This is a genomic window from Pseudomonas sp. ATCC PTA-122608 (genome assembly GCF_001952855.1).
In the GTDB taxonomy this organism is placed as follows: Bacteria; Pseudomonadota; Gammaproteobacteria; order Pseudomonadales; family Pseudomonadaceae; genus Aquipseudomonas.
Map to the genome: position 1 here is coordinate 1 of NZ_LPNO01000003.1, position 115,343 is coordinate 115,343.

The window sequence follows — 115,343 nt, forward strand, 5'->3', positions numbered from 1 at the left end:
AACTCTTCAGTTCAAACATCTTTGGGTTTTTAAGAAACCCTAAACTTGGCTCAGCAATCGTTGGTTACATCTTTGATTTCTCGCGGAGTAACTTGTGATGCTGATAATCTTGTTGACTATCAGTCTGACTCCACAAGCACCCACACGAATTGCTTGATTCAGTTGTTAAAGAGCGGTTGGTTAAGATCTTTCGTCTCAACCGAGGCGCGCATTCTACAGCAGCCTCTGTTGCTGTCAAGCGGTTTTTTTTAAGAAGYTTTCAAAGTTTCCTTTGTAACTTCAACCACTTGCGCTTCCGATCTCTCGTTAGCGGGAGGCGAATTCTACAGCGTTACACGCTGCTGTCAACACCTCTTTTTCTCCGCTTTCGACCGAGAAGATCGAACCGTTAATAGGGCTAAACAACACTGCCTTATTAACTCCTTCTGGGCTTCGATGATCTGAAGCAGCCCGCTGTCGAAACCAACATAACTCTTTGTTTACCAAGGAGTTTTCCGTTTCGACTGCGCCGGAAGTGGGGCGAATTATAGACTTCCAGAATCTGCCGTCAAGGGTTAATTACGCTTTTGTTGCAGAAGATGGTTTTTTAGCAATAAGACGGGGAATCCTGCGCATTACAGGTGGTACACGCAGGACTAGAAGCAGCGCTCCAATAGATGCATAGATAGCCCACTCCTTCAGATCTGCCCGTACGATCCACAACATGTGCAGCAGTCCAAGCCCGAGAATCACGTAAACCAAGCGATGCAGCTTCTTCCAGCGCGTACCAAGCCGCCGCTGGCTGTAGCGGTTGGACGTGACTGCGAGCACTAATAAAGAAAGGAACCCCAAGGCACCGACGATAATGTAAGGCCGCTTCTGCAGCTCGACGCCCAACTGCGACCAATCAAGGCCCAGGATGAAGATGCAGTAAGCCGCAAGATGCAAAACCACATACGCAAAGCACCACAGCCCCAGCTGCCGCCGCACAGCAATCCACCCCGCCCAACCACTGAGCTTCTGCAGGGGCGTCATGCCCAGAGTGACCAGCAGCAAAATTAAGGTCCCAAGCCCGAGCCGATCCATCAGCACCTTCCCCGGGTCAGGCCCCAGAGCAAAACTCCAGGCCTCGTACAACCAGAACAGCGGCCACACCGCCGCTGCTATAAAGACGCTGATGCGCCAAACCGGGTAGCGCATCAATAGCTCTTCCGCAGATCAAGGCCCGTATATAGAGAGGCGACTTCATCGGCGTAGCCGTTGAACATTTGCGTCTCACGCACATTGGGACTGAACAGCCCACTGGGCAAACGCCGCTCCCGCGCCTGAGTCCAGCGAGGGTGGTCGACGGTAGGATTCACGTTCGCATAAAACCCATACTCACTCGCCGCAATGCTTTGCCAGGTGGTTTTCGGCTGTTCGCTGACGAGACTGATGCGCACGATCGACTTCACGCTCTTGAATCCATACTTCCATGGCACCACCAACCGCAACGGGGCACCATTCTGATTTGGCAACTCCCGCCCATACATACCTACCGCCAGGATCGCCAGGGGATTCATCGCCTCATCCAGTCGTAACCCTTCTACATAAGGCCAGTCGATCAAAGCGAAGTTAGACCGCTGCCCCGGCATGCTCTTGGGATCCTGCAGGGTTTCAAAGCGGATGTATTTGGCCTTGGACGTCGGCTCGACGTGCTTGAGCAATTCCGAAATAGGGAAACCTATCCACGGAATGACCATCGACCACGCCTCTACGCAGCGCAGTCGATAGATTCGCTCTTCCAACTGATACGGCTTCATGAAGTCTTCAAGCGCGTAACGCCCGGGCTTGGCGACCTCGCCATCAATCACCACGCTCCACGGTTCAGTCTTCAGAGACCCGGCATTCGCCGCCGGATCACCCTTGTCCGTACCAAACTCATAGAAGTTGTTGTAGTGGGTCGCATCCTTGAACGGAGTGATCGCCTCGTCCTTGACGGTGACCGCCTGCCATTTCGTACCCGGCAGCTTTTCGGCAAACCATCCGGGCGCCTTGCCCGGCTCAACATCCGCGTAACGCGCAGCATCATCCGCACTGGCCCAACGCGGCAGGCTGCTGGCAGCCAGGCCGGCAAGCGCACCACCGAGCAAGCTGCGACGGGAGAAATAGAGGGATTCAGGCGTGACGTCCGATTCTTGGCAATCAGACGCTTTGGGGAACTTGATTAACATGGCAACTCCGCAGCTTTGGAGGACAGATGCACCAATAGACTGCGGAGTATGGGGGAAATTACATTAAGGCAACGTTTTGCGCTGACGAAGATGCAGCAAATACTGCACCGGGCCCGACGCGGCATAGACAAGGAACGCCAACAGCAGGATTCGCGGCGGGTCACTGAAGACCACGGCGAACACCAGCACCACCGCCAGGATGGCCACAAATGGCACGCGCCCCTTGAGGTCCAGCTCCTTGAAGCTGTTGTACTTGATGTTGCTGACCATCAGCATGCCGGCCGCCGCAACCATCAAGGCCACCAGGAATGACATCTTCGAGCCCTGGATACCGTAGTCGCTGAATGCCCAGACAATACCGGCTACCACACCCGCCGCAGCCGGACTGGCCAAGCCAATGAAGTAGCGCTTGTCGGCAGTCCCTACCTGGGTATTGAACCGCGCCAGACGCAATGCCGCGCCAGCCACATAGATGAAGGCGACCATCCAGCCGACTTTGCCCATGTCACCCAGCGCCCAGGCGAATGCAAGCAACGCCGGCGCCACACCAAAGGCAACCATGTCTGACAGCGAGTCATACTCGGCGCCGAAGGCACTCTGGGTATTGGTCATGCGTGCCACGCGCCCATCCAGGCCATCAAGGACCATGGCGACGAAGATCGCAATCGCGGCGAAACCAAAATACTTGCTGGCCCCGGCAGCATCGCCGGCCGCCAATGCACTCTGGGCACTCATGGAATTGATGATGGAGTAGAACCCCGCGAACAGGTTCGCAGTGGTAAACAGATTGGGCAGAAGATAGATGCCACGATGCCGGACTTTACGGCCTTCAGCATCGTGCCCCTCTTCGACATGTTCATCGATCGGTAGCAGGCTTTCGGCGTCAGAGGCCTGGTTTGGCTCTTCGGGACGTTCGCTCATGGACTTTACCTTGCAACGGTGTGAAAAATTTCGACAGAAACTTGCGGCGAGTGTTCGCCCGCAAACGATGCAGCTTTATACCAGAACCTGCCCCGCAAACGAAAAAACGCGGCCTAAGCCGCGTTTTCCCTTGATACGTACGACTTAGTTTTTGGCTTTGTCGACGATCTTGTTGGCACCGATCCACGGCATCATGGAGCGCAGTTGCTCGCCGATGATTTCGATACCGTGAGCGGCGTTGTTACGACGCTTGGCGGTCATCGAAGGGTAGCCGGTTGCACCTTCGCTGATGAACATTTTGGCGTATTCGCCGTCCTGAATACGTTTCAGGGCGTTGCGCATGGCCTGACGGGACTCGGCGTTGATCACTTCCGGGCCAGTCACGTACTCGCCGTATTCGGCGTTGTTGGAGATCGAGTAGTTCATGTTGGCGATACCGCCTTCGTACATGAGGTCAACGATCAGCTTCAGTTCGTGCAGGCATTCGAAGTAGGCCATTTCTGGCGCGTAGCCAGCTTCAACCAGGGTTTCGAAACCGGCTTTAACCAGTTCAACGGTACCGCCGCACAGAACGGCTTGCTCGCCGAACAGGTCGGTCTCAGTCTCGTCCTTGAAGGTGGTTTCGATGATGCCGGTACGACCGCCACCAACGCCAGCGGCGTAGGACAGTGCAACGTTTTTGGCGTTGCCCGAGGCGTCCTGGTAGATCGCGATCAGGTCAGGGATGCCGCCGCCTTTGACGAACTCGGAACGCACGGTGTGGCCCGGTGCTTTCGGCGCGATCATGATCACGTCGAGGTCAGCGCGCGGCACAACCTGGTTGTAGTGGATCGCGAAGCCGTGGGAGAAGGCCAGGGTGGCGCCCTTCTTGATGTTCGGCTCGATTTCGTTCTTGTACAGCGCGGACTGGAACTCGTCCGGGGTCAGGATCATGACCAGGTCGGCAGCAGCAACAGCAGAAGCAACGTCAGTTACTTTCAGGCCGTGAGCTTCAGCCTTGGCAACAGTGGCCGAGCCTTTGCGCAGACCGACAGTCACGTCAACGCCGGAATCTTTCAGGTTGCACGCTTGAGCGTGGCCCTGGGAACCGTAGCCGATGATGGCGACTTTTTTGCCCTGGATGATCGACAGGTCACAATCTTTTTCGTAATAAACTTTCATGAGGTTCCTCTATATATCCAGGCCGTTAGGCCATTCACTAATTGGGTTAGATGCTGAGTACTTTGTCGCCACGAGCAATCCCGGTGACGCCACTGCGTACAGTTTCCAGAATCGAGGCCGTCCCGATCGACTGGATGAAGCTGTCCAGCTTGTCGCTTGTACCGGTCAATTGAACGGTATAAACGCTGGCGCTCACATCGACGATCTGCCCGCGATAAATATCGGTAGTGCGCTTGATCTCGGCGCGCTGGGCGCCCGTTGCCTTGACCTTGACCAGCATCAGTTCACGCTCGATGTGGGCACTTTCCGACAAGTCGACCAGCTTGACCACTTCGATCAGCTTGTTGAGGTTTTTGGTGATCTGCTCGATCACCTCATCATGACCAACGGTGGTCAACGTCAGACGCGACAAAGTCGGGTCTTCGGTCGGCGCCACGGTCAGGCTTTCGATGTTGTAGTTGCGTTGCGAAAACAGTCCGACCACACGTGACAGAGCGCCCGGTTCGTTCTCCAGAAGCAGGGAGATAATGTGCCGCATGATTAGGTACGCTCCGTCTTGTTCAGCCACATATCGCGCATGGAGCCGTCTTTGATCTGCATCGGATAGACGTGCTCGCTGGTGTCGACCTGAATATCGAGGAACACCAGGCGGTCCTTCATGGCGAACGCCTCTTCCATCATCGGCTTCAAATCCTTCAGATCGGTGATGCGCATGCCGACATGGCCATAGGCTTCAACCAATTTGACGAAGTCCGGCAGAGACTCCATGTAGGAATGGGAGTGACGGCTGCCGTAGCTCATGTCCTGCCACTGGCGAACCATGCCCAGTACGCCGTTGTTCAGGCAGACGATTTTCACCGGCAGACCATATTGCAGGCAGGTCGACAGTTCCTGGATGTTCATCTGGATACTGCCTTCGCCGGTGACGCAAGCAACATCGGTATCCGGGAAGCTCAGCTTCACACCCATGGCCGCAGGGAAACCAAAGCCCATCGTGCCCAGGCCACCGGAGTTGATCCAGCGGTTAGGCTTGTCGAACTTGTAGTACTGCGCCGCGAACATCTGGTGCTGGCCCACGTCGGAGGTCACAAAGGCATCGCCCTTGGTCACTTCGCACAGGGTTTCGATCACGGTCTGCGGCTTGATTATGCTGCCGTCGCCCTTGTCGTAAGGGAACAGGCCGCGGTCACCACGCCACTCGTCGATCTGCTTCCACCAACTGGCGACGGAATCCTTGTTCGGGGCTTCGCCGATTTCCTTGAGCGCAGCAACCATTTCGGTCAGCACGCTTTCCACAGGACCTACGATAGGCACGTCGGCCTTGATGGTCTTGGAGATCGATGCCGGGTCGATATCGATGTGGATGATCTTTGCATTCGGGCAAAACTTGCTCGCGCCGTTGATCACCCGGTCATCGAACCGCGCACCGACGGCGAGGATCACGTCAGCATGGTGCATGGCCAGGTTGGCGGTGTAGCTGCCGTGCATGCCGAGCATGCCGACGAACTGACGGTCCGAACCCGGGAATGCGCCGAGGCCCATCAAGGTGTTGGTGACTGGCAGGTTAAGCATCTTGGCCAGTTCGGTCAGCGGTGCAGAACCGCCGCCCAGAATCACGCCACCACCCGAGTAGAGCACCGGGCGCTTGGCCGCCAACAGCATTTCTGCCGCCTTGCGGATTTGCCCCGAGTGCCCGCGAACAGCCGGGCTGTAGGAACGCAGCTTGGCTTTCTTCGGGAAGATGTATTCGAATTTTTCCGCCGGGTTGGTCATGTCTTTCGGGATATCGACCACCACAGGACCCGGGCGACCGGACTGTGCGAGGTAGAAGGCCTTCTTCATGACTTCCGGGATTTCCGAGGCATGCTTGATCATGAAGCTGTGTTTCACGATCGGCCGGGAGATACCGATCATGTCGGTTTCCTGGAATGCATCGGTACCGACCATGGTGCTCGCCACCTGGCCAGAAATGATCACCATCGGGATGGAGTCCATATAAGCCGTCGCGATGCCGGTAATGGCATTGGTCGCGCCAGGGCCGGAAGTCACCAGCACGACACCGGCTTTACCGGTGGCACGGGCGTAACCGTCAGCCATATGGGTAGCAGCTTGTTCGTGGCGAACCAGGATGTGGGTAACAGCCGGTTCCTTGAACAGTGCGTCGTAGACATGCAGCAGAGCACCGCCTGGGTACCCGTAGATATAGTCGACGCCTTCGTCACGCAAAAAGCGGACGAGCATCTCACCGCCAGATAAAAGCTCCACGTTGTTCACCTCTAAAACGCCAGAATACCGTCCGTTAAAAACCGACGGGTCTTAATAGGTTTACTTCTCAGCAGAGCATGAGCGACGGTGGTCGCCGACTACGTCAGCACTGACTGAGCAAGTATTGGGAGCGTCCCAAGTGTTGCGGGATTTTCCCACCCAGCGCGAGGTAACGCGTTGCGGGTGTAACAGGTCGGCGCGGGTGTGCGCCTCATGATCTGCTGAGTGGGTCTGCTTCTGGCAGTCCCTCTACAGCGGACTTTGGATTCTTCTGTTTCAGCCTCTCCAAGTCAAGCAATAATTGCGCTTTTTTCCAACTAAGCGCATGAGAACGTAGAAGAAAGCGGCTTGAGGAGGGATAAAACTCGCCTGAATGGCGCAAAGCGGTAGAAATATGCGCAAGACTGCCGGAAAAACCGGCAGCCAGGCAATTAACGAGCGTCGACGATCAGTTGATCGAACTTTTTCAGCGCAGTCCGTAGGCCAAGGCTCTCGAGCGGACGATCGGCGTAAACCATCTCGGCCATTTCCAGAATCCCCGACGCATTGGGCAATGGCAGGTCCTGCTCAAGGATCTGCTTCATCCGTGTCAGGAAAATCCATTGCAGCCACTGGTGGAAGTCCAGGGTGTCGACGGAAAAGGGTTCAACACTGCTCAAGGCTTCAGCACTGGGGGACACTTCGTCCCACCAGCCCTGCAAGCGCAGTTCGCGCTCGATCAACAACAACTGTTCGGCAATCGCCGGAAAGCGTGCATCCATCAGAGGCTTACCTTGGCTTTTTGCCGAGCCTGGGCAGCGCCGGCGGCATCGCCCTGCTTCTCACGGGCATCACCGATCAAGCCCCACAGGCTGGCCTGCAGATCAGGACGGCCATTGGCCAGGGTCAGGCCACGGCGGGCAAATTGTTCTGCTTGCGGAGCATCGCCTTGGGCCATGCGCACCTGAGCCAGGCGGTAAAGCACTTGTGGCTCGCGAGGCGCTACGCGCTGGGCGCGTTCGAGGCTCGACGATGCGCCGTTCAAGTCGCCACCAGACTGCTGCTGTTGGGCAGTAGTCAGCAACGCCAGCACCGGGCCGTCCAGCTGCTCATCGGCCGACAAGCCACCGGCGCTGCTGGCGGACGGAATCCCGCTTGGCGTCGACGGCATGTTGTAGGTGCCCTGGTTGATTGGCGCCGTTTGAATCGGCGCAGAGTCAGCCGGGCCCGAGGTGCTCGGGCCTGGAGTCCACGACTGAGTACTGATCGGTGCCGAGGTGGCTGCGCCAGCACCCGGGATCATCACCACTACGCCCGAATCCTGAGGCACGGCTTGCGCCTTAGCCTGGGCTGGGCGGTTGGTGACGGTTTGACGGAAGCCGCCATTGGCCGAGATCCGGTCGTTGTTGGATACCGTTGTACTGGAATCCACCACCGGGATAGAACCCCGCTCCACGCTGGCGCAACCACCGAGCAATGCCAAAACTGTAATAGCTGGAATCAACAACTTGTTCACGTGAAACCCTCTTTGCTTAATTCATCCAGCCCTTGACCCAATCCATCACCGATTCAGCGCTCGCGGGTGCACTGGCACCGCACGCTGCACCGGGTGGCGGTTCGCTGCCGCGAATATACGGCATCTGCACCGCGCCCGGACAGTTGGCATCGGAACCCTGTCCGGTATGCGGATCGATCCAGGCCTGAACGATATTGTCCGGCTGCGGCATGTTCAGCGGCAGTGGATCGGCCTTCTTCATGAAACTGGTCCACACCTGCAACGCGCCGGTGGCACCGGTAAACGGCGTCTTGCCGTTGTCGTCGCGCCCCAGCCAGACCACCGCCAGCAGGTCCTGGCTGAAACCTGCGAACCAGCTGTCCCGCGAATCGTTACTGGTACCGCTCTTGCCGGCCAGCGTCAGGTTGGCTGGCAACACGCTGTAGGCCGAGCGCCCCGTACCTTCACGCATAACGCGCTGCATGGCGTTCTGGATCAGGTAGATCGAGGCCGGGTCAAAGCGCTGCTGAATCTGGAACGGATAACGCTTGAGCGGTTCGCCTTCAGCCGTCAACACACTACGGATCCCGCGCATCGGTGTATTGAAACCACCGTTGGCCAGGGTCTGGTACATGGTCGCCACTTCCATCGGGCTCATCGCACCCGCACCCAGCAGCATCGACGGGAACGCCGGGAACTCGCGAGTGATGCCCAGCCGACCAAGTGTCTTGAGAACATTCGGCACGCCCAGCTCAAGGCCAAGACGGGAGGTCGAGATGTTGTAGGAATGCGCCAAGCCCTGGTACAGGAAAATCGTACCGTGGGAGCGACGATCAAAGTTATGCGGCGTCCACATCTGCCCATCGGCACCTTTGACCGACAACGGGTCATCGGACAGCCAACTGGTCAGCGTGTACTTACTCGGTTTTTCCAACGCAGTCAGATATACCGCCGGTTTGACCAGCGAGCCGATCGGCCGCACCGCGTCCAGCGCCCGGTTGAAGCCGGCAAAGCTGGCCTGGCGACTGCCGATCATGGCCTGGACCTCACCGGTTTCCGGGTTGGTTACCACCATCGCGGCCTCGACATCGTCGGAGCCTTTACGGCCTGCCAGGCGTTTGAAGGTGTCATTGACCGAAGCTTCAGCCTTCATCTGCAGGATCGGGTCGAAACTGGTGAAGATCCGCAGGCCTTCCTCGGTCAAGTCTTCGTCGCGGTAGTCTTCACGCAGCTGGCGTTTGACCAGGTCGATGAAGCCCGGGAATGAGCTGTCGGCAAGCTTGCCGCGGGTGGTCACACCCAATGGCATTTTCTTCGCGGCAGCGACTTGTTCAGGAGTGGCGACGCCTTGCTGCTCAAGTACATCAAGTACCAGGTTGCGCCGTTCGAGCGCGCGCTCCGGGTTACGGCGCGGGTTGTAGTAGGACGGCCCCTTGACCATGCCCACCAGCAGCGCCACTTGATGCAGTTTCAACTCGGACAACGGCTGGCCGAAGAAGAACTGGCTGGCCAGACCAAAACCGTGCACCGCACGCTGGCCGTCCTGGCCGACGAACACTTCATTGAGGTACGCCTCAAGAATTTCCTGCTTGCTGTAATGCAGCTCCAGCAGCATCGCCATCATGGCTTCGGTCAGTTTACGGGTCAGGCTGCGTTCGTTGGTCAGGTAGAAGTTCTTGACCAATTGTTGCGTCAGCGTACTGCCGCCCTGGGTCATCTTGCCGCCGGAGGTATTGACCCAAACGGCGCGAGCGATGGACTTCGGTGATACGCCCCAGTGGCTGTAGAAATCCCGGTCTTCTACGGCAATCAGGGTATCCAGCAGGTAAGGCGGCACCTGATCGATCTTGATCAGGATGCGGTCTTCCAGGTTTTTCGGATAAATCCCACCGATCATTAAGGGTTCCAGGCGCACCACCGGCAGCTTCGAACCGTTGAGCGAGGACAGTTCGGCTACATAGTCGCCAGAGAAACGCACGCGCACCGGCTGGGGTTTTTCCAGGCCTTCATAGAACTGGAAGCCGCGGGTGTTCAAGTCGACGGTGTTACCGGAGACGGCAGCGGCACCGGGGCCATTGCTCACGGGTTCGCGGCGATAGCCCAAGGCATCGAGTTCGGTAAGGAAGTCATCCTTGCTCAGCTTCTGGCCGGTGAACAGTTCCAGCGGGCGCGCGTATACCTTGGCCGGAATGGTCCAGCGCTTGCCGGAGAACTTCTCCTGGACCACAGCATCGAGGTAAACCGCGAAGCCGGCGATCACTACAAGCCCTACCAGGCCGAGCTTAAGCGCCCAGCCCAGCCAAGGGCGCAGGCCGCGGGAAGGAGGTTTTTTACGGGAACGGGGAGATCGGGTACGAGTCATGGCGGCGGATTATACGCACTTTATTGATGACCAACATGAGCCGGACAGCGGTTTGCATGACCGTCCGTAGCCGCCATAATGCCCGCCATGAATTTTCCCAGACTCTGAAGGATCGCCCGTGAGCCAGTCCCTGATTGCTGCCCTGCAAAACCCGGCCCTGTTTCCCCATCCGGTGGATCAGTTCCAAGTCATCGAGACCCATATTTCCTGGGTCCTGCTCACGGGTGACTACGCCTACAAGATGAAGAAGCCGGTGAATTTCGGCTTTCTCGATTTCACCACCCTGGAAGCCCGCGGCCACTTCTGCAATGAAGAGCTGCGCCTCAACCAGCGCCTGACCGATGATTTGTATCTTGAAGTGTTGCCAATCACCGGCAGCGCCGAAGCACCACAATTGGATGGCGACGGCCCGGTGATCGACTATGTGCTGAAAATGCGCCAGTTTCCGCAGAGCCAGCTGCTCAGTACCTTGCAAGCCAACGGTGAACTGACCCACGCGCACATCGACGAAATGGCCAGGCAGATCGCGCACTTTCACCTGAACGCCCCGAAAGTCCCGGCCACCCACTCCGCCGGCACCCCGCACGACGTCATGGCGCCGGTGCTGCAGAACTTCGAGCAGATCCGCCCGTTCCTCAGCGACAAGGCCGATCTGGCGCAACTGGATGCCTTGCAGGCCTGGGCCGAAAGCAGCTTCGAGCGCCTAAAGCCCCTGTTCGAACAACGCAAGCTCAACGGCTTCACCCGCGAATGCCACGGTGATATCCACTTGGGTAACGCCACGATGATTGATGGCCACGTGGTGATCTTCGACTGCATCGAGTTCAACGAGCCATTCCGCTTCACCGACGTGTATGCCGACACCGGCTTCCTGGCGATGGACCTGGAAGACCGTGGCCTCAAGAGCCTGGCGCGACGCTTCATCAGCCAGTACCTGGAGCTGACCGGCGACTATCAAGGCTTGGAGGTGCTGAACTTCTATAAAGCCTACCGCGCCCTGGTGCGCGCCAAGGTCGCGCTGTTCAGCATGCCGTCCGAGGCGGACGCGGTGCAGCGTGCTACCACCCTGCGCCAATACCGCAACTACGCCAACCTCGCGGAAAGCTACAGCACTATCCCATCGCGCTTCCTGGCCATCACCCACGGCGTATCGGCCGTTGGCAAAAGCCATGTATCCATGCGCCTCGTAGAAGCATTGGGAGCGATTCGCCTGCGTTCAGACGTAGAGCGCAAGCGCCTGTTCGGTGAGCAGAAGGTCGAGAACACGCCACAGGCCGGGATCTACGCCGCAGACGCCAGCGCCGCCACCTATACGCGCTTGAACGAGGTCGCCGACACCGTGCTGCGCGCCGGTTTCCCGGTGGTACTGGACGCGACCTTCCTCAAGCGTGAACAACGCGACGCTGCAGCCAAGATCGCCGAGGCCACCGGCGCACCGTTCCTGATCCTCGACTGCAATGCGCCACAGGCTGTTATCGCCGCTTGGCTGGCACAGCGTCAGGCGGACAAAAATGATCCGTCCGACGCCACCCTGACCATCATCGAAGAGCAGCAGGCCACCCGCGACCCACTCAGCGCTGAAGAGCTACTGCTGAGCAAACGCGTGGAAACCAATGAAAGCGGTACCCTGGACGCATTGGTGGCACATATCCGCCAGCGCCTGCCGGGCCTGTAAGAAATATTTCTTGGTCGTGTAGCCTTCCGGGGCTCACGGCCGAGTAATAGTGGCACTATAATGGCGTCATAATTCCAACACGGGAGTCGCCATTGTGAGCCATCCGAAGCTACTTGATACCCCGCTGTACGCGCTTCTGCATAAAGATGACATCCGCGGCTTCAACCAGGAGCGTCCGAAAGACGGCCCGATCGATATGCGCGGCGGGGACTTTCGCGGCCTGGACCTGCGCGACCTGAATGCCGAGGGCGTAGATTTCACCGACGCTTATTTCCGCTCCGCCGACTTGCGCGGCCTGGATTTACGCGACTGCCCACTGGAAGGCGCGAGCCTGGCGCATGCCCAGATTTCCGGCACTTATTTCCCCCCTGAGCTGAGCGCTGACGAGATCCTGATGTCCGTCAATTTCGGCACGCGCTTGCGCTACCGTACACGGTAAAACCGCTGTATCGCCTCCCGGCTACGCCCAAGGCGTACCGGGAGCTTCACCCTTTCCTACGCCAAAATCCCCGCCTGCCTTAGAAGCTTTAGGTCGTTGCCGACCAAAGAACTACGCTTTTCCTACTGAGCGCTACACTCCTTTCAGGCTTGCCTGGTCACGATACCCACCGAACCATTCGGCCGTCGCAAGGAGGCTTGATGAATGATGAGCTGCAACACCTGAAAAACCTTGGCAAGACGTCGGCGCAATGGCTGCATGCGGTGGGCATCCACAGTGCGTCCGACTTACGCCGTCTGGGGGCAGTAGACGCGTACCGTGCCGTACGCACCCGTGGCTTCAGGGCATCCAAGGTATTGCTGTACGCCATTGAAGGCGCGCTGATGGATGTGCACTGGAATGACATTCCCGTTGAACGCAAGGAGGCTTTAAACCGTCAGCTGGACGCTCTATCGGCACGCCAAAAGAATTGAGACGGCAACTTGCCCCCACGTTTCAGGGGGTTCCAAACGAATGTTTGAGGAAATTCGAAAAGGTCGCAAAAACAAATGTTGACTCTTAAATGAGAATCGTTATGATTATCACAACTGGTCGCGAGATCAGCCGATAACTGAAAGACCATTGGTTCGGACTCTCAGATTATCTCCTCATCAGGCTAATCACGGTTATTTGACCCGGCTCTTGCCGGGTCTTTTTTTGCCTATGAAAAACTGCGGCGATTTCAGCGTGCAATGATCAACGGATGGCCGCGCTCCGGATGCGGCTGCACCAACACATCCAACCCGAATACCGCCTTCAGCGGCTCAGGCCGCAGCACCTGCACAGGTGTATCCAACGCATGGGGCCGCCCATCCTCCAGCAACAGGATGCGATCACAGTAGCGCGCCGCCAGATTCAGGTCGTGAAGAATCACCAGTACCGCAGCACCACGGTCGGCAAAGGTGCGGATCGCCTGCAAGGTCGTGTGCTGGTGCAGCGGATCAAGCATCGACGTCGGCTCATCCAGCAACAAGGTCTGCCCCGCCTCACCTGGCCAGAGCTGCGCCAGCACTCGTGCGAGGTGCACACGCTGCCGCTCGCCGCCCGACAACGCCAAGTAGCTGCGCCCGCTCAAGTGGCCGACGTCGGCAGCCTGTAAGGCGGCGTTGATGATTTCATCGTCACGCACCCGGCCGGTCTGATGGGGCAAGCGCCCCATGCCCACAACCTCTTCGACGCGAAAGGCAAAGTCCAGGGTCGAGGTCTGCGGCAACACCGCCAAGCGCTGGGCACGCTGCGCTCCGCCCCAGTCCTTCAACTCGCGCTGGTCCAGCCACACACGGCCCTGGTCGGGCTGCAACTCGCCGCATAACGCACCGAGTAATGTACTTTTTCCCGCACCGTTGGGGCCCAACACGCCAAGCACTTCACCTGGCAGCAGGTCCAGGGTGACGTCCGCCAACACGGTTTTGCGCCCACGGCGGATCTGCAGGTCTTCTACTCGCAGCATCAGGCGCGCCCTCGTAACAACAGGTAGAGAAAAAACGGCGCACCGATAAACGCGGTAACAATGCCGATAGGTAATTCCGCCGGCGCCAAGGCCAGGCGCGCCACCAGATCGGCAAACAACAGCAAACTCGCCCCCGCCAACACCGAGGCTGGCAGCAGCACCCGATGATCGGGCCCCGCCAGCAGGCGCACCAGATGCGGCACCACCAACCCGACAAAGCCGATCATCCCCGCCGCCGCCACCGCGGCGCCCACGCCCAGCGCGGTGCAGAACACCAGCTCGCGCTTGAGGCCTTCAACATTAATGCCCAAGTGGCTGGCTTCCGACTCACCCAGCAGGAGTGCATTCAGCGCCTTGGCCCGGCGCGGCAGCCAAAGGGCGACGCCAGCGCTCACCAACAACAGCGGCCATAACCGCGAGTAGCTGGCGCCATTCAGGCTGCCCAGGTTCCAGAACGTCAGGGTGCGCAAGGTGGCGTCATCTGCCAGGTAGGTGAACAGGCCCACCGCGGAACTGGCGAGCGCCGTCAGGGCGATACCCGCCAGCAACATGGTCGCGACATTGGTTTGGCCGTTGCGCCGCCCCAGGCGATAGACCAGCGCCGTCACCCCCAAACCACCGAGGAAGGCACACAACGACAGCAGATACGGCCCGAGGGCATCCGACAAACCGCCAAAAAACGAACCACCGACAATCGCAATCGCCGCGCCCAACGCTGCACCGCTGGAAACCCCGACCAACCCGGGATCGGCCAAGGGATTACGAAACAGCCCCTGCATTGCAACGCCGGAAAGTGCCAGAACTCCGCCAACGGCCAAGCCCAGTAACGTGCGCGGCAGGCGAATCTGCCCGAGGATCAACTCCGCCTGCTCCAGGCCGTGCGCGTCGATGGGCACACCCAACAAGCGCAACGCCGCGCGGAGTGTGTCCATCAACGGCAAGCTGACCGGCCCCAGGGCCAATGACAGCCAGATCGCCAATACGCACAGCAGACTCAAGCCGATAAACAGGGCGCGCGGTTTAACCAGAGTGGTCATGGGGCGGTTTTAGCCTGGGACGGATAGAACCCGGCGGACAACTTCACCAGGCTTTGCGGCAAGCGCGGCCCAAGCCCGCCCACCAGCAGCGTCGGGTCCAGTTCATAGACGCGTCCATTCCTGGCCGCCGGTGTCGAAGCCAGGATCGGGTTCTCCTTGAACAGCGCGGCGCGGGCCGCATCGCCCGTCAGGGCACGATCGGCAAACACCAGCACTTCAGGATTGAGACCCGCCAGGGACTCCACGGAAAACGGTTTGTATCCATTGTGGGTCGCCAAGTTATGGCCGCCGGCCTGCTGCAACATCCAGTCAGCCGCCGTGTCTTTACCCGCAATCAGCGGTTTGCCGCCGGCATGCCCCAGCAGCAACAACACTCCAGGTGCTTTTTGCGTGGTCTGGACCTTGGTCACCCAGTTCTTTTGTTGATCCAGTTGTTGCTGATAGTCGCCGAACAGCTCCGCAGCCTTCGCTTCGTTGCCCAGCAACTTGCCCAAATGCTGAAGGTTACCCTGCAGCGTCGGCAGATCCGGCTCGGCCGAAAACAGCTCCACTTTCACACCAGCATTGCGGATTTGCGCCAATACCGGCGGCGGGCCCATTTCCTCGGTGCCGACCAGGATTTGCGGGCGCAGGCTCAGAATGCCCTCTGCCGACAACTGACGCTGGTATCCAATACTCGGTAACGCCTTGAGGGATTCTGGATGCTGGCTGGTGGTATCCACACCCACCAGCTTTGACTCACCGCCCAGGGCCGTTACCCATTCCGACAACGCACCACCGGCGCTGACCCAACGTTGTGGCAGTTCAGAGGCCTGGGCCCCAGCGTTGACCAGCAGTCCGACAACGAGCGCGATAGCACTGGCACTCAGGCGCATAAAAGGGTTTCCTTCCAAGGGGTGAGCCCGCTGAAACACTCGCAATGTGACAGATCAAGGCTGCCCGACATCGTACAGAGCGCCCAGTCAGCTAACGGGCGAAGCCGGCATTTGATAATTGTTTGCATTTGCACGTCAAGCGCCGGGCTCTTCGGCCAAATCAGGATAGCCTTGCAGCCCGCAAACGGCGGCACTTAAGGACCGATATGAAGTTTCTCTGCGCCTCCAGCGAACTCGCACCCAACGCCAGCCGCGGTTTCGATATCGACGGCCGCAAGCTGTTTGCCGTGCGCCGCGAAGGCATTGCCTACTTCTATATCAACCGTTGCCCACATCGCGGGGTGCCGCTGGAATGGCAGCCGCACCAGTTTCTGGACCCGAGCGCGAGCCTGATCCAGTGCGCCACCCACGGCGCGCTGTTCCTGATCGAGAGCGGTGAGTGCGTCGCCGGGCCTTGCGCCGGCCAGAGCCTGACAGCCCTGCCCGGCCGTGAGGACGAACAGGGCCTATGGGTGCAACTCTAATCGCCGAGCAATACTTCCAGGCGACGGTCGACGCAGATTTCCTCTGACGTCACCCGCACGCCATAGGCCAGCACCTCGACGCCCGCCGCCTTGGCCTCACGCAATGCAGCCGCATAAGCGGCATCAATTTCTTCGGCAGGACGCACCGCATCAATCCCCGAGAGGTTGACGCAATACAACTGCACCGCCCGCACACCCTCACGCGCCAGATGCGCCAGTTCCCGCAAATGCTTGGCCCCGCGCTGGGTGACGGCATCGGGAAACGCCGCTGTCGAAGTCTCATCAAACCCGAGAGTGACACTTTTGACTTCGACATACGCTGGGCCCGTTGGGTAATCCAGACGGAAATCGATCCGGCTGTTTTCCTGGCCGTAGGCTACTTCGCGCTTCAGCGCGGTAAAGCCGTTGAGCTCGGTGATAACCCCGGCCCGCAGCGCCTCTTCCACCAACTGATTGGCCCGCGCGGTATTCACACACGCCAGGCGCCCCTGCGGGGTTTCGCTGATTTCCCAGGTGCCGGGCAGCTTGCGCTTGGGGTCATTGGAGCGGCTGAACCAGACTTGGCCACCTTCCACCATGCAGTTGAACATCGAGCCGGTGTTCGGGCAGTGAATGGTCAGGAACTCGCCGGTAACGGTTTCGATATCAGCGAGAAAACGCTTGTAGCGGCGGATCAGCCGGCCTTCTTCGAGGGGAGGATTAAAGCGCATCAGCCTTGCCAAATCCGCAAGCCACGGGCAATCCGTTCAACGGCTTCCTGTAGGCGATCAAGGTTTTGTGTGTAGGCAAAACGCACATGGTGACCGGCTTGATAGCGACCGAAATCCAGGCCCGGGGTGAAGGCGACATGTTCGGTTTCAAGGAAGTGGCGGCAGAAAGCGAAGGCATCACCGCCGAATGCGCTGATATCGGCATACAAATAGAACGCGCCTTCCGGTTCAACGGCGATGCCGAAGCCAAGCTCCCGCAGGGCTGGCAGCAGGAAATCGCGACGACGACCAAACTCGGCCCGACGGTCTTCAAGAATGTTCAAGGTTTCCGGGGTAAAGCAAGCCAGGGCCGCATGCTGGGCCATGCTCGGTGCGCTGATGTAGAGATTCTGCGCGAGCTTTTCCAGTTCGCCCACAGCAGCCGGCGGCGCCACCAGCCAGCCCAGCCGCCAGCCGGTCATTCCGAAATACTTCGAAAAACTATTTAGAACGAAGGCTTCATCGTCGACTTCCAGCACGCTGGCGGCATCGGTGCCGTAGGTCAGGCCGTGATAGATCTCATCCACCACCAAATGCCCATTGCGCGCCTTGATGGCGCTCGACAGTCCGGCCAATTCTTCCCGCGTCAAGATGGTGCCGGTAGGGTTGGCAGGCGAAGCGACCAACGCGCCCACGCTGTCCTGATCCCAGTGACGAGCCACCAGGTCGGCGGTCAGTTGATAACGCACGTCGGGGCCGACCGGGACCAATTGCGCCGCGCCTTCCACCAGGCGCAGGAAGTGGCGGTTGCACGGGTAACCGGGGTCTGCCAGCAGCCAGTGCTTGCCGGGATCCACCAGCAAACTGCTCGCCAGCAGCAGGGCACCTGAGCCACCCGGGGTGATCAAAATTCGCTCAGGGTCGATATCCAGCCCGTAGCGCTGCTTGTAGAAACCGCTGATAGCCTCACGCAACTCCGGCAGCCCACGGGCCGCGGTATAGCGGGTCTTGCCATTGGCCAGCGCCGCCTGCCCGGCCTTGATGATGGGCTCGGCGGTGGTGAAGTCCGGCTCGCCGATTTCCAGGTGAATCACGTCGTGACCGGCGGCCTGCAATTCATTGGCCCGCGCCAGCAACGCCATGACATGGAAAGGTTCGATAGCGCGACTGCGCGCACTGTAGGGCTGAGCCATTAGCCTTCCTTAACTGTGAGGACAAACCCTGATTCTACCCAACCCGCCGCGCAAAACCTGCTCTATTGCCCGAAGCCATGTAGCAAGCACGGCGAGCAACTACCTGTAAAACAGCTAAAATCAACATTTGAGACCGTACAAGCCCGCCCTGCTGGGGCCTGCGGCGGTTTTCAACCCTCAAGAGAAGGTGCCTCGACAACCGGGAGTGGCGCACCCTGAATCTATCTGGTAAGTTCGCCCGCTTGCAGCCGCAGGGCCGGCAGGTGTCGGTGATGTTGCAATCCTGCGCAATGGATTAGAAGAGTGAGAGGCGGTCCATTCATGCCCACCCAAGCAAAGCAACAGAGCATCAGCGGCTTCCAACCCTACGTCGAATCGAAGGGTGAGGAATACATGGGCAAGCCCATGCGCGAACACTTCTCCAAGATCCTGAAACAGTGGAAACAGGACTTGATGCAAGAGGTTGACCGTACCGTTGACCATATGAAGGACGAAGCGGCCAACTTCCCGGACCCGGCAGACCGTGCCAGCCAGGAAGAAGAGTTCGCCCTTGAACTGCGCGCCCGTGATCGCGAGCGCAAGCTGATCAAGAAAATCGACAAAACCCTGCAACTCATCGAAGACGAAGAGTATGGCTGGTGCGAGTCCTGCGGCGTCGAGATTGGTATTCGCCGCCTGGAAGCGCGTCCTACCGCCGACTTGTGCGTGGACTGCAAGACCTTGGCTGAAATCAAGGAAAAACAGGTCGGCAAGTAATCACCGCCGAGCTGTACAAATGGGGCGTGCGAACGCTCCATTTTTGTTTCTGGCGTTTGCTGGTTTTCCAGTAATATCCGGCCCATGACAGCCTCCTCCTATATCGGGCGTTTCGCCCCCACGCCCAGCGGACACCTGCACTTCGGCTCCCTGGTCGCTGCCCTCGCCTCCTACCTCGACGCCCGCGCCAATCAAGGCCGCTGGCTGATGCGCATGGAAGACCTCGATCCGCCACGGGAAGAACCCGGCGCCCAGGCCGCAATCCTCAATGCCCTTGAAAGCTACGGCTTCGAATGGGACGGGGAATTGGTCCGACAAAGCGAGCGGCACGATGCGTATGCCGAAGTGCTCAACCGCCTGTTCAACCACGGCCTGGCCTATGCCTGCACCTGTTCGCGCAAGCAACTGGAACCCTACAACGGGATTTATCCCGGCCTGTGCCGCAATGCCGGGCATGACCAGCAAGATGCCGCCATACGTCTGCGGGTGCCGGAGCTGGAGTACCACTTTACCGACCGTGTACAAGGCGAATTCCGACAGCATCTGGGTCGCGACGTAGGCGATTTCATCATCCGCCGTCGCGATGGCCTGTATGCCTACCAACTGGCGGTGGTGCTCGATGACGCCTGGCAAGGTGTGACCGACATCGTGCGTGGCGCCGACCTGCTCGACTCCACGCCGCGCCAGCTATATCTGCAAGAACTGCTGGGCCTGCGCCAACCGCGCTACCTGCATGTGCCCCTGATCATCCAGCCGGACGGTAACAAGCTGGGCAAATCCTATCGTTCACCGCCCTTGGCCACCGACCAGGCCACGCCTTTGCTGTTAAGAGCACTGCGTGCCCTGGGCCAGCCAGCGGGCGACGAACTGAACCACGCCAGCCCACGGGAACTGCTGGATTGGGGCATTGCGCACTGGGACGCCACGCAGATCCCGCGCACGCTCACAGTGCCCGAAGCGCAATTGCGCTGAAGGCGCTTGCAGCTTGCGAGCCATCCGTTACCATCGCTCATACAAAAAATCGTTATATTTCCGCAATTTCAATCAAGGGCCAACATGTACATCTATCGATTGGTCCTGCTGTTGGTCGTCGGGATCTACCTGTTTTCTCCCGCCATCATGGATTGGTGGATCGACGCCACAGGCGCCTGGTACCGGCCCTATCTGCTTTGGCTGATTCTGATCGTCGTGACTTTCATCCTGCAGAGCCAAAAAGATGCCGATGAGCTTTAGCCTGACCGAGATGCTGCTGATCAGCGCCGCCTACCTGGCCGCGCTGTTCGGGGTAGCCTGGATCAGTGAGCGCGGAATGATTCCGCGGGCGATCATTCGCCATCCGTTGACCTACACCTTGTCCTTGGGCGTGTACGCCAGCGCCTGGGCGTTTTACGGCACGGTGGGCCTGGCCTATCAGTATGGATACGGCTTTCTTTCGAGTTATCTCGGGGTGTCCGGGGCGTTCTTGCTGGCGCCGGTGCTGTTGTATCCGATCCTGAAAATCACCCGCACCTATCAGCTGTCGTCACTCGCCGACCTGTTTGCGTTCCGCTTTCGCAGTACCTGGGCCGGTGCGCTGACCACGATCTTCATGCTGATCGGCGTGCTGCCGTTGCTGGCGTTGCAGATCCAGGCGGTGGCCGACTCCATCAGCATCCTCACCCGCGAGCCGGTGCAGCACCGCGTTGCATTGAGCTTCTGTGCACTGATCACCCTGTTCACAATCTTCTTCGGCTCACGGCATATCGCTACCCGAGAGAAACATGAAGGCCTGGTGTTCGCGATCGCATTTGAGTCGGTGATCAAGCTGATCGCCATTGGCGGCGTTGGCCTGTATGCGCTCTACGGTGTATTCGACGGCCCGCAACAGCTGGAACTATGGCTGCTGCAAAACCAGACCGCCCTGGCCGCGCTGCACACGCCGTTGCAGGAAGGCCCATGGCGCACACTGCTGCTGGTGTTCTTCGCCTCGGCCATCGTGATGCCGCACATGTACCACATGACCTTCACCGAAAACCTCAACCCGCGTTCACTGGTCAGCGCCAGCTGGGGCTTACCGCTGTTCCTGCTGCTGATGAGCCTGGCGGTGCCGCTGATTCTCTGGGCGGGCCTGAAGCTTGGCGCCACCACCAATCCGGAATACTTCACGCTGGGCATCGGCATTGCCGCCAACAGCAAATCACTGGCCCTGCTGGCCTATGTCGGCGGATTATCGGCCTCCAGCGGCCTGATCATCGTCAGTACCCTGGCCCTGTCGGGGATGGCGCTCAATCACCTGGTACTGCCGCTCTACCAGCCGCCAGCCGAAGGCAATATCTACCGCTGGCTGAAATGGACCCGCCGCGCCCTGATCGTCGCAATCATCATGGCTGGCTATGGCTTCTACCTGATGCTGGGTGCCGAGCAGGACCTGGCCAACCTGGGCATCGTGGCCTTTGTCGCCACTTTGCAGTTCCTGCCGGGCGTGTTGTCGGTGCTGTACTGGCCGACCGCTAACCGCCGTGGGTTTATCGCCGGGCTGCTGGCCGGGATCCTGGTGTGGACCGTAACCATGCTGCTGCCCCTGGTGGGCAATCTGCAGGGTTTCTACATCCCGCTGCTGAACATGATCTACGTGCTGGATGACACCAGTTGGCACATGGCGGCAATTGCTTCGCTGGCGGCCAACGTCCTGATGTTCACGCTGATCTCGCTGTTCACCAACGCCAGCCCGGAAGAAACCAGCGCCGCCGAAGCCTGCGCCGTGGACAACGTGCGCCGCCCGCAACGCCGCGAGCTGCACGCGGCCTCGCCCCAGGAGTTCGCCACGCAACTGGCCAAGCCGCTGGGCGCCAAGGCTGCGCAAAAGGAAGTCGAGCAGGCCCTGCGCGACCTTTACCTGCCATTCGACGAGCGCCGCCCCTACGCGTTGCGCCGCCTGCGTGACCGCATCGAGGCCAACCTTTCCGGCCTGATGGGCCCGAGTGTGTCCCAAGACATGGTCGAGACCTTCCTGCCCTACAAGGCCGGCGGCGAAAACTACGTGACCGAAGACATCCACTTCATCGAAAGCCGGCTGGAGGATTACCACTCGCGCCTCACCGGCCTGGCCGCCGAACTCGACGCGCTGCGCCGCTATCACCGCCAGACACTGCAGGAGTTGCCGATGGGCGTCTGCTCCCTGGCCAAGGATCAAGAGATCCTGATGTGGAACAAGGCCATGGAAGAACTCACCGGGATCGCCGCCCAGCGCGTGGTGGGTTCGCGCCTGAACACTATTGGCGACCCGTGGAAAGAACTGCTCCAGGGCTTCATCAACCTGCCCGACGAACACTTGCACAAACAACACCTGGCGCTGGACGGCCAGACCCGCTGGCTCAACCTGCACAAGGCCGCCATCGACGAGCCCCTCGCACCCGGTAACAGCGGCCTGGTGCTGCTGGTGGAAGACCTGACCGACACCCAGATGCTCGAAGACAAACTGGTGCACTCCGAGCGCCTGGCCAGCATCGGTCGTCTGGCGGCGGGTGTGGCTCATGAAATCGGCAATCCGATCACCGGTATCGCCTGCCTGGCGCAAAACCTGCGGGAAGAGCGCGAGGAAGACGGCGAAATCATCGAAATCAGCGGGCAGATTCTCGAGCAGACCAAGCGTGTCTCGCGCATCGTGCAGTCGCTGATGAGCTTTGCCCACGCGGGTGCCCATCAGAATCACGACGAAGCAGTGTGCCTGGCCGAAGTCGCCCAGGATGCCATTGGGCTGCTGGCCTTGAACCGGCGCAATTTCGAAGTACAGTTCTTTAACCTGTGCGACCCGGAACATTGGGTCGACGGTGATTCACAACGCCTGGCCCAGGTGCTGATCAACCTGCTGTCCAACGCCCGCGACGCGTCGCCGGCCGGCAGCGCCGTACGGGTCAAGAGCGAGGCTTTCGAGCACACGGTCGACCTGATCGTCGAGGACGAAGGCAGCGGCATTCCACAGAACATCATGGATCGATTGTTCGAACCCTTCTTCACCACCAAGGATCCGGGTGAAGGTACCGGTCTGGGCCTTGCACTGGTCTATTCCATCGTTGAAGAGCATTATGGACAAATCACCATCGACAGCCCGGCTGACACCGAAAGCCAACGCGGCACCCGTATTCGGGTGACCTTGCCGCGTCATGTCGAAGCGACGTCCGCTGTGAACTGAGACCGTCGAGAGAGTTGAATCAATGCCGCACATTTTGATCGTCGAAGACGAAACCATTATCCGCTCTGCCTTGCGTCGCCTGCTTGAACGTAATCAGTACCAGGTCAGCGAAGCCGGCTCGGTGCAGGAAGCCCAAGAGCGTTTCAGCATTCCCACGTTCGACCTGATCGTCAGTGACCTACGTTTGCCGGGCGCCCCTGGCACCGAGTTGATCAAACTCGGCCAAGGCACTCCGGTGCTGATCATGACCAGCTACGCCAGCCTGCGCTCGGCAGTGGACTCGATGAAGATGGGCGCGGTGGACTACATCGCCAAGCCTTTCGACCACGACGAAATGCTCCAGGCCGTGGCGCGCATCCTGCGTGACCGTCAATCCGCCAGCAGCACACCGGCTGAACGCCCGGCAGCGGGCAAGGCCGTCAACGGCGCTGAAAAGCCCGGGGTGGATAACAGCAATGGCGAAATCGGCATTATCGGCTCTTGCCCACCGATGCAGGACCTGTACAGCAAGATCCGCAAAGTGGCGCCAACAGACTCCAATGTATTGATTCAGGGCGAATCCGGCACCGGTAAAGAACTGGTGGCCCGCGCCCTGCACAACCTGTCCAAGCGCGCCAAGGCACCGATGATTTCGGTGAACTGCGCGGCGATCCCCGAATCCCTGATCGAATCCGAATTGTTCGGCCATGAAAAAGGTGCCTTTACCGGCGCCAGCGCTGGCCGTGCGGGTCTGGTTGAAGCCGCCGATGGCGGCACGCTGTTCCTCGACGAGATTGGCGAACTGCCACTGGAAGCTCAGGCACGTTTGCTGCGGGTACTCCAGGAAGGCGAAATCCGCCGCGTCGGCTCGGTACAGTCGCAGAAGGTCGATGTACGACTGATCGCGGCCACGCACCGTGACCTGAAAAGCCTGGCCAAGATCGGCCAGTTCCGTGAAGACCTTTATTACCGCCTGCACGTGATCGCGCTCAAACTGCCGGCCCTGCGTGAGCGTGGCGCCGACGTCAACGAAATCGCCACGGCCTTCCTGGCCCGCCAGAGTGCGCGGATCAACCGTACCGACCTGAAGTTTGCTGCCGATGCCGAGCAGGCAATCCGTCACTACTCCTGGCCGGGTAACGTGCGGGAGCTGGAGAACGCGGTAGAACGCGCGGTGATTCTGTCGGAGAGCCCGGAGATTTCCGCCGAGTTGCTGGGGATCGATATCGAGCTCAGCGACCTGGATGACGACGACTTCATCGGCCTGCCGCCGCAGCAGGGTGGCAGTAACAACAGCCACGAGCCGACGGAAGATTTGTCACTGGAGGATTACTTCCAGCACTTCGTCCTCGAGCATCAGGACCATATGACAGAGACCGAACTGGCGCGCAAACTGGGCGTCAGCCGTAAATGCCTGTGGGAACGGCGCCAGCGCCTGGGTATCCCACGGCGCAAAACCGGGGTTGCCAGCGAAAGCTGAGTGGGGGCGCCCCCACAGGTAACACCCTCAGATGTGAAAAAACTGTTACCGCTGATTTTTCACGTAACAAAAGCCGGGGCTTACGGTAACGAAGCCCCGGCTTTTTTTCGCCCTCAAAAACCCGAAAGCGCTCCGAACCCCTTATTTTGCTGGGCCTCGCAAAAGTTGGCACGCACCCTGCTATATGCTTAGTACAAAAACAATAACAAGCAAATGTACAAGACAATAAAAATAAGACGAATCGACTCACGCATAACAAAAACAACACGGCGGAGGCGCAGCTAACTGATTCTTTTGGAGAGGCGTTGCATTTGGGGCTTGCCCCGCAACCAGGCCGAGAACAACAAAAACTGCCCTAAGGCAGAGCCTGAACTGGTTGGATCGTAGATCAGCAACACAGCGACCAAAGCAATCCGTTTGCTCTTGGCTCCCGATTGGGAGTGTCATGAAGGTGAAGCTTCATGGCGAGGGCGATCAACAAAAACAAGAAGCCCGAAACCAATAATAAAAATAGAGCACGCAACTACTTCTGGGGGAGCTTCGGCTCCCCTTGTAGTTTCCGCGATTTGGCACCTGCCACCCTTCTTTTAAGCTTCTGGCTCAAGCCTTGCAGCTAGTTCCTACACCATCCCCTGACTAAATGCTAGAATCCCCGCCCATCATGCGGTCATTCTTCGTTATGGCCGAACATTCCTTCAAACAGTGCATCCCATGCTGAAGAAGTTGTTCCAGTCATTCCGTTCTCCCTTGCGTCGTACGCAACACATCCGCAGCACGCCTGAAGTGCTTAATGCCAACCAGCATTCGTTGCAGCGTGCCCAGTTCAGCCGTTATGCGGTGAACATCGTCGAACGCCTGCAGAACGCCGGCTACCAGGCTTACCTGGTTGGCGGTTGCGTGCGCGACATGTTGCTCAACATCACTCCCAAGGATTTCGACGTCGCCACCAGTGCCACGCCGGAACAAGTGCGTGCCGAATTCCGCAATGCGCGGATCATTGGGCGGCGCTTCAAGTTGGTGCATATCCACTTTGGTCGCGAGATCATCGAGGTCGCGACCTTCCGCGCCAACCACCCGCAAAACGATGAAGAAGAAGACACTAACCAGTCTTCCCGCAATGAAAGCGGGCGCATCCTGCGGGACAACGTCTACGGCACCCTGGAAGAAGACGCGCAACGCCGCGACTTCACCATCAATGCCTTGTATTACGACCCCGTCAGCGAGCGCATCCTCGATTACGCCAACGGCGTGCACGACATTCGCAACAACCTGCTGCGCCTGATCGGCGACCCGACGCAACGCTACCAGGAAGACCCGGTGCGGATGCTGCGGGCCGTACGTTTCGCGGCCAAGCTGAACTTCGGCATCGAGAAGCACACGGCCGCGCCGATTCGCGACCTGGCGCCGATGTTGCGGGAAATCCCCTCGGCCAGGCTGTTCGAAGAGGTGCTCAAGCTGTTCCTCTCCGGCTATGCCGCCGACACGTTCGAAATGCTCGTAGACCTGCAGCTGTTCGACCCATTGTTCCCGGCCAGCGCCGAGGCACTGGAGTACAACCCGACCTACACCCACACGCTGATCAGCGAAGCCTTGATCAACACCGACCTGCGCATCAAGCAGAACAAACCGGTCACTCCGGCGTTCCTGTTTGCCGCCCTGTTGTGGCCTGCGCTGCCGAAGCGCGTGATGCGCTTGCAGGATCGCGGCATGCCTGCAATTCCGGCCATGCAGGAAGCGGCTCATGAGCTGATCGCCGAACAATGCCAACGCATCGCCATCCCGAAACGCTTCACCATGCCGATCCGCGAGATCTGGGACATGCAGGAGCGCCTGCCACGGCGCAGCGGTAAACGTGCCGACCTGTTGCTGGACAACCCGCGCTTCCGTGCCGGCTACGACTTCCTGCTGTTGCGTGAAAGCGCCGGCGAGCAGACCGACGGCCTGGGTGAATGGTGGACCGACTACCAGGACGCCAACGACAGCCAGCGCCGCGAGATGATCAAAGAACTCAGCAGCAAAGGCGAAGCCACCGGCGATGGCCCGAAAAAACGTCGCCGCAGCAGTGGCAGCAAGCGCAAACGCAGCGCTGGCGACGCCTCGAGCGTGTCTGGCGAGTAAGCCCGTGGAACGTATCTACATCGGCATGGGCAGCAACCTGGCGGCCCCTGAACAACAATTGCGCTATGCCATCGCGGCCTTGGCGCAATTGCCGAGCACTACGCTGGCGGGCGTCTCCGCCTTCTATCAAAGTGATTCCCTGCTCCCGGGCCAGCCGCGCTACACCAATGCGGTCGCGGCCCTGGACAGCGCGCTTGCGCCTCTGGAAATGCTTGATGCCCTGCAAGCCATCGAGAATGACCAGGGCCGCGAGCGCCTCGAGCGCTGGGGCCCGCGCACCCTGGACCTGGATATCCTGATCTTTGGCGACCGGCTTATCGACGAGCCGCGCCTGAAGGTGCCGCACTATCAAATGCATCTGCGTGCATTCGTGCTTTACCCATTGGCAGAACTGGCCCCCGCCAGCCTGCAACTCGCCGATGGCCGCCTGCTCAGCGACCTGTTGGACGCCTGCCCGTTTGCCGGCCTGGAACGCCTGCCTTCACACCTGTAGGAGCGAGCTTGCTCGCGAAAAACCTGAGAACACCGCTGGGTGTCAGGCTTCCCGCATCATCGTTAACGACCCTCGCGAGCAAGCTCGCTCCTACGCATCATTTACTGCTGAATCGCATCAGTAACAGCGGTAACACCCCTCGCGTAACAATGCGGTAACACATCCAATTGACTTCCAGAGTCCTCCTCACGACTATAGGCGTCCCGCTGCCGCCTACCCGGCGCTAAAGGGCGCAATCCAGGCCTTATAAGCACTGATCCTTAAGAAAGTGCGCCTGTATAAACGAAGACTCACGCGCGTTACTCGCTGTTTCCAAGCGCCTGAATGAGGACCCTTTTCATGCCAAACGTTACCCTGAGCACCTTGCAGAGCCTCAAACTCAAAGGTGAAAAGATCACCATGCTGACCTGCTACGACGCCACTTTTGCCCAGGCCAGCTGCCAGGCAGGAGTTGAAGTGTTGTTGGTGGGGGACTCCCTGGGCATGGTTCTACAAGGGCATGACAGCACCCTGCCGGTCACCAACAACGAAATCGCTTACCACACCGCCTGCGTCAAACGCGGCAACGAAGGCGCCTTCATCATCGCCGACCTGCCCTTCATGGCAGACGCCACCATCGAACAGACCCTGACCAACAGCGCTCAACTGATGCGTGCCGGTGCACACATGGTCAAGGTTGAAGGTGCCGCGTGGCTTGCGGAGTCGATTCGCCTGCTGGCTGAACGTGGTGTGCCGGTTTGCGCGCACATGGGCCTCACGCCCCAGTCGGTGAATATCCTCGGCGGCTACAAGGTGCAAGGCCGCGGCGAAGCCCAGGCGCGTCAGATGCGGGCCGATGCCATCGCCCTGGAGCAGGCCGGTGCGTGCATGATTTTGCTGGAATGCGTGCCAAGCGAGTTGGCAGCGGAAATCACCCAGGCCGTCAAAATCCCGGTGATTGGTATCGGCGCAGGTTCCGGCACCGACGGCCAGGTATTGGTGCTGCACGACATGCTGGGCCTGTCCCTGACCGGTCGCGTACCCAAGTTCGTGAAGAACTTCATGGCTGGCCAGGACAGCATTCAATCGGCCCTCGCCGCCTACGTCAGCGAAGTCAAAGCCGTTACCTTCCCCGGCGCTGAACACGGATTCTCTGCATGAACACCGTCAAGACCGTGCGCGAACTGCGCGCCGCCGTCGCCCATGCCCGCAGCGCGGGTAAACGCATCGGCTTCGTGCCCACCATGGGCAACCTGCACAGCGGTCATGCCACGCTGGTGACCAAGGCTGCGCAACAAGCGGACTTCGTGGTCGCGAGCATTTTCGTCAACCCGCTACAATTCGGCGCCGGCGAAGACCTGGACAAGTACCCGCGCACCTTGGCCGCCGACCAGGAGAAGCTGCTGCAAGCCGGTTGCAACCTGCTGTTCGCCCCGACCGTCGACGAGATGTACCCCGACGGCATGGCCGGCCAGACGCGCGTCAGCGTGCCACAACTGTCCGAAGGCCTGTGCGGCGCCAGCCGTCCCGGGCATTTTGAAGGCGTGGCCACGGTGGTCAGCAAGCTGTTCAACATGGTCCAGCCAGACCTGGCGATCTTTGGCCAGAAGGACTACCAGCAACTGGCAGTCATTCGCGCCATGGTCCATGACCTGAACATGCCGATCCAGATTATCGGCGAGCCGACCGTTCGCGCCGACGATGGCCTCGCGCTGTCGTCGCGCAACGGTTACCTCACCGAAGAGCAGCGCGCCATCGCGCCGGTGCTGTACCGCAGCCTCAGCCAGATTGCTACCGCCATTGAAGCGGGCGACCTTGATTTCGCCAAACTGCGCGCAGCACAGGTCCAGCAGATTGAAGCCGCGGGCTTTCGCATGGACTACCTGGAGGTCCGCCAGGGCCTGCACCTGCGTCCGGCCACCGCTGAAGACAAGGATCTGGTGATCCTGGTCGCCGCCTACCTGGGCGCTACCCGGCTGATCGACAACCTGCATTTGCACCTGAACTGACCCCGCGGCACACCCCTCCTGTTGCACTGCCTGATCGGCCGGTATAAAAAAGTACCGGCCACAGCGCAGACAAAGCCAAGACAGATCGACACGCTAGGTTTAATGTATTCGCCCTACGCTATTCGTTGGCGTCGACCGGAGCCTGTCATCTTCACAAAGACAGCACATTCCCGGCTTTAAAGTGTCCTACCAGCAGTCCCAGCAATAAAAAGGAAACCCGCAGCGATGGCGTACTACCGCACTCCTCATGACGTTACCGCTCTGCCCGCCTGGCAAGCGCTCAATCAACATCGCCAAGCCATGCAGGATTTCAGCATGCGCGAAGCCTTTAATGCCGATCCCCAGCGCTTTACCCAGTTCACTTTGAGCAGCTGCGGACTTTTCCTCGATTACTCGAAAAACCTGATCACCAGCGAAACCCGCGACCTGCTGGTAGGCCTGGCCAAGGAAGTCGACCTTCAGGGCGCGATCAAGTCGCTGTTCAACGGCGAGCCGGTCAACTCTTCCGAAGGTCGCCCGGCGCTGCACACCGCGCTGCGTCGCCCGGTCGGCGACAAGCTGTCGGTCAACGGCGTGAACATCATGCCGGACGTGCACAAGGTGCTGAACCAGATCACTGACCTGGTCGGCCGCATCCACGACGGCCTGTGGCGTGGCTACACCGAAAAGCCGATCACCGACGTGGTGAACATCGGCATCGGTGGCTCGTTCCTCGGTCCGGAGCTGGTGTCTGAAGCGCTGTTGTCCTACGCCCACAAAGGCGTGCGCTGCCATTACCTGGCGAACATCGACGGCAGCGAGTTCCACGAGCTGACCATGAAGCTGCGCGCCGAGACCACGCTGTTCATCGTCTCGTCGAAATCCTTCAACACCCTCGAAACCCTGAAAAACGCCCAGGCCGCACGTGCCTGGTACCTGGCCCAGGGTGGCTCGGAAGCCGAGCTGTATCGCCACTTCATCGCCGTTTCGAGCAACAACGCCGCCGCCGTGGCCTTCGGTATTCGCGAAGAAAACATCTTCCCGATGTGGGACTGGGTTGGCGGTCGTTACTCGTTGTGGTCGGCCATCGGCCTGCCGATCGCGCTGGCCATCGGCATGTCCAACTTCAAGGAACTGCTGTCCGGTGCCTACACCATGGACCAGCACTTCCAAACCGCGCCGTTCGAAGCGAACATGCCCGTACTACTGGGCCTGTTGGGCGTGTGGTACGGCAACTTCTGGGGCGCGCAGAGCCACGCGATCCTGCCGTACGACCACTACCTGCGTAACATCACCAAGCACTTGCAACAGCTGGATATGGAATCCAACGGCAAGAGCGTGCGCCAGGACGGTACGCCGGTGTCCACCGACACCGGCCCGGTTATCTGGGGCGGCGTCGGCTGCAACGGTCAGCATGCTTACCACCAGCTGCTGCACCAAGGCACCCAGCTGATTCCGGCCGACTTCATCGTGCCGATCGTCAGCTTCAACCCGGTCTCCGACCACCATCAGTGGCTGTACGCCAACTGCCTGTCCCAGAGCCAGGCGCTGATGCTCGGCAAGACCCGCAGCGAAGCTGAAGCCGAGCTGCGCGACAAAGGCATGGACGAGGCCGAAGTGCAGAAGCTGGCACCGCACAAGGTGATCCCGGGCAACCGTCCGAGCAACACCATTGTGGTTGAACGCATCAGCCCTCGCCGCCTCGGCGCGCTGGTGGCGATGTATGAGCACAAAGTGTTCGTGCAAAGCGTCATCTGGGGCATCAACGCCTTCGACCAATGGGGCGTGGAGCTGGGCAAGGAGCTGGGCAAAGGCGTCTACAACCGCCTGACCGGCACTGAAGAGCAGCCGGCGGACGACGCGTCCACCCAAGGGTTGATCAACTACTTCCGCGGTCGTCACCGCGGTTGATGTAATGCCTGCAAGGCCAACGTCTGTTTGGACGTTGGCCTTGAACCCGCCTGCCACAGGGTGCATCTTTATTGCTTGTCGCAAAAACAAGAATAAGGATCCCTCATGTTCGATATCAGCACGTTCCCCACCGCCGATGCCGTCCGCCGGGCTGCGCAACTCAGTCAAGAGGACTACCAGCGCCTCTATCGCCAATCCGTCGAACAACCCGATACCTTTTGGGCCGAGCAAGCCAAACGCTTTCTCGACTGGTCCACGCCTTGGCAAACCGTTCAGAAATCCGACATCAAGACCGGCGCCGCCCAATGGTTTGCCGGCGGCCGACTGAACGTCAGTTACAACTGCATCGACCGCCACCTGGCGCAACGTGCCGACCAGCCGGCCTTCATCTGGGAAGGCGATGATCCTGCAACCTCTTCCAAAATTACCTACCGCCAACTGCACCAAAACGTCAGCCGCCTGGCCAACGTGCTGAAAAGCCGCGGCGTAAAGAAAGGCGACCGGGTGTGTATCTACATGCCGATGATTCCCGAGGCGGCCTACGCGATGCTCGCCTGTACGCGGATCGGCGCGGTGCATTCGGTGGTGTTTGGTGGTTTCTCGCCGGACGCCCTGCGCGACCGTATTCTCGACGCCGACTGCCGCACGGTGATCACCGCCGATGAAGGCGTGCGCGGTGGCAAGCCTGTGGCGCTGAAACAGAATGTCGACAAGGCCCTGGCCAGTTGCCCGGGCGTCAGCACAGTGCTGGTGGTGCAGCGCACCGGCGCGGCGGTCAATTGGACCGAAGGCCGCGACCTCAAGTATCAACAGGCCCTGGATACGGCCAGCGACGACTGCCCGCCCGAGCCGATGGAGGCGGAAGACCCGCTGTTTATCCTCTATACCTCCGGCAGCACCGGCAAACCCAAAGGTGTGCTCCACACCACCGGCGGCTACCTGTTGCAGGCTGCGATGACGTTCAAGTACGTCCTCGACTACCGCGACGGCGAAGTATTCTGGTGCACCGCTGATGTCGGCTGGGTCACCGGCCACAGTTATATCGTCTACGGGCCGCTGGCCAATGGCGCCACATCGCTGATGTTCGAGGGTGTGCCGAGTTATCCGGACAGCTCGCGCTTCTGGCAGGTGATCGACAAACACAAGGTCAACATCTTCTACACCGCGCCTACCGCCTTGCGCGCACTGATGCGTGAAGGCCACGGCCCTCTGGAAAATACATCTCGCGCCAGCCTGCGCCTGCTGGGCAGTGTCGGCGAGCCGATCAACCCGGAGGCCTGGGACTGGTACTTCAACGCGGTCGGCGAACAACGCTGCCCGATTGTCGACACCTGGTGGCAGACCGAAACCGGCGGCATCATGCTCAGCCCGCTGGTCAGCGCCCAGCGCATCAAACCCGGCTGCGCTACCCAGCCGATGTTTGGCGTAGTGCCGGTGCTGCTTGATGAGCAAGGCAAGGAAATCAGCGGCGCCGGCAGCGGCGTGCTGGCGATCAAGTCCAGCTGGCCAGGGCAAATCCGCAGCGTGTACGGCGACCCGCAGCGGATGATCGACACCTATTTCAAACCCTACCCCGGCTACTACTTCACCGGCGACGGCGCCCGGCGGGACGAGGACGGCGATTACTGGATCACCGGGCGTATCGATGATGTGATCAACGTGTCCGGGCACCGTATCGGCACCGCCGAGGTGGAAAGCGCCCTGGTGCTGCATGATCAGGTCGCCGAAGCCGCCGTGGTGGGTTATCCCCATGACGTCAAAGGCCAGGGCATCTATGCCTTCGTCACGCCCATGAATGGCGTGGAGCCCGACGATGCGCTGAAAAAACACTTGCTGGACCTGGTGAGCAAGGAAATCGGCAGCTTCGCCAAGCCCGAACTGATTCAATGGGCACCGGCCTTGCCGAAAACCCGCTCAGGCAAGATCATGCGGCGGATTTTGCGCAAGATTGCCTGCAACGAACTGGACAGCCTGGGAGATACCTCCACCCTGGCCGACCCGAGCGTGGTGGATGGCCTGATCGACAAACGCCTCAACCGATAGGAACCCATGGAATTCATTCGCAGCTGCATCGAAAACCAGCTGATGAGCCTGACCGGCTTGTCGCTCGGCCAACTCGACCTGGAAAACCCCAAGGGCGATCCAGGTCTCTTTGGCCCGAACTCGGTGAGCTGGAAGGTCCATGGCGACTTCCGCAGCATGTTGATTGGCGGCATCAGCGCGCTGATGTTGCAGGCGTTGCACCCGCTGGCCCTGGCCGGCGTGTGGGACCATTCGAACTTTCGGCAAGACATGCTGGGGCGTTTGCGGCGTACCTCGCAGTTCATTTCCGGGACCACATTCGGTTCGCGCCGCGACGCCGAATGGCTGATCGAGAAAGTGCGCACCATTCACCTGCAAGTGGTGGGGCATGCGCCTGATGGTCGACCGTATGCGGCCAGCGATCCGGAATTGCTGACGTGGGTGCATGTGGCGGAGGTCAGTAACTTTCTGGCGGCCCACCTGCGGTATTGCAACCCGGAACTATCCCTCAGGGATCAAGACCGGTACTACAGCGAAATCGCCCTGGTGGCTGAGCAACTGGGGGCGCGCCATGTGCCGCGCTCACGTGAGGAAATTTCCGACTACCTTGAGCGCATTCGCCCGCAACTGTTGTGTGACGACCGCAGCCACGAAGTGCTGCGTCTGCTGCTGAATGCACCATCCCCCAGCACCTTGGCCAAGCCATTTGGCTCGCTGATGATGCAGGCTGGCATCGACCTGCTGCCGGACTGGGCCAGCGACATGCTCGGGCAGAAGCAAAGCCCGCTGCAACGCCAGATGATTCGCGCCGGGGTCAAGCGCAGCGCGCCATTGCTACGCTGGGCCATGCGCAACGGTTCGGTGCAACGGGCCCACAGGCGAATGGGCCTGCTGGAGCCATAACTGTTAAACTCCCGCGCCCCCATTACTCTGCAAGGCGCGCAACATGTCTTCCTTGAATCAGGCGCTGCGCGCCGCCCTCGATCATCGCCAAGACCTGCTCGCTGAGCTGCATGCCCAAGGCACCGATTGCTATCGCCTGTTTCACGGCAGCCAGGAAGGCGCCGGCGGCCTGACGATCGACCGCTACGGCCCGCAACTGCTGGTGCAAAGCTTTCACCAGTCGCTGGAAAGCGACGACCTGCTGCAACTGCACCAGGCGATCAACCAGTACCTCGGGCTGGAACTGCTGCTGGTCTACAACGACCGCTCCCGGGGCAACTCGCGCATCGACCGTGAAGACACGGTGTACCGCGCGGAACCTGCGGCCCTGGAAGACTTGATCGGCCACGAATGGGACCTCAACTACCGCGTGCGCGGCCGCCATGCAGGGCAAGACCCGCTGCTGTTCCTCGACCTGCGCAACACCCGCGGCTGGGTCAAGGCACACAGCGCCGGTAAAAGCGTGCTGAACCTGTTTGCCTACACCTGTGGCGTAGGCCTGAGCGCGGCTGCCGGTGGCGCCCGTGAGGTGTGCAACCTGGACTTTGCCGAAGGCAATCTCGCGGTCGGTCGCGAAAACGGCCAGCTCAATCCGCAATTGCCGACGATGGAATTCGTGCAGTCCGACTACTTCCCGGCAATCCGCCAACTGGCCGGCCTGCCCATCAGCCAGCGTCGCGGCCAGAAACTGCCGAGTTATCCACGCCTGGAGCAACGCCAATACGACCTGGTACTGCTCGACCCTCCGGCCTGGGCCAAGAGCGCCTTCGGCACCGTCGACCTGCTGCGCGACTATCAGAGCCTGCTCAAGCCGGCACTGCTGGCCACCGCCGACAACGGCGTGCTGATCTGCTGCAACAACCTGGCAAAAGTCAGCATGGACGACTGGCGCGACCAGGTCCTGCGCTGCGCCGAAAAGGCCGGGCGCCCGGTACGTGACTGGCAGATCATGACCCCAGGCGCGGACTTCCCGTCGCAAGACCAGCAGCCCCCGCTGAAGACGCTGATCCTGCAGCTGTAAGATCTGTCCCAAAAGAGCCTGGCCGCAGGAATAAAGGACCGTTGCTTCGGAACCGTAAACCCGTGCCATACTCCAAGGCACTCTTGATTGACATAGATGGCGTCACATATGCCCAAAGGATTGATTCGCGCCGCTGGCGCCTTGCTGACCGCCCTTGCTCTGTACAGTTTGCTGGGCTTCCTTATTCTCCCCGGCATCGCCCTTCGCGTAGCCAACCAACAGTTGGCCAATTACGCCACCGTGCCAGCGCGCATCGAGCGTATCGAGCTCAACCCGTTCAGCCTCGAATTGACCGTGTGGGGCCTGAATATCGGTGAGCCTGGCAAGGAGCAAGTGGGCTTTGAACGCCTCTATGCCAACCTGCAGATCGACAGCCTATGGACCCGCGCCCTGCACCTGGCTGACGTACAGCTCGACAAGCCCAAGACCGAGTTGTTGTTCGACAAGTCCGGCCAACTCAACCTGGCGCAACTGTTCAAATTGCCAGCCAGCGAGCCGACGCCCACCGACCCCAACGCCAAGCCGTTCCCGCTGCGCATCGATAACATCAAGCTGGCAGCCGGCTATGTACACTTCCAGGATTTGCGCCCCAGCGAACCGATCGAGTTTCTCTACGACAAGCTGGATTTCGAGCTGAAAAACCTCAGCACGCTGCCCGAAGACAACGCTGATATGACGCTGGTTGCGGCCGGCCCTGAAGGCGGGCAGATCGATTGGACCGGTAACTTCAGCCTCATCCCGATTGCCTCCGAGGGCAAACTCAAGGTTACCGACGGCAAGATGAAAGTCTGGTGGCCCTATGTGCGAGACGCGTTACCGCTGGTTCTGGAAGACGGCATCCTCAATTTCAGCACCGACTACAAGCTGAGCCTGGCCAAGGAAACCGAGCTGAACCTGACCAACGTCGCCCTGAGTGTCGCGCCGTTTGCGATCAAAGCCCCGGATGGCCGGCCACTTGCCCGCCTTGAGAAGCTGGAAGTCAGCGACACCACTGTCGACCTGGCCAAGCAGCAGGTAATTGTCGGCAAGATCCGCAGCAACAAGCTCGAAACCTGGGCAGCCCTTGAAGCAGACGGCCAACTGGATTGGCAGAAACTGTTTGCCAGCCAACCGAGCAAGCCGGCACCCGCCGCCGAGCCTGCCACCGCACCCGCCACCGCCGACTCGCCAAAGCCCGCACCGGCAGCGCCGAGCAAACCATGGCAAGTGCTGCTCAAGGACGTGCAACTGCGCAACTATCAAGTGCACCTGGCGGACCGTTCCGCCAAGCCGGCAGTCGCCCTGGAAGTGGGGCCGCTGAACCTTGACCTGCAGGATTTCGACAGCCTCAACCAAAGCCCGTTTACCCTCAAGCTGGATACCGGCGTAGGCAAACAGGGCAAGCTCCAGGCGACCGGCCAGGTCAACCTGAACCCGGTCAGCGCCAAGCTGAAAGTGGATACCAAGGACATCGACCTGCGCGTCGCCCAGTCCTACATCAGCCCGTTTATCCGCCTGGAACTGCGTAGCGGCATGCTCGGCAGCAACCTCGACGTGAACCTGAAAAGCACCGAGCCTTTGGCGTTCCAGGTGACCGGCCGGGCACAGGTCGATCAGTTGCACACCCTGGACACCTTGAAGACCCGTGACTTCCTGAAATGGCAGCGCCTGGTGCTGGAAGGCGTGAATTATCAACATGGCGACAGCCTGTCGATCGACAAGGTCAACCTGCTGCAGCCCTATGCGCGCTTCATGATCAACGATGACCGCACCACCAACATCGATGACCTGCTGATTCCACAGCCGGCCGACAGCGGCACCAAGTCCGCGGCCAAACCTGCGGCCGGCAAAGAAAAGCCCCTGGGCATTCATATTGGTCAAATTGCGATCAACGACGGCTCGGCCAACTTCGCCGACTTCAGCCTGACCCCGAACTTCGCCACGGCGATTCAACAGCTCAACGGCCAGATCGGCACCATCGACAGTCGCCAGGCCAAGCCAGCGAGCGTTGACATCAAGGGCAAGGTCGACCGTTATGCGCCGGTGACCATCAAGGGCAATGTGAACCCGTTTGACCCAATGGCGGCGCTGGACATCGCCACCAGCTTCAAACGTGTCGAACTGACCAACCTGACGCCCTACTCGGGCAAGTTCGCCGGGTTCCGTATCCGCAAGGGCCGGCTCAACCTGGACCTGCATTACGTCATCACCAAGGGCCAGTTGAAGGCCGAGAACAAGGTGGTGGTCGAGCAGCTGCAACTGGGTGAGAGGGTCGACAGTGCTGATGCCGTCGACCTGCCGATACGCCTGGCGATTGCTCTGCTCAAGGATTCCGACGGCAAGATCTCCATTGAACTGCCGGTGACCGGCGACTTGAACAACCCGCAATTCAGCGTGATGCCGATTGTCTGGCAGACCCTGCGTAACCTGGTGGTACGCGCGGCCACAGCGCCCTTCAAGTTCATTGGCGGGTTGGTTAGCGGTGGTGGTGCACAAGACCTAGGCAACGTGTCGTTCGTCGCAGGTTCCAGCGAGCTGAGCAAGGATTCCCAGTCGGCACTGGACAGCCTGGCCAAGGCCCTTAAGGAGCGCCCGGCCCTGCGCCTGGAGATCGAAGGCACCGCCGCTGCCAGCAGTGACGGTCCGCTGTTGGCCGCACAGCGGCTGGAACGCGAATACCAGTACAACTACTACAAGATCCTCCAGCGCCGTGGCGATAAGGTCCCGGCCCAGGCGTCACTGCTTGAAGTCCCGGAAAAGGAAAAGGCGCCGCTGCTGGAAGGCATCTACCGTACCCGCCTGAAACAACAGCCACCGGCCGAGTGGAAAGACCTGAGCAGTGACGAGCGCACCGCCAAGCTGCGGGACGGTGTGATCAAGTTCTGGAGTGGCAGCGACGTGTTGCTGCGCCAACTGGGCCAGGACCGCGCCAGCGCGATCAAGGACTACCTGGTGGACAAAGGCCAGCTGGAAGATGATCGGGTTTACTTTATCGACGCCAATCTTGGACAGGCGGAGAAAGATGGTCGGGTGGTGACACCGATGCATCTGGATGCCGAATAACCCGGCGCCCGCTGAGCACCTGTGGCGAGGGGGCTTGTCCCCCGTTGGGCCGCGCAGCGGCCCCTATCAGGGCGTCGCGGTCATTCAGGCAGGTCACCGTCGTCATACCAAGGGGCCGCTACGCGGCCCAACGGGGGACAAGCCCCCTCGCCACAAGAGCCTCGCTAACCTCCCTACTTTTCTACCCACAATAGAACAGGCCCCGGCACAAGTGCCGGGGCCTGTAATGACCACATCCGTGTGGTCGGTCGCATGAACCTGTGAGGTGCATTGAGCGGATATCTAACTCGCTCGTGGCCGCCTCTGCCTAGCTCAGGCGATTCGTTAAACGTTACTCTGCTTTCAGGCCATCGGCCGATACAGCTTTAACGCCTTTGATTTTCTTGGTGATGTTCACCGCGGTGGTTTTCTGCGCTTCAGTGACCGCTACGGTCGAAGACAGGGAAACTACACCTTTGTTGGTTTCGACTTTGATGTCGGTGCCAGGAATGCCTTTCTCGGTTACCAGGTCAGCTTTCACTTTGGTGGTAATCCAAGTGTCCGAGGTGGACTCTTTGGCGCCAGCAGCTGCGCTTTTGGTTTTGTCGACGTTATCAGCCTTGGTAGCGCCGCCAGCCATCAGGCCGTCAGCCGAAACTGCGGTTACGCCTTTGATTTTTTTGGTGATTGCTACAGCAGTGGCTTTCTGCGCGTCGGAGATAGCGACTGTCGAGGACAGGGAAACCACACCTTTGTTGGTTTCGACCTTAATGTCCGAACCAGGAATACCTTTCTCGGTCAGCAGGTCAGCTTTGACTTTGGTGGTGATCCAGGTATCCGAAGTGGACTCTTTAGCCTTGGTGACTTCACCGGCCGCCAACGTCATTGGGGCTTGGGAAGTCTGAGCAAAGGCTACGTTAGCACCCATGGCCAGGGTCAGAGCGGTAGCAGTAGCGAGAGCGAACTTCTTCATACGAGTAACTCCTGTTTTATTAAAAGTCTGCAGTACGTAAACCTTGATGCTGCAGCGTTAACAGGGATATTGCAGGCAGTGTGCCAACTCCAGACTCGCGATTAAACCCTTATAAAACAATACGTTATGAAAACAGGCTATTTTCGAAATCGTGCAACTTGCATGAAGAAGACCGTGCCTGCATGCAAGTTGCGGCTTTTGAGATTGGCTAAACGCCTGATTTCGCGACACTTTCCCGCAGGCATAAAAAAGGACTCCGAAGAGTCCTTTTTTCAGCTTACAGCGACGGGGTGATTAAACGCCCGAAGCCTTGGCTGCTGCTACGTCCTTGATGGACAGCTTGATACGGCCGCGGTTGTCCACGTCCAGTACCAGCACTTCCACTTCCTGGCCTTCTTTCAGGATGTCGGTCACTTTCTCAACGCGAGCATCGCTCAGCATGGAGATGTGAACCAGACCGTCCTTGCCAGGCAGGATGTTGACGAATGCGCCGAAGTCGACGATGCGCTCAACCTTACCGACGTAGATCTTGCCGATCTCGGCTTCAGCGGTAATACCCAGGACGCGCTGACGTGCAGCTTCAGCCGCTTCCTTGGTTTCGCCGAAGATCTTAATCGAGCCGTCGTCTTCGATGTCGATCGAAGCCTTGGTCTCTTCACAGATCGCACGAATGGTCGCGCCGCCTTTACCGATAACATCACGGATTTTGTCGGTGTCGATTTTCATCGCGATCATGGTCGGAGCATTTTCCGACAGTTCGGTGCGGGACTGACCAATGATCTGGTTCATCTGACCGAGGATGTTCAGGCGCGCTTCCAGGGCTTGGCCCAGAGCGATTTCCATGATTTCTTCGGTGATGCCCTTGATCTTGATGTCCATCTGCAGCGCGGTAACACCTTTGGCGGTACCGGCTACTTTGAAGTCCATGTCGCCGAGGTGGTCTTCGTCACCCAGGATGTCGGTCAGGATGGCGAACTTCTCGCCTTCTTTAACCAGACCCATGGCGATACCGGCAACAGGTGCCTTCATCGGTACGCCAGCGTCCATCAGAGCCAGGGAAGCACCGCAGACCGAAGCCATGGAGCTGGAACCGTTGGACTCGGTGATTTCCGACACAACACGAATGGTGTACGGGAACACGTCGGCGGCAGGCAGCATCGCAGCAATCGAACGACGGGCCAGACGGCCGTGACCGATTTCACGACGACCAGCGCCACCCATGCGACCACACTCACCTACCGAGAACGGAGGGAAGTTGTAGTGCAGCATGAACGGGTCTTTTTTCTCGCCTTCCAGGGTGTCCAGCAGCTGTGCGTCACGGGCAGTACCCAGCGTCGCGACTACCAGAGCCTGGGTTTCACCACGGGTGAACAGGGCCGAACCGTGGGTTTTTGGCAGAACGCCGACTTCGATGTTCAGCGGACGTACGGTGCGAGTGTCGCGGCCGTCGATACGTGGCTTGCCGTTAACGATGTTTTCGCGAACGGTGCGGTATTCGATTTCGCCGAAGGCTGCTTTGACTTCGCTGGAAGAAGGCTGGCCTTCTTCACCGGACAGCTTGGCAACAACCTGGTCCTTCAACTCACCCAGGCGAGCGTAACGGTCGGCCTTGATGGTGATGGTGTAGGCGTCGGAGATAGCGGTGCCGAACTCGGAGCGGATAGCGCCCAGCAGTGCGGTAGCTTCTGGCTGAGGAGCCCAGGTCCAGGTTGGCTTGGCAGCTTCAGCGGCCAGTTCTTTAACCGCGTTGATCACAACCTGGAACTCGTCGTGAGCAAACAGTACTGCGCCCAGCATCTGGTCTTCGGTCAGCTCTTTGGCTTCCGATTCAACCATCAGAACGGCTTCCGAAGTACCGGCAACGACCATGTCCAGGCTCGAAGCTTTCTGTTGTTCGTAAGTCGGGTTCAGCAGGTAGCCGGTGCTTTCGTGGAACGCAACACGGGCAGCGCCGATCGGGCCATCGAAAGGAATACCGGAGATGGCCAGGGCAGCCGAGGTACCGATCATCGCAGCGACGTCCGGATCGGTCTTCTTGCTGGTGGAAACGACGGTGCAGACAACCTGCACTTCGTTCATGAAGCCTTCTGGGAACAGCGGACGGATCGGACGGTCGATCAGTCGGGAAGTCAGGGTTTCTTTCTCGGAAGGACGGCCTTCGCGCTTGAAGAAACCACCAGGGATCTTACCGGCAGCGTAAGTCTTTTCCTGGTAGTGAACGGAAAGAGGGAAGAAGCCTTTGCTTGGGTCAGCGGTCTTGGCGCCTACAACGGTCACCAATACGGTGACGTCGTCGTCAACGGTAACCAGCACTGCGCCGGAGGCTTGACGGGCGATACGGCCTGTCTCGAGGGTAACGGTCGACTGACCGAACTGGAATTTTTTGATAACCGGGTTCACGGTGTCCTACCTTCTTTGTGGCTCTTGGGGAACTTGTCTTCTTGCGAAATTCTTGGGCAATGTCGGGAATCGGCCCAACGCCTGTCCAGGGTAAAACGTGTATCCAGATAAAACTTGAGGCTGGAAGCCTGCCATGGGCCAGCGGGAAACCCACTGACACACGACAGCCAACCAACCTCTAGCGCAATCGCTTATTAGCGACGCAGACCCAGGCGACCGATCAGAGCCTGATAACGACCCAGATCCTTGCCTTTCAGGTAGTCCAGCAGCTTACGACGCTGGTTTACCATGCGGATCAGACCACGACGGGAGTGGTGATCTTTACCGTTGGCCTTGAAGTGACCTTGCAGCTTGTTGATGTTGTGGGTCAGCAGTGCAACTTGCACTTCTGGCGAACCAGTGTCACCAACAGCTTGCTGGTAGTCAGCTACGATTTGAGCTTTTTCTTGAACGTCGAGAGCCATGAGGCAATCCTTTTTTCAGGAAACCACCCAAAGGGCGGTTTCAACAGGCCAGGGACAAATCCCTGTATCTAAAAATGAGTAGTGACCGTGCCTGTTAACAGCCACCCTCGTTCGGTCATTCTGACCGAATCAGTCGACGCGGCGCGATGCGCCCGTCTTCGCTCACTTCACCGATACCGATAAAGCGACCGTTGTGATCTTGTACCCGCACCATGCCGAACTTCGGGGCATCCGGTGCACGTACTGGCTGGCCGTTAAGCCAGTAGAACGCGCTGTGCTCCGAGAAGTGCAGCAATGGCCAATCCAGCAAACCGCTGTCCGATGGCATCAGGAAGCGATCAACCGCTTCGTTGCCGCCTTCGGCATGTACCGCTTCCAGCTCTTCCAGCGTGACCGTCTGGGCCAGGGTGAAAGGGCCTGCCTGGGTGCGTCGCAGTTCTGCAACGTATGCGCCACAGCCTAGTTGCTCACCGATATCTTCCACAAGGGTACGGATATAGGTGCCTTTGCTGCAGTCCACCGCCAACCGGGCAGTGTCGCCTTCAGCGGCGAGCAATTCCAAGCGCGCAATAGTAACAGAACGCGGTTCGCGCTCCACCACTTCACCTGCACGTGCCAGCTTGTAAAGCGGCTGGCCATCACGCTTGAGAGCCGAGTACATCGGCGGTATCTGACTGATTTGCCCACGAAAAGCAGGTAAGGCAGCCTCGATATCAGCACGACCAACGGTCACTTCGCGAACCTGCAAAACATCACCTTCGGCGTCTGCCGTGGTGGTGGTCTTGCCCAGTTGCATCAGGGTTTCATAACCCTTGTCGGAATCGAGCAGGTATTGCGAAAACTTGGTGGCCTCGCCAAAGCACAACGGCAACACGCCGGTGGCCAAAGGGTCGAGGCTGCCGGTGTGCCCTGCCTTCTCGGCATTGAGCAGCCAGCGGACCTTCTGCAACGCCGCATTGGAGGTAAAGCCAATGGGCTTGTCGAGCAGAATGATGCCGCTGACGTTACGACGGATACGTTTGACCTGAGCCACCGATTACTCCTTGGCGTCTTCAGGCGTGGCGGATACCGGGTGCTGATTGTCTTCAGCCACGGCCCGCTCGATCAGTGCCGACAGGTGCGCGCCACGCACGACGCTTTCGTCGTAGTGGAAGTGCAACTGAGGGACGCTGCGCAGCTTCATCTCACGGGCCAACTGCATGCGCAGGAAGCCTGCGGCAGAGTTGAGCACCTTGATGCTTTGCGCGATTTCTTCGCTGCTGTCCTGGCCCATCACGGTGATGAAGATCTTGGCGTGACCAACGTCACGGCTGACTTCAACGGCGGTGATGGTGACCAGGCCAACACGTGGGTCTTTTACTTCACGACGGATCAGCTGTGCCAGCTCACGCTGCATCTGATCGCCGATACGTTGGGTACGGCTGTATTCTTTTGCCATGTCTTGTTACCTGTTACTGCCACACGGTGAAACCCGTGGGGTCTGAAAGCGGCAAACGCCCGGCCTGACAAAAGCCAGACCGGGCGTTGCGTTTAGAGTCCGAACACGGCGCCAGGCATTTGCATGCCAGGGCGCCGCGTGGCCCTTGAAGTGCGCGAGTTAGAGGCTGCGAGCAACCTGAACCTTCTCGTAGACTTCGATCTTGTCACCCGCTTTGACGTCGTTGTAGCTCTTGACGCCGATACCGCATTCCATGCCGGCACGTACTTCGGAAGCGTCATCCTTGAAGCGGCGCAGGGATTCCAGCTCGCCTTCGAAGATAACGATGTCTTCACGCAGCACACGGATTGGACGGTTACGGTGCACAACACCTTCGATAACCATGCAACCGGCGATCGCGCCGAATTTCGGCGAGCGGAACACGTCACGCACCTCGGCCACACCCAGGATGTTCTCCCGGACGTCGCTGCCAAGCATGCCGGTGAGGGCTTTCTTGACGTCTTCGATGATGTCGTAGATGACGTTGTAGTAACGCATGTCCAGGCCTTCCTGCTCGACGATCTTCCGTGCGCCAGCATCGGCACGCACGTTGAAGCCGAACAGTACAGCGTTGGAAGCCAGTGCCAGGTTGGCGTCGGATTCGGTGATACCACCGACACCGCCACCGACAACACGCACTTGCACTTCGTCGTTACCCAGGCCATTCAAGGCGCCGTTCAACGCTTCGAGGGAACCACGAACGTCAGATTTGAGGACGATGTTAAGCGTCTTCTTCTCTGCCTGGCCCATGTTCTCGAAGATGTTTTCCAGCTTGCCGGCGTGAGCACGGGCCAGCTTGACTTCGCGGAACTTGCCTTGACGGAACAGAGCCACTTCACGGGCTTTCTTCTCGTCCGACAGCACGCTCATCTCGTCGCCAGCGTCCGGGGTACCGTCCAGGCCGAGGATCTCGACAGGGATGGAAGGACCGGCTTCCTTGATTGGCTTGCCGTTCTCGTCGAGCATGGCACGTACACGGCCGTAGTTCGAACCGACCAGGACCATGTCGCCTTGGCGCAGGGTACCGTCTTGAACCAGAACGGTTGCAACCGGGCCACGACCTTTGTCGAGACGCGATTCAACCACAACACCACGACCCGGGGCCGATGGAGTTGCTTTCAGTTCGAGAACTTCGGCTTGCAGCAGAACAGCTTCGAGCAGTTCGTCTACACCGGTACCGACTTTCGCCGAAACCGAAACGAATGGCGTATCACCGCCCCACTCTTCAGAAGTCACGCCGTGAACCGACAGCTCGCTACGGATGCGATCGAGATCGGCGCCCGGCTTGTCGATTTTGTTAACTGCAACAACCAGTGGAACACCAGCGGCCTTGGCGTGCTGGACAGCTTCAATGGTCTGCGGCATTACGCCGTCGTCCGCTGCAACTACCAGGATCACGATGTCAGTCGCCTTGGCACCACGGGCACGCATTGCGGTAAACGCGGCGTGACCAGGGGTGTCGAGGAAGGTGACCATGCCGCGTTCGGTTTCAACGTGGTATGCACCGATGTGCTGGGTGATGCCGCCGGCTTCGCCTGCAGCTACCTTGGCACGACGGATATAGTCGAGCAGCGAAGTCTTACCATGGTCAACGTGGCCCATTACGGTCACGACTGGCGCACGGGAGAAGGTCTCGCCTTCAAACTTCAGGGACTCGGCCAGGGAATCTTCCAGGGCGGTGTCGCTGACCAGGGTCACTTTGTGGCCCAGCTCTTCAGCAACCAGTTGGGCAGTTTCCTGATCCAGTACCTGGTTGATGGTCGCTGGGGTACCCAGTTTGAACATGAACTTGATGATTTCAGCAGCCTTGACCGACATCTGATTGGCGAGGTCGCCAACAGTGATGGTCTCGCCGATCTGCACATCACGCACGACAGGGCCTGTTGGGCTCTGGAAACCGTGGGCGTTGCGTTTTTTCAGCTTGGCCTTGCCGCGACCACCGCGACGGAAGCTGTCGCTTTCTTCGTCGGTAGTACGTGGAGCAACGCGTGGCGCTGGCGCCTTCTCTTTGACCGAAGCACGATGTGGAGCGTTTTTGCGCTCACCATCGCCACTGCCACGACGATTGTTATCGTCGGCACGTGGTTTGTCCGGACGACGAGGCTCTTCGCGTTTGCGAGCGTCGGCTGCAGGAGCAGGCGCGGCGGCAACCGGAGCGGCCTCACGAACAGCTTCTACAGGCGCGCTAGGCGCGGCAACTGCGTCAGTGTTAGCAGGTTGCGCAGCAGCAGGCTGGCGACGCGCTTCTTCTTCGGCGCGACGCTTGGCTTCTTCTTCAGCCTTCTGACGAGCAGCATTTTCTACTGCGCGACGTTCTTCCAGGTCGCGTTTGCGCTCGGCTTCGATTTCTTCCGGGCTGCGCTGTACGAAGACTTTCTTCTTGCGTACTTCAACGCTGATGCTCTTGCTACCAGCAACACGCAGGGTGCTGGTGGTTTTGCGCTGCAATGTAATCTTGCGCGGTTCTTCCACTTTCGCCTTGTGGCTGCTCTTCAAGTGAGTCAGCAAAGACTGCTTCTCACTATCGCTCACACCTTCGTCGGCGGCGGTGTGCGGCAGACCTGCCTCACGCATCTGCTGCAACAGGCGCTCTACCGGTGTTTTGACCTCATCGGCCAGTTGTTTCACCGTGACTTGCGTCATGCACTTCTCTCCTCAGGCCGCGCCTAATTACTCGAACCAATGGGCTCGGGCGGCCATGATCAACTTGCCGGCACGATCATCGTCAATGCCGTCGATGTCGAGCAGGTCGTCAATAGACTGCTCGGCCAGGTCTTCGCGGGTAATTACGCCGCGCACCGCCAGTTCCATCGCCAAATCCTTGTCCATACCCTCAAGCGAGAGCAGGTCTTCGGCCGGATGGGCGTCTGCCAGCTTTTCCTCAGTAGCGATGGCTTTAGTCAACAAACGATCCTTGGCCCGAGCGCGAAGCTCGTTGACGGTGTCTTCGTCAAAGCCGTCGATGTTGAGCATTTCTTCCAACGGTACGTAGGCAATCTCTTCCAGGCTGGTAAAGCCTTCATCTACCAGCACCTGTGCCAGGTCTTCGTCGACTTCCAGCTCGTCGATGAAGTTGCGCAGGATGTCACCGGTTTCTGCTTGCTGCTTAGCCTGGATGTCCGATTCGGTCATCACGTTCAGGGTCCAGCCGGTCAACTGGCTGGCCAAACGTACGTTCTGACCACCGCGACCGATGGCCTGAGCCAGATTGTCTGCGCCAACGGCGATGTCCATTGCATGGGCATCCTCGTCAACGATAATTGCCGCCACTTCAGCTGGCGACATTGCGTTGATCACAAACTGCGCCGGGTTATCGTCCCACAGGACGATGTCCACACGCTCACCGCCCAATTCGCCCGACACTGCCTGGACGCGCGAACCGCGCATACCAATGCAAGCACCTTGCGGGTCGATGCGTTTGTCCTTGGAGCGGACCGCGATCTTGGCGCGCGAACCCGGATCGCGGGACGCAGCCATGACTTCGATCAGGCCTTCGGCAATTTCCGGCACTTCGATGCGGAACAACTCGATCAGCATTTCCGGCGCGGTACGCGACAGGATCAACTGAGGGCCGCGGTTCTCGGTGCGGATTTCCTTGAGCAGCGCACGCAAACGCACGCCAACCCGGAAAGTTTCGCGAGAAATGATGTCTTCGCGGGCCAGCAACGCTTCAGCGTTGTTACCCAGGTCGACGATCACGTTGTCGCGGGTGACTTTTTTCACGGTGCCGGAGATGATTTCACCCAGGCGCTCGCGATAAGCGTCAACGACTTGAGCGCGCTCGGCTTCGCGGACCTTCTGCACGATGACTTGCTTGGCAGTCTGTGCAGCGATGCGGCCGAACTCGATGGACTCGATCTTTTCTTCGACGACATCACCGACCTGGGCACCCGGATGCGTTTCAGCAACCTTGCTCGGCCAGGTTTCGATGGCCGGATCATCAAGATCGGCTTCTTCGACGACCGTCCAGCGACGGAAAGTCTCGTAGGCACCGGTGTGGCGGTTAATTTYCACACGCAGATCAACTTCGTCTTCAAAACGCTTTTTGGTAGCAGTGGCCAGGGCCAGCTCCAGCGCTTCAAAAATCACGTTTGCCGGTACGCCCTTTTCATTGGATACCGACTCAACAACCAGCAGTACTTCTTTGCTCATCGTACGCCTCGCCTTTCGCAAGCCATTGGATCCGCGGGATCCGCGTCTCAGTCAAAACTGGGAATAATGTTGGCCTTGTCGATCATATCGATCGGCAACAGGAACTCATGGTCTTCTACCTGCACCACGACGTCCTGCTCTTCTACACCGCGCAGAAGGCCCTGAAAGTTGCGTCGCCCTTCAAAGGGAGAACGCAGCTTGATCTTCACTTGTTCACCGGCAAATTTTGCAAACTGATCAATAGTGAACAGTGGGCGTTCCATGCCAGGCGAGGAAACTTCGAGGGTGTATTCAACGGAGATCGGATCTTCAACATCCAGGACACCGCTGATCTGACGGCTGACAATGGCACAATCGTCCACCAGCACGCCGCCCTCTTTATCGATATAAACGCGCAACATTGAGTGGCGACCTTGAGCCGAAAACTCAATACCCCAGCATTCATAGCCTAGGGCCACGATCACCGGGGCCAACAAGGCCTGCAACTCTTCTAGCTTGCTCGACACCTGAACCCCCTCGTGCATGTATGTGCATGCTGTGCAAAATAAAAAAATGGGCGAAACGCCCATCCTTGAAACGCCGTCGAACAGCGGCGTTGAAAGTGTCCAGCTAACAAAAAGCCCCTTAAAAGGGGCTCCGCTAAAACTGGTTGCGGGGGCCGGATTTGAACCGACGACCTTCGGGTTATGAGCCCGACGAGCTACCAGACTGCTCCACCCCGCGACAAAGCTGGGGCGGAAGTATACGACCGATCCCTTACAGGGTCAATGTAACCTTCCACCTACAAGAAAGCCCGCAACAGCGGGCTCTCCTGATAATTGGTACCGAGAAGGGGACTCGAACCCCTACACCCTATGGGCACAACCACCTCAAGGTTGCGTGTCTACCAATTCCACCACCTCGGCAATACAGCGTTTACAACCTTCTTACTTCTGCTCTTGAGCTGGAGGTACGTCAGTCGCTGGAGTAGCCGACTTTTGCTCTTGAAGCACCGGGACATCATCAGAAGCCGGTTTTGCTTTTGGTACTTCCAACACTGCTGGATTTGGGAGACCTACTTGAGTCAGCACATGAGCTTTCTCTTTAGCAAAGTAACCTAACCCCAAGCTGGTTATGAAGAAACCGGCGGCAAGTATAGCAGTAAACTTACTAAGAAAGGTAGAGGAACCTTGGCTTCCGAACACAGTATTTGAAGCACCTGCCCCGAAAGACGCACCAGCGTCCGCACCTTTACCCTGCTGCAGCAAAACCAGAGCAACTACGCCCAGTGCACCCAGCAGATGAAAAACAACGATGACTGTTTCCAGCATTTTTTCAGTTTCCCGCGGCGCGACAAATCGCACCGAACTCATCTGCATTCAGGGAAGCTCCACCAATGAGCCCCCCATCGATATCCGGCATGCCGAACAGTTCGACCGCATTGGCCGCCTTCACGCTGCCGCCGTATAGAAGCCGCACACCTCGTGCGACCTCAGAATTCTCTGCCGCCAACTGCGCGCGGATGGCTGCGTGCACATCCTGCGCCTGTTGCGGCGAAGCAGTCAGCCCGGTGCCAATGGCCCAGACCGGCTCGTAAGCGATTACTGCATTTGCAAAGGCACCGACTCCCAGCTCCTCGATGATGCTGCCCAGCTGACGCCCGACAACTTCAAGAGTTTTACCTGACTCACGCTGCTCAAGGGTCTCCCCTATGCACAACACCGGAATCAAGCCACAAGCCTGTGCCGCTGCGAACTTGCGATTGAGTGTCCCATCACGCTCGCCCATGATCTGGCGGCGCTCGGAGTGCCCAACAAGCACCAGGGAGCAACCCGCATCAACCAGCTGACTCGGTGCAATCTCACCGGTCAACGCACCTTGCATGGATTCCACCGCAGAGTTCTGCGCGCCGACCTGAATCGACTTACCTTTCAAGCCATCAATCACTTGATTGATATACAAGCAAGGCGGGAATACCGCGACATCAACACCGCCAGGCAAGGCCAAGTGACGAAGGCCGTTGATCAGCTCAGCGACACTGGCGCGGGTACCGTGCATCTTCCAGTTACCAGCTACCATAGTGCGACGCATGCTGTACCTCGTCGGTCAAAGTGGGCGCAGATGTTACCCAACCACATCATCACTGGCAAGCCGAATTCAGGCGCAAACTTCAGTTACCAGTTTTGCCAGCTCTTCGGCATAGCCGCGAACCTGTGTTTCGTCCTCGCCTTCGACCATGACACGCACCAAAGGCTCGGTACCCGACTTGCGCAACAAGACCCGACCACGACCCGCCATCGCAGCAGTGACGCGCTCACTGGCCTCTTTCACGGCCGGATGCTCGATAGGGTTGTCACCGCCCGCAAAGCGCACGTTGAGCAGTACTTGAGGGCACTTGCGCAGTGCTTGGCGCGCCTGGGCCAGGCTTTCTTCGCGACGACGCAGCGCCAGCAGCACCTGCAGCGCGGCGATGATCGCATCTCCGGTAGTCGTGTGCTGGAAGCAGACGATATGACCAGAGTTTTCGCCACCCACTTGCCAATTACGCTCCAGCAGATCAGCAATCACGTAGCGGTCACCGACATTGGCGCGCACAAACGGAATACCCAGATCTGCCAGGGCCAGCTCCAGCCCTAGATTGCTCATCAAGGTGCCGACGACACCGCCTTGCAGCTTGTTACGCTCGTGCAAGTCGCGGGCAATGATGAACAACAGGTCGTCGCCATCAACAATTGCGCCCGTATGGTCGACCATCAAGACCCGGTCACCATCACCATCGAACGCGATGCCCAGGTCAGCATGTTCAGCCAGTACAGCCGCCTGCAACTGCCCCATATGAGTCGAGCCGCAGTTGTCGTTGATGTTCAAGCCATTCGGCTGGGCCGACAGCACAGTAACGTCTGCGCCAAGCTCCTTGAACACACTCGGAGCCACTTTGTAGGTCGCGCCGTGAGCACAGTCGATGACGACTTTCAGTCCGGCAAAATTGGTACTGCTTGGTACGCTGCTTTTGCAGAATTCGATGTAACGACCAGAAGCGTCGTTAATTCGTGAAACCTTGCCCAGCTTGCTCGATTCAACGACGGTCATCGGCGCATCCAGCAACTCTTCGATCATGTGCTCGATCTCGTCCGGCAGCTTGGTGCCCTGGCCCGAGAAGAACTTGATACCGTTGTCATCGTGAGGATTGTGCGAAGCACTGATCACAATACCGGCTTCAGCGTGGAAGGTACGCGTCAGGTAAGCGATCGCCGGCGTAGGCATCGGCCCCAGCAGCATCACATCAGCGCCGGCAGCAGAAAGACCCGCCTCCAGCGCGGACTCAAACATGTAACCCGAGATACGCGTGTCTTTGCCCACCAGGATGCGGCAGGCACCCATGCTGCGGAACGCCATCCCGGCAGCCCAGCCCAGCTTGAGCATGAAATCGGGAGTAATCGGAAATTCGCCGACCCGACCGCGAATGCCATCCGTGCCAAAATACTTTTTAGTCATAAGTGCTCCATCATTCTTATTCGGCTGATTCAACCGCTGCGATCATTCGCACCACATCTACCGTCTCGGCCACGTCATGGACGCGCAAGATACGTGCACCCTTGACCACGGCAAGTGCCGCAAGTGCCAGGCCGCCATGCAGCCGCTCACCCACCGGACGATTCAACGCCAGACCTATCATGCTCTTGCGCGAAACGCCGACCAACAAAGGGCGACCAAGGGCATGCAGGGATTCCATATGCTTGAACAGACTTAAATTGTGCTGCAAGGTTTTGGCAAAGCCAAACCCCGGATCGAGGATTATCCGCTCAGGGGCAATCCCCACGGCTGCACATTGAGCCATGCGCTCGGCAAGGAAGCCTTTCACCTCACCGACCAGGTTGTCGTAATGCGGGTCATCCTGCATCGTCCCCGGCTCACCGAGCATATGCATCAGGCAAACTGGCAGGCCCGTGGCGGCAGCGGCATCCAAGGCACCGTCTCGCTGCAAGGAACGCACATCGTTGATCAACCCGGCGCCCAGCCGCGCAGTTTCGCGCATGACGGCCGGCGTCGAGGTGTCGACAGAGATGATCACATCCAGCTCTCGGTGGATGCGCTCGACAATCGGCGCAACCCGCCCCAGCTCTTCCAGAGGAGAAACTGCACGCGCCCCGGGACGGGTCGATTCGCCACCGACATCAATCAGGGTCGCCCCGGCAGCCACCATAGCTTCCGCATGGCGCAGCGCAGCATCAAGCTGACTGAAGCGGCCGCCGTCGGAAAAGGAATCAGGGGTTACATTGAGAATGCCCATGACGTGTGTATGGGCCAAATCAAGAACCCGGCTGCCGCAAGGCAACCGGGTCGAGGACAACGCAGAAGTCATTTCAAACCTTAATGGTCAGCAGCCGGGCCGCCGATCGGGGCTTCAGGACGCTCGTTCTGTACTACTGGCGGAGTGCCCGAAGTACCCGAACCACCTTCCCAATCGCGAGGCTCGCGAGGCGTACGACCGGCCATGATGTCGTCGATCTGCTCGGCATCAATGGTCTCGTACTTCATCAGGGCATCCGCCATGGCGTCGAGCTTGTCACGGTTATCGGAGAGGATCTGCTTGGCCGTGCCGTAGCACTGGTCAATGATGCTGCGCACTTCGGAATCGATCAGCTTGGCTGTCTCGCCGGAGAAGCTGGCAGCTTGACCGCCACCACCGCGACCCAGGAACACTTCACCTTCTTCCTCGGCATACATCAAAGGACCGAGTTTTTCCGACAGGCCCCACTTGGTCACCATGTTCCGTGCAATCTGGCTGGCACGCATGATGTCGTTGGAGGCGCCGGTGGTAACACCGTCAAAGCCCAAGGTCATCTCTTCCGCGATCCGGCCGCCATACAGCGAGCAGATCTGGCTGATCAAGGCACGCTTGGAGAGGCTGTAGCGATCCTCTTCCGGCAGGAACATGGTAACGCCCAGCGCCCGGCCACGAGGAATGATCGACACCTTGTAGACCGGATCATGCTCAGGCACAACGCGACCAACAATGGCGTGACCGGCTTCGTGATAAGCAGTGTTCTGCTTCTCTTTCTCGGACATGACCATGGATTTGCGCTCGGCGCCCATCATGATCTTGTCTTTCGCCAGTTCGAACTCTTTCATTTCGACGATGCGCTTGCCGGTACGCGCGGCAAACAGCGACGCCTCGTTCACCAGGTTGGCAAGGTCAGCACCGGAGAAGCCTGGAGTACCACGGGCAATCACGGCCGGAGCCACGTCGTCGCCCATTGGCACTTTGCGCATGTGCACTTTCAGAATTTGTTCACGACCGCGGATGTCCGGCAGACCAACCACAACCTGACGGTCGAAACGGCCCGGACGCAACAGCGCAGGGTCGAGTACGTCTGGACGGTTGGTCGCAGCAATCACGATGATGCCGTCGTTCATTTCGAAGCCGTCCATCTCAACCAGCAACTGGTTAAGAGTTTGCTCACGCTCATCATGACCGCCACCCATGCCGGCGCCACGATGGCGACCAACGGCGTCGATTTCATCGATGAAGATGATGCATGGCGCGTGCTTCTTGGCCTGTTCGAACATATCGCGAACACGGCTGGCACCGACACCGACGAACATTTCGACGAAGTCGGAACCGGAAATGGTGAAGAAAGGTACTTTGGCTTCGCCCGCAATGGCCTTGGCCAACAGGGTTTTACCGGTACCTGGCGGGCCAACCATCAGCACGCCGCGAGGAATACGACCACCCAGGCGCTGGAACTTGCCCGGATCCCGCAGGAATTCAACCAACTCGCCCACTTCTTCCTTGGCTTCGTCGCAACCAGCAACGTCAGCCAGGGTGGTTTTCACCTGATCTTCGGAAAGCAGGCGCGCCTTGCTCTTGCCGAAGCTCATCGGCCCGCCCTTGCCTCCCGCACCACCTTGCATCTGGCGCATGAAGAACATGAATACGGCGATGATCACCAGGATAGGGAAGCTGGCCACCAGGAGCTGGGTCCAGATGCTCTGCTGTTCAGGCTGTTTGCCTTCAACGACCACATGGTTATCCACCAGGTCGCCGATCAGGCCATTGTCCTGGATTGCCGGACGAATGGTCTTGAAGCTGTCGCCATCGTTGCGTTTGCCGGTAATCACGTAGCCGTCAACTGCTACGCGCTCGACCTTGCCATCCTTAACTTGCTGGATGAAGTCGGAATAGTTGAGGGTCTGCGGCTCGTTAGGGCTGGAGAAGTTGTTCATCACCGTCACGAGGACAGCCGCGATGATCAACCACAGGATAAGATTCTTTGCCATATCGTTCAATTAACTACCCTCTGAAGCAAGCTCCGCTACTGGCGCGTGCTTCGCATGATATTCACCGGCCTAACTTACTACATTACCTACAACTCTGGCAGGCGCCGTCTGTAACCCTTTGTGAAACTTTGACTACACAATATTCGTAAAGCTTCGTGACGAAAGCGATATAAAAAAACCTATCGCCTCCGTCAAATTTCTCAAAAACGCTCTTCACTCGCAGCGCCTTCAATGCCACGGAAGCCGCGACCCAGCAAATACTGCTCACGGGACCTGTCCCGGGAAGAGTCAGGTTTACGTGTCTGTACCTTGTCGAACAGCTTGCGGATGTTCTTGTGATACTCGTCGAAGCCTTCACCCTGGAAGACCTTGACCAGAAAATCACCACCCGGACGTAGTACCCGTCCCGCCAGATCCAGTGCCAATTCGCAGAGGAACATGGCTCGCGGCATATCAACAGCTGGTAATCCACTCATATTGGGGGCCATATCGGAAATCACAAGGTCTACCTGCGAATTACCGACGGCTTCCAGTATCTGTGCCAGCACTTCATCCTGGGTAAAATCGCCGTGAACAAAGGTCACGTCCGGGATGCTGTCCATTTCCAGGATATCGGAAGCAATCAAACGACCTTGTCCACCAATCAGACGACTGGTCACTTGGGACCAGCCACCCGGGGCGGCACCCAGGTCGATAACGCTCATGCCAGGGCGGATCAACTTGTCCTTTTCCTGGATCTCCAGCAGCTTGTAGCTGGCCCGGGAGCGGTAGCCATCCTTTTGCGCCATTTTGACGTAAGGGTCGTTGAAATGCTCTTGCAGCCACTTAAGGCTAGTTTTGGAACGGGCCACGGGCCACCTCGAAAATAAAACGGGTCGTGATTAACTGGGCGGTCCCGGACTCGCTCGGGTAAACTGGCCGCCGCTTTTTACAAGATCAGACGCAGGGGTCAGATTATGCCGCTCACTCAAGAGCAGAAGAAACAGTACAAATCCATTGGCCACCATCTGAAACCAGTTTTGACTGTGGCTGACAACGGTTTGACTGAAGGTGTGTTAGCCGAACTTGAACGCGCATTGGGCGATCACGAACTGATCAAAATCAAGGTCAGCATCCTTGATCGCGAGGCGCGCCTGGCAGCCATTGCAGAACTGTGCAAGGCTGGCAAAGCGGACCTGGTTCAGGTCATCGGCAAGATGGCGCTGCTGTATCGCAAGAACTTCAGCGTCAACAAGCAACTGTCGAACGTACACCGCTTCAAGTGAAATAAGGGTCACGGGCGTGCTTCGCGCGCCCTGCCACTCCATCCTGGCGCCGGCTGTACAACCAGCACCAACCCGGAAAACCCTAGCACAAGATAGCTGAACAGCTGCCAGCGCAACGCTTCCGGCAGAAAGATGCGCACTACGCAAAACATTGCGCACGCATACAGCGCCATCAACAGCAGTTGCCCGCGTATATCCCGCCACAAACTCTCCAAGCCTTCGGCCTTGATCAGCACCAGCGCCTGAAGCGTCACGCACGCCGCTGCAAACCCCACCAGCAACGCACTCAGTAATCCGCCGACCTCATCGATCAGCAACGGTGCCAGGCCTATCAGGCCCAGCACCGGCAGAACACCAATGTGTAACAGCCATAGGCCGCCGACCCAAAGCATCTGGGCAAACTGCCAAAGCATGGCGCCCGCATGAAGCGGGCGCCGTCTTTCAGATGTGACGAACTTCGACAATCTCGTACTCGATCACGCCACCAGGCGTCTTGACGGCCACCACATCCCCCTCTTCCTTGGCAATCAAGGCGCGGGCGAGCGGCGAACCGACGGAGATCTTGCCGAGTTTGAAGTCGGCCTCATCTTCACCCACGATGTGGTAAACCACGCTTTCGTCAGTCTCGACGTTGGCGATTTCCACGGTGGTGCCGAAAATCACCTTGCCGGTCTTCGGAATGGTCGTGACGTCGATGATCACCGCATTCTGCATACGGCCTTCAATGTCACGGATACGCGCCTCGACCATACCTTGCTGCTCGCGGGCAGCATGGTATTCAGCGTTTTCCTTCAGGTCACCCAGTTCACGGGCCGTACCGATGTCCTGGCTCAGCTTCGGACGGACGACCTTGGTCAGGTGAGCGTGCTCTTCTTCCAGGGCTTTTGCGCCCTGGACGGTCATTGGGTATTTGATCATGCCTTCAATCCTGCGTGTAGATCCTGCAAGCGACGCACGGTTTTTTCAGGACCGAACTTGAGCGCTTCGCAGATAGCTTCGCCAGCAGCAATGGTAGTGGTGCAGTAGATCTTGTGCTGCAAGGCGTTACGACGAATGGAGTAGGAGTCCGCGATCGACTGGCGACCTTCGGTGGTGTTGATGATCAGGGTAACTTCGTCATTCTTGATCATGTCGACCACGTGTGGACGGCCTTCCGTCACCTTGTTCACGCGACGTACTTTCAGTCCGGCAGCCTCGATCAGCTTGGCGGTCCCGGCAGTAGCCACGACTTCGAAGCCCAAGTTGATCAGATCACGGGCCACGCCCGCAACCAGTGGCTTGTCATCATCGCGCACGCTGATGAACGCAGTACCGCCGGTCGGCAGCACTTCGCTGGCGCCCATCTGGGCTTTGGCGAACGCTTCACCGAAGGTATCGCCCACGCCCATCACTTCACCGGTGGACTTCATCTCTGGGCCCAGGATCGGGTCCACACCAGGGAATTTGGCGAATGGGAACACCGCCTCTTTCACGCTGTAGAAGTTCGGAATGATTTCCTTGGTGAAACCGATTTCCTTCAAGGTCTTACCGGCCATCACACGGGCTGCAATCATCGCCAGGGACACACCGATGCACTTGGAAACAAATGGCACGGTACGCGAAGCGCGCGGGTTGACTTCGATGACGTAGATGTCTTCGCCTTGCAGCGCCAACTGTACGTTCATCAGGCCAACCACACCCAGTTCCAGGGCCATTTTCTTGACCTGTTCGCGCATCTCGTCCTGGATGTGCGCAGGCAGCGAGTACGGCGGCAGCGAGCAAGCGGAGTCACCGGAGTGAACGCCAGCCTGTTCGATGTGCTGCATGATCGCGCCGATCACCACATCGGTGCCGTCGCAGACCGCATCCACGTCCATCTCGATGGCGCAGTTAAGGAAGTGGTCCAGCAGCACCGGGCTGTCGTTGGACACTTTCACCGCATCACGCAGGTAACGCTTGAGTTCGTCTTCTTCGTAGACGATTTCCATCGCCCGGCCGCCCAGTACGTAGGACGGACGCACCACCAGCGGGTAACCAATCTTGCTCGCTGCGCGGATCGCTTCGTCTTCGCTGCGCACAGTGGCGTTTGGCGGCTGACGCAGGTTCAGGCGCTCAACCATCTGCTGGAAGCGCTCACGGTCTTCGGCACGGTCGATAGCGTCAGGGCTGGTACCGATGATCGGTACGCCAGCAGCTTCAAGTGCGCGAGCCAGTTTCAACGGGGTTTGGCCGCCGTACTGAACGATCACGCCTTTTGGCTTCTCGACGCGGCAGATCTCCAGTACGTCTTCCAGCGTTACCGGCTCGAAGTACAGACGGTCGGAAGTGTCGTAGTCGGTGGAAACAGTTTCCGGGTTGCAGTTGACCATGATGGTCTCGTACCCGTCTTCGCGCAGGGCGAGAGCGGCGTGTACGCAGCAATAATCGAACTCGATGCCTTGGCCGATACGGTTTGGACCGCCACCCAGGATCATGATTTTGTCGCGGCCCGACGGCGCTGCTTCGCACTCCTCCTCGTAGGTGGAGTACATATACGCCGTGTCGGTTGCGAACTCGGCCGCACAGGTATCAACGCGCTTGTAGACCGGGAAGATATCCAGCTTGTGGCGATGCGTGCGCAGGTTCTTTTCGGTCACGCCCAGCAGCTTGGCCAAACGCATGTCGGAGAAGCCTTTGCGCTTGAGGCGGAACATCAGGTCGCGGTCGATAGAAGACAGACCGAGGGTCTTGACCTTCTCTTCTTCCTTGATCAGATCTTCGATCTGTACCAGGAACCACGGGTCGATCATGTTCATGCCGAAGATGTCTTCGACGGTCATGCCGGCGCGGAAAGCATCGGCCACGTACCAGATACGCTCGGCACCCGGCACGGTCAGCTCGCGCTTGAGCACGCTCATGCTTTCCGGATTGCTCAGGTCGAGTTTCTCGTCCAGGCCGCAAACACCCACTTCCAGGCCACGCAGGGCTTTCTGCAGGGACTCCTGGAAGGTCCGGCCGATGGCCATGACTTCACCGACCGACTTCATCTGAGTGGTCAGACGGGCGTCGGCTTTCGGGAATTTCTCGAAAGCGAAGCGTGGCAGCTTGGTGACGACGTAGTCGATCGACGGCTCGAAGGATGCCGGCGTCGCGCCGCCAGTGATTTCGTTCTGCAGCTCGTCCAATGTGTAACCGATCGCCAACTTGGCAGCGATGCGCGCAATCGGGAAGCCGGTAGCTTTCGATGCCAGCGCCGAAGAACGCGATACACGCGGGTTCATCTCGATCACAACCATGCGGCCAGTGTCCGGGCAGATGCCGAACTGGACGTTGGAGCCACCGGTTTCCACGCCAATCTCACGCAGTACCGCCAAAGAGGCGTTACGCATGATCTGGTATTCCTTGTCCGTCAGGGTCTGTGCCGGCGCAACGGTGATCGAGTCACCGGTGTGCACGCCCATTGGGTCAAAGTTTTCGATCGAGCAAACGATGATGCAGTTGTCCTTCTTATCGCGGACAACCTCCATCTCATATTCTTTCCAGCCGATCAGGGATTCGTCGATCAGCAGCTCTTTGGTCGGAGACAAGTCCAGACCGCGGGCGCAGATTTCTTCGAACTCTTCACGGTTGTAGGCGATACCGCCACCGGTGCCGCCCATGGTGAAGGACGGCCGGATGATGCACGGGAAGCCAAGCTTCTCGAGGACCGCATTGGCCTCTTCCATGCTGTGGGCGATACCGGAACGCGGGCAATCAAGGCCGATGGACTTCATGGCCTTGTCGAAACGCGAACGGTCTTCAGCCTTGTCGATGGTGTCGGCATTGGCGCCGATCATCTCTACGCCGAACTTCTCCAGGACGCCTTCGCGCTCAAGGTCCAGTGCGCAGTTCAGAGCGGTCTGGCCACCCATGGTTGGCAGCAGCGCGTCCGGACGCTCTTTTTCGATGATCTTGGCAACGGTCTGCCACTTGATCGGCTCGATGTAGGTGGCGTCGGCCATGTCCGGGTCGGTCATGATGGTGGCCGGGTTGGAGTTCACCAGGATGACGCGATAACCCTCTTCGCGCAGGGCTTTACAGGCCTGGGCGCCGGAGTAGTCGAATTCGCAGGCCTGGCCGATCACGATCGGGCCAGCGCCGAGAATCAGGATGCTTTTTATGTCTGTACGTTTTGGCATGGGTTTGTCACTCAAATCCGCAGGTCAGTCGGCAAGCCGTCTTGAACAATCTTTGAAGAGCCCGAGGGGGCCGCCGGTTTCCCGGGCCACCCTCAGGCCGCTCACTTAGCGTCGCTTGGCCATCTCATTGATGAAACGGTCGAACAGCGGTGCTACGTCGTTCGGGCCCGGGCTTGCTTCAGGGTGGCCCTGGAAGCTGAACGCGCTCTTGTCGGTGCGCTCGATGCCTTGCAGGGAACCGTCGAACAGCGACTTGTGAATCGCCCGGACGTTGCCCGGCAGCGTCGCTTCGTCCACGGCAAAACCGTGGTTCTGGCTGGTGATCATCACAACGCCAGTGTCCAGATCCTGCACCGGGTGGTTGGCACCGTGGTGGCCGTGGCCCATTTTCAGGGTCTTGGCGCCGGAGGCCAGGGCCAGCAGCTGGTGGCCGAGGCAGATGCCGAATACCGGAATCTCGGTTTCCAGCACTTCCTTGATGGCCTTGATGGCGTAGTCGCAAGGCTCCGGGTCACCCGGGCCGTTGGACAGGAACACGCCGTCCGGCTGCAAAGCCAGTACGTCGCTGGCCGGGGCTTGCGCCGGCACCACGGTCACGCGGCAACCGCGCTCGACCAGCATGCGCAGGATGTTGTGCTTGATACCGTAGTCGTAGGCAACAACGTGGTACGGCAGCTCGGAAGCTTCGATGGTTGCGTGGCTGTCGGTCTTCAAGTCCCATACAGTGGAGCGCCACTCGTACTTTTCCTTGGTGCTGACGACTTTCGCCAGGTCCATGCCTTTCAGGCCAGGAAAACCTTGGGCCGCTGCAATCGCTGCTTCTTCGGAGATGTTGTCACCGGCCATGATGCAGCCGTTCTGCGAACCTTTTTCACGCAGGATGCGTGTCAGGCGACGCGTATCGATACCGGCGATCGCCACAACGTTGTTGGCTTTCAGGTAATCGGACAGGGACATCGTGTTACGCCAGTTGCTCGCAACCAGTGGCAGGTCACGAATGACCAGGCCAGCCGACCAGACACGATCAGACTCGGCATCTTCCGGTGTAGTACCGGTGTTGCCGATGTGCGGATAGGTCAGGGTAACGATCTGTTGGGCGTAGGAAGGATCGGTAAGGATTTCCTGATAGCCTGTCATGGCGGTGTTGAACACCACCTCTCCAACGGTCTGACCGTCGGCTCCAATGGCTTCGCCGCGAAAAATGCTGCCATCAGCAAGGGCGAGTATGGCTGGCTTAGTCAAGAAGACCTCCCGTAAATAAAGCCTGAAAGGGCGATCGCAGGTTGTAAAAAAGCGGAGTGACGTATGGACACGTCACCCCGCTTCTTCACCGAATTATTCTGCGCGCTTTTAGTGGACACACTAAAGCTGTAGCTTACAGAAAAAGGCTTTTTTGGTCCACCGCTAATGAGCCTTAAAGGCAGGGGAATGCGACAGGACGTCGCTTAGCGGGTAAAAACGGGGCCTTAGAATAATCCTGAGGCCCCGTTTTAGCTACTTCTTAATGCAGGTCCAGCACGTCACGCATGTCGTACAAGGCCGGCGTACGACCCTCCAGCCACAGCGCCGCACGTACGGCACCCTTGGCGAACGTCATGCGGCTCGACGCCTTATGGGTGATCTCAAGACGCTCACCCTCGGTTGCAAACAGCACCGTGTGGTCACCCACCACGTCACCACCGCGCACAGTGGCAAAACCAATGGTGTCGTGAGCACGAGCACCGGTGTGACCCTCGCGGCCATACACCGCCACTTTCGACAGGTCACGCCCAAGGGCATCGGCAATCGCCTCGCCCATGCGCAGCGCCGTCCCGGATGGCGCATCGATCTTGTGCCGGTGATGAGTCTCGATGATCTCGATGTCTGCCTCATCCCCCATCACGCGCGCCGCCATGTCGAGCAGCTTCAGCGACAGATTGACGCCGACGCTGAAGTTGGCCGCGAACACGATAGGAATATCCTTGCCCGCCTCCACCAGCAGCTGCTTTTGCTCGGCGCTCAGACCGGTCGTGCCGATCACCATGGCTTTGCCCGCCTTGCGGCAGAACGCCAGGTTTTTCAGCATCACTTCCGGCAGGGTGAAATCAATCAGCACGTCGAACTCGTCAGCGACATGTTCCAGATTACCGGACAACGAAACGCCAATCCGCCCCAGGGATGCCAGCTCACCAGCGTCGGCACCAATCAAGGTACTGCCGGGACGCACAATCGCCGCCGTCAGCCCGGAGGCCGGCGAGCGCGCCTGTACGGCCTCGACCAGGGTTTTGCCCATGCGCCCGGCAGCGCCCATCACCGCGATACGTCGCATACTCACTTCCTTACAGGTCGCCGAAGAAGCGCTTCACGCCTTCGAACCAACCAGTGGTCTTTGGCGAATGAGTGTCATCGCCGGCCAGGGAGCTGCGGAATTCCTCCAACAGCTCACGCTGACGACGACCCAGGTTCACCGGCGTCTCTACCGCCACACGACACATCAAGTCGCCAGCACCGCCACCGCGCACCGGCGCAACGCCTTTGCCACGGATACGGAACTGCTTGCCGGTCTGCGTGCCCTCAGGGATCTTCAGCTTGACCCGACCGTCCAGCGTCGGAATCTCAAGCTCGCCACCCAAGGCTGCATCGACAAAGCTGATCGGCACTTCACAGAACAGATGCTTGCCGTCACGCTGGAAGATCGAGTGCTCGCGCACATTGATCACCACGTACAGGTCGCCCGTCGGGCCGCCCTGAGTACCCGCCTCGCCTTCACCCGACAGACGAATGCGGTCGCCGGTATCAACACCCGCCGGCACTTTCACCGAGAGGGTCTTGTACTCTTCGACACGCCCTTCGCCGTGGCACGAATCGCACGGGTCGGAAATGATCTTGCCCTGGCCATGGCAGCGCGGGCAGGTTTGCTGCACCGAGAAGAAGCCTTGCTGCATGCGTACTTGGCCGATGCCGCCGCAAGTCGGGCAAGTGATCGGCGAGGAGCCTTTCTTGGCACCCGAACCGTCGCACGGCTTGCAGTTCACCAGCGTCGGAACGCGGATATTAACGCTGGTGCCACGCACTGCCTCTTCCAGGTTCAGCTCCAGGGTGTAGCGCAGGTCGCTGCCACGCTGGGCACCGCCACGCTGGCCACCGCGGCCGCCGCCAAAGAAGTCGCTGAACACGTCGCCGAAAATATCGGAGAAGTTCTGGCCACCGAAACCGGCACCGCCGCCGCCCATGCTTGGGTCAACACCGGCATGGCCGTACTGATCGTACGCGGCACGCTTGTTTGGATCACACAGGCATTCGTAGGCCTCGTTGGCCTCTTTGAACAGTTCTTCGGATTCTTTGTTATCCGGATTACGGTCCGGGTGGTGCTTCATCGCCAGGCGACGGTAAGCCTTTTTCAGGTCCGCCTCGCTGGAGCCGCGCTCCACACCCAACACTTCGTAATAGTCACGCTTTGCCATAAGTCTTTGCACTCTTAAGGACGTCCGGCAAAACCCTCCTGAGCCTTGCCAAACTCGTTGAGCCCCAATACAGGCCCGGACCCAACTCACGTCAATTCAACGATCCTGGTCGTTACTGCTTTCAGCCGGCAACCGGCCAAAAACGCGGTGACTGTCGTCCGGAAAGCAGGAGCATTCCCGATCACACCGCCAGCATCCGAGCGTTGTCGCATGCTGTAAAAATTCGCGTACCCCAGACACGCCAACGCGGGAGCAAGCTCCCGCGCGGCGACATCCTACCAGTCACCGCTTGTAAGCGGTCAACCGGGCGACCAAGTTACTTCTGGTCTTTGACTTCTTCGAACTCGGCATCGACAACATCGTCGTGCTTGGCTTCAGGTTCTGCCTGGTGTGCAGCACCGTCAGCCGGCTGGCCTTGTTCGGCGTACATTTTCTGAGCCACTGGCGCAGAGACTTTCGACAGTTCTTCAACCTTGGCTTCGATAGCGGCCTTGTCGTCGCCTTTAACTGCGGCTTCCAGGGCTACTACGGCTGCTTCGATTGCAGTTTTCTCTTCGGCAGTCACTTTGTCGCCAGCGTCAGCGATCATTTTGCGCGTCGAGTGAACCAGTGCATCACCCTGGTTACGGGCAGCGGCCAGCTCTTCAAACTTGCGGTCTTCGTCAGCGTTGGCTTCAGCATCACGGATCATCTGCTGAATTTCTTCCTCGGACAGACCCGAGTTAGCCTTGATCACGATCGACTGAGTCTTGCCGGTGGCCTTGTCTTTGGCGCCTACGTGCAGGATGCCGTTGGCGTCGATGTCGAAGGTCACTTCAATTTGTGGCACGCCACGTGGTGCTGGTGGAATCTCGGCCAGGTCGAACTTGCCCAGGGACTTGTTCTGACCGGCTTGCTTACGCTCACCTTGCAGCACGTGAATGGTCACGGCGCCCTGGTTGTCATCGGCAGTCGAGAACACTTGCGATTTCTTGGTAGGAATCGTGGTGTTTTTCTCGATCAGCGCGGTCATCACGCCACCCATGGTTTCGATACCCAGGGTCAGCGGGCTGACGTCCAGCAGCAGAACGTCTTTCACGTCACCGGCCAATACCGCGCCCTGGATGGCAGCACCCATGGCAACCGCTTCGTCCGGGTTCACGTCTTTACGCGCTTCTTTACCGAAGAATTCGGTAACCAGCTTCTGAACCAGTGGCATACGGGTCTGACCGCCGACCAGGATCACGTCGTTGATCGCGCCAACGTCGATACCCGAGTCTTTCAACGCAATGCGGCAAGGCTCGATGGTGCGTTGAACCAGGTCTTCTACCAGCGACTCCAGCTTGGCGCGGGAGATTTTCACGTTCAAGTGCTTAGGACCGGTGGCGTCTGCAGTGATGTACGGCAGGTTCACGTCGGTCGAATTGCTCGAAGACAGTTCGATCTTGGCTTTCTCAGCGGCTTCTTTCAGGCGCTGCATCGCCAGCGGGTCACCCTTGAGGTTCATGCCGCTTTCTTTCTTGAATTCGTCGACGAGGTAGTCGATCAGACGAATGTCAAAGTCTTCACCGCCCAGGAACGTGTCACCGTTGGTGGCCAACACTTCGAACTGGTGCTCGCCATCGACTTCAGCGATTTCGATCACGGAAACGTCGAAGGTACCGCCACCCAGGTCGTAAACGATCACGGTGTGATCGCCCTTGGCCTTGTCCATACCGTAAGCCAGAGCGGCCGCGGTTGGTTCGTTGATGATACGTTTTACGTCCAGGCCAGCAATACGGCCGGCGTCTTTGGTCGCCTGGCGCTGGCTGTCGTTGAAGTAGGCCGGAACGGTGATCACCGCTTCAGTCACTGCTTCACCGAGGTAGTCTTCGGCGGTTTTCTTCATCTTTTTCAAGATTTCAGCCGAAATTTGTGGCGGCGACATTTTCTGGCCGTTCACTTCAACCCAGGCGTCACCGTTGTCAGCCTTGGCGATTTTGTACGGGACCATCTTGATGTCTTTCTGTACGACTTCTTCGTCGAACTTACGACCGATCAGACGCTTCACCGCATACAGGGTGTTATGCGGATTGGTCACAGCTTGACGCTTGGCGGACTGGCCTACCAGGATTTCGCCGTCGTTGGCATAAGCCACGATGGACGGGGTAGTACGTGCGCCTTCGGCGTTTTCAATAACTTTGGATACGCCGTTTTCCAGCACGGAGACGCAGGAGTTGGTAGTCCCCAGGTCGATACCGATAATTTTGCCCATGATTTACTCTCCCGAAACTTGGATTTTTTTGCCGCAGCAGTGGTGGCTAACTGCGGCATGACTTAAACGCTTGACTTATAGATGGGGCCGTTACGACTTATTTCAAGCCTGCTCATCAATCGAAGGTGCAACAGGTGCAGGAGCCTTGCTCACTACAACCATCGCCGGGCGCAGCAAGCGACCGTTGAGCTGGTAACCCTTCTGGAACACCTTCAATACGCTGTTCGGCTCAAGATCAGCGTTTTCCTGCATCGCCATCGCTTGATGATGCTCGGCATTGAACGGCTCACCGCCTTGCGGATCGATGGCTTCCAGCTGATAACGCTTCAGGGTGTCCTGGAACATTTTCAGGGTCAGTTCGATCCCTTCGCGCATTGGGCGGATGTTTTCGTCGTCCGGGTTGGACAGCTCAAGGCCACGCTCCAGGCTGTCGATGATCGGCAACAGATCACCGGCAAATTTTTCCAGGGCGAATTTGTGAGCCTTTTCTACATCCTGCTCGGCGCGGCGGCGGACGTTCTGCAGATCAGCGGCAACACGCAACGATTGATCCTGTGCGCCGGCCAATTGCTCTTCGAGCACTTGCACACGAGCTGCCAGGTCTTCACCTGCTGCCTGGTTGGCGTCTGGATTTTGCGTATCCTGCGTCTGTTCGTCAGCCATAGATTTCTCCTTTCAAAATCATGCGCGAACTCGACTCGCGCTTCTGTTCCGGTATATGGGGCCACAATTTTCAGGTTCAAGGGTTGAGGCGTTACCAAAAGTCTTTCACTTGCCCTGGATCAATTCTTCCCGGTCATTCCCCGTCGCACTTAAAAAGCCAGCCATTCAAGCAAATCGGACTAAGCATCAGGATTGTCACCCCCAAACAAAACACTGTATAAATAACCAGACCTAAAGCCTGGGAGCGGCCGTCATGCTGGTGCACCTGTCCGTACATAACTACGCCATCGTTGAACATCTGGATCTTGAACTGGATCGCGGGATGAGCGTAATCACAGGCGAAACCGGCGCCGGTAAGTCGATCATGCTCGACGCCCTGGGCCTGACCCTGGGTGATCGCGCCGACAGCGGCGTGGTTCGCCCGGGCGCCGATAAGGCCGACATCCTCGCCACCTTTGACCTGGCCGACATCCCGGAAGCCGAGGTCTGGCTTGCCGAGCGCGACCTTAATAATGAAGGACCGTGCATCCTGCGCCGGGTGATCACTGCCGAAGGGCGCTCCCGCGGCTATATAAATGGCACACCCTGCCCGCTTGGCGACTTGAAAGCCCTGGGCGAGCTGCTGATCGATATCCATAGCCAGCATGAACACCAATCCCTGCTGAAAACCGACACCCATCGCCGACTTCTCGACGAGTATGCCGGTGCCACCGACCTTGCACGCCAGGTGCAATTGGCCGCTCAGCGCTGGCGCCAAACCCGCCAGGAACTGGAGCGCCTCTCCAACTCCGGCGATGAGCAGCGCGCCCGCCACCAACTGCTCAGCTATCAACTGGAAGAGCTGGAAAGCCTGGGGCTCGGCGAGACGGAACTGGAGCAACTGGAGCAGGAACACAAAAACCTGACCAACGCCGAAACCCTGCTGGGCATTTGCCGGCAAGTGGTGGAACAGTGCAGCGAAAGTGATTCCGGCAATGTGCTCAACGCCCTGACGGCGAGCCTCAATCGCCTGTCCAGCGTGAACAATGCCTCCGGCTCACTGAATGAAGCCACCACGTTGCTGACCAGCGCGCAAATTCAGGTAGAAGAAGCCGTCGGCGAGCTGAACCGCTTTCTCGATCACTTCGATGCCGACCCGGCTCGCCTGCAGGATATAGAAGAGCGCCTGGACACCATCTACACCCTGGCGCGCAAACACCGGATCCAGCCGACCGAAGTCGCGACCATGCAGCAAAAGCTGCTGGATGAAATCGAAACCCTGAATGCCAATGATGAATCCATTGAGCGACTGGGCGAAGAGTTGGCGTCCTTTGCTCGCCACTATCAGGAAAAAGCCCGAGAGCTGAGCGACCTGCGTCATCAGGCTGCCACTGGCCTGGCCAGTGCGGTAGAACAGGAAATCCAGCGATTGGGCATGCCCGGCGGGCGTTTCACCATCGAGCTGCACACCAACACCAGCAACGAGCTGCTGCCTAACGGGCTTGAGCAGGTAGAGCTGCTGGTCAGTGCGAACCCAGGCCAACCACTCAAGGCGCTGGCCAAAGTGGCATCCGGCGGCGAACTGTCGCGGATCAGCCTCGCGATCCAGGTGATCACGGCCCAGACCTCACGCGTGCCAACGCTGGTATTCGATGAAGTGGACGTCGGGATCGGCGGCCCGACTGCCGAGATTGTTGGTCAACTATTGCGCCGACTGGGCGATCGCGGCCAGGTACTGACCGTCACTCACTTGCCACAAGTGGCTGCTCAAGGGCACCAGCACCTATTCGTGCACAAGGTACGGGGCAGCGATGCCACTCATACCGCCGTGTCCAAGCTGAACAAGACCGAACGGGTAGAAGAAGTCGCGCGGATGCTCGGAGGCATTGACCTGACCAAAGAATCCTTGGCTCACGCGAAGAAAATGGTGGTCACCGCGAAGGTCTAAGGCTCAGCTCACTGATCCTTTTCTTTCTATAGAAAGCACGAAGGCGACCCTAGGGTCGCCTTCGATCGTTTCGCAGAGTGAATCTGCGTAGCTTTCTTACTTTTTCTTACGTATGTAGAGAACCAGATTGTGGTCCACCAAATCGAATCCATGCTGCTCAGCGATCATGTGCTGGAGCTTCTCGATTTCCGGACTGGTGAACTCGATAACCTCATTGGTATCCAGGTCAACCATGTGGTCGTGATGACCGCCGTCGGCCAATTCAAACACTGCATGACCGCCGTCGAAATTATGACGAACCACCAGTCCTGCTGCTTCAAACTGGGTCAGTACACGGTAAACCGTGGCCAGGCCGACGTCCTCGTTAGACTCCATCAGTGCCTTGTATACATCCTCGGCACTCATGTGGCGCTGCTCAGCAGAATCGAGCATTTGTAGAATCTTGACTCGTGGCAGAGTCACTTTAAGACCGGCTTTGCGTAGTTCGCTATTTTCAACCATGGTTAGCTTTCTCGCGGATGCTGCTTCGCAGCTTCTCTTAATACGGGTATGATCGGCGTTTACGTTGTCCCAGCCAAGATAGTGGAAGTCGCCCACCGATGCAAAACACCAAGCTCTTGCTAACCAGTTTCACCTTTGTGGGACTGCTCGCACTCGCCGGTTGTTCATTCCCCGGGGTTTACAAAATCGACATCCAGCAGGGCAATGTCGTCACGCAGGACATGATAGACCAGTTACGCCCGGGAATGACCCGACGGCAAGTACGGTTTATCATGGGCAATCCCCTGCTGACCGACACATTCCATGCCGATCGCTGGGATTATCTCTATAGCATCCAACCTGGTGGCGGTGAACGCCAGCAGGAGCGGGTCAGCGTCATCTTCAATGGCAATGATCAGCTCACCAGCCTGTCGGGGGACTTCAAACCGGGCGTAAGCCGCGATGAAGCCTTGCTGGGCAAGGACACCGGCACCACCACTCCTGCGCCCGCGCAGAATGAGGAAAAGCCCAAGTCCGAAGTACCGGCCAAGCCTGGCTCCTTGCTGGACGAGATCCAGAAAGGCGTCGACGGCGTGCAAACCGTTCCGGTGCCAACTCCAGAACCTCTGGACGCCAGCCCGCAGTAAGTTTGTAACGTTCGATCAAAAGCCCGGCATGCCGGGCTTTTTGTTGCCTGCCGTTTCGCAAGCTATGAATTCTGCTGTTTTGCCTTGGCAGCCTTCGCCGCACGCAAGCGACGTATCTCCATCGGATCTGCCAGCAATGGCCGATAGATCTCGATTCGGTCTCCATCCCGCACACAGCGAACATCCGCGTCCGCAACCACCTTGCCGAAAACCCCCAAAGGGCAACTCTCCAGATTCAGCTCCGGGAATTGCGCGGCCATTCCAGAACCCTGCACCGCCGCCCTGAGGCTTGAACCCGACGCTACTGCCAGGCTCATCAACACCTGGCGATCCACCGCGGCGTACACCACCTCGACTTCAACCAATGGCTCAGCCATGCATTTGCTTGGCGCGTTGGCAGAACGCGTCCACTAGCGTATTGGCCGCTTGATTGAACAACGGGCCCAAGGTGGCACGCACGATAGGGCCGGCATAATCGAACGACAGGTCCAGGCTGATCTTGCAGGCCTTTTCATTCAAAGCCTTGAACACCCACACGCCATGCAGCTGAGTGAACGGGCCTTCCTCGAGATTCATCTCGATGGACTGCCCGGGCACCAGCGTGTTGCGCGTGACAAAGTGCTGGCTCAAGCCGCCCTTAGCGACACCCACGCTGGCGAGCATATGCTCATCACTGCTCTCCAATACCTCAGCAGTTGAACACCAAGGCAGGAACTCCGGGTAACGCGCCACGTCGTTGACCAGGTCATAGAGCGCCTGTGCCGGATAAGGCAGCAGGGCCGAACGTTGAATATGCGTCGTCATGTGAGCGTTATTTCCACAGCTGAGCGGCAAACATCGCGAAAGGACAACAGGATTCGCGAAAGAAAAAATCAAAAAACAGCCTACATTGTCCGGGATTCATTCAACACGCTCAAGCACGCAGGTTGACCGTAGCCGACGCGCTCGCAACTCCCTATAATGCCGCCCCTATGGCTAAACAAAAGAAACACCCAACAGGGACCATCGCGCAAAATAAAAAGGCGCGACACGATTACTTCATCGAACATCGGTTCGAGGCTGGTCTGGTCCTGGCCGGCTGGGAAGTAAAAAGTCTGCGTGCCAGCAAGCTGCAACTGGTCGACAGTTATGTGCTGCTCAAAGACGGTGAGGCATGGCTGCTCGGCAGTCATATCACGCCGCTGATGACAGCCAGCACCCACGTGATTGCCGATCCGGTGCGCACGCGCAAGCTGCTGCTCAATGCTCGCGAGCTGGAAAAACTCCAAGCTGCGGTGCAGCAAAAAGGCTACGCCTGCATCTGCCTGTCGTGGTACTGGAGCAAGCACCTGGTCAAGTGCGAGATCGCATTGGGCAAGGGCAAGAAGGAATACGACAAGCGTGACACCGAGCGCGAACGCGATTCCAACCGGGAATTGCAACGTGCCGTGCGTAACAAGGGCAAGGAAGACTGATTTTCCTGTGACTTGGTGTGGCCGAGGGCGCCCGCTCCCTCGGCCACAACAATCGCTATATCCCCTTGCGCCGCTCTGCCCGCGCCATGCGCTGAACCTCCTGACGCACTTCTTCCAGCACTTCCTGCACATACAGCAGGTGACGTGTTGAAACCTCCCGCGCCTGCTCGGCACGCCCTTCGATAATCGCCAGGTACAGATCACGGTGCTGATTGATCAGCATGTCCCGTGTTTCGGTACGCTGCTGATACATGCCACCAATGTTGGTCACCACGTTACGCTTGAGCAGATCGAACAGGCCGCGAATGGTATGCAGCAATACCGCGTTATGACTGGCCTCGGCGATGGCCAGGTGAAACCTCGCATCCGCCGCGCCCTCTTCCGCCCGGCTCACTTCGTCTGACCGCGTATAGCAATCCTGCAGTTCTTCGAAAGCCGCCGTCAGCCGCTCTCGGTCCACCTCAGTGGCGCGCAACGCTGCGTAGTACGCGCAGGAAGCTTCCAGGGTCTGACGGAACTCCAAAAGGTCGCGCTGAGCCTCGGGATTATTTTCCAGCAGATGCAGCAGCGGATCACTGAAGGTTGAACCCAGCGACTCCACCACATAATTGCCACCACCCTGACGACTGATCAGCAAACCTTTGGCCGCCAGCTTCTGGATCGCCTCGCGCAACGACGGTCGCGACACCCCGAACTGCTCGGCCAGTGCGCGCTCGGCCGGCAAGCGCTCGCCCGACTTCAGCGTGCCCTCAAGGATCATGCCCTCAAGCTGCTCGACGATATCGTCAGACAAACGGCGCTGACGCACCTGATCAAACCCCATAACTCACTCTCCACCATCCCGACCACTCGCCGGGGCCCCTATTCTGGCCTATCGCCGCGCATCCGGCACCTATCAGAACGCTCTCGTTTCATCCGATCAGTACCCGTTTAGGCCGACCTACGACCAAAGATTCACAAGCGGCAAATTGACACATCCCCCTGAAGGCTTTTAACCTAGCCAACAGCGATTGTAAATTGGTAATACCAATTATCCAAATCGCTAAAGCAGTGCCTGACCAACAACAATTAGGGGCCACCCCATATGCAAACCTGGCAACAGCTCTACAGCCCGCTCGGCAGCCTCGGCCTGTCCGCACTGGCCGCCGTCATTCCCATCGTATTTTTCTTCCTGGCCCTGGCGGTGTTCCGCCTCAAAGGCCACGTTGCGGGTAGCATCACCTTGGCACTGTCGATCCTGGTGGCGATCTTTGCCTTCCAGATGCCGGTCGATATGGCGCTCGCCGCCGCCGGTTACGGCTTTGCCTACGGCCTGTGGCCAATCGCCTGGATCATCGTCGCCGCTGTATTCCTCTACAAACTGACGGTCAAGAGCGGCCAGTTCGAAATCATCCGCAGCTCCGTGCTGTCGATTACCGACGACCAGCGCCTGCAAGTGCTGCTGATCGGCTTCTGCTTCGGCGCCTTCCTGGAAGGTGCGGCCGGCTTTGGTGCACCGGTGGCGATTACCGCCGCATTGCTGGTAGGCTTGGGCTTCAACCCGCTGTACGCCGCCGGCCTGTGCCTGATTGCCAACACTGCACCCGTTGCCTTCGGCGCACTGGGGATTCCGATCATCGTGGCGGGCCAGGTGACGGGCATCGACGCTTTCAAGATCGGCGCCATGGCCGGCCGCCAATTGCCGCTGTTGTCGTTGTTCGTGCCGTTCTGGCTGGTGTTCATGATGGACGGCCTGCGCGGCGTCAAGGAAACCTGGCCTGCCGCGCTAGTTGCGGGCCTGAGCTTCGCCGTTACCCAGTTCTTCACCTCGAACTACATCGGGCCTGAACTGCCGGACATCACCTCGGCCCTGGCCAGCCTGATTTCCCTGACCCTGTTCCTGAAAGTCTGGCAGCCCAAGCGCAGTGCCGGCGCGCAAATCGCTGGCGCAACGTCCGGCACCGCCATCACCGCCAGCGCCGGTGGTTTTGGCCTGCCCCGCAATACTGTGGCTTCGCCTTACAGCCTGGGGGAAATTTTCAAAGCCTGGTCGCCGTTCCTGATCCTGACCGTACTGGTTACCATCTGGACCCTGAAGCCGTTCAAGGCGATGTTCGCCGCTGGCGGCGCGATGTACAGCTCGGTGTTCAACTTTGCGATTCCGCACCTCGATCAACTGGTGATCAAGGTTGCACCCATCGTTGCTACGCCAACGGCCATCCCTGCGGTATTCAAGCTTGATCCGATTTCCGCGACCGGCACGGCGATTTTCTTCTCCGCCCTGGTCTCGATACTGGTGCTGAAGATCGATTTCAAAACTGGTCTGACCACCTTGAAAGAAACCTTTTATGAGCTGCGCTGGCCGATCCTGTCCATCGGCATGGTGCTGGCCTTTGCCTTCGTCACCAACTACTCAGGCATGTCATCGACCATGGCTCTGGTACTGGCGGCTACCGGCGCGGCATTCCCGTTCTTCTCGCCATTCCTCGGCTGGCTCGGTGTGTTTCTGACCGGCTCCGACACCTCGTCCAACGCGCTGTTCAGCTCGCTGCAAGCCACCACCGCGCACCAGATCGGCGTCAGCGACACCTTGCTGGTGGCAGCGAACACAAGCGGCGGCGTGACCGGCAAGATGATCTCGCCGCAGTCGATCGCCGTGGCATGCGCCGCGACTGGCCTGGTAGGCAAGGAATCCGACCTGTTCCGCTTTACCCTCAAGCACAGCCTGTTCTTCGCAACGATTGTCGGGCTGATCACTTTGGCCCAGGCCTACTGGTTCACCGGTATGCTGGTGCACTAAGACCTGCACGTAATAGGGTAAGAACCGACGCCGGACAGCGATTCCGGCGTCAGCTATTTCTGGAGGACCGATGAGCCTGCCTGCTGCTTTTCTGAGCGACGCCGCACAACTGATCCCGCAAGATCGTCGCTTCGACGATCCACTTTCCACCCTCGCCTTCGGCACCGACGCCAGTTTTTACCGACTGATCCCACAACTGGTGATCCGTGTTGAATCGGAAGATGAAGTGGTGGCCCTGCTGCAACTGGCCCAGCGCGACCGTGTGCCGGTGACCTTTCGTGCAGCGGGCACCAGCCTTTCGGGTCAGGCCATCAGCGACTCGGTACTGATCGTACTGGGGGACAACTGGAACGGGCGCGAAATTCGCGGCCAGGGCACACAAATCCGCTTGCAGCCCGGTGTGATCGGGGCGCAGGCCAACGCTTGGCTGGCGCCATTCGGGCGCAAGATCGGTCCGGATCCGGCGTCGATCAATGCCTGCAAAATTGGCGGCATCGTCGCCAACAACGCCAGCGGCATGTGCTGCGGCACGGCGCAGAATACCTATCACACCCTGGCAGGCATTCGCTTGGTGCTGGCCGACGGCAGCCGCCTGGACACGGAAGATCCGGCCAGTGTTGCGGCCTTTCGCCAACATCACGGCAAACTGCTTGAGCGCCTGGCGACACTGGGCCGCGAAACGCGGGCCAATGCCGAATTGGCTGCAAAAATCCGCCACAAATACCGCCTGAAAAATACCACCGGGTTGTCACTCAACGCCCTCGTGGATTTCGACGAGCCACTGGATATCCTCAGCCATCTGCTGGTGGGTTCCGAAGGTACCTTGGGCTTTATCAGCGCAGTGACCTACGACACGGTGATCGATCACCCGAACAAAGCCTCGGCCCTGATCGTATTCCCCGATGTGGAAACCTGCTGCAACGCGGTCACCGCCCTCAAAACCCAACCTGTTTCAGCCGTTGAGCTGCTGGATCGACGCAGCATGCGCTCGGTGCAGGACAAACCCGGCATGCCGGCTTTCGTACAGCAGCTATCGGAAAATGCCTGCGCGCTGCTGATCGAGTCCCGCGCGGCTTCGCCCTCGCTGCTGCATAAGCAACTGGCGCTGATCATGGCCTCCCTGGCCAGCTTCCCGGTGGAGAAACAGGTCGACTTCACCGAAGACCCGGTTGAAAACGCCCGCCTGTGGGCAATCCGCAAAGACACCTTCCCCGCCGTCGGCGCCGTGCGTAAAACCGGCACCACCGTGATCATCGAAGACGTGACCTTCCCGGTGGAACAACTGGCCATTGGCGTTAATCGCCTGATCGATCTGTTCGACAAACATCACTACGACGAAGCGATACTTTTCGGACACGCCCTGGAAGGCAATCTGCACTTTGTGTTCACTCAAGGCTTCAACAGCGCGGAGGAAGTCGCACGCTACCAGGCGTTCATGGACGACGTCGCCCAGTTGGTGGCAGTGGAGTTTGGCGGCTCGCTGAAGGCCGAGCACGGTACTGGTCGCAACATGGCACCCTTCGTCGAATTGGAATGGGGCAGCGATGCCTACCAACTGATGTGGCAACTCAAGCGCCTGCTCGACCCCAACGGCATTCTCAACCCGGATGTGGTGCTCAGCGAAGACCCGCAAATCCACCTCAAGCACCTCAAGCCACTGCCCGCCGCCGACGAGCTTGTGGATAAGTGCATCGAGTGCGGCTTCTGCGAGCCGGTTTGCCCATCAAAGGGACTGACCCTGAGCCCGCGCCAGCGCATTGTGATCTGGCGCGATATCCAGGCCCGAAAACGTGCCGGCATCGACACCACCGAACTGGAAGCGGCCTATCAATACCAAGGCATCGACACCTGCGCGGCCACCGGGCTTTGCGCCCAACGCTGCCCGGTAGGCATCAATACCGGCGACCTGGTGAAAAAGCTGCGCGGCCGCGACGCCGACCGCACGAAAACAGCCGAATGGCTGTCGACGCATTTCGCCACGGCACTGCAAGGTGCGCGCCTCACCCTGCACGTAGCCAACGGCGCGCGCATGCTGCTGGGCGCGCCGCGACTGGCGAAGCTCTCAGCCACGGTAACCCGCCTGTCCAAGGGGCAAATCCCCCAGTGGACCAACGCCATGCCGCAACCGGAAAAGGCCATTCGCTTCAGCCCCGCCGTGAGCGATGAGCGACCACGGGTGGTGTACCTCGCTGCCTGCGTATCACGTGCGATGGGGCCGGCAGCCGGCGACCACGAGCAGATGTCGCTGTACGACAAAACCCGCGGCCTGCTGGAAAAAGCCGGTTACCAGGTAGTCTTTCCCGACAATCAGGACAACCTCTGCTGCGGCCAGCCTTTCGCATCCAAAGGCTACGCCGAACAAGCCGAACACAAACGCCAGGAACTGATCGGCGCCCTGCTCCACGCCAGCCGTGGCGGCCTCGACCCGATCTACTGCGACACCAGCCCGTGCACCCTGCGCCTGGTCCAGGACCTGGCCGAAACCCGTCTCGACCTCTACGACCCCGTGCGTTTTATCCGCACTCACCTGATGGACCGCCTCGACTTCACTCCCCAGGAAGCCCCGATCGCCGTGCATGTCACCTGCAGCACCCAGCACCTGGGAGAAAGCCAGGCGCTGATCGACTTGGCCAGGCAGTGCAGCAAAAACGTGGTGATCCCCGAAGGCATTCATTGCTGTGGGTTTGCCGGCGACAAAGGCTTCACCACGCCGGAGCTGAATGCGCACTCACTGCGCAGCCTGAAGGACGCCGTGCAGTATTGCAGCGAGGGCATTTCCACCAGCCGTACGTGTGAGATTGGCCTGACGCAACATGGTGGAATTGATTACCACGGCCTGGTGTACCTGGTGGACCGAGTGACCCAGGCGCGGGCCCATTAGAGCCGCCCCTTTTTGGTGCCGAACCTAATGATTTCGGGGTTTTTCGACTAATCCAGTGACAAAACAGAACCCCTGCGCGCCGGCGTAGTCATCTGCATAGGCCTCGACAAACGAGGCTCATCAGTGACCTCGCTGGCTGCACGGAAAACCGGCAGCATCGAGCCCTATTTGCACAAGGAGATACCCATGAAGCGTTCCGCTCTTGCTGGTTTGTTCATTACCGCTGCGATGCTGGCGTCCCCCGCGTTTGCCGCCGGAACAAAAGACGATCTGTGCCAAATCAACCTGGACAAAATCAACAACGGGAAAGCGTTGCTCGCCACCGACACCAGCGGCAAATCTGGCGAAATCGACACCGCCGTTTCCCAAGCCAAGGCAGCCCATGCGGCAGGCGATGACAAAAAATGCATCGAGATCACCTCCAAGGCGCTGCAAAGCCTGCAAGACACGGACAAAGGCGGCAATCAGTAACCCGCTGACTGCTCAGGCCAACCTTCGGGTTGGCCTTCTGTGAGCGATTGGCGTACACTGCACAGGCTTGTCACTCACTAAGAAACAACGAGTTACAAGCACGGGGCCGTTTAGGATTCGACGCCGGTCGCGAAACTTTAGGTGCATGCCGAGTTGGTAACAGAACTCGTAAATCCACTGTTGCAACTTCTTATAGTTGCCAATGACGAAACCTACGGCCAGGAATTCTCTCTCGCTGCGTAAGCAGCTTTAGATCCTGAGCTTCTGGTACCTTCGGGTCCAGCAATCACCAGGGGATGTCTGTAAACCCAAAGTGATTGTCATATAGAACAGAATCGCCGTGCAGTACGTTGTGGACGAATCGGCTAAAACTTACACAACTCGCCCAAAGCACCCTGCCCTTCGGGTCGCTGAGGGTTAACTTAATAGATACGGCTAAGCATGTAGTACCGACAGCGGAGTACTGGCGGACGGGGGTTCAAATCCCCCCGGCTCCACCAAACTTACATCTAAAGACGTCCACGGACGTCTTTTTTGTGCCTAAAACCCAGCAAAATCAAGGCTTTTGGGTCTACCGGCGTCCATGGACGTCCGGCACAATCCACGACATCGGGTATTCCAGATGGTATTCCAAGCCCTTCAGTGGTAATTTTTGGAATACCAATTGATGTCATGGAACACCTCATGTGCGCCCAAGCCACCCGCCTCTCTGACCGCCAACTCAAAGCGGTAAAGCCGAAAGACAAGGACTACGTACTCAGTGATGGAGACGGTCTACAGCTGCGTGTGAGGGTTAATGGCTCTACGCTATGGAACTTCAACTACCGGCAGCCGATTACCAAAAACCGCATCAATATGGGCCTCGGAACCTACCCAGAACTCTCGCTCGCGCAAGCCAGGAAGAAAACGGTCGAAGCCAGAGAGCTTCTCGCCCAGGGCATCGACCCGAAAGAACAACGTAGCGAGTTGGAGCAGACAAAAAGGCAGGCAACCGAGCACACATTCGAGAACGTGGCGTCTGCCTGGTTTGAACTGAAAAAGGATTCTGTAACCCAGGCTTATGCCGAGGACATCTGGCGCTCGCTCACACTGCATGTTTTTCCCACACTGGGAACAACACCTATCTCGCAGATCAATGCCCCAACGGTCATCGAACTGCTGCGTCCTCTTGAAACCAAAGGCAGCCTGGAGACAGTGAAGCGACTGACCCAACGGCTCAACGAGATCATGACCTACGGCGTGAACTCGGGAATGATCTTTGCCAACCCGCTCAGCGGCATTCGGGCTGTGTTCAAAAAGCCGAAAAAGCAAAACATGGCTGCCCTACGCCCCGAAGAGCTGCCAGAGCTAATGGTCGCCATCGCCAATGCGAGTATAAAAAGAACAACACGCTGCCTGATCGAATGGCAGCTCCATACCATGACCCGTCCTGCGGAAGCCGCCACGACCTCCTGGGCTGACATCGATCTAGACAAGAAAACCTGGACGATCCCAGCGGAACGGATGAAGAAGCGACGCGCTCACGTCATACCACTCACCGAACACGCACTGGCTCTACTTGAGACGATCAAACCCTACAGCGGCCACAGAGAGTATGTGTTCCCCGCCGATAGAGACCCGCGGACTCACTGCAACAGCCAGACAGCAAACATGGCCCTGAAGCGAATGGGCTTTGAAGGGCGCTTAGTGAGCCACGGCATGCGTTCGATGGCTAGTACTATCCTGAACGAACAAGGATGGGATCCGGAGCTGATCGAGGTCGCACTTGCACACGTGGACAAAGACGAAGTGCGTAGCGCCTACAATCGTGCGGATTACATTGAGAGAAGACGCCCGATGATGGCTTGGTGGAGCGAGCATATACAGCAAGCGGGGACGGGGAGCCTTTCACTGTCCGCAATCCAAGCCCATAAAAGAGGCAGGCTAGCACTCGTATAGTCCGCAGGACTAAAGAGAAGATACTCACGTGCAGTTTACAGTTACTCCTCATTCGGGTTTGTGTCCCAGATACATCGCAGGCGGCTATGAGGCTTGACCACCGCGAGTGTTCAACTCAGTCAAGCCGCTAATCAACGGTTAGCCAGATTGCCGCGAAGCTGTTCACTGCTGAAAAACTCATAGTGCTCACTCCCTGCGGACAGATAAAAACAATCGCAGCGCACTGTAAACCCGGACTCAAAACACTCAACCCGCGTGCCAAGCCATGATCATGCTCTCGCCAACCCCATACAAGTTATCTTCAGGGGCCGGTGGAGAGCTGAGACCGATTTAAATTTTTCGCCCCAACGGCGAAAAACAAGGCGCTCCGGCCTTCAATTCCGTCAACACTTCCTCATACTCCAAGTCCCCCTCCGCCTCACGAGCAGGAATCACTTCTCCATGTAACTGAGCACGCAGGTCATCCCAACGTTCCAACAGGACCTGCCAGTTATGCTCGTCGTAAGTCCCTCGAAAGATCACTGGATGCACATCAATGCGCGGCAGCTCTGACGCTGGACTCCCCCTATCCAGCGCTTCACCCAACCGGCGACTCCAATGACTGCCCACTCGATCGACTCGGCCGATCTGTTGTTCGACCACACCGGGGTTCCACTCCGGGTGCATGAGGATGACGGTCTTGCATGCCTGATGCAGGTTGAGGCCTTCGCGGCCGACGGTGGATTGGGCCACGAGAACACGGGGAAAGCTGTTCGGGCGGTTGAAGGCCAGTTGCAACAAGCGGCGGGTAGATTGTTCAGTGCCGCCGTACATCAGGCGAGCGAAACCACCCTCCTGGTGGGAAAACTCGGGCTGCAGACGGGCGAGTAGCAGCTCCCATTGCAACGCAATTTCGCCGATATCCGGTGTGTGGGGATTGTCGTCCGTGTGCTGGTCGCCGGCAGCGCTCAGCAGTTGGCAAAAGGCGGTGCACGCTTGCTCAGGCGTCAGATGTTCGACGTCCCCGCCAGTGAAGTCGAGGATTGCCCGGGTAAACAGCGCCACGGGATGTTTCTCGGCGGTGCCCACCAGCTCCTTGTTGAGCTCGGCCTCCTGAAGGTGTTTGAACATCGCGCGGGGTACCTGCTCATGTTCGGGCAGTCCCGCATCCAGCCAGCCGAGCAGACGCCGGCGTAGCTGCTCCCGACGTGTGCTGTGGGTGCTGTATTGATTGGCCAGCAGCTCAGGGATGGAGTTGAGTTTCAGCCGGCAATTCAGCTGACGGTGCGCAATCTCCACTGCTGCCCATTCCGAATGGTCATCGGGCTCGTCGGCACGAGCCTGGATTACGCTTTGCGGCCAGTAACGGCCGGCCTCAAGGCTGCGAAGCATTTCACGTGCGTTCAGCAGCCGGACCAAGGCTCGCATGGGTGCGGTGAAACTGCCGAACACCAGCACCTTTTCCTCTTGCTCGTGTGCGGCTTCAATGGCCGTGATGGTGGCCAGAATTGCCGGGTGCTCAAACAAGTGGTGGGGATGCTGAAACGCCTGCGCAGCCGTCTTCAACCACCACTGCACGCGTTGCTGGCGCTTGTCATCCACCGCGCTGGACTGTCCGTAATTCGGCAGGGTAGAAGGCTCCGCTGGTTCATTAATTTGCGCTAGGAGGTCAGCGATTCCATGCCCATTGGCCAGGGTCAATCGCAAGCGTTTGGCTGTTGAGTTTTCGTCCAGTCGCGAGGCCACGGACAGCGCCTCGGTTGCGCACACGGCCTGTCGCCAAGGTAACTTCAGCGTGCGTACATCCACACTGACGGGCTTTTGGGTGTTGCGATAGCTTTCCCCCTGAGTTTCTTGGGCGAAGCGTGAAACGTCGGCGTCTTCACGTTTATCCCGGCGCAGCAGATAAGGGCTCAACGTCGATTGAAAGGCACTGGCAGCTGCCTGATATTGTTGACGGGCCGTGTCGCTGGAACGCCAATGAACGCGCAGATGACGGATGGCCTGCGCAAAGTCGTTGATCACAGGCTGAAGTTGATCGCGCACTTTTTCGTCGAGACCAAGCCGTTCGAAGGTTTGCCGCCATTGCTCGACATCCAGCTCCACAGGAGTCGCTGTCATGCACAAGCGACGGCTGTGCTGAGTTCCCTGCACCAGGTTATCGAGCAACCGGCTCAGGCCGCTGTCGGTGCCGCGACTTTTGTGGGCTTCGTCGATCACCAGCAGGTCGAAGGAGCCCAGGCCAAACCCGACCACCTGTTCAAGCCAACTCCGGTGAGGAGTACCGCGGCGGTAATTGGTGTGAGTATCAGGGTTTGGCCAGGCATGCCCGGTCGTGACGTCAGTCAACCAGGTGTAAGCGGGTTGCGCGGCGTCTTCGCTGATACGCCCCACAATACTGGCGGCGGCTCGCTTGACCCTTTCATCATCAGAGCCTGACAGGTGGTAGCCATTTGGATACTTGAAACCTGTCTCTTTGCGCCAGCGTGCGAAGACTTCCGGCACCAACTCTCTGCGCCAGGGCGTTGCGTTCTCGCCCATACGCCAGTTGGCAAAGGTATGGGACAGCACCAGGGTGGACTCCTGAAACCATGGCTTTTGATCAAGGACCTCTTCGGCACTCCAGGCTTCAAAGTAGCCGAGCAGACCACGCAATATCGCGGGAGTTGCGACGCCTCCCAGCTTCAGCTCTGCCTGCCACTGATAGCCCAGCCCTGGCGGGGCGATGACGGCGGCTCGACCGCCAGCGTCCTTGACTGCGCGAATCAGCTCGACAGCGATACGGGTCTTGCCCATTCCCACTTCGTCGGCCAGCACTACCCCGTGTTCGCCAATACGATCGGCCAACGCATGCAGGCTGGCTCGCTGGCCTGGATTCAGGTGCGCAGCCGCCTCACCTGCGTCATCTGCAAGTTGTTGCTGTTGCATCGCCCGTTCGCGCAGTGAAGCCGCAACGGTTGCCCAACTGAAGGCTATCCGCTTCATGGCAGGACTCCCAGGGGATGTGAGGTGTCGAGTTTCCAGTGGGCCTCGATATTGCTCAGTGCGGTTTCGTAGCGCTGCCCTTGCGGATGGTCCGCTGTCTCGGCAAAACAAGGCCTGAACGCAGGTTGGCGCAAGGCATGGATGGGGTTGATTTCGAGTGTCAGAAACTGCTGCAACAACCCACAACCGGCGGCCTGAATGAGTGATTGCTCCAGTCGGGCACACCACACCGGCCAATCCCGAGGCTCCAGCGCAGTTTGTTTCGCGGCGATACCTTCGATCAGTTCCATCATTTGCCGGATCGGGTAACGCGCCGCTTCTTTTCCTGGCGCAATGGTTCCCTGTTTGTCGGCAGAGCGCTTGCTATCGTCGAATGCGTTGGGCAGTTCTTCTTCACCGGGCGAGTGTGGAAAACTGTCGAGTTGCATCCACGCATCCTCCAGGCTGATTTCTGGCAGCTCGGTGGCCGCCAATCGGCCAAACCCATCCAGCACCGGCACCGTCATGACATGCGTTGCACCCGCCTCTTGCCAACTGACAACCACCTGCCGCGGTCGTGGTCCGCACCAGGCGAAGCCTTGACCCTCAACATATGCACAAGGCTGTTGCGACGTATCCAGCACTGAGTAATTGCCGAGCGAGCGATCATCGGCGCTCAACCAGCCTTGCTCTGATGCATCCGAGTCGCGCCACATCAAGTAAGCCACGGGCGCTGCGCTGAACACCTCGCTCCCCACCTCAAGATCCTTGCCTTGCTGCAGCGTCTCAGGGACGCATTCCTGCTCCCACTGAATCGGCAGGTAATAGCCAATCGATTCGGGATCAGCGCCCCCCAATTTTGCCGGGTACCAGTTCAACGGCGTCGGAGCGAATACCACCCCGGCCTCAAGGTTGCCCGTCGATCGCCCCATCTTCAGGGTGAAGCCCTGCCGAGTAAGATTGCCCGAGCCAAGGTACAGCCATGGGCTGGCTGTTTTTTCCGAATGCCCAGTCTCGCTGGCGCTGAAAATGAACTTGGCATGCAAGGTGCGTTTTTGCACGTCAGGAAAGTAGGCCGGCTGAGCCGCAGGTCGTACGCTGACGCTGGCAGCCGTCAAGGTCGCGGCTGCCGCTGCAATGCCCTGGCAGCTCGCCTCGTTGACAAACAGATCTACAGTGCTGGTCGCCGTCAGCAGACGCGGCTCTCCCGCTTCACCGCGCAAGCACCTGATGATGCTCAACGGGACCGATGCATGCTCACCGGGCATTGAAGATTCATAAAAACCCGAGCCCATGGCCAAGTAGTTACGCGCAGTTTCTCGACCCGAGGCATAAACGACTTTGGCTGGCAGCTGGGCGAGCAGCGACGCTTTTCGGTTATCGAAGAAACGGGCGTTCAATCCGCAAGCTTTCGGCTTGACCTGCTTGTGCAGGATCGCGTCAATATCCGCCACAGCCTTGGCTGTCAGCGGGTTGGCGAGCAGCGCACGGCAGTCGTAATGCTCCCGTAGCCACAGCAGTAGACTCCAGGCGCTGCAGATATCTGTCCGTACCTGCTGCGTTGCCTCGGTGGGTGCTGCCAGTTCGTCGCTGCACAGGTCCAGGCGCCAGATCAGGTCAAGGCTCTGCTCTAATGTCTGCCGGGTCCAGTTGCCGGTGGACACAAGCAAACGCAAGCACCAGGCGTCGCTCTTGTCAGTGCTGCGGTAACCCAGCACCGCGACCTTGGCGTGCATCAGGTTGAATGGCAACTCAGCTTTCGCCCAGGGTAAATGCAACAGGCCCGGCACTTCGACCGGGGTAATCTGGATCGCGCGCGGGTCCAGCATCAGTGCCAATAGCGTTTCCCCGGCATAGGCACGCTGATTGGCTTGCTGGTGGCTGAAACGCTCAATCGCATCGTTGAGAAACATGTCGTCAGCCGAGAAGCCGCACAGCCAACCGAAGTGGCCAGTAAAACCGTCCGGCGTTTCGAAGTGTTGGGCCAGAGAGGCAGGAGCATGACTCATAAACTTACCTCTTCAAGGGCTACTGCTGGAGCCGAGGTGAGCCAGGCGCTCAATTGGCCCCGGAGATCCAGGTCCAGTCGATGCAAACGACCTACACGATGGGAAATCCAGGCTGGCAAAGCGGCGTGGGAAGCCTCGCCTTGGGCCTCGATAACGGCTTGGCCAGTATCGACCTCCAAAACCTGATGCTGGAACGCACCGCCAGGCAGAATGTCCTTGCCTTGCAGACGCAGAACCCGACCGTCGCGGCTCACCAGACTGGCCAACAGGCTCGAACTATCAGGATCCATACACTCATGGCAGAAGGTCGAGGCGACAGGATCGATTCGCTGCCGCTGAGGGTTATCCAAAAACAATCGGGCCATTTCGCGCAAATGAGTGATTTGCGTCGAGATGCGTTCGGGCAGGACACGCCCTAACTCGAACCGCTGCGTGCTCAACACCGCCATGTGCTGCTCCACCGCGTTCAGCACGTCGTAGGCGGCATCCTGCACTTGAAAAAACAGAGCGCCATAATGCAAGTCGTTCCAGTGTTCGGTATCGATTTCATCGGGTCGCTCGGCCCAATCGAACACGGCTTCCGGTTTGGCGTGACGAGCCCGTACCCAGCCACGTATGGCTGCACGTCGCAAGCCACCGCTGGCTGGCGAGAGTTCCGCATCGATGCGGCGAGACAACAGCGCACGGGCCTGTGCGGGTAATACTTGCAGAGGCGAGAGCAGCCCGGAAACGGGGCCTTTCAACCTATCTACAGAATCGCCTCGTTGTGCCCACTGCACCAACTCCTCTAACAGCGCTCCGTCATCCCCACAGCAGGCGTTAACGAATTCATGACCAAAGGCCGTGCAGGCAAAGGCATTAAATCGCTCACCCTGCGCGCGCACCAGCCCCAGGGCCAACAATGCCTGGCCGGTCCCCATTCGCATCGGTTGGCTGACATAGAACCCTGGCTTGCACAGGGTCTTGAAGTTGAAATTCGCCTTGCCGCGCAGTTTCTCCGAACCCCGCACCCGGGCATCACCCTGGCCTTTGTTCTGTTTGAGCGCGTAGTAGCAGCCCAACGCTTCAATGGCGTTGGCCGCGTCAATGTTCGAGACATTCGATTTGCGCTCGCGCAACTTCTGCGCGACCGCGATACCCAGCATCGCCAAAAACAGCTGTTTGGCGTACCACACGCCGCCCATGCCAGGGACAGCGCGCTCGTTGTACTCACGCACTGCGGCGCCAATATCAAGCGTGCGGGTGCGTCTCTCGCCATCCAATTGTTCAGGACCAGAGAGTCCCCAGGTCATGCTCATAAAAGGCTTCCTTTGCGTTTGCAGCGAGTCAGCATGTGAGCTGGCGCATGGCCGTCGACGGTAGCAAAATGCCATAATCTCGTCCACGTCGGCTTCGCAGGGATCTTCATGATCGACCTTGCAAGTCCCAACTAAAGCTTGTCTGCCCCATGCCGATATCGTGCAGTAGATCTCTCTCGCAGGCACTCACGCCTACACGCACAAGGAAGTTGCGAATGTCTGTGGCCATTCTGATTTATCCACGCCTCATCTCTCTTCTCGTACCCCGCTGCCCTGCCGCTGAACGACTGGCCACAACCCGGCTGACTTCCCGGTGAGTACTACACACCGCTGCTCATACGATCCAGATGTCGCGCACGACACAATATGTCGTGGGCATGTTCGACATTTACTTGTCTTGTTTTACATCTGAACCAGCGAGAGATATCCCCATGCATGAGTCCTTCTATCCGTCGCAGAAACGCTCGAAGCAGCCCACCTTGTTCCTGGCCATCGATATGTGGGGGATTGAAGGTGAGTACGCCGACGGAAACTGGCATGTCCTGCTTCACAAGTTCGCTCTGGACTGGAGCAAGAAACATCCAGACCAGGCAACGGCGACGTTATGGTCAAGCGTTCAACCCTGCAGCCTTTTCGCCAATGGATCGTCTTGCTACGTCTCCGGCAGCTCCAGGTTGCCCGATGCGTTTTATCAGCAACTAGAGAGTTTTCTACGCTCAGAGTTCGGTAACTGCGCCCGTATTGGTGGAGAAATCCAGGTCAATCCGGATGAGTGGCGGGTGTACTTGCACTTTGAGAACGGCGCAGTCTGGGAGAAATACAACGGCTATGAATGGAGGGAGCTCAAGTTGTGAAACGACTGCAGCCCCTCACCCACAACGATGCCCATAAACTATTTTGATATACGCAAGGATTCGTACTGATCATGTTGAAAACCCAAAGCACCTACCTCAACTATCTGAAATCCATTCTGCCGCTCATTGTAGAAACCTCGATTCAGCCCGATGAGGTGACGCGGCTGCAGAACGATATCGAACATACCGAACTGCTCGTCCCCGTCATTGGTGCGTTCAGCGCTGGCAAGAGCAGCTTGCTGAACGCTTTCCTTGGCGAAAACGTCCTGGGTATTGGCCTGACACCCGAAACCGAGTTGGCCACTGAGTTGCGTTACAGCAATGACCCGCATCTGCTGGCTATTCGCCTGGATGGCGGCAGTGAACGCCTGGACGTCAGCGCTATTGCCGGTATCAAGACTCGCGCCAAAGAATTCACCCACCTTCAGTTGTACCTGGATAACCCGCGACTCAAAGCCTCGCCCTCACTGGTGCTGGTTGACATGCCCGGGTTCGGCTCCTCATTGGCCAACCACAACAAAGCAATCGCGTACTACCTGCCCCGCGGCGTGCACTTCATCGTGGTGACCAGCGTGGAAGACGGCAACATCACTCAGTCGATGTTGCGTCAACTGGATGACCTGCAGACTTACGGGCGTGATTTCACCTTCCTGCTGAACAAGGTCAACCTGCGCTCGGACGAGCAAGTGCAAGAAGTCGCGGAACTGGTCGACGAGCAGATCCGGATTAACTTTGTCGACACGCGTCCCCTGGTCAAGGTAGGACTCGATGGTGATGCCCGGCTAGGCGAAGTGCTTGCACGCCTGCAACCCGAACAAATCGTTCGCCAGGTGTTTGAAGATCGATTGAAAGATCTGACCCATTCGCTGCTTAGCCAGATCAACCTTGCGCTGACCTCACTGAAAAAGAACCAGGCCGAAAATCAACATGCCCTGAGCGAGCTGGCCAATGGTATTCGACAGATTGAGCGCAAACGCGACGGCATTCTGGAAGACCTTCGCGACAAGCAGCTGGACCGCGCTGTAGATAGCTGCCTCAATGCTGTCGGCCGTGAACTTGATAATGCTCAGTCGGAATTGGTCAGCGCCGGCCTGGCGGGTAATCAGGACGCTTTCTCGCGGATCGTATCTGAAGTGGTTCGAAGCTCGATGACCCGTACTATCAAGGAGCAGATGGACATTCTCAGCCGCTCAGTCGTCACCGACTTTGCTCAAGCCGTGGGTGACCTAGGCAAAAGCATGGGCCAGTTCAGCAGTGATCCTAACTGGCTGGACCAGATCACCGACAGGATCAACCGCACCCTGCAAAAAACCGGAGAGACCCTGGGCCATTGGAGCAAATCGCTGGCCGACCGCAATACACACGAACTGGAAAGACTGAAAAAAGAAGGCGGCTGGAAGGAAGGAAACCCGCTACCCAGAGTGAGCTATCAAGGCCTGGCCACCGTGCTTGCAGTCACTACGTCGGTAGTCAATCCGCTGATCGAGTTGGCCATCATCTTTCTTCCCCAGATTCTGGCCTTCTTCAATGAGGGGCGCCAACGCGAGCAACTCCGGCAAAAAGTGATCAATGAAATCATTCCTTCGGTTAAACGGGAATTGCGGGATCGTCTGCCCGTTTTGCTCGCCGAACAGATGGAAGTGCTGGTGACACAAGTCAGCGCGGAGTTCGAGCGCGAAATCGGTGAAAAGCAGAAGCTCATTGATGAACTGGTCGCCAGTCGCAATCACGATGCCGAGGCCTCCGAGCATCAGATCGCGCTGCTGACCCGCGCCAGAGAACAACTGCAACAACTCGCCAAACAAGCCCTCTACGAGTCGCAGCAATGAACGCACAACACGTCCTGGATCTGAACCAACGTCTCCATCAATGGATGGAAAAGTACAACCCGGAGCTGGAAAAAGACATCGCTCAATGGCTGCGCAAGCATGCCATCGACCGCAGCGAATATCTGGAAAAAGCCTTCGCCAAGCTGGTCGAGGAAAATCGTCTGCTGCAGATCGGTGTCGTGGGGCGAGTCAAGGCCGGCAAATCCTCATTGCTCAATGCCCTTATTTTCGACGGTCACGCCATTCTCCCGCGGGCGGCCACTCCGATGACCGCGGCGCTGACCACCCTGACCTATGGCGATACATTCGGCGCTGAAGTCCAGTTCTACAGCGAGGATGACCGAAAGAACATCGAGCAAAACGCCCTGCGGTATGAGCAACGACTTCGCGAAGAAAAGTCTCGCGCCCACGAAACGCTGAGCCAGCGCCGTCAGCGCAGTGGCCGACACGTAGAAGACGAGCAGTTCCATGCTGACGTCGAGAAAACGGCCCGGCGAGCCCTGCAAGGGGAACATGCGCTGGCGGCTGCCCATGACCAGTGGCAGAGCATTCGCAGCTCCAATGTCGATTTCAGATCCCTCGACAGCCTGGGTCGCCTGCAGGCAACTGATGCTCAATCATTAGCCGACAAGTTGCTCGACTATGTCGGCGTCGGCGGCAACTACATGCCGTTGACCAAAAGCGTCGATATCTTCCTGCCGCTGGACTCGTTGCGTAACGTGCGCATCATTGACACCCCGGGCCTGAATGACCCCGTGCAATCCCGCGAAGAACGCACGACAGCCTTGCTCAAGAATTGCGATGTGGTCTTTATCGTCAGCCCTGCCGGCCAGTTTCTTAGTGAGCAGGACATCGAGATGATGAGCCGGATCACCCAGAAAGAGGGTGTCCAGGAACTGGTGTTGATCGCCAGCCAGGTCGATAACCAGCTGTATGGCAGCGACACGCGTCAACCCACACTTCAGGGATCGCTGGACAAGATCACCCAGACGCTCAGCGTACACATGGTCGATACCCTGCAACGCTTGAAGGTCCAGCATCCGGAGATCGGTGCGACTTTCGACAACTTAATTGATAAAGGCGCCGGCAAGGTCCTGCATACCTCAGGCATGTGCCACAGCCTCTCGGTACGTTTTGGCCAACAGAACGAATGGGACAGTGGCGAGCAGAAGGCGTGGGAAAACCTTAAAGCAAATTACCCTGACTTCTTTACGCCAGAGCATGCCGAACGCTGCCGAGGCAATCTGGACCTGCTAGCCAACACCGAAGCGTTGCGGGCGGTGCTGGACAGCGTGCGTGCGCAGAAGGACCGCATTATCGAAGATCGACACGAGGAGCTCATTCGCGCCAAGTCCTCGGCACTGGAAGCGTTCCGGGCCGACTTGCTGAACTTTACCCAGGCCAAGTATCAGGAAGTCCGCAATGCCGATATTGAAGACCTGAAGGCTCAGCGGCGCAAGCTGGACAGTCTGATGGTAGTGGGCACCTACGAGCTCGATAGCGTATTGAACAATTGCGCAAAAGAGTTTTGCGAGGATCTGAAAAAGGACCTCACAAAGGAACTTGAGTCTGCCTATCGCTCCACGCTTAAGGAAGTCGGTGCATCAGCTACTGAAGAGGAGAAATCCAGAGAGGTGGTGCGCGACAGCATCGTGGCAAAATTTGCCAACTGGGGTTGGGGGGGCGGCACGGAAACTCACCACTACACCGTATTCAAGTTGTACTGGCGCCAGGTCTGCAACGAGCTGGAGGAGTTTGCCGAAGGTCTGACAGGCAACCTGAAGAGCACAAGCGATGCCCTGACCAAAAAGTTTCGCGATAACCTGGTCAAGGAGTCGACTTCAGTCGCCAGGCGTCACCTTGGTGATGATCTGGACACGGCGTTGATCATCCGAACCAACCAGGGTCTGGCTGCCCGCCTCAAGCTCCCTGTCTTTGAACTCAGCAGCCAGGAACTCAGCAAACTCAAAGGCACTGGCAGTTACCTGTTGGACGATGAGGCACGAGATTTCCTGCACAAAGCCCGGCATCTTCTGGACGACCTCAAGGGACAGGCCAAAAAACAAATCCGTCATTTGATGGATGACGTGACTGAAAAGCTTCCAGACTCCTACGGCAGCGCATTTTTCCAAGATATGCAGGCGCGGATGGAACAGCTGGAAGAACAGGTCGAAAATGCTCTTCTGACCCTGGACCGCCTGCAACGCATGGCCAAGGAACTGGAGGCGGCATGAAGACTGAATTGTTTCCGCCGGCGCTGATGACCCAACTGGACAAACTCGGCCAGTTGTTCATCCGGCGTCGCAAGCTGCTGCGTGACGGTGTGGTCGAAACACTCCAGGCTGCGGATGATCAGTACGATGCGTTGACCCGACAATATCAGGGCACAGTGGCGCGTTTTGAGGCGCTGACCGCCGACCATAGGCAACTGACCGAGCGCCAGGCCAGCACCGCCGCCGAGCTGACCGACACCCGGCAAGCCTTGCAGGGGGTGCAGCAGTCGCTGGAGCAGGCCAATACTGAGCATATGCATGCTCAGCAGACAGCGCGGCTACGCTTCGACACCTTGTCGACGCGTCATGCGCAACTGGTGCAGGAACGTAACAGCATTGAAGACGCTCGCCAGGTCCTCGAACAAAACATCGAGCAAGCGCGCCTTGAACTGCAAGCCGGTGCCGAAGCGCTCAAGACGGCGGATGAGCGTCACGAGGCACTGACCCAAGAGCACCAGAACACCCTGGAACGCCTTGAAACACTGACAGCGGAACATGGACAACTGACCGAGCGTCAGGCCAACACCGCTGCCGAGCTGACCAACACCCGGCAGACACTCGAAGGTATGCAGCAGTCGCTAGAAGATGCCATTGACCAGCATCAGCGCGACCAGGAACAGGCCCGCGAACGCTTCGACAACCTGTCGATGCAACATGCCCGACTCGAACAGGAACGCAACACCATAGAGTCGCAACGCCAGGCTCTTGAGCAGACGCTGGAACAGATGCGCCTGGAACTGCAGGTCAGCCTCAAGGCGCACGAAACACTGCAGCAGCGCCATGAAGAGGAACAACAACAGCACGCTCAGTTGGCGGACGAGTTTCAGGCGTTGAATCAACGCCACGGGGACACCTGGACGCGCTTCCAGCTCATCTCCCGGCTGCTCGCCGCTCGCCCACGGGAAAGTGCTAGCCTGGCCCGTTTCAGAGAGTTGCTGGCGAACGATTACATGGTGTTCGCAGACAATGAATCGTCCCTGGCTGCTGAAGCCAAGGCCCTCACGATGTTGCAGTCGATCCAGCAGGAACTGGCCTTACTCGTAGGCTTTCCAGACGTTCATGAGCGCACCATCGTCGGCATTGTCGGTGGCTTCAGCAGCGGCAAGTCCGAGTTCATCAACAGTTTTATCCGTGATCCAGAAGTACGCCTGGCAGTCGGCATGCAGCCAGTTACCGCGATCCCTAGCTACGTGCTGGCGACTGACGAGCGGATGATTCGCGGGTACTCGGCAAACGGCGGCCATATCAACCTGGATGTGGACTTCTACAAAAGCATTTCCCATGCCTTCATCAACTCATTCAGCTTCGACTTGAAGAGCTTGATGCCATTCATGTGTGTGGGTGTTCAGATGGACCCTGAATACTTCCGCGACATTTGCTTCATCGATACCCCCGGCTATAACCCACCGGCGACGGCAGCCGAACACAGCCAGGGTGACAAACGCACCGCCATCCAGTTTGCGCAGCAGTCCGACGCGATCATCTGGCTGATCGGCCTGGATTCCAACGGCACGGTGCCTGACTCAGACCTGGATTTTATCCAGCAGATCGGCGTCGAGCAGCGGCCGGTGTATATCGTTTTGACCAAGGCCGACCTCAAGTCCGAAGACGACATCGAGTACGTCATGGATGAGGTCCAGGACATCCTGCAATCGGAGGGAATTTCGGTTGTCGGGATCAGCGCATACAGCTCTACCCTGCGCAACGAAGTGGCTTATCGCGACGTACCGCTGCTGGAGTTTTTTTCCCAGATCAACCAGCAGGGTGATGCACGGCAGCATCTGGATGGGCGTCTGCGGGAGGTTTTCTCGATGTATGACGAAGCCATCAAGGCGGATATCGCCACGATACGCGCGCAAAAAACAGCCATTAACGGACTTCGGCTCGACAGCCTGGAAATTGGTGGCAAGGACGTCTACGAGCGAATGCTCGGCCCCATCGATAAGCTCGACAGCAAGCTGGACATCGCGCCTCTGGAGCGCTGGCTCAAGGAGTCACGACGACTGTTCGAGGCCTTCAGCGATGCGGTTCGGCTGACCGCAGAAATACCTGAAACAGAGGTGTGAAGCCGGTTTGGCGAAAACTGCCCCAACGCCCCTACTAATCACACACCTCGTCAAAACCAAAAAATCGTGGAGAGCAAACCATGTCAGGCAGCGCATTTGAAAAGGATTACTCAGACGACTCGTTCTGGGACAAAGTAAAAAACTATGCGAAATCCGCCGGCGAGGCAGCACTGGAACCGGCGTTGAAGATGTACTACGCCGCAACCGACTCAGATACCCCGACCTGGGCAAAAACCACCATCTATGGTGCGCTCGGCTATTTTATCTCTCCGATCGACGTCATACCCGACATCACGCCAATCGTGGGCTATTCCGACGACATCGGTGTTTTGTGCGCAGCGTTGGCAGCGACCGCTACCCATATCAAAGCCGAACACGTGGCTAAGGCGAAGGAAACATTGAATCAGTGGTTTTCCTGATATGAGTGGAAGCCTTACTTCGGTCCCGTTTGGAAGTAAGGCTTCACTATGAACAGATACAACCATCAGCGTCATGGCATGGCCCTGAACCATGCCCCCCCACTCCTCCTGTAGAGTCAGCCCCATGGATTACCAAACCCTCAAGGCGCGTCACCGACTTGAACGCGACAACCATCACGTTAACCTGACATTGCGTGTACACCGATCCTTGAGCTGGTTGCAACGCGCCGAACAAGCTGACGATCCGGACGGTCGCTTCGTGTTCCTATGGATTGCCTTCAACGCCGCTTACGCAACTGACATCGACGAGAACTATCGGCTATCCGAACAGGAAACCTTCCGCGCCTTTCTGCGCAAGCTTTGCGATCTGGATCGCGAACGGCAGATAGAGAAACTGGTCTGGTCCGAGTTTTCGGGAAGCATCCGCGTGCTGCTGGATAACCCGTACGTTTTCCAGAGCTTCTGGGATCATCAGAACGGCAAGATCACCGAGCAACAATGGAGCGAGCGTTTCGCCGACGGCCGACGCAGAGCGCAGTCTGCCCTGGCACAACGCGATACCGCCGATGTACTTGCGGTGCTTTTCAATCGCATCTACACCCTGCGCAATCAAATCATGCATGGCGGTGCGACCTGGGATAGCAGTATCAACCGACCACAATTGCGCGATTGCGGCAAACTGCTCGGCAAGCTGGTGCCATTGATTATCCATCTGATGCTGGAAAATCCCGATACGCTCTGGGGTGACGCCTGCTATCCAGTCGTGCAGTCCTGAGTGTCAGGGTTAATCAATCCCTGCCACTGGCTGCCTTGCGCCAAACATCGTTCTCTCGCTCCATCTGCTTGTACTTCTGGTAAAGATCAAAGCTCTTTTTGAGTACCACGACCAAACCCACGGTTGCCAGTACGTTCTTTAGCATTGCCCATCTCTCTGGTCCATTTTGTGGATTTCAGATTAAGACTCAGGCACGACAGATTGTGTCGAGCCTGGATCATCACTGGCCACAATTACCACGACACATTTTGACCACCCCTCGCCCCATCCTGTCGCCTCCACAGCATCAGGACATTCAGCATGGGAACCCGCCTCACCCCCTTCGCCCACGACAGCCGCCGCGCTTGCGACACTTGTGCACTCTCGCTGAAGTGGAGTTTCCAACTGCTGCTGGACCTGGGGGGGCATCGGAATTTAATCAGTCGACATGGGTTCAACGATGATGATCTGGCCCGTGGGCTAGGCCTGGCTAAATGGGTAGACCGAGACGAGTACAGCCCGCTGCAGGCCTTATCGGCCCTGCGTCGAGCCGCTCGCGCTTTCGAGGCAAGCCATCCGGATACCCCCTACCCGGATCGCCTGGGGAGCAATCTTGAAGCATTGGGGACTTTATTGGGGCTGGGAGAGTCAGAGTTGCGGGTACTGGGGTTCTGCGTACTGATTCATATCGACCCGGTGCTCAGTGATGCTACCGATCAGTTGGGCATGGTGGGATTCAATCGCGCCATGAAAGTGCTGGCGGTATTGTTGGGCCTGGAGCTCCCCGAGGTCGAGGCTTGCCTGGCGAGTAACAGCCCCCTGATCCGGGCAGGCTTGCTGGAGGTGGGGAGCAATTCCCGCGCCTCTACAGCGCTGAGCTCGATGTTATCGGTGAGCAATCAGGAGCTTCCTGGACTGCTGCGATTCAGCAAGGGCACATCGCTGGAGTTGTTTGCTTATGCCTTCCGTCTGAGTCCGCCAGGCAGCCTGAGCCTGGAGCACTACCGACACATCAAGCAGCCACTGAACATCGCTGAACGCTACCTGGCCAAAGCCTTGGCACAGGGCCGTCAAGGCGTAAACATTCTGCTTTATGGCCCACCAGGCACCGGCAAGACTCAGCTCAGTCGACTGCTCGCAAAGAGCCTGAACAGCGCGCTTTATGAAGTGGCCTGCACGGACAGCGATGGCGACCCCGTGCAGGCAAAACAGCGCCTGTGTTCCCTGCGTGCAGCCAATAGCGTACTGCGCTCGCAGCGGGCCCTGCTCGTACTGGATGAGATTGAGGACATCTTTCAAACCTCCAGCACCGACACTCATAGCCGCTCGCAGAAGGGTTGGATCAATCGCATGCTGGAGGAGAATGCGCTGCCGTGTTTCTGGTTGAGCAATAGCATTGAGGCTATCGACGCGGCACATATACGTCGCTTCGATCTAGTGATCGAGATCCCCAACCCGCCCTTGGCGCAGCGCAAACAGATGCTGCGTGAGTGTGGCGGGGGCAAGTTGAGTGATCAGTTGATCGAGCACCTCAGTGCCCATGAACAAGTAACACCGGCGGTGCTGGAGCGAGCCGTGCGAGTAGGCCGCAGCGTAGGAAACCGCGCGAGCAAGACGCTGGATACGACGATCCGTTGCATCGTCGACGGAACGTTGAAAGCACAGGGTCTCGAGAAGCTGCAACATGACGGCGGTAGCAGCTTGCCCACCTTCTACTCTCCGCAATGGATCAACGCAGACCATGCTCTTGACGGCCTGGTTGACGGACTACGTGTCCATCCCCAGGCACGCCTGTGCTTCTACGGTCCGCCAGGCACCGGTAAAACTGCCTTTGGCCAATGGCTGGCGCAAGAGCTGGGCAAGCCGTTGATGGTCAAGCGCGTCTCCGACCTGGTTTCACCCTATGTCGGAATGACGGAGCAGAATCTGGCGGGCGCCTTCGAGCGCGCACAACAGGAAGACGCAGTGCTGCTGCTCGATGAGGTTGACAGTTTTTTGCAGGACCGGCGCAAGGCGCGGCAGAGCTGGGAAGTGACCGCGGTCAATGAAATGCTCACGCAAATGGAGAGCTATCAAGGGCTGTTCATTGCCTCGACAAACCTGATCCGAGACCTGGACGAGGCTTCCTTGCGGCGCTTCGATCTGAAGGTACATTTCGGCTACCTGGCCACCGCCCAGGCCCAGGCGTTATTTGCCGCACACTTGAAAGCGCTGGCCTTGAAAGACCCGCAGCACAGCGCAGCTAATCGCTTGCGAGGTGAGGCGCATCTGACCCCGGGTGACTTTGCGGCAGTGGCGCGCCGAGGGCGTTTCAAGCCATTCGCCAGTGCCGACGAGCTGGCGGAGGCGTTGCTGGCCGAGTGCCGGCTCAAATCCGCCGGGCAGCAGCGCCCAATCGGTTTCATACATTAACCAGACTAAAGGTTGCCGGGTTGTCGCCGATAGGCAGACAACCCGGAAAATTCGCTAGCCACAGGCCAGCTTCAACACTACAAGGATGATTTCTCTTGCCATCAGCCAAGACCCATACCGCGTTGAGTCGTCAATGGGAGTTGCTGCAACAGCTTCCCAAACGCGCCCCTGGTATCACAGTGAGTGAGTTGCTGACCCGCCTGACGAGCGCAGGCTACTCCATCAGCCGCCGCAGCATCGAGCGCGACCTGCGTGACCTGTCCCTGGTGTTTCCGTTGCAGTGCAACGATGGAGGAACGCCCTTCGGTTGGTATTGGAAACCGGGCGTGAGCGTCGAGTTGCAGGGCATCACCTTGACTGAAGCCGTAAGTCTGGCGCTGGTCGAAGATGCCGTGCGCCCGCTACTTCCGGGCAGCATGTTGAGCGTGCTGGAACCGCGCTTTGAGCATGCCCGGCAAAAACTCAAAGGCCTCGAAGACGGCAACCCCGCCGCCCGCTGGCCCGACAAAGTTGCGAGCGTTCGGCCGGATTTCAATCTTCGAGCTCCGGAAATCCAGGCAGAAACGTTGGAGGCACTGCAGCACGCCCTGATCAGCGAGCAGCAAGTTCATTGTCAGTATTACTCGGCACACACCGACAAACTCAGCGAACTGACTCTCAACCCCCTCGCGATTGTCCAGCGTGGGCTGATCACCTATCTCATCGCCACCGCTGCGCCCTATACCGATGTCCGTCAGTTCGCGGTGCATCGCTTTCGCGCGGTAACGGTACTCGACACGCCGTGCCAAGGGCTGGATACGTTCGAACTGCAAACCTACCTGGCCACCGACGCCTTGCAGTTTGGCAAACCGGAGAAAATCCGGCTCAAGGCCTGGGTGAGCGAACACCAGGCAAGGATGATTCGTGAAACGCCCTTGAGCACGGACATGGTGCTGGAGGTGCTGACGGATGGTTTTCAGGTGCAGGCGACCGTCAACAATACCTGGCAGCTGCACTGGTGGATTTTGTCTTTGGGTGATTCGTTGGTCGTGCGGGAACCGCCGGAGTTGCGCCAACAGATGGGAGACACACTGCGGCGGGCGGCTGCAGCGTATGAGCATGAGGAAGGCAAGGCGAGCCTGGTGTAACTCGCCAGGAGGGCTCCAGCCTGGCGGATCAATGCACTTTGCCGACTCTAGCGAAGCGGTCGCGCCAGCCTGGCCTTGAAAATTTCCAGACGCGTAGCCGGCCGGACATCCAATGCAGTGTGTCGGCATGAGGGGCAATTGGAAAACCAGTCGATCCCCTCACGCAGCGCATCGCTGGGCGGCACCGTTGTTTTTTTCCAGTGGCATTGGGGGCAGGTGAAAGTGAAGGGATGGGGCGGCCAAGGCATGGAGATAACCCGTCAGTCGTAGAAAAATAAAATCGTCGACGCTACACGGCGTCAGGCCGAATCACCGGCGCGTTTGTCCAATTCCTGTTTCATCTCGTTGTATTCACGGAAGAACTCGTAGCCTTTTTTTACAACGACGATGACGCCAATAATTGCGAACAGATTTTTCATGCTGCGGTCCCTTATGGTTGCCTGACTCAAGCGGTTCGGTTCGGTGTAAACCATTCGTCCTGCTGATGAGGCGAGCATGAGGGCGAAGGGCGACAAGACGTGTCGTGACCGGATGACTCATCGGCGCTTTGCTGAAGACTGCACCCTGCGCGGACTACTCCAGCAAGAGCCCATTGACCAATCGATAAGCCTCAGGCAACGCCAGCTTTCCGCCTTCCACCGCCTCGATCAGCCGTAGCGCCTTATCGGCACTGATGACATCTTTCTCGATCACCTCACGAAGTGACGAAATAAAACCGGACTTGTCCAACAGCGTGACCGCCCCCATGCGCTCCTTGGCCTCCATCTCGGCCAACCGCTCCTGGTAGACCAACAACAATTCCTGCTTGCGCCCCTCTGACATCGCACCGCCGCGAATCCAGCGCGAGACGCCGTAGGCCAGAACACCACCGGCCGCCGCAACGCCGAGAGCCCAGCCTAGTGGCGTCGCCGCCACGGCAGTAACACCGACCCAACCGGCGGCCGTCGTGAGGACCGGAATACTGGTCGCACCCGCGATACCCGCCACAGTGCCAGCTGCGGCGGCACCGAGGCCGATACCGAGCGTGCTGATGCCCACCTCCCCCAGAATGCGAACACGGTCTTGGGGGGCTCGTTCAAGCTCATCGATGACCTTGAGCAGCTGCTTTTTGCTGACCTTCGGTGGCCGACTCATGATGTTTTCGCCGAAGAAAATTCAGCCATGATGATCTGGAGCGTCTCAATGAACAGATCAAAGTACGTCCGGGCCATTTCGATCAGGTTCTGCGGAAGCTCCTCCAGGCTCACCCCTCTGCCGTTCCGGTCCGGATGCTTATCGCGTTGATGACCGGTGGCCGCGATCGTCACGCCAAGCAGTGCCCCCAATGGCGCCAATATCGAACCGAGCAACGGAATCGCAGCGACCAGCGAAGCGATAGCAGCACCCAAAACGGTGCCAATGGCCAGATTCTTATGCGCCGTAATGAAGTCGCGCAACTTCATTACGATCAGCTTGCCGATGGAAACAACCTTGTTACCGATGCGCTGAGTCACGTTGAGCAGCTCTTTGACTCGGACGGCGATTTCGGGCGACAGTCCGCATTCGCGCAACCAGATATAAAGATCGCTGCTGGCCATGGAATCACTTTCGGCTTGCATGAGTGCAAGCTCCAACTCGGCTTGGGCCTTTGTAATTATTGTTGTCATTGCGCTTCCTTTTTGAGCGTTACGTAAGTTTCAGTTCAGTGGCAAAGGAGTTGCGGCCCTAGGAAGCTCTACTGATTCTGAATCTGTGCAGCCCCTTGCAAAGGGTTTTAACACCGCTTGCAATCCGTTGTGTTCAACGCTCAGCACCGCGACGCCAACCCCATTGGCTTTCTGGTACGTCATCGTCTCCAACAAGGGAGCACCTCCTGCACGAGGCACCAGCAATATCGATAAATCCGGCTTGCGGCCCTTCCAGCGCAAGCAGTCCCGGTACAAATGCGCAGACACCATGCCCTCCAGCACCCACTTGCGCTCAACCCGGTACTTGGCGTCCATCACAAGGAACGAGCTCCCCGCCGGGCTTTCCACGGTGACAACAATGTCGGGGTAACGCGCCCCGGAAATGCTGGAAAATCCGTGACTAGCTCGCTGGTCGAACGCTGGACAGTGTACCTGCAGCCAGACATCGACCTGTGTATCGATACCTCGCCCGGTACAACGTATGTAGTCCAGACTCGTGCCGGGCCAACGATCACGCCACTGCAGGTCGGGATAGATCGACTTCATCATGGCCACCACCTGGAGGTAGCACCAACGCTCGTATATCTCCCATGTCGGGCTGATCCATAAGCGCTCTCCCTCGCTACTGCCGTCAATACCAGGACGCAGCACGTACCATCCATGACGATAGGCCCGAGCGTAAGCAGGATGAGCGGAAACCGCGTTGAGCCCGGCAGCGGAAATTCGAGGCTGGCGCAGAGAGCAGAACGGCTCCCTGCGTTGAATTCTACGAAGGTCACTTTGCAAGCCTTCGAGGAACTCGATCCGCCGTCCAAGCCGAGGAGTCAACGCGGAGCGAGCCCCCGTATCGCCCTCCCCATCAATGATCTTTTGCAAGGCGGCAATGACGTAACGGCTGCGTCGCAGGATTTCGCCAAGGACAACAGCCAACGCCTGATTGGCCGGATTATCGAGGTCCTCGAACACAGTGGGCACATCAAAGTGCAACACCTCACCGCTGGTATTGGCCTGTTCGAGGTTATAGAGCAACGCCGTCGCCGCAGGGTCTTGCAAGGCGCGTCGCAGGGTCTGGCGATCAATACGACGCAATTGATGCGCTGGCCGTAATGTTCGCTCTCGGTGCAGCCGTGTCAGCGGCTTGCGCAAGACTTCGATAAACGCTGACAACAACGCCGGGCCATAACGTTTCAGTCGGGCATATTGCAGGTGCGGGTTGCTGGTCAGACCTTCACGACCCACCTCCAAACGGGCGTATTCGTTGCCCATCAGCAAACGTATATCGAAGGCAAGGAGCTCGTCGAACATCGCGGCAAACGAAGTCTCGCCGAGCTTGTTTTGATCCGGAGCCACATCAAAGTGGTAGCTCGCTAAAACCTTGCCGTCAGTATCAATCAACTCAGCGACGACTTTGCCCGCATAAAAACCCGGCTCCCATCGCCATGCATCAAATGCCTCATGGCGCGAGCTCTCCAACGGTTCATCATCAACAAACAAGCGGGACTCGGGGACAATCTCGAAATAATAAGTGCCGCGCTCCATGAACCCCGAAGCCAAGGCTTCGGGGCTGACGTTAAACATGCTGCCTTGTTTGTCAACGCATCGGATAATCGCCATGTTTCAGCGCCAGAACCGGGCGGAACCCAAAGAACGCAAATCATCCAGCAACTCGCCGACTTTGGTTGCCGATTCCTCCAGCTTCATATCCCGCAACAAGGTACGGCTGTCTGCGAATGCAGCCTGAACCCGAGGTGTGTCTTCACCGCGCAGTTTGGGCAGGACTTTGGCGTAGATGGCTTGATCCAGTGCCGCATCAAAATCAATCACACCGCCGCGTCCGGCCTGCTCGATGTAACCAATGACATCGTGGATGGTGCGCCAACCGAAATGCAGGCGTGCCGGGCGCAAGGCCTTGACCAGCCCCTTGAGCGTGTCACGGACTTTGGTAATTTTTGCCTCAGGCAAAGCACTGGTTTTCCAGCCGGGGAACGCTTCAACGTCGATCTCCCAGAACTCAATCACTGCCGCCCGGTCGAGCACCTTGTCGCTCAGGCCGTGTGTCGTTTCATCCATATTCACGGTACCAATGATCACCAGGTTACTCGGGTACGTGATGGTCGCCGGCACGCCGCTGATGTCATTATCCTGAGCATGGAGCTCAATGTGGCCACCTGTCTCCATGGCCGAAAGCAGCGGTGCCAGATATTGCTCCGGGTGCGACAGGTTCATTTCGTCCAGCACAACCGTATATGGACGTTCGGAGTCGGCACTGGCCCTAAGCAGGAAATCGATGAATGCAGTGCGTACGTAGCTCTCGCTATTCAATGGATTGACGTAACCCAGCAGGCAAGAGGGATCATGCCAGCCAGGCTGGACAGGGACTGTAAGCAGTCCCTCTGATGGCTGGCTTTGCCCCTCGTGCAACGCCAGCGCATAACCCCGAGCCAGTACCGTTTTACCGGCGCCACTGAGCCCGGTAAGGACAGCAAAATGGCGGCGCGGATGACTCCAGAGTCCTGCATCAAGACGAGCCACCAGGCTGATCGGAAAGGCGATATCTTCGGGAAAACTACGCTGGATGGTTTCCAGCGAGGGACGCTCAAACGGCACAGCGTCGCCACTGGATGGCACCAGGCTGGTTGAAACAGCCACAGGGTCTGGAGTAAGTGATTGGGGTTCCCAGTGGATTTGCGCTGCCCAGGCCTCACCGAGCTCGGTCAGGTGCTGCAGTTTGTCTGCACGGGTTTCGACCAATTGCAGGGCACGCAGCCAAAAGGTCAAACTGGTCAATGCCCGATCGCTGGTCCACCCGGTGTTTACCTTTCTCAACGCTTCATTCAACGCACTGACGGACATTGGAGCGCTGTGCAATGCATAGAGCATGTGATCAAACCCAAGAACGCGGGTCAGCAGCCAGTCCGATACTTCATCAGGCTCGCCAGTCTCCAGCAGTCCCTCACCTCGCGGCGTCAGATAGATCTCGTCGCCTAGAGCACGCAGAACACCCCATTCGGCAATGAGTGAGTTGAGTTGCGTTCGGATACTCGACGTCGCGTGACTTGGGTTGATCGAGCGCATGTGCTCCACCAGGTCTTCTCGTTTGCACCCTTCTTTGGCGAACTCAATGATCGCCCTGATGGTCGCGATACCACCACCAATGGCGAGCATGCCTCGGCGGCGACGCTCAGCAGGTAATGGATTCAAGCGCTCCTGGCCTGTTGTGGGGTCAGCGATCTCCGTGGCTTCGGCTTCCTGCTCCTGTACGAATTTCCTGTAGAGCAGCCAAGGCAGAGTCATGCGCTCCAGCGACGGAGTTGACAGTCCTTTTTCCCGCTTACCCAAAACATCGTCCAGACGCTCAAGCACACGCTGATGCAGAGAAAGCTCACGCTCTGCGCTTCCCACACCTATCAACGACGCCAAAGTACGCAATTTCGGATAGTGCGCAAGCGTGGTCAGTTCAGTTGGGCACAGCGCGGCGAACAGACGATATTTTTTAAGCCGAGGGTTGCGCCGTACAAGGGGTGGGGCCACTAGTTGGTTCAACTCGCGCCAGCCTTCCTTGAGCACTTGATCATGAAGGTGAGCATCACCCGTTTTAAGCGATGCCCGAATACTCCAAAGGCATTTGGCGACGAGAGGGTCGGCGATTACCTCGGACACCTTGACCGTTCCCATGCCCGTTTTAGTGATGACCTCACTTTCCCATAGCTGCTCCTGAAACGCGGGGCTGCAAAACTCGTCTTGATCGGCGTCCTGAACCTTGCGCAGGAACTCCGACAGCTTTTTCAACCAGTTTTGATACCACGACAACTCACGATGCTGAGCCAACACTGCTTCACAGGCTGCCTTGAGATTTGCGTCATCCTTCAGATCTACCGCCACAAGCCATGCCCCTTATTGTCCTGTTGGGCGACCGCGCCCAATATCGTCTTTGCTATATATTTGCATGCGGAGTTACACCAACCCCAGGAGAATCCAGCCTGTGACACGGGCTCCTGACCCATCATCATTCGGGCAAACGATTAACACGAGCGACTAGCCACTGAATACGTGCTCACGATGCCAAGCCAAGTAGTTCAAATGACGGTCATGAAGGCTCCGCAACCGGCATTGCGGGTTAATACCAAGTGCCAGTTGCAGTTCAGCTGTCAAGGTTTGCGCAATAATAATATCGCCCTCGTCGGTGAAGCTGATCAGCCCCTGGTCAAAGGCTTGATCCAGGTTGGGCACCAGAAGCAGTCCGTTAAAGGGATCGAGGCGCTCCGGATGCGTCGCGTCACGCCAAGGCTTGATGTGAGAAGCACGCAACATGGAAGCGAGCGCTATACCGCTGACGGCGCAACCTTGCCAATGCTTGAGCAGAGCTTGGCGATAAACGCCTTGTCCTACTCGCGCTCGAATAATGGCTTCGCGCTCGGTACTCTCAATTTGCTGCCCAAATGATGATTGCTCGAATATCTCAATCAGGCTGAATTCATCTTCCAATCGTTGCTCGATGGCCGTCGATTCGCCGGTAAGCACTGCGAACAGGCTGCGCAAGTCTTCATCATCCGCACAATTGACCGCGATACCGGTATTGCTAGTTGAATCCAGCGCGAGCGGAAATACTTCCAGGCTGGTGCTTTTATAGGTCTCATTGGGAGCGCCCTGCGTCAATGCCTTGATTTGCTCCCAATGCACTGATTTGCGATATGCCGGGTGCAAAACCAATGGTTGGAGTCCGACAGCGCCGATAGCTTTATGCTTGACGAATAGCGGGTACTCAAGCGCAGGGTGCTCATAGCCTCTAGCGTAGGCCTTTTCTTTGTACTTCAAGCTGCAACCATGGCCTTCCAGAAGCCTGCAAATTTCCAGCGAATCGAGCATGCGCCCTCCTGATGTTAATACCGTATCGGCGCCAATCACGAGAACCTCGAATCAAGGCCCTCGTGCCTCACACTTAAGGCAACAAAGCCTGCAGAATCTCCACCTTGCGCTGCAACTGCTCCACATGAGCCTTCTCCGCCCGAAGCGCCGATTTCAACTCGCGATTCTCTTCGGCGTGCCAGCTCAGCCGCTGCTGGCGCTCCTTCGTGGTCGCATGCCAATGCTCGAGCAATCTCCAGGCTTTGTTTGTCTGCAGATACTGCACCAAAAGCATCAGCAGGATCATCAACAGCATCAGCATCGCTACCGACGCCGTCCAATCCCAACCATCCATAAACATGTCCCTCATGTCGTCAACTCCAAACTTGCCAGAGTCACGATATGTAGTGTTAAACGACACGTCTAGAATGTAGACTTATACAGGTAAAGTATTCACTCACATGGAGGCGACATGAAACGCAAGCAAACCATCGAGCAGGTCCGTTGGGACCTCGCCCTTCGCTACCGACTGATCGAAACCGTCGCGTGGTGGGAAGGCCGGCTGACTACGGTGCACTTGACGCAGAGCTTCGGCATTAGCCGTCAGCAAGCATCCAAGGACATCAATACCTATATCACCGAGCATGCGCCTAAAAACCTTACATATGATCGACAGATCAAGGGTTACGTGCCGAGCAAACAGTTCAAGCCACTGTTCATCGATGACAGCGCCAGCGCCTACCTACACCTGCTTTACCAGAACAATGCTCGGGCGCCACACGTTGAGGGGCTGGCGTTAGCCTACGCCCACACCAAAGTACTGGAGGTGCCTGATCGCTCGATCAAGGCCGAGATACTGCGCCCACTGCTCAAGGCTTGCCGGGAGCATCTACGCCTGGACATCGACTACGTTTCGCTCAACAGTCCCGAACCTGAAGGGCGAACCATTGCACCACATACGCTGGTTTACACAGGCATGCGCTGGCATGTGCGCGCCTACTGCGAAAAAAACCGCGAGTACCGGGACTTTGTACTGAGCCGACTGCGTGGGGTTCCTGAACTGATGGACGGCGAGACCGAGAATGGCCTCTCGGACGACGACCAGTGGAATAGCGAAGTCAAAGTCATCATCAAACCCGATGAGCGTCTGACGGTGATGCAAAAAGCGATAATCCAGGAGGATTTCGGGATGGTCGATGGGCGACTGCAGATTCCCTGTCGCCAGGCGTTGGTCAAGTATGTGTTGCAGCGCTATCAGATTGATCCAAAGAACATGGACCCGAAACCAGAGGCGCAACAGATCGTGGTGGAGAACCTGAAGGAGTTGAAACCCTGGCTGTATGACTGATACCGGTCCCTTTCGACTGCCCTGTTCGCGACAACCTTGCCGCTGGCACACGACTCCAAAAAATACCGAGCCCTGACGCAGTGCGACATGATCTGTCGCACGAGTGAATCAAGCTCTGTATCAGACCCCACGAGAGAACGCGATATTGAATAATCTGGAAGCCCTGAAGCTGGTGGAAACCACGTTCACCGAGATACTGAACGCCGACAAAGTGTCCGACCTGCAAAAGATACTGACGTCCGATTCCCTGCTGGAAAAATGGCAGATGGACCGCAACAAGTACCCAGAATTGCAGTTGAAGTTGACGGACCACGACATCAGTTCCCTCATGACTAAGGTTGGCAACGATCTTCGCTTGCATGCGGACCTCAGCGCCAAACTGGAAACTCCTCTGGAAAAGCTGCTCTACGCCCTGGTCTGGAAAAATGGCGACCTGCAAAAGGTGGCGCACATCATCAAAGGTGCAGCCGATGTCAGACCAACATCGCTGACTAACGGCCCAGGCCAGGTATTCAGACAGTTCGGCCGGCACCTGGCTGATCGCTCGGAATCCATTGTCGATCAGCACGTGCTTCGTGCCTTCGAACTCTATGAGCAGATCAACGACCCAGACTTTTCCAAGATCAAGACCATTCGCAAGAAGATCAACTGGGACAAGGATGTCGCCTGCATCGAACGCTACAAACGCTGGCTCTGCGAGCACTTCAAAGAGCGTCAGGATGCCGAACCTGGATTCGTGGTGAACATCGACATGGCGCTCTTCGCGCTCGGTCGAGCGGTAAAGATCACCAGCAAACGCGGCAACGGTGAAGCAGCGTAATACCATCACCATCGAGGACAGCGCCATGAAAACCTACAAAGCCTTTATGCAACGTGTGGTTGCCACCGCCGGCCCCCAAGCCAACTTCACCATCACGATTCAAGCGGTGACCTCTGCCATGGCAAAGGTCACCGCTGAAGCCCAGTACCCAGGCTACAAATGCCTGAACGCCCCCACTCAGGTGCGTTGAAGTTTTGCCAGCTCATCTTGCAGTTGCAGCGCCAGCCCACTGGTTCGCTGCACATTGCGACTCACCGCACCTTCAAATACGCCCGGACTGGCTTCGACCAGGCTGAACCATTGCTTGGCACGGGTGATGGCGGTGTACAACAGCTCCTTGGTCAGCACAGGGTTAAGCGCATCGGGCAATACCAGAGCCGTATGGTTGAACTCCGACCCCTGGGACTTGTGCACCGTCATGGCGAAAACGGTCTCAACCTCCACCAGCCGACTCGGCATCACGAAACGTACGCCGCCGCTGCCATCGTTTCGCGGGAAGGCCACACGTAGAACACGCTCTGCAGAGGGGCCTGGTACCCAGAGTGCAATGCCAATGTCACCATTCATCAAGCTCAGGCTGTAATCATTGCGGGTGACCAGTACCGGTCGCCCTTCGTACCAACCCTGATCCCCCGACAACAACTCACAGCGGCGCAGTTCGGCGGCCACTCGCTGGTTCAGCCCTTCAACCCCCCAGGGCCCGCGACGCAGCGCACAGAGCAGGCGGAACTCATCGAACGCGCCCAATACTTTGCCAGCCCAACCGGCCCAGAGGGCACTGTCCCAGGGAGTGTCTTTCGCAGGACGCTGGTCTCGTAGCTGCTCAAGGTAATGGCGATAACCAGGAGCATCGCCTTTGCCGTTGATAATCAACTCGGTGAGTGCGGCATCATGCTCGCCTCGCAACTTGAGGTTGAACAGCTGAGGCAATTGCTGATTAAGCAGGCTTCGTGCTTCGGCGGCATTTTTCTCATTGACCAGTTTGGCCAGACGCCCAATGCCCTGCTGGGCGTCGAAGCGTCGGGAGTAGCGCAGCATGACGGTTTGCTGGGCCAGCGGATCGCCGGCACCGACTGCCGTTTGCAACCCCGGAGCGCTGACCGACTCGCCACTGTGGGCTTCCAGCCAGGCCACTGTTTGCTCGCTATAGCCGCCGGCTTCAGCGTTGCGACAAAGGTCGCCCAACACGGAGCCTGCATCCACCGATGCCAACTGATCCTTGTCACCCAGCAGGATCAAGCGCGCCTGGCGAGGCAAGGCATCGAGCAGGCAAGCCATCATTTCCAGGTCAATCATCGACGCTTCATCGACCACCAATACATCCAGTTCCAGTGGCTTATCCCGGTGGTGAATGAAGTTGCGCGAGTCCGGTCGACTGCCCAGCAATCGGTGCAAAGTAGAAACATCGGTCGGAATCGCCTCACGCACCGGGACGCTCACAGGCAATTCACGGACTGCCTTGCCGATGGATTCGGACAAGCGTGCTGCTGCCTTGCCGGTGGGGGCGGCGAGGCGAATGCGTAGCGGTTTTCCTTCCTCCACGGCCGGTGTTTGCAGCAGCCCCAGCAAGCGCACGACCGAAGTGGTCTTGCCGGTGCCGGGGCCGCCGGTGATGACACTGAAATTGCCTCGTGCCGCCAGCGCACAGGCAATTTTTTGCCAGTCGCTGCGGCGTTCACCGTTAACTTCGAAGGTGTCAGGGAACAAGGCATCGAGCCGACTGGAAAGTTTTTCCGGTGTTACCGCGTCCACGCTCAAGCGGGCACTCAACGCCTGGGCAATGTTGCGCTCGTAGTTCCAGTAACGACGCAGGTACAGGCGCTGTCCGGTCAACACCAACGGCCGTTGCGGAAAACGCTGTGCCCCGTCCCGATCCTCCACCAGCGGGCTCAAGGCCAACGCCCGGCGCCATTGCGCGACATCCAGGCCCAGCAACCATTGCGACGGTAATTGGCCGCCCTCCTCCCCTTCAGGAGGTAACGACAACACAAAGTCAGGCGCTTGCAGGGTAGCGACCAGATCTAGGCAGGAATGCCCGCGACCCAGTTGATGACTGGTCATCGCGGCGGCCAACAACACACTGGCCTGGGCCTGAGGATCCTGTTCAAAAATGAAGGTGGCGAATGAGCGATCCAGTGCGCGCAACCAGCCTCGGCTCACCCAATTGTCGAGTTGATGCAGCAGCTCGCTGCTGTCGGCATCGCCAACGAACAACGGCGGGTGATCAACGTTGCGCTGGCTGTTGCTCAGTTGCTTAAGGGTCTGGCTCATGCGCTGACCTCCGCGTGTTGGCCCATGAAGAGTTGGTCCAGTTGTTCAATCAACTGCCGTGGCGGTCGTTCGAAATGCACACCATGGGTGGGCGCCTGGTGCCCACGGACGAACAGGTATACCGCCCCGCCCATGTGCTGTTCGTAGTCATACCCCGCAAGGCGCAGCTTGAGCTGACGATGCAACGCCAGCAGGTAGAGGCACAACTGCAGGTCGTAACGTTTGTTCAGCATGGTCTCGGCCATCGCCTCGGCGTCGTAGGCCTGATCGTTACCGCCCAGCCAGTTGGACTTGTAGTCCGCCACGTAGTAGCGCCCTTGATGCTCAAAGGTCAGGTCGATGAAGCCCTTGAACATGCCGTTCAACTCGTTGGCGGCCAGTACTGGACGCGGTGCACCACCCAACGTGTATTGGCGCACCAGTGCATCAAGGCGCTGAACGTTCACTGACCGGCTGGAAAACCAGAACTCCATCTCCACCTGATAGGTGCTCAGGGTCGAGAGTTTGCATTGGGTACCGTTGAACCGCAGCGGTGCATTCAGATAGCTGCCCAGCCAGGCGGACAGTGGCTCGATCCAGGTTTCCCAGTCGCGCAGGTTGCAGCGTCGGGCAACGGTGTTATGGAGGGTTATTGGATCTCCAGCGGTCTTGGCAAAACCTTCGCGACCGGCCCATTCGAACAGTCCATGGAGAAAGGTGCCAGGTCCTGCGCCCCGAGGGAAACCGTGAATCCCGGCCCCTGCCGGCAAGGCTTCAGCTTCGTCCTCTTCCTGCAAGTTGGCTTCCAGCGCGGTCGCCGGCTCCAGGCTGATACCCGGCTCCGCCCCCATCAGGACATATCCGTCGGCAATGGCCAAGGCCGAGTAACTGGCAATCCACCAATTTGCCGCGAGCTTGTGCAAGGGCCGCAAGGCTGGCCCCACCGGTGGTGGAGTGGGTGCCGTGTGGACATTTTCCGATGGTGCTGGCGCTGCGCACACCTCAATGTCCGGGCAGCCACTGGCCAGTGCCTCGACCACGCCGGGCAGACTCTCTGGGGCTATCGGCTTCTCCCCCGCCAGCATGTAACCCAGGCCTGCCTTATGCAGATCTGTCGATTTTCCTCCGGTCTTAAATCCCTTGGGCGCTACGCAGATCCAGGTGGCGTAACGGGCTCGGGTCAGGGCAACGTAAAGCAGGCGCATTTCTTCGCCCATGCGCTCATCGTTGGCACACCCTTGTGCCGTCTCGGCCTGTTTACCTTTGGCCAGCTCGATGACCAGATCCATGTTGTCGTGAAACATCGGCGGTGTTGTGCTTTTGCCATCGATCTCCCTTGCGCTACAGGCGAACGGCAGCAGCACCAAGGGGTATTCCAGGCCTTTGGATTTGTGCACGGTGATGACCTTGATCAGGTCCGAATCGCTTTCCAGGCGCAGAATTTCTTCTTCGCTCTGGCCATCCACCTGCTCGGCCAGATGACGGATCAGCGCATGCTCGCCATCGAGTTCGGCGGCGCTGCGCTGCAACCACTCGGCCAGGTGCAACAGGTTGGTCAGGCGACGCTCCCCCTGGTCTTCCAGAAGCAAACGGGCCGGGACCTTGAACGTGGCAAGCAGTTTTCGCAGCATCGGCAGCACGCCCTGTTGCTGCCACAACACGCGAAAATCCCTGAACAGCAGAACCTGTTGTTCCCAGAACAGCTCATCCTGATTCAATTGCTCCAGGGTCTGCCATGTCAGCCCGACGCTGCGGGTCGCCATTGCCGCTCGCAGCAGCCGATCGCTGGTGGGTTGAGCGCAGGCACGCAAGATATACAAAAGGTCCTTGGCCTCTTCGCTTTCAAAGACCGAGTCTCTGTCGGAGAGATAGACGCTGGCCAGTTGCCGATGGGCCAGGGCTTTACGGATGGCTTCGGCCTCCTTGCGATTGCGCACCAGAATGGCGATATCGGCGGGCCGCAGAGCAACGAATTCACCGTTGCCCTTCAGTAAACCGGAACGCTGGGTTGCAGCGGGATCAAGCCAGGCCTGAATCGCCGACGCCGAAGCTTCAGCGGCTTTACGCAAGTAGGTGGCGTTATTGATCACACCCTCGGTTTTCAGCTGCCAGAACGTGAGGGCCTGTTGATTCGTACCGATGACCTGCAGCACATCCTCGCGCCCATTGGCATGGACGCTGATGAACGGTACCGGGTTGTCCTGATCTTGCGTGGCAAACCGAAACGCGCCCCGAGGCTGGGCTTCGGCGTAGCGGAAGCAATGGTTGGCCGCCTCGACCATCGCCTTGGTGGAACGATAGTTGGTCCCCAGTGTGTAGTGACGGCCAGCCGTGGCTTTTCGCGCCTGGAGGTAGGTGTAAATATCCGCACCGCGAAAGGAATAGATCGCCTGTTTCGGGTCGCCAATCATGAACACGCCGCAGTCATCCAGGTTGTCGGGAATGCGGTAAATGGTTTCGAAGATCCTGTACTGAACCGGGTCGGTGTCCTGGAATTCATCGATCAGGGCGACCGGATACTGCCTGCGAATGGTCTCGGCCAGACGCGGGCCCGACGGGCCTTGCAAGGCCTGGTCAAGGCGATTGAGCAGGTCGTCGAAACCGATTTGCGCCCTGCGCACTTTCTCGGCATTGAACGAACATTGCACCTCACGCAGTGCATGCAGCAGCAGTTGCGCGCGCACCTCGGTTTTTGACTCCAGATGATCGACCCACGTATCGATGGCCTGAAAAGCGGGGTGCACGCTGACAACGCCGCCTTTGTTAACACTGAACCGGGTTTGCCCACACTTGCGAACATGAGCACAGGCTTCGTCTCCCAGGCTCCATTTCGCGATTTCACCAAGCATCTGCTCGAAAGTTTCGGGAGTCTTGGTTGGATAGGATTTTCCGCTCAACTTCGTTCGTACATCACGCAGCAGCGTATTTATCCCGGCGACATCTCGCGACCACTCAGCTCTGGCACGGTCCTCAAGCGCAACACATCGCTGCTCCCAATCGATAGGGGACTGCAGAAGCGCATCCAATCGTGCCGGAGCGCTGATCGATGCCCCTGCCTGCCGGAACTCCGCGTCTGCCCGCGATAGAAGAGGACTGAGCGCCTTCTGTAGATCAGTCGGGGTTTTGAAGCAATCGGCCACCACCTTGGAGAGCGCCGGTGACAAGGCATAGAAATGCCGACGCCAATAATCCCTGACCACCTCCGCCAGCAGCTCGCTCTGGTCGGTTTCCAGTGTTTGAGTAAACAGGCTGCCACTGTCGAAGGCGTGCTCACGCAACATCCGATAACACCAGCCATGAATGGTCGAGACCGCCGCCTCGTCCATCCACTCACCTGCCAGTTGCAACCGGCGCGCGCAATTGGGCCATTCCTGCGGCGGGTAATCGGCACGCAGTTGCTCCAGTAAATTGTCGTGTTCGTGATCAGGCTCCAGGAAGCACAGCGCCGCTTCGGTCAAGCGCGCACGAATACGGTCGCGCAGTTCCTGGGTCGCGGCATCAGTAAAGGTTACGACCAGAATCTGCGGAGGTGTCAGCTGATCCTTGAAGGCGGCCTCGCCTCCATGACCCAACACAAGGCGCACGTACAACAAGGCGATGGTGAAGGTTTTGCCGGTACCGGCACTCGCTTCGATCAGTCGGCTGCCATGCAAAGGAAAGTCGAGGGGGTTCAGATTCAGCGGATTCATTGGTCGCTCCCTGCGCGGCTCGAAGAAAGATGATTGAACAGGCCGCCATACAGGCGCTTGGCCCATGAGGTGAAATGACCGGAGGCGCACAGTTGGTCGAAATCCGCGTACGCACGGCGCAAGGCGAAGGAGCTATCTGCCTCGCCAGAGCGCATGTACCCGCCCTCGAACGTCTCGCGGGCCTTTTCGGACGCCGAGTCGTTGTCTTCCCCGCCCTCCTTCGCTTCTTCGAGCCAGGCGAATGCGCTTTTACAGGCGATCGGCAGCGGTTCACGCATGCCCGCCACCCAGGCCTCGAGCAGCGACTTCAACTGCTTCTGCGCGTCTTGCGGGGCCATTGGCCGGAACACCACGTCTCCATTCAAGCTGACCAGAATCGAGGTGCAGCCCGGCTCACTCAGCTGCAACGCCAGATGGCGCACCCAGGGACGAACCAGGTTGTGCCAGCGCCAACTGTCGTCGTTGCACAGCTTCTTGCTGTCCAGCTGCAAGTAGGCACGCTCACCTTGGGCATTGCGGCGAATACCGCCCAGCCAGTCACTCAATCCCGGGGCCGATTCGTGGGCGGCGATCGTTGCGGCGGTTTGGCCCTCCTCGACCTCCGGCCACGCCTGCAACTGCACGTGGTAACGCTCGAGCATATCCGGCAGCGGCTCGGCCAGGGCCGATGCGCTCAACGTGCCGAAGCCGCCCAACGGCAACTTGCCTTCGCGCTGCAAACGCTGAAGGTGCAGATCAAGCTCAGCCCCGGCGCCTTCAGGCTGATAATCCTCTTCAACCCAACGCTTGAGCGCCTGGCTGAGCCGGTCCTGGTGCTGCCAGTTCTCAAGGCCGTCGAGCTGAAAGGTTTCGTCGTCGCGGCTGGTCAATTCGTCATTGTCGAAGTTGACCTTGAGCCGTTGCTGGAAGAACGCCCCGACGGGGTCGCGCACAAACCCGGCCAGTTGGCGCAGGGTTAAAGGCGTGTCTTGGGCGAGTGCTGGCAACAGGTTTTCCGATGGCTGCTGATCTGGCGAATCATGCACCTCACGCCATTCGTGAGAGTAAGTGAACAGCCCGTCCGGCCCCGGCTTGTCGGCAAAGTAGGCGGCGCTGAAAGGCTGTAGCGGGTGCTCCTGGGTCAAGGCATGCAGCAATTTGCCAGGCTGCGCCAAGCGCCAGCCGCTGGACAGGTGATCACGCAGTTGCCCGATCAGTACCGAAGGTACGCGCTCACTGTTGTCGCGGATGTTGCGGCCAACCCAACTGACATACAGCTGCTCCCGGGCCGACAACAAGGCCTCCAGTAACAGGTAGCGGTCATCCTCGCGGCGCGAGCGATCGCCGGGACGGTAATCGTTGCGCATCAGATCGAAATCGACTGGCGACTGTTGGCGCGGATAATCGCCATCGTTCATGCCCAGCAGGCACACCACTTTGAAAGGGATCGCACGCATCGGCATCAACGTGCAGAAGTTCACCGCACCGGCGAGAAAACGTTGCGACAAGCCGCCATCCTCGATGCCGGATAGCCAGGTTTCATGCATCACGCTCAGCGGCAAAGGCTCGTTGAATTGCGCGGACTCACAGGTGCGCAGCCAGTCATCGAGCAGTTTGAGCAACTGGTTGACCAGTAATTCTTCGCCATCCCCCACCGGACGGAAGAACACCTTCAACAGCGATTGCAGGCGCTCGACCCAGAGCACCGGTGTCGCTGGCTGCTGCAGGTCTTCGCGGGCGACTTCCAGGTGATCGAGCAGGGTCAACAAAGGCCCTGCCAATGCCGCCTCCAGCCCGGACACTTCATCGTAAGGCTCGATGCCATTCAGCTCGGGCCCTTGGCCGGCTGCGTAGCCCAGCAGCATGCGGCGCATCCCGAAACGCCAGGTGTTTTGCTCAAGGCCTGCGGGCATGTCCAGGCTCTCGCGCTGTTGCGCATTGAGTCCCCAGCGCACACCGGCACCATCGATCCAGCGCTGCAGGATCGGCACATCCGCTTCCTTGATGCCGAAGCGCGCCCGCAGCGCCGGCACATCCAGCAGGTCGAGAATATCGCTGACGGCGAAGCGGCTATGGGGCAGTTTGAGCAAGTGTTCTAGGGCGATCAGCAATGGCTGGCGGCCACGCTGCCCCTGGTCGGCCAGGGTAAAGGGCAGATAACGAGGGTCATGACGCGGCACCTGACCGAACACGGCCTCGATATGCGGTGCATACGCATTGATGTCCGGCACCATCACAATCACATCACGCGGGCTTAGCTCAGGATTGGCACTGAAGCGAGCAAGCAACTGATCGTGCAGCACTTCCACTTCACGTTGCGCACTGTGGACCACGTGAAAGCGTACCGAACGATCCTGTGCAACATCGACAGGGCCCCATACTTCGCGGGTTTCAGCCAAAGGGCGCAATTCAAGAATGTCGCTTTGCAATTGACCTAGGAGGCTTGAAGGTGGCTCGTCATTGAACAGGTCGATACGTCCGCCGTTCAGGCCCTCGAACAGGTGTCGATAACTAGTCGGCTCGTCATAGTGGTCGAGCAAATTGATGTAGTCGCGACCTTGCTTACCCCACGCGGCGAGCAAAGGCTGGCCATGTTGGCTCGTCGCCATAGGGGCACTTCTGTTTGGCTGACGGCGATAGGCATGGCCCAACAAATGTTTGTCAGCGACGATATCGCCCCAATGGTGGCGACAAGGGTTGTGCACGCACAGCAAAACCTGGCTGTAGCGCGAGAGCATGGCCAGAGCTTCGAGAACCTGTGCCGGCATAGACGAAATACCGAACACCACCACACGCCGAGGCAACCCAGCCGGGGCCTGCCCTGCTTCACGCAGGCGTGCGACAAAACGCTTGTGAACACCGGCACGGCTCTGCTCAAGAGCGCCCTCGCCAACATCCGCCAATACTTCACGCCACAGCTCCGCCTGCCAAAGGTTGTCGGGATCCAAAGGTTTCACACCGCCTTTGATTTGCTTTAGCTGATCACGCCCGGCCGCCCAGTCCTCCAGCCAATCGGCTCGATAGACCTGATACTGATCAAACAGGTCCGCCAGCCGCTCGGAGAGTTGGTAGAGTTTGCGCTGATCGTCATCCTCCTGAAGGAATCGCCGCAAACTGCTGAAATTGGTTTTACTTAGTAATTGAGGCAGTAAGCGCATGAGTCGCCAACTCAGTGCCGCCTTGTCCAGCGGGGAGGACTCTGGTGTCGTCTCAGCCCCCAATACAGACCTGTAGGTCTGCCAAAGGAAACGCGCAGGAAGTTGCACATCCAACGCTGCTGCGATACCGCAGCCACCGTTATCAGGATCTTCAGCCAGCGCCAGCTTCAACCATTGGGCAATGCCATTGCTGTGCACCAGCACGACTTCGTTTTCCAGCGGGGCCAACGGGTAGCGCTGCATCCAGCTCACCGCTAGCTCACGCAAATCGTCCAAGCGATTGCCGTGAATAATCATGAAGCCAGGCTTCAACGAGTCCGCATCCTGCATACGCCACCCTCAGATCTGAATACGCAGCTCTGTGGTGCAGAGCAGCAAAAGGCCATCACTTTAAAACGATATGGTTACACGCCACCAGCCCGAAGAAGGTCAGCACAACCATCCACAGGAGCCGAGCATAGGTTGCCCAAGGAGGAGAGCAAATGCTGGTTGTTTGCACAGGTCAACTTCTCACGCACATACCCAACCGTTTCTGCTGAGACGACAGTTAGAAAGAAATTAAAAGGCGGAAAAATCTGTGCTGTTTATTGACAGCCCACGGCCGGATACCCAATTCCACCAACGGCAAGTGATGCTCAAATGAAACAGCTCAAAATATCCAACGTCTCTCGTAGATCAACAGCTCCTAGATGACTTTTTAGGGGCAAACAACTCTCCGAATTGGTCAAAATCTCATTCAAAAAAAATTCAAACCTATATCACCTCTGTGAACGCCCACCGCATCAACTGCGGCAGGGATTTTGGCGTGCCGGCTTCTTTGGCTCAGTACGCTCATCACTTGAGAGGATTTACGTATGTATACCCCTTGCCCTAGCTGCAACTCTGGACGTGTCGTAACGAAAAATATCGGTAAGCAAACGGGTGGTTTGATTGGCGCTGCAGGCGGTGCAGTCAGTGGGGCCGCCGGAGCCCTGTCGGGAGCGGAAGCCGGTGCAGTACTCGGCATAGTCGGAGGGCCTGTTGGGATCGCTGTGGGCAGCATCGCTGGCGCCATACTTGGAGGGCTGTTTGGTGGTGCTGCCGGCGGGATCGCTGGGGCCACGCTGGGTGAACAGATTGATGACAGGGTGCTGGATAACTATCTGTGCCTGGAATGCGGTTACAGCTTCAGTATCAACCGTTAAGTCTTTACTCAATCCCCCTCCGTTCTCACGCACTCGTACAGGAATATCCGCATGAAATATCACAAGCTAATAGCCGGTGAAACGACCGGTACCTATGTCATGGACTCCCCTGTCACCGAAGCTGACATCCTGCAGATGGCTCAACAACTGGCGATGAGTCGCCTAGCTAAAGGTCGGGCCCTGACTGAACCGAAGCAG

Annotated in this window: 92 protein-coding genes, 2 tRNA genes and 1 other RNA gene (1 of these 95 running past the window's edge); 40 read left to right on the top strand and 55 right to left on the bottom strand. The window is 58.4% G+C overall.

Annotated elements, in window-relative coordinates; genetic code table 11:
- Positions 1-558: 558 nt before the first annotated feature.
- The 9 genes from msrQ to mrcB form a co-directional block, all read right to left on the bottom strand.
- On the bottom strand, positions 559-1,179 hold the full coding sequence (gene msrQ, locus AU074_RS04640; protein ID WP_076013726.1) for a protein-methionine-sulfoxide reductase heme-binding subunit MsrQ: 621 nt from the start codon (positions 1,177-1,179) through the stop codon (positions 559-561).
- Positions 1,179-2,192, bottom strand: coding sequence for a protein-methionine-sulfoxide reductase catalytic subunit MsrP (msrP, locus tag AU074_RS04645; RefSeq protein WP_076013727.1), 1,014 nt, complete (start codon positions 2,190-2,192; stop codon positions 1,179-1,181). The genes msrQ and msrP overlap by 1 nt, the downstream gene beginning before the upstream one ends.
- 63 nt (positions 2,193-2,255) lie before the next feature.
- A complete protein-coding gene (gene pssA, locus AU074_RS04650) occupies positions 2,256-3,113 on the bottom strand; it encodes a CDP-diacylglycerol--serine O-phosphatidyltransferase (RefSeq protein WP_003212123.1) in 858 nt (285 codons plus the stop codon).
- A gap of 144 nt (positions 3,114-3,257) precedes the next feature.
- Positions 3,258-4,274, bottom strand: coding sequence for a ketol-acid reductoisomerase (gene ilvC / locus AU074_RS04655; protein ID WP_007948647.1), 1,017 nt, complete (start codon positions 4,272-4,274; stop codon positions 3,258-3,260).
- A 46-nt stretch (positions 4,275-4,320) separates the two neighbouring features.
- Positions 4,321-4,812 carry an acetolactate synthase small subunit gene (ilvN, locus tag AU074_RS04660; RefSeq protein WP_003176102.1) on the bottom strand — a complete coding sequence of 164 codons (492 nt, stop codon included), beginning with the start codon at positions 4,810-4,812 and terminating at the stop codon, positions 4,321-4,323.
- Positions 4,813-4,814: 2 nt separating this feature from the next.
- Positions 4,815-6,539 carry an acetolactate synthase 3 large subunit gene (locus AU074_RS04665; protein WP_076013832.1) on the bottom strand — a complete coding sequence of 575 codons (1,725 nt, stop codon included), beginning with the start codon at positions 6,537-6,539 and terminating at the stop codon, positions 4,815-4,817.
- Between the two features lie 431 nt (positions 6,540-6,970).
- Entirely contained in the window at positions 6,971-7,300 is a 330-nt protein-coding gene (locus AU074_RS04670; RefSeq protein ID WP_003212129.1) for a YqcC family protein, read from the bottom strand.
- Positions 7,300-8,034 carry a M48 family metallopeptidase gene (locus AU074_RS04675; protein WP_076013728.1) on the bottom strand — a complete coding sequence of 245 codons (735 nt, stop codon included), beginning with the start codon at positions 8,032-8,034 and terminating at the stop codon, positions 7,300-7,302. The genes AU074_RS04670 and AU074_RS04675 overlap by 1 nt, the downstream gene beginning before the upstream one ends.
- A gap of 16 nt (positions 8,035-8,050) precedes the next feature.
- Positions 8,051-10,375, bottom strand: a complete 2,325-nt coding sequence (mrcB, locus tag AU074_RS04680) for a penicillin-binding protein 1B (RefSeq protein WP_076013729.1) — start codon at positions 10,373-10,375, stop codon at positions 8,051-8,053.
- 118 nt (positions 10,376-10,493) lie between these two features.
- Between mrcB and AU074_RS04685 the strand changes: the two genes are divergently transcribed.
- The 3 genes from AU074_RS04685 (at position 10,494) to AU074_RS04695 (ending at position 12,962) form a co-directional block, all read left to right on the top strand.
- Positions 10,494-12,050, top strand: coding sequence for a bifunctional aminoglycoside phosphotransferase/ATP-binding protein (locus AU074_RS04685; protein WP_076013730.1), 1,557 nt, complete (start codon positions 10,494-10,496; stop codon positions 12,048-12,050).
- Positions 12,051-12,144: 94 nt separating this feature from the next.
- Positions 12,145-12,489 (top strand): pentapeptide repeat-containing protein, encoded by a 345-nt coding sequence (locus AU074_RS04690; protein ID WP_076013731.1) that lies wholly within the window; start codon positions 12,145-12,147, stop codon positions 12,487-12,489.
- Positions 12,490-12,689: 200 nt separating this feature from the next.
- Positions 12,690-12,962 carry a TfoX/Sxy family protein gene (locus AU074_RS04695; protein ID WP_010174414.1) on the top strand — a complete coding sequence of 91 codons (273 nt, stop codon included), beginning with the start codon at positions 12,690-12,692 and terminating at the stop codon, positions 12,960-12,962.
- Between the two features lie 248 nt (positions 12,963-13,210).
- On the opposite strand, the gene AU074_RS04700 is transcribed toward AU074_RS04695, so the two are convergent.
- The 3 genes from AU074_RS04700 to AU074_RS04710 are packed head-to-tail and all read right to left on the bottom strand — an operon-like array spanning position 13,211 to position 15,890.
- Positions 13,211-13,978 carry a heme ABC transporter ATP-binding protein gene (locus AU074_RS04700; protein ID WP_076013732.1) on the bottom strand — a complete coding sequence of 256 codons (768 nt, stop codon included), beginning with the start codon at positions 13,976-13,978 and terminating at the stop codon, positions 13,211-13,213.
- Positions 13,978-15,015 carry an iron ABC transporter permease gene (locus AU074_RS04705; protein ID WP_076013733.1) on the bottom strand — a complete coding sequence of 346 codons (1,038 nt, stop codon included), beginning with the start codon at positions 15,013-15,015 and terminating at the stop codon, positions 13,978-13,980. The genes AU074_RS04700 and AU074_RS04705 overlap by 1 nt, the downstream gene beginning before the upstream one ends.
- A complete protein-coding gene (locus AU074_RS04710; RefSeq protein ID WP_076013734.1) occupies positions 15,012-15,890 on the bottom strand; it encodes a hemin ABC transporter substrate-binding protein in 879 nt (292 codons plus the stop codon). The genes AU074_RS04705 and AU074_RS04710 overlap by 4 nt, the downstream gene beginning before the upstream one ends.
- A 206-nt stretch (positions 15,891-16,096) precedes the next feature.
- On the opposite strand from AU074_RS04710, the gene AU074_RS04715 reads away from it, so the two are divergent.
- Positions 16,097-16,414, top strand: a complete 318-nt coding sequence (locus AU074_RS04715) for a Rieske (2Fe-2S) protein (RefSeq protein WP_076013735.1) — start codon at positions 16,097-16,099, stop codon at positions 16,412-16,414.
- On the opposite strand, the gene sfsA is transcribed toward AU074_RS04715, so the two are convergent.
- Positions 16,411-17,124, bottom strand: a complete 714-nt coding sequence (gene sfsA, locus AU074_RS04720) for a DNA/RNA nuclease SfsA (protein WP_076013736.1) — start codon at positions 17,122-17,124, stop codon at positions 16,411-16,413. The two genes, AU074_RS04715 and sfsA, sit on opposite strands and share 4 nt — an antisense overlap.
- A complete protein-coding gene (locus tag AU074_RS04725) occupies positions 17,124-18,296 on the bottom strand; it encodes a pyridoxal phosphate-dependent aminotransferase (RefSeq protein ID WP_076013737.1) in 1,173 nt (390 codons plus the stop codon). The genes sfsA and AU074_RS04725 overlap by 1 nt, the downstream gene beginning before the upstream one ends.
- A gap of 321 nt (positions 18,297-18,617) precedes the next feature.
- On the opposite strand from AU074_RS04725, the gene dksA reads away from it, so the two are divergent.
- From dksA to AU074_RS04790, 14 genes are all read left to right on the top strand, one after another.
- Positions 18,618-19,052, top strand: a complete 435-nt coding sequence (gene dksA / locus AU074_RS04730; protein ID WP_010174401.1) for an RNA polymerase-binding protein DksA — start codon at positions 18,618-18,620, stop codon at positions 19,050-19,052.
- Positions 19,053-19,136: 84 nt separating this feature from the next.
- The gene (gene gluQRS, locus AU074_RS04735) at positions 19,137-20,024 is read left to right on the top strand and encodes a tRNA glutamyl-Q(34) synthetase GluQRS (RefSeq protein ID WP_076013738.1); all 888 of its coding nucleotides are present in this window, start codon (positions 19,137-19,139) and stop codon (positions 20,022-20,024) included.
- A gap of 84 nt (positions 20,025-20,108) precedes the next feature.
- A complete protein-coding gene (locus AU074_RS33010) occupies positions 20,109-20,285 on the top strand; it encodes a hypothetical protein (RefSeq protein WP_003176118.1) in 177 nt (58 codons plus the stop codon).
- Entirely contained in the window at positions 20,269-23,223 is a 2,955-nt protein-coding gene (locus tag AU074_RS04740; protein WP_173860361.1) for a sensor histidine kinase, read from the top strand. The genes AU074_RS33010 and AU074_RS04740 overlap by 17 nt, the downstream gene beginning before the upstream one ends.
- Before the next feature lie 22 nt (positions 23,224-23,245).
- Entirely contained in the window at positions 23,246-24,682 is a 1,437-nt protein-coding gene (locus tag AU074_RS04745) for a sigma-54 dependent transcriptional regulator (RefSeq protein ID WP_063033203.1), read from the top strand.
- A 711-nt stretch (positions 24,683-25,393) separates the two neighbouring features.
- Positions 25,394-26,800: a polynucleotide adenylyltransferase PcnB gene (locus AU074_RS04750; RefSeq protein WP_076013740.1), complete on the top strand. Its 1,407-nt coding sequence runs from the start codon at positions 25,394-25,396 to the stop codon at positions 26,798-26,800.
- A gap of 4 nt (positions 26,801-26,804) precedes the next feature.
- Entirely contained in the window at positions 26,805-27,293 is a 489-nt protein-coding gene (folK, locus tag AU074_RS04755) for a 2-amino-4-hydroxy-6-hydroxymethyldihydropteridine diphosphokinase (RefSeq protein WP_076013741.1), read from the top strand.
- 339 nt (positions 27,294-27,632) lie between these two features.
- Positions 27,633-28,433 (top strand): 3-methyl-2-oxobutanoate hydroxymethyltransferase, encoded by an 801-nt coding sequence (panB, locus tag AU074_RS04760; RefSeq protein ID WP_076013742.1) that lies wholly within the window; start codon positions 27,633-27,635, stop codon positions 28,431-28,433.
- Entirely contained in the window at positions 28,430-29,281 is an 852-nt protein-coding gene (gene panC / locus AU074_RS04765; protein ID WP_076013743.1) for a pantoate--beta-alanine ligase, read from the top strand. Before panB ends, panC begins: the two co-directional genes overlap by 4 nt.
- Positions 29,282-29,506: 225 nt before the next feature.
- A complete protein-coding gene (pgi, locus tag AU074_RS04770) occupies positions 29,507-31,171 on the top strand; it encodes a glucose-6-phosphate isomerase (RefSeq protein ID WP_076013744.1) in 1,665 nt (554 codons plus the stop codon).
- Between the two features lie 105 nt (positions 31,172-31,276).
- Positions 31,277-33,214 (top strand): acetate--CoA ligase, encoded by a 1,938-nt coding sequence (gene acs, locus AU074_RS04775; RefSeq protein WP_076013745.1) that lies wholly within the window; start codon positions 31,277-31,279, stop codon positions 33,212-33,214.
- Between the two features lie 6 nt (positions 33,215-33,220).
- Entirely contained in the window at positions 33,221-34,096 is an 876-nt protein-coding gene (locus AU074_RS04780; protein WP_076013746.1) for an oxygenase MpaB family protein, read from the top strand.
- 43 nt (positions 34,097-34,139) lie between these two features.
- A complete protein-coding gene (locus tag AU074_RS04785) occupies positions 34,140-35,156 on the top strand; it encodes a class I SAM-dependent rRNA methyltransferase (protein WP_076013747.1) in 1,017 nt (338 codons plus the stop codon).
- Positions 35,157-35,264: 108 nt separating this feature from the next.
- On the top strand, positions 35,265-38,198 hold the full coding sequence (locus AU074_RS04790) for a DUF748 domain-containing protein (protein ID WP_076013748.1): 2,934 nt from the start codon (positions 35,265-35,267) through the stop codon (positions 38,196-38,198).
- Between the two features lie 331 nt (positions 38,199-38,529).
- Here the strand turns inward: AU074_RS04790 and AU074_RS04795 are convergent, their stop codons facing one another.
- The 16 genes from AU074_RS04795 to rlmE all read right to left on the bottom strand — a co-directional run bounded on the left by AU074_RS04795 (position 38,530) and on the right by rlmE (position 54,755).
- On the bottom strand, positions 38,530-39,150 hold the full coding sequence (locus AU074_RS04795) for a BON domain-containing protein (RefSeq protein ID WP_003212178.1): 621 nt from the start codon (positions 39,148-39,150) through the stop codon (positions 38,530-38,532).
- Positions 39,151-39,444: 294 nt separating this feature from the next.
- On the bottom strand, positions 39,445-41,550 hold the full coding sequence (pnp, locus tag AU074_RS04800; RefSeq protein ID WP_076013749.1) for a polyribonucleotide nucleotidyltransferase: 2,106 nt from the start codon (positions 41,548-41,550) through the stop codon (positions 39,445-39,447).
- A 194-nt stretch (positions 41,551-41,744) separates the two neighbouring features.
- Entirely contained in the window at positions 41,745-42,014 is a 270-nt protein-coding gene (rpsO, locus tag AU074_RS04805; protein WP_003176135.1) for a 30S ribosomal protein S15, read from the bottom strand.
- A gap of 115 nt (positions 42,015-42,129) precedes the next feature.
- Complete coding sequence (truB, locus tag AU074_RS04810) at positions 42,130-43,047, bottom strand: tRNA pseudouridine(55) synthase TruB (protein WP_003212182.1); 918 nt, start codon at positions 43,045-43,047, stop codon at positions 42,130-42,132.
- 3 nt (positions 43,048-43,050) lie between these two features.
- Positions 43,051-43,452: a 30S ribosome-binding factor RbfA gene (rbfA, locus tag AU074_RS04815; protein WP_017478568.1), complete on the bottom strand. Its 402-nt coding sequence runs from the start codon at positions 43,450-43,452 to the stop codon at positions 43,051-43,053.
- A 159-nt stretch (positions 43,453-43,611) separates the two neighbouring features.
- Positions 43,612-46,134: a translation initiation factor IF-2 gene (gene infB / locus AU074_RS04820; protein WP_076013750.1), complete on the bottom strand. Its 2,523-nt coding sequence runs from the start codon at positions 46,132-46,134 to the stop codon at positions 43,612-43,614.
- Between the two features lie 27 nt (positions 46,135-46,161).
- Entirely contained in the window at positions 46,162-47,643 is a 1,482-nt protein-coding gene (gene nusA / locus AU074_RS04825; protein WP_076013751.1) for a transcription termination factor NusA, read from the bottom strand.
- A 47-nt stretch (positions 47,644-47,690) separates the two neighbouring features.
- Positions 47,691-48,149, bottom strand: coding sequence for a ribosome maturation factor RimP (gene rimP / locus AU074_RS04830; RefSeq protein ID WP_159442625.1), 459 nt, complete (start codon positions 48,147-48,149; stop codon positions 47,691-47,693).
- A 140-nt stretch (positions 48,150-48,289) separates the two neighbouring features.
- Positions 48,290-48,366: transfer RNA gene (locus AU074_RS04835), tRNA-Met, on the bottom strand.
- A 96-nt stretch (positions 48,367-48,462) separates the two neighbouring features.
- Positions 48,463-48,548: transfer RNA gene (locus AU074_RS04840), tRNA-Leu, on the bottom strand.
- 21 nt (positions 48,549-48,569) lie between these two features.
- Positions 48,570-48,953: a preprotein translocase subunit SecG gene (secG, locus tag AU074_RS04845; RefSeq protein WP_026078118.1), complete on the bottom strand. Its 384-nt coding sequence runs from the start codon at positions 48,951-48,953 to the stop codon at positions 48,570-48,572.
- A gap of 4 nt (positions 48,954-48,957) precedes the next feature.
- A complete protein-coding gene (gene tpiA, locus AU074_RS04850; protein WP_010174326.1) occupies positions 48,958-49,713 on the bottom strand; it encodes a triose-phosphate isomerase in 756 nt (251 codons plus the stop codon).
- Positions 49,714-49,779: 66 nt separating this feature from the next.
- The gene (glmM, locus tag AU074_RS04855; RefSeq protein WP_003212196.1) at positions 49,780-51,117 is read right to left on the bottom strand and encodes a phosphoglucosamine mutase; all 1,338 of its coding nucleotides are present in this window, start codon (positions 51,115-51,117) and stop codon (positions 49,780-49,782) included.
- A 16-nt stretch (positions 51,118-51,133) separates the two neighbouring features.
- Complete coding sequence (gene folP / locus AU074_RS04860; RefSeq protein ID WP_076013753.1) at positions 51,134-51,985, bottom strand: dihydropteroate synthase; 852 nt, start codon at positions 51,983-51,985, stop codon at positions 51,134-51,136.
- 8 nt (positions 51,986-51,993) lie between these two features.
- Positions 51,994-53,904, bottom strand: a complete 1,911-nt coding sequence (gene ftsH, locus AU074_RS04865; protein WP_076013754.1) for an ATP-dependent zinc metalloprotease FtsH — start codon at positions 53,902-53,904, stop codon at positions 51,994-51,996.
- A gap of 200 nt (positions 53,905-54,104) precedes the next feature.
- On the bottom strand, positions 54,105-54,755 hold the full coding sequence (gene rlmE / locus AU074_RS04870) for a 23S rRNA (uridine(2552)-2'-O)-methyltransferase RlmE (protein ID WP_003212203.1): 651 nt from the start codon (positions 54,753-54,755) through the stop codon (positions 54,105-54,107).
- Positions 54,756-54,860: 105 nt separating this feature from the next.
- Here rlmE and yhbY point away from each other — a divergent pair, with 105 nt between their 5' ends.
- Complete coding sequence (gene yhbY / locus AU074_RS04875) at positions 54,861-55,169, top strand: ribosome assembly RNA-binding protein YhbY (protein ID WP_076013755.1); 309 nt, start codon at positions 54,861-54,863, stop codon at positions 55,167-55,169.
- Positions 55,170-55,177: 8 nt separating this feature from the next.
- On the opposite strand, the gene AU074_RS04880 is transcribed toward yhbY, so the two are convergent.
- The 8 genes from AU074_RS04880 to grpE all read right to left on the bottom strand — a co-directional run bounded on the left by AU074_RS04880 (position 55,178) and on the right by grpE (position 65,644).
- Positions 55,178-55,582, bottom strand: coding sequence for an MFS transporter (locus AU074_RS04880; RefSeq protein WP_076013756.1), 405 nt, complete (start codon positions 55,580-55,582; stop codon positions 55,178-55,180).
- A 28-nt stretch (positions 55,583-55,610) separates the two neighbouring features.
- Positions 55,611-56,087, bottom strand: coding sequence for a transcription elongation factor GreA (greA, locus tag AU074_RS04885; protein ID WP_076013757.1), 477 nt, complete (start codon positions 56,085-56,087; stop codon positions 55,611-55,613).
- Entirely contained in the window at positions 56,084-59,305 is a 3,222-nt protein-coding gene (carB, locus tag AU074_RS04890) for a carbamoyl-phosphate synthase large subunit (protein ID WP_076013758.1), read from the bottom strand. The genes greA and carB overlap by 4 nt, the downstream gene beginning before the upstream one ends.
- A 105-nt stretch (positions 59,306-59,410) precedes the next feature.
- A complete protein-coding gene (gene carA, locus AU074_RS04895) occupies positions 59,411-60,547 on the bottom strand; it encodes a glutamine-hydrolyzing carbamoyl-phosphate synthase small subunit (RefSeq protein ID WP_076013759.1) in 1,137 nt (378 codons plus the stop codon).
- A 259-nt stretch (positions 60,548-60,806) separates the two neighbouring features.
- The gene (gene dapB, locus AU074_RS04900; RefSeq protein WP_076013760.1) at positions 60,807-61,613 is read right to left on the bottom strand and encodes a 4-hydroxy-tetrahydrodipicolinate reductase; all 807 of its coding nucleotides are present in this window, start codon (positions 61,611-61,613) and stop codon (positions 60,807-60,809) included.
- 10 nt (positions 61,614-61,623) lie between these two features.
- Positions 61,624-62,748 (bottom strand): molecular chaperone DnaJ, encoded by a 1,125-nt coding sequence (gene dnaJ / locus AU074_RS04905; RefSeq protein ID WP_063033218.1) that lies wholly within the window; start codon positions 62,746-62,748, stop codon positions 61,624-61,626.
- Between the two features lie 316 nt (positions 62,749-63,064).
- Positions 63,065-64,981, bottom strand: coding sequence for a molecular chaperone DnaK (gene dnaK / locus AU074_RS04910; RefSeq protein WP_063033219.1), 1,917 nt, complete (start codon positions 64,979-64,981; stop codon positions 63,065-63,067).
- A gap of 102 nt (positions 64,982-65,083) precedes the next feature.
- Positions 65,084-65,644 (bottom strand): nucleotide exchange factor GrpE, encoded by a 561-nt coding sequence (grpE, locus tag AU074_RS04915; RefSeq protein ID WP_003212224.1) that lies wholly within the window; start codon positions 65,642-65,644, stop codon positions 65,084-65,086.
- Positions 65,645-65,897: 253 nt separating this feature from the next.
- Between grpE and recN the strand changes: the two genes are divergently transcribed.
- Positions 65,898-67,571 (top strand): DNA repair protein RecN, encoded by a 1,674-nt coding sequence (gene recN, locus AU074_RS04920; RefSeq protein ID WP_076013761.1) that lies wholly within the window; start codon positions 65,898-65,900, stop codon positions 67,569-67,571.
- Between the two features lie 96 nt (positions 67,572-67,667).
- On the opposite strand, the gene fur is transcribed toward recN, so the two are convergent.
- Positions 67,668-68,072, bottom strand: coding sequence for a ferric iron uptake transcriptional regulator (gene fur / locus AU074_RS04925; RefSeq protein ID WP_003212228.1), 405 nt, complete (start codon positions 68,070-68,072; stop codon positions 67,668-67,670).
- A gap of 98 nt (positions 68,073-68,170) precedes the next feature.
- Here fur and AU074_RS04930 point away from each other — a divergent pair, with 98 nt between their 5' ends.
- A complete protein-coding gene (locus AU074_RS04930) occupies positions 68,171-68,698 on the top strand; it encodes an outer membrane protein assembly factor BamE (RefSeq protein ID WP_076013762.1) in 528 nt (175 codons plus the stop codon).
- A 62-nt stretch (positions 68,699-68,760) separates the two neighbouring features.
- Here AU074_RS04930 and AU074_RS04935 read toward each other — a convergent pair whose 3' ends face one another.
- Both AU074_RS04935 and AU074_RS04940 read right to left on the bottom strand, forming a co-directional pair.
- Positions 68,761-69,075, bottom strand: a complete 315-nt coding sequence (locus tag AU074_RS04935; protein ID WP_083676634.1) for an RnfH family protein — start codon at positions 69,073-69,075, stop codon at positions 68,761-68,763.
- Positions 69,068-69,502, bottom strand: a complete 435-nt coding sequence (locus tag AU074_RS04940; RefSeq protein ID WP_076013763.1) for a type II toxin-antitoxin system RatA family toxin — start codon at positions 69,500-69,502, stop codon at positions 69,068-69,070. Before AU074_RS04940 ends, AU074_RS04935 begins: the two co-directional genes overlap by 8 nt.
- Positions 69,503-69,669: 167 nt before the next feature.
- Here AU074_RS04940 and smpB point away from each other — a divergent pair, with 167 nt between their 5' ends.
- Positions 69,670-70,152, top strand: coding sequence for an SsrA-binding protein SmpB (gene smpB, locus AU074_RS04945; protein WP_076013764.1), 483 nt, complete (start codon positions 69,670-69,672; stop codon positions 70,150-70,152).
- 55 nt (positions 70,153-70,207) lie between these two features.
- On the opposite strand, the gene AU074_RS04950 is transcribed toward smpB, so the two are convergent.
- Entirely contained in the window at positions 70,208-70,975 is a 768-nt protein-coding gene (locus AU074_RS04950; protein WP_063033222.1) for an FCD domain-containing protein, read from the bottom strand.
- A 261-nt stretch (positions 70,976-71,236) separates the two neighbouring features.
- Between AU074_RS04950 and AU074_RS04955 the strand changes: the two genes are divergently transcribed.
- The 5 genes from AU074_RS04955 to AU074_RS04975 all read left to right on the top strand — a co-directional run bounded on the left by AU074_RS04955 (position 71,237) and on the right by AU074_RS04975 (position 78,221).
- Complete coding sequence (locus AU074_RS04955) at positions 71,237-72,931, top strand: lactate permease LctP family transporter (protein ID WP_076013765.1); 1,695 nt, start codon at positions 71,237-71,239, stop codon at positions 72,929-72,931.
- A gap of 70 nt (positions 72,932-73,001) precedes the next feature.
- The gene (locus AU074_RS04960) at positions 73,002-75,812 is read left to right on the top strand and encodes an FAD-binding and (Fe-S)-binding domain-containing protein (protein ID WP_076013766.1); all 2,811 of its coding nucleotides are present in this window, start codon (positions 73,002-73,004) and stop codon (positions 75,810-75,812) included.
- Positions 75,813-75,998: 186 nt separating this feature from the next.
- Positions 75,999-76,283, top strand: a complete 285-nt coding sequence (locus AU074_RS04965; protein WP_003212250.1) for a hypothetical protein — start codon at positions 75,999-76,001, stop codon at positions 76,281-76,283.
- A gap of 102 nt (positions 76,284-76,385) precedes the next feature.
- Positions 76,386-76,783: a transfer-messenger RNA gene (gene ssrA / locus AU074_RS04970) on the top strand.
- A 184-nt stretch (positions 76,784-76,967) separates the two neighbouring features.
- Entirely contained in the window at positions 76,968-78,221 is a 1,254-nt protein-coding gene (locus AU074_RS04975) for an integrase domain-containing protein (protein WP_076013767.1), read from the top strand.
- Between the two features lie 330 nt (positions 78,222-78,551).
- On the opposite strand, the gene AU074_RS32730 is transcribed toward AU074_RS04975, so the two are convergent.
- Genes AU074_RS32730 through AU074_RS04995 form a run of 3 tightly spaced genes read right to left on the bottom strand, consistent with a single transcriptional unit; the run spans position 78,552 to position 84,471 of the window.
- Positions 78,552-81,185: a helicase-related protein gene (locus AU074_RS32730; RefSeq protein WP_083676635.1), complete on the bottom strand. Its 2,634-nt coding sequence runs from the start codon at positions 81,183-81,185 to the stop codon at positions 78,552-78,554.
- Entirely contained in the window at positions 81,182-83,173 is a 1,992-nt protein-coding gene (locus AU074_RS04990; RefSeq protein WP_076013768.1) for a hypothetical protein, read from the bottom strand. Before AU074_RS04990 ends, AU074_RS32730 begins: the two co-directional genes overlap by 4 nt.
- Complete coding sequence (locus AU074_RS04995) at positions 83,170-84,471, bottom strand: hypothetical protein (RefSeq protein WP_076013769.1); 1,302 nt, start codon at positions 84,469-84,471, stop codon at positions 83,170-83,172. The genes AU074_RS04990 and AU074_RS04995 overlap by 4 nt, the downstream gene beginning before the upstream one ends.
- Positions 84,472-84,902: 431 nt before the next feature.
- On the opposite strand from AU074_RS04995, the gene AU074_RS05000 reads away from it, so the two are divergent.
- The 6 genes from AU074_RS05000 (at position 84,903) to AU074_RS05025 (ending at position 92,687) form a co-directional block, all read left to right on the top strand.
- Positions 84,903-85,325, top strand: coding sequence for a hypothetical protein (locus tag AU074_RS05000; RefSeq protein ID WP_076013770.1), 423 nt, complete (start codon positions 84,903-84,905; stop codon positions 85,323-85,325).
- Between the two features lie 71 nt (positions 85,326-85,396).
- Entirely contained in the window at positions 85,397-87,154 is a 1,758-nt protein-coding gene (locus AU074_RS05005; protein WP_076013771.1) for a dynamin family protein, read from the top strand.
- A complete protein-coding gene (locus tag AU074_RS05010) occupies positions 87,151-89,388 on the top strand; it encodes a dynamin family protein (RefSeq protein ID WP_076013772.1) in 2,238 nt (745 codons plus the stop codon). Before AU074_RS05005 ends, AU074_RS05010 begins: the two co-directional genes overlap by 4 nt.
- Positions 89,385-91,493 (top strand): dynamin family protein, encoded by a 2,109-nt coding sequence (locus AU074_RS05015; RefSeq protein ID WP_076013773.1) that lies wholly within the window; start codon positions 89,385-89,387, stop codon positions 91,491-91,493. Before AU074_RS05010 ends, AU074_RS05015 begins: the two co-directional genes overlap by 4 nt.
- An 80-nt stretch (positions 91,494-91,573) precedes the next feature.
- Positions 91,574-91,912 (top strand): YkvA family protein, encoded by a 339-nt coding sequence (locus AU074_RS05020; protein WP_076013774.1) that lies wholly within the window; start codon positions 91,574-91,576, stop codon positions 91,910-91,912.
- Positions 91,913-92,036: 124 nt separating this feature from the next.
- A complete protein-coding gene (locus tag AU074_RS05025; protein WP_054920560.1) occupies positions 92,037-92,687 on the top strand; it encodes a HEPN domain-containing protein in 651 nt (216 codons plus the stop codon).
- Between the two features lie 13 nt (positions 92,688-92,700).
- Here the strand turns inward: AU074_RS05025 and AU074_RS34380 are convergent, their stop codons facing one another.
- Positions 92,701-92,832: a hypothetical protein gene (locus AU074_RS34380; RefSeq protein WP_256576845.1), complete on the bottom strand. Its 132-nt coding sequence runs from the start codon at positions 92,830-92,832 to the stop codon at positions 92,701-92,703.
- Positions 92,833-92,987: 155 nt separating this feature from the next.
- On the opposite strand from AU074_RS34380, the gene AU074_RS05030 reads away from it, so the two are divergent.
- The gene (locus AU074_RS05030; protein WP_076013775.1) at positions 92,988-95,078 is read left to right on the top strand and encodes an AAA family ATPase; all 2,091 of its coding nucleotides are present in this window, start codon (positions 92,988-92,990) and stop codon (positions 95,076-95,078) included.
- 95 nt (positions 95,079-95,173) lie between these two features.
- Positions 95,174-96,205, top strand: coding sequence for a YafY family protein (locus AU074_RS05035; RefSeq protein ID WP_076013776.1), 1,032 nt, complete (start codon positions 95,174-95,176; stop codon positions 96,203-96,205).
- A 573-nt stretch (positions 96,206-96,778) separates the two neighbouring features.
- Here the strand turns inward: AU074_RS05035 and AU074_RS05045 are convergent.
- The 6 genes from AU074_RS05045 to AU074_RS05070 form a co-directional block, all read right to left on the bottom strand.
- Positions 96,779-97,339, bottom strand: a complete 561-nt coding sequence (locus AU074_RS05045) for a hypothetical protein (protein ID WP_076013778.1) — start codon at positions 97,337-97,339, stop codon at positions 96,779-96,781.
- A complete protein-coding gene (locus AU074_RS05050) occupies positions 97,336-97,851 on the bottom strand; it encodes a hypothetical protein (protein WP_076013779.1) in 516 nt (171 codons plus the stop codon). The genes AU074_RS05045 and AU074_RS05050 overlap by 4 nt, the downstream gene beginning before the upstream one ends.
- 30 nt (positions 97,852-97,881) lie before the next feature.
- The gene (locus tag AU074_RS05055) at positions 97,882-99,486 is read right to left on the bottom strand and encodes a nuclease domain-containing protein (RefSeq protein WP_076013780.1); all 1,605 of its coding nucleotides are present in this window, start codon (positions 99,484-99,486) and stop codon (positions 97,882-97,884) included.
- Positions 99,487-99,489: 3 nt separating this feature from the next.
- Positions 99,490-101,754, bottom strand: coding sequence for an McrB family protein (locus AU074_RS05060; RefSeq protein WP_076013781.1), 2,265 nt, complete (start codon positions 101,752-101,754; stop codon positions 99,490-99,492).
- 153 nt (positions 101,755-101,907) lie between these two features.
- Positions 101,908-102,738 carry an HNH endonuclease gene (locus AU074_RS05065; protein WP_076013782.1) on the bottom strand — a complete coding sequence of 277 codons (831 nt, stop codon included), beginning with the start codon at positions 102,736-102,738 and terminating at the stop codon, positions 101,908-101,910.
- Between the two features lie 73 nt (positions 102,739-102,811).
- The gene (locus tag AU074_RS05070; protein WP_026067334.1) at positions 102,812-103,072 is read right to left on the bottom strand and encodes a hypothetical protein; all 261 of its coding nucleotides are present in this window, start codon (positions 103,070-103,072) and stop codon (positions 102,812-102,814) included.
- A 117-nt stretch (positions 103,073-103,189) separates the two neighbouring features.
- Between AU074_RS05070 and AU074_RS05075 the strand changes: the two genes are divergently transcribed.
- The 3 genes from AU074_RS05075 to AU074_RS34025 all read left to right on the top strand — a co-directional run bounded on the left by AU074_RS05075 (position 103,190) and on the right by AU074_RS34025 (position 105,075).
- On the top strand, positions 103,190-104,065 hold the full coding sequence (locus AU074_RS05075) for a YafY family protein (RefSeq protein WP_076013783.1): 876 nt from the start codon (positions 103,190-103,192) through the stop codon (positions 104,063-104,065).
- A gap of 145 nt (positions 104,066-104,210) precedes the next feature.
- Positions 104,211-104,885 (top strand): hypothetical protein, encoded by a 675-nt coding sequence (locus tag AU074_RS05080; RefSeq protein ID WP_076013784.1) that lies wholly within the window; start codon positions 104,211-104,213, stop codon positions 104,883-104,885.
- Complete coding sequence (locus AU074_RS34025; protein WP_076013785.1) at positions 104,872-105,075, top strand: hypothetical protein; 204 nt, start codon at positions 104,872-104,874, stop codon at positions 105,073-105,075. Before AU074_RS05080 ends, AU074_RS34025 begins: the two co-directional genes overlap by 14 nt.
- On the opposite strand, the gene recD is transcribed toward AU074_RS34025, so the two are convergent.
- Genes recD through recC form a run of 3 tightly spaced genes read right to left on the bottom strand, consistent with a single transcriptional unit; the run spans position 105,063 to position 114,291 of the window.
- Positions 105,063-107,156, bottom strand: coding sequence for an exodeoxyribonuclease V subunit alpha (gene recD / locus AU074_RS05090; RefSeq protein WP_076013786.1), 2,094 nt, complete (start codon positions 107,154-107,156; stop codon positions 105,063-105,065). The two genes, AU074_RS34025 and recD, sit on opposite strands and share 13 nt — an antisense overlap.
- Positions 107,153-110,824, bottom strand: coding sequence for an exodeoxyribonuclease V subunit beta (gene recB / locus AU074_RS05095; protein WP_076013787.1), 3,672 nt, complete (start codon positions 110,822-110,824; stop codon positions 107,153-107,155). Before recB ends, recD begins: the two co-directional genes overlap by 4 nt.
- Positions 110,821-114,291, bottom strand: a complete 3,471-nt coding sequence (recC, locus tag AU074_RS05100; RefSeq protein WP_076013788.1) for an exodeoxyribonuclease V subunit gamma — start codon at positions 114,289-114,291, stop codon at positions 110,821-110,823. Before recC ends, recB begins: the two co-directional genes overlap by 4 nt.
- A 524-nt stretch (positions 114,292-114,815) precedes the next feature.
- On the opposite strand from recC, the gene AU074_RS34390 reads away from it, so the two are divergent.
- Together AU074_RS34390 and radC are read left to right on the top strand one after the other, a co-directional pair.
- On the top strand, positions 114,816-115,145 hold the full coding sequence (locus AU074_RS34390) for a hypothetical protein (protein WP_076013789.1): 330 nt from the start codon (positions 114,816-114,818) through the stop codon (positions 115,143-115,145).
- 51 nt (positions 115,146-115,196) lie between these two features.
- A protein-coding gene (radC, locus tag AU074_RS05110) for a DNA repair protein RadC (RefSeq protein ID WP_076013790.1) crosses the window boundary here: on the top strand, positions 115,197-115,343 show its 5' portion. It continues 351 nt past the right edge of the window; 147 of the gene's 498 nt are visible here — the first part of the coding sequence; its start codon is at positions 115,197-115,199; the stop codon falls past the right edge of the window.

Coding starts and splice junctions, on each gene's coding strand:
- AU074_RS05005 (WP_076013771.1), top strand. CDS start 85,397: ATGTTGAAAACCCAAAGCACCTACCTCAACTATCTGAAATCCATTCTG.
- AU074_RS32730 (WP_083676635.1), bottom strand. CDS start 81,185: ATGAAGCGGATAGCCTTCAGTTGGGCAACCGTTGCGGCTTCACTGCGC.
- AU074_RS05065 (WP_076013782.1), bottom strand. CDS start 102,738: ATGCTCGATTCGCTGGAAATTTGCAGGCTTCTGGAAGGCCATGGTTGC.
- ilvC (WP_007948647.1), bottom strand. CDS start 4,274: ATGAAAGTTTATTACGAAAAAGATTGTGACCTGTCGATCATCCAGGGC.
- rbfA (WP_017478568.1), bottom strand. CDS start 43,452: ATGGCAAAAGAATACAGCCGTACCCAACGTATCGGCGATCAGATGCAG.
- AU074_RS04965 (WP_003212250.1), top strand. CDS start 75,999: ATGAAGCGTTCCGCTCTTGCTGGTTTGTTCATTACCGCTGCGATGCTG.
- panB (WP_076013742.1), top strand. CDS start 27,633: ATGCCAAACGTTACCCTGAGCACCTTGCAGAGCCTCAAACTCAAAGGT.
- grpE (WP_003212224.1), bottom strand. CDS start 65,644: ATGGCTGACGAACAGACGCAGGATACGCAAAATCCAGACGCCAACCAG.
- AU074_RS04710 (WP_076013734.1), bottom strand. CDS start 15,890: ATGCGCCTGAGTGCCAGTGCTATCGCGCTCGTTGTCGGACTGCTGGTC.
- AU074_RS04955 (WP_076013765.1), top strand. CDS start 71,237: ATGCAAACCTGGCAACAGCTCTACAGCCCGCTCGGCAGCCTCGGCCTG.
- folP (WP_076013753.1), bottom strand. CDS start 51,985: ATGACTTCTGCGTTGTCCTCGACCCGGTTGCCTTGCGGCAGCCGGGTT.
- AU074_RS04705 (WP_076013733.1), bottom strand. CDS start 15,015: ATGACCACTCTGGTTAAACCGCGCGCCCTGTTTATCGGCTTGAGTCTG.
- AU074_RS04745 (WP_063033203.1), top strand. CDS start 23,246: ATGCCGCACATTTTGATCGTCGAAGACGAAACCATTATCCGCTCTGCC.
- AU074_RS05050 (WP_076013779.1), bottom strand. CDS start 97,851: ATGACAACAATAATTACAAAGGCCCAAGCCGAGTTGGAGCTTGCACTC.
- ilvN (WP_003176102.1), bottom strand. CDS start 4,812: ATGCGGCACATTATCTCCCTGCTTCTGGAGAACGAACCGGGCGCTCTG.
- AU074_RS05070 (WP_026067334.1), bottom strand. CDS start 103,072: ATGGATGGTTGGGATTGGACGGCGTCGGTAGCGATGCTGATGCTGTTG.
- AU074_RS05030 (WP_076013775.1), top strand. CDS start 92,988: ATGGGAACCCGCCTCACCCCCTTCGCCCACGACAGCCGCCGCGCTTGC.
- AU074_RS04960 (WP_076013766.1), top strand. CDS start 73,002: ATGAGCCTGCCTGCTGCTTTTCTGAGCGACGCCGCACAACTGATCCCG.
- AU074_RS05055 (WP_076013780.1), bottom strand. CDS start 99,486: ATGGCGATTATCCGATGCGTTGACAAACAAGGCAGCATGTTTAACGTC.
- AU074_RS34380 (WP_256576845.1), bottom strand. CDS start 92,832: ATGCTAAAGAACGTACTGGCAACCGTGGGTTTGGTCGTGGTACTCAAA.
- AU074_RS04790 (WP_076013748.1), top strand. CDS start 35,265: ATGCCCAAAGGATTGATTCGCGCCGCTGGCGCCTTGCTGACCGCCCTT.
- dksA (WP_010174401.1), top strand. CDS start 18,618: ATGCCCACCCAAGCAAAGCAACAGAGCATCAGCGGCTTCCAACCCTAC.
- secG (WP_026078118.1), bottom strand. CDS start 48,953: ATGCTGGAAACAGTCATCGTTGTTTTTCATCTGCTGGGTGCACTGGGC.
- ftsH (WP_076013754.1), bottom strand. CDS start 53,904: ATGGCAAAGAATCTTATCCTGTGGTTGATCATCGCGGCTGTCCTCGTG.
- AU074_RS04975 (WP_076013767.1), top strand. CDS start 76,968: ATGTGCGCCCAAGCCACCCGCCTCTCTGACCGCCAACTCAAAGCGGTA.
- AU074_RS04950 (WP_063033222.1), bottom strand. CDS start 70,975: ATGGGGTTTGATCAGGTGCGTCAGCGCCGTTTGTCTGACGATATCGTC.
- tpiA (WP_010174326.1), bottom strand. CDS start 49,713: ATGCGTCGCACTATGGTAGCTGGTAACTGGAAGATGCACGGTACCCGC.
- AU074_RS04715 (WP_076013735.1), top strand. CDS start 16,097: ATGAAGTTTCTCTGCGCCTCCAGCGAACTCGCACCCAACGCCAGCCGC.
- sfsA (WP_076013736.1), bottom strand. CDS start 17,124: ATGCGCTTTAATCCTCCCCTCGAAGAAGGCCGGCTGATCCGCCGCTAC.
- AU074_RS04990 (WP_076013768.1), bottom strand. CDS start 83,173: ATGAGTCATGCTCCTGCCTCTCTGGCCCAACACTTCGAAACGCCGGAC.
- recD (WP_076013786.1), bottom strand. CDS start 107,156: ATGAGCCAGACCCTTAAGCAACTGAGCAACAGCCAGCGCAACGTTGAT.
- pgi (WP_076013744.1), top strand. CDS start 29,507: ATGGCGTACTACCGCACTCCTCATGACGTTACCGCTCTGCCCGCCTGG.
- AU074_RS04940 (WP_076013763.1), bottom strand. CDS start 69,502: ATGACGACGCATATTCAACGTTCGGCCCTGCTGCCTTATCCGGCACAG.
- AU074_RS34390 (WP_076013789.1), top strand. CDS start 114,816: ATGTATACCCCTTGCCCTAGCTGCAACTCTGGACGTGTCGTAACGAAA.
- yhbY (WP_076013755.1), top strand. CDS start 54,861: ATGCCGCTCACTCAAGAGCAGAAGAAACAGTACAAATCCATTGGCCAC.
- gluQRS (WP_076013738.1), top strand. CDS start 19,137: ATGACAGCCTCCTCCTATATCGGGCGTTTCGCCCCCACGCCCAGCGGA.
- AU074_RS33010 (WP_003176118.1), top strand. CDS start 20,109: ATGTACATCTATCGATTGGTCCTGCTGTTGGTCGTCGGGATCTACCTG.
- smpB (WP_076013764.1), top strand. CDS start 69,670: ATGGCTAAACAAAAGAAACACCCAACAGGGACCATCGCGCAAAATAAA.
- recC (WP_076013788.1), bottom strand. CDS start 114,291: ATGCAGGATGCGGACTCGTTGAAGCCTGGCTTCATGATTATTCACGGC.
- AU074_RS04785 (WP_076013747.1), top strand. CDS start 34,140: ATGTCTTCCTTGAATCAGGCGCTGCGCGCCGCCCTCGATCATCGCCAA.
- AU074_RS04725 (WP_076013737.1), bottom strand. CDS start 18,296: ATGGCTCAGCCCTACAGTGCGCGCAGTCGCGCTATCGAACCTTTCCAT.
- recN (WP_076013761.1), top strand. CDS start 65,898: ATGCTGGTGCACCTGTCCGTACATAACTACGCCATCGTTGAACATCTG.
- AU074_RS04695 (WP_010174414.1), top strand. CDS start 12,690: ATGAATGATGAGCTGCAACACCTGAAAAACCTTGGCAAGACGTCGGCG.
- AU074_RS05045 (WP_076013778.1), bottom strand. CDS start 97,339: ATGAGTCGGCCACCGAAGGTCAGCAAAAAGCAGCTGCTCAAGGTCATC.
- AU074_RS04750 (WP_076013740.1), top strand. CDS start 25,394: ATGCTGAAGAAGTTGTTCCAGTCATTCCGTTCTCCCTTGCGTCGTACG.
- fur (WP_003212228.1), bottom strand. CDS start 68,072: ATGGTTGAAAATAGCGAACTACGCAAAGCCGGTCTTAAAGTGACTCTG.
- AU074_RS04930 (WP_076013762.1), top strand. CDS start 68,171: ATGCAAAACACCAAGCTCTTGCTAACCAGTTTCACCTTTGTGGGACTG.
- AU074_RS04740 (WP_173860361.1), top strand. CDS start 20,269: ATGCCGATGAGCTTTAGCCTGACCGAGATGCTGCTGATCAGCGCCGCC.
- glmM (WP_003212196.1), bottom strand. CDS start 51,117: ATGACTAAAAAGTATTTTGGCACGGATGGCATTCGCGGTCGGGTCGGC.
- AU074_RS04995 (WP_076013769.1), bottom strand. CDS start 84,471: ATGAGCATGACCTGGGGACTCTCTGGTCCTGAACAATTGGATGGCGAG.
- rpsO (WP_003176135.1), bottom strand. CDS start 42,014: ATGGCTCTCGACGTTCAAGAAAAAGCTCAAATCGTAGCTGACTACCAG.
- dapB (WP_076013760.1), bottom strand. CDS start 61,613: ATGCGACGTATCGCGGTGATGGGCGCTGCCGGGCGCATGGGCAAAACC.
- dnaJ (WP_063033218.1), bottom strand. CDS start 62,748: ATGGCAAAGCGTGACTATTACGAAGTGTTGGGTGTGGAGCGCGGCTCC.
- AU074_RS05075 (WP_076013783.1), top strand. CDS start 103,190: ATGAAACGCAAGCAAACCATCGAGCAGGTCCGTTGGGACCTCGCCCTT.
- mrcB (WP_076013729.1), bottom strand. CDS start 10,375: ATGACTCGTACCCGATCTCCCCGTTCCCGTAAAAAACCTCCTTCCCGC.
- AU074_RS05025 (WP_054920560.1), top strand. CDS start 92,037: ATGGATTACCAAACCCTCAAGGCGCGTCACCGACTTGAACGCGACAAC.
- infB (WP_076013750.1), bottom strand. CDS start 46,134: ATGACGCAAGTCACGGTGAAACAACTGGCCGATGAGGTCAAAACACCG.
- acs (WP_076013745.1), top strand. CDS start 31,277: ATGTTCGATATCAGCACGTTCCCCACCGCCGATGCCGTCCGCCGGGCT.
- AU074_RS04795 (WP_003212178.1), bottom strand. CDS start 39,150: ATGAAGAAGTTCGCTCTCGCTACTGCTACCGCTCTGACCCTGGCCATG.
- msrP (WP_076013727.1), bottom strand. CDS start 2,192: ATGTTAATCAAGTTCCCCAAAGCGTCTGATTGCCAAGAATCGGACGTC.
- AU074_RS05015 (WP_076013773.1), top strand. CDS start 89,385: ATGAAGACTGAATTGTTTCCGCCGGCGCTGATGACCCAACTGGACAAA.
- AU074_RS04670 (WP_003212129.1), bottom strand. CDS start 7,300: ATGGATGCACGCTTTCCGGCGATTGCCGAACAGTTGTTGTTGATCGAG.
- AU074_RS05020 (WP_076013774.1), top strand. CDS start 91,574: ATGTCAGGCAGCGCATTTGAAAAGGATTACTCAGACGACTCGTTCTGG.
- msrQ (WP_076013726.1), bottom strand. CDS start 1,179: ATGCGCTACCCGGTTTGGCGCATCAGCGTCTTTATAGCAGCGGCGGTG.
- AU074_RS05000 (WP_076013770.1), top strand. CDS start 84,903: ATGCATGAGTCCTTCTATCCGTCGCAGAAACGCTCGAAGCAGCCCACC.
- dnaK (WP_063033219.1), bottom strand. CDS start 64,981: ATGGGCAAAATTATCGGTATCGACCTGGGGACTACCAACTCCTGCGTC.
- AU074_RS04780 (WP_076013746.1), top strand. CDS start 33,221: ATGGAATTCATTCGCAGCTGCATCGAAAACCAGCTGATGAGCCTGACC.
- greA (WP_076013757.1), bottom strand. CDS start 56,087: ATGATCAAATACCCAATGACCGTCCAGGGCGCAAAAGCCCTGGAAGAA.
- AU074_RS05010 (WP_076013772.1), top strand. CDS start 87,151: ATGAACGCACAACACGTCCTGGATCTGAACCAACGTCTCCATCAATGG.
- AU074_RS04880 (WP_076013756.1), bottom strand. CDS start 55,582: ATGCTTTGGCAGTTTGCCCAGATGCTTTGGGTCGGCGGCCTATGGCTG.
- pssA (WP_003212123.1), bottom strand. CDS start 3,113: ATGAGCGAACGTCCCGAAGAGCCAAACCAGGCCTCTGACGCCGAAAGC.
- panC (WP_076013743.1), top strand. CDS start 28,430: ATGAACACCGTCAAGACCGTGCGCGAACTGCGCGCCGCCGTCGCCCAT.
- AU074_RS04700 (WP_076013732.1), bottom strand. CDS start 13,978: ATGCTGCGAGTAGAAGACCTGCAGATCCGCCGTGGGCGCAAAACCGTG.
- carB (WP_076013758.1), bottom strand. CDS start 59,305: ATGCCAAAACGTACAGACATAAAAAGCATCCTGATTCTCGGCGCTGGC.
- recB (WP_076013787.1), bottom strand. CDS start 110,824: ATGAATCCGCTGAATCTGAACCCCCTCGACTTTCCTTTGCATGGCAGC.
- AU074_RS04935 (WP_083676634.1), bottom strand. CDS start 69,075: ATGGCTGAGCCATTGGTTGAAGTCGAGGTGGTGTACGCCGCGGTGGAT.